The 89,487-nt window shown below is 45.6% G+C and carries 47 protein-coding genes and 2 rRNA genes (2 of these 49 cut by a window edge); 9 read left to right on the forward strand and 40 right to left on the reverse strand.

The window, feature by feature from the left end; genetic code table 11:
• Positions 1 to 891 carry the 5' portion of an arginase family protein gene (locus NSS94_RS25815; RefSeq protein WP_341040493.1) on the reverse strand. 24 nt of this gene lie to the left of the window's left edge, so only the first 891 of its 915 coding nucleotides appear in the window; the start codon lies at positions 889 to 891; its stop codon lies beyond the left edge, outside the window.
• 106 nt (positions 892 to 997) lie between these two features.
• On the opposite strand from NSS94_RS25815, the gene NSS94_RS25820 reads away from it, so the two are divergent.
• Positions 998 to 1,339: a winged helix-turn-helix transcriptional regulator gene (locus NSS94_RS25820; protein WP_029518466.1), complete on the forward strand. Its 342-nt coding sequence runs from the start codon at positions 998 to 1,000 to the stop codon at positions 1,337 to 1,339.
• A gap of 390 nt (positions 1,340 to 1,729) precedes the next feature.
• Here the strand turns inward: NSS94_RS25820 and NSS94_RS26355 are convergent, their stop codons facing one another.
• Both NSS94_RS26355 and NSS94_RS25830 read right to left on the reverse strand, forming a co-directional pair.
• Positions 1,730 to 2,002: a glycoside hydrolase family 2 TIM barrel-domain containing protein gene (locus NSS94_RS26355; RefSeq protein ID WP_445671552.1), complete on the reverse strand. Its 273-nt coding sequence runs from the start codon at positions 2,000 to 2,002 to the stop codon at positions 1,730 to 1,732.
• A gap of 246 nt (positions 2,003 to 2,248) precedes the next feature.
• On the reverse strand, positions 2,249 to 4,309 hold the full coding sequence (locus tag NSS94_RS25830; RefSeq protein WP_341040494.1) for a beta-galactosidase: 2,061 nt from the start codon (positions 4,307 to 4,309) through the stop codon (positions 2,249 to 2,251).
• Positions 4,310 to 4,458: 149 nt separating this feature from the next.
• On the opposite strand from NSS94_RS25830, the gene NSS94_RS25835 reads away from it, so the two are divergent.
• Positions 4,459 to 5,301 carry a helix-turn-helix transcriptional regulator gene (locus NSS94_RS25835; protein ID WP_341040495.1) on the forward strand — a complete coding sequence of 281 codons (843 nt, stop codon included), beginning with the start codon at positions 4,459 to 4,461 and terminating at the stop codon, positions 5,299 to 5,301.
• A gap of 169 nt (positions 5,302 to 5,470) precedes the next feature.
• Here NSS94_RS25835 and NSS94_RS25840 read toward each other — a convergent pair whose 3' ends face one another.
• Positions 5,471 to 6,358, reverse strand: a complete 888-nt coding sequence (locus tag NSS94_RS25840; RefSeq protein ID WP_039275192.1) for a LysR family transcriptional regulator — start codon at positions 6,356 to 6,358, stop codon at positions 5,471 to 5,473.
• A gap of 110 nt (positions 6,359 to 6,468) precedes the next feature.
• Between NSS94_RS25840 and NSS94_RS25845 the strand changes: the two genes are divergently transcribed.
• Positions 6,469 to 7,854, forward strand: a complete 1,386-nt coding sequence (locus NSS94_RS25845) for an MFS transporter (protein WP_341040496.1) — start codon at positions 6,469 to 6,471, stop codon at positions 7,852 to 7,854.
• A gap of 165 nt (positions 7,855 to 8,019) precedes the next feature.
• Here the strand turns inward: NSS94_RS25845 and NSS94_RS25850 are convergent, their stop codons facing one another.
• From NSS94_RS25850 to NSS94_RS25920, 15 genes are all read right to left on the reverse strand, one after another.
• Positions 8,020 to 29,289, reverse strand: a complete 21,270-nt coding sequence (locus tag NSS94_RS25850; RefSeq protein ID WP_341040497.1) for a non-ribosomal peptide synthase/polyketide synthase — start codon at positions 29,287 to 29,289, stop codon at positions 8,020 to 8,022.
• 31 nt (positions 29,290 to 29,320) lie between these two features.
• A complete protein-coding gene (locus NSS94_RS25855; protein ID WP_341040498.1) occupies positions 29,321 to 33,946 on the reverse strand; it encodes an amino acid adenylation domain-containing protein in 4,626 nt (1,541 codons plus the stop codon).
• A gap of 23 nt (positions 33,947 to 33,969) precedes the next feature.
• Entirely contained in the window at positions 33,970 to 42,843 is an 8,874-nt protein-coding gene (locus tag NSS94_RS25860; RefSeq protein ID WP_445671553.1) for an amino acid adenylation domain-containing protein, read from the reverse strand.
• Positions 42,844 to 43,431: 588 nt separating this feature from the next.
• Positions 43,432 to 43,833: a hypothetical protein gene (locus NSS94_RS25865; RefSeq protein WP_318628386.1), complete on the reverse strand. Its 402-nt coding sequence runs from the start codon at positions 43,831 to 43,833 to the stop codon at positions 43,432 to 43,434.
• Positions 43,834 to 43,837: 4 nt separating this feature from the next.
• Entirely contained in the window at positions 43,838 to 44,461 is a 624-nt protein-coding gene (locus NSS94_RS25870; RefSeq protein ID WP_341040500.1) for a beta-ketoacyl [acyl carrier protein] synthase domain-containing protein, read from the reverse strand.
• A gap of 75 nt (positions 44,462 to 44,536) precedes the next feature.
• Positions 44,537 to 45,016 carry a phosphopantetheine-binding protein gene (locus NSS94_RS25875; RefSeq protein WP_341040501.1) on the reverse strand — a complete coding sequence of 160 codons (480 nt, stop codon included), beginning with the start codon at positions 45,014 to 45,016 and terminating at the stop codon, positions 44,537 to 44,539.
• Positions 44,979 to 46,445: an AMP-binding protein gene (locus NSS94_RS25880; protein WP_318628384.1), complete on the reverse strand. Its 1,467-nt coding sequence runs from the start codon at positions 46,443 to 46,445 to the stop codon at positions 44,979 to 44,981. Before NSS94_RS25880 ends, NSS94_RS25875 begins: the two co-directional genes overlap by 38 nt.
• Positions 46,420 to 47,640: an ACP S-malonyltransferase gene (gene fabD, locus NSS94_RS25885; protein WP_341040502.1), complete on the reverse strand. Its 1,221-nt coding sequence runs from the start codon at positions 47,638 to 47,640 to the stop codon at positions 46,420 to 46,422. Before fabD ends, NSS94_RS25880 begins: the two co-directional genes overlap by 26 nt.
• Positions 47,641 to 48,645: 1,005 nt before the next feature.
• Positions 48,646 to 49,413: an S-layer homology domain-containing protein gene (locus NSS94_RS25890; protein WP_069011333.1), complete on the reverse strand. Its 768-nt coding sequence runs from the start codon at positions 49,411 to 49,413 to the stop codon at positions 48,646 to 48,648.
• Positions 49,414 to 49,581: 168 nt separating this feature from the next.
• Positions 49,582 to 50,064, reverse strand: a complete 483-nt coding sequence (locus tag NSS94_RS25895) for a GNAT family N-acetyltransferase (protein ID WP_318628396.1) — start codon at positions 50,062 to 50,064, stop codon at positions 49,582 to 49,584.
• A gap of 634 nt (positions 50,065 to 50,698) precedes the next feature.
• Complete coding sequence (locus NSS94_RS25900) at positions 50,699 to 51,001, reverse strand: putative quinol monooxygenase (RefSeq protein WP_341040503.1); 303 nt, start codon at positions 50,999 to 51,001, stop codon at positions 50,699 to 50,701.
• 92 nt (positions 51,002 to 51,093) lie between these two features.
• On the reverse strand, positions 51,094 to 51,888 hold the full coding sequence (locus NSS94_RS25905; RefSeq protein ID WP_069011331.1) for an SDR family NAD(P)-dependent oxidoreductase: 795 nt from the start codon (positions 51,886 to 51,888) through the stop codon (positions 51,094 to 51,096).
• Positions 51,889 to 52,023: 135 nt separating this feature from the next.
• Positions 52,024 to 53,052 (reverse strand): helix-turn-helix transcriptional regulator, encoded by a 1,029-nt coding sequence (locus NSS94_RS25910; protein WP_069011330.1) that lies wholly within the window; start codon positions 53,050 to 53,052, stop codon positions 52,024 to 52,026.
• Between the two features lie 677 nt (positions 53,053 to 53,729).
• Positions 53,730 to 54,794 (reverse strand): Gfo/Idh/MocA family protein, encoded by a 1,065-nt coding sequence (locus NSS94_RS25915; protein ID WP_039275006.1) that lies wholly within the window; start codon positions 54,792 to 54,794, stop codon positions 53,730 to 53,732.
• A 117-nt stretch (positions 54,795 to 54,911) separates the two neighbouring features.
• Complete coding sequence (locus NSS94_RS25920; protein ID WP_029518478.1) at positions 54,912 to 55,820, reverse strand: AraC family transcriptional regulator; 909 nt, start codon at positions 55,818 to 55,820, stop codon at positions 54,912 to 54,914.
• A gap of 510 nt (positions 55,821 to 56,330) precedes the next feature.
• On the opposite strand from NSS94_RS25920, the gene NSS94_RS25925 reads away from it, so the two are divergent.
• From NSS94_RS25925 to NSS94_RS25940, 4 genes are all read left to right on the forward strand, one after another.
• On the forward strand, positions 56,331 to 57,539 hold the full coding sequence (locus NSS94_RS25925) for an MFS transporter (RefSeq protein ID WP_029518479.1): 1,209 nt from the start codon (positions 56,331 to 56,333) through the stop codon (positions 57,537 to 57,539).
• 164 nt (positions 57,540 to 57,703) lie between these two features.
• Entirely contained in the window at positions 57,704 to 58,972 is a 1,269-nt protein-coding gene (locus tag NSS94_RS25930; RefSeq protein WP_238438022.1) for an aspartate aminotransferase family protein, read from the forward strand.
• 34 nt (positions 58,973 to 59,006) lie between these two features.
• Positions 59,007 to 60,056, forward strand: coding sequence for a 2-amino-2-deoxy-D-mannitol dehydrogenase GutB1 (gene gutB1 / locus NSS94_RS25935; RefSeq protein ID WP_029518481.1), 1,050 nt, complete (start codon positions 59,007 to 59,009; stop codon positions 60,054 to 60,056).
• Between the two features lie 30 nt (positions 60,057 to 60,086).
• Positions 60,087 to 60,869 (forward strand): HAD family hydrolase, encoded by a 783-nt coding sequence (locus NSS94_RS25940; RefSeq protein WP_029518482.1) that lies wholly within the window; start codon positions 60,087 to 60,089, stop codon positions 60,867 to 60,869.
• 243 nt (positions 60,870 to 61,112) lie between these two features.
• Here the strand turns inward: NSS94_RS25940 and NSS94_RS25945 are convergent, their stop codons facing one another.
• The 17 genes from NSS94_RS25945 to NSS94_RS26025 form a co-directional block, all read right to left on the reverse strand.
• Positions 61,113 to 62,714 carry an alpha-amylase family glycosyl hydrolase gene (locus NSS94_RS25945; RefSeq protein WP_029518483.1) on the reverse strand — a complete coding sequence of 534 codons (1,602 nt, stop codon included), beginning with the start codon at positions 62,712 to 62,714 and terminating at the stop codon, positions 61,113 to 61,115.
• 177 nt (positions 62,715 to 62,891) lie between these two features.
• A complete protein-coding gene (locus NSS94_RS25950) occupies positions 62,892 to 63,368 on the reverse strand; it encodes an RNA polymerase sigma factor (RefSeq protein WP_029518484.1) in 477 nt (158 codons plus the stop codon).
• A gap of 40 nt (positions 63,369 to 63,408) precedes the next feature.
• The gene (locus NSS94_RS25955; protein WP_341040504.1) at positions 63,409 to 64,350 is read right to left on the reverse strand and encodes a polysaccharide deacetylase family protein; all 942 of its coding nucleotides are present in this window, start codon (positions 64,348 to 64,350) and stop codon (positions 63,409 to 63,411) included.
• Positions 64,351 to 64,416: 66 nt separating this feature from the next.
• A complete protein-coding gene (locus NSS94_RS25960; protein WP_341040505.1) occupies positions 64,417 to 65,631 on the reverse strand; it encodes an ABC transporter permease in 1,215 nt (404 codons plus the stop codon).
• The gene (locus NSS94_RS25965; protein WP_039274993.1) at positions 65,628 to 66,365 is read right to left on the reverse strand and encodes an ABC transporter ATP-binding protein; all 738 of its coding nucleotides are present in this window, start codon (positions 66,363 to 66,365) and stop codon (positions 65,628 to 65,630) included. The genes NSS94_RS25960 and NSS94_RS25965 overlap by 4 nt, the downstream gene beginning before the upstream one ends.
• Positions 66,362 to 67,822, reverse strand: a complete 1,461-nt coding sequence (locus NSS94_RS25970) for an efflux RND transporter periplasmic adaptor subunit (protein ID WP_341040506.1) — start codon at positions 67,820 to 67,822, stop codon at positions 66,362 to 66,364. The genes NSS94_RS25965 and NSS94_RS25970 overlap by 4 nt, the downstream gene beginning before the upstream one ends.
• Positions 67,823 to 67,857: 35 nt before the next feature.
• Entirely contained in the window at positions 67,858 to 68,967 is a 1,110-nt protein-coding gene (locus NSS94_RS25975) for a TolC family protein (RefSeq protein WP_341040507.1), read from the reverse strand.
• A gap of 184 nt (positions 68,968 to 69,151) precedes the next feature.
• On the reverse strand, positions 69,152 to 71,164 hold the full coding sequence (locus tag NSS94_RS25980; RefSeq protein WP_341040508.1) for an ABC transporter permease: 2,013 nt from the start codon (positions 71,162 to 71,164) through the stop codon (positions 69,152 to 69,154).
• On the reverse strand, positions 71,130 to 71,909 hold the full coding sequence (locus NSS94_RS25985) for an ABC transporter ATP-binding protein (protein ID WP_069011315.1): 780 nt from the start codon (positions 71,907 to 71,909) through the stop codon (positions 71,130 to 71,132). The genes NSS94_RS25980 and NSS94_RS25985 overlap by 35 nt, the downstream gene beginning before the upstream one ends.
• Before the next feature lie 101 nt (positions 71,910 to 72,010).
• A complete protein-coding gene (locus tag NSS94_RS25990) occupies positions 72,011 to 72,997 on the reverse strand; it encodes a sensor histidine kinase (RefSeq protein WP_341040509.1) in 987 nt (328 codons plus the stop codon).
• On the reverse strand, positions 72,994 to 73,695 hold the full coding sequence (locus tag NSS94_RS25995; RefSeq protein WP_318628377.1) for a response regulator transcription factor: 702 nt from the start codon (positions 73,693 to 73,695) through the stop codon (positions 72,994 to 72,996). The genes NSS94_RS25990 and NSS94_RS25995 overlap by 4 nt, the downstream gene beginning before the upstream one ends.
• A 489-nt stretch (positions 73,696 to 74,184) precedes the next feature.
• Positions 74,185 to 75,027, reverse strand: coding sequence for a carbohydrate ABC transporter permease (locus NSS94_RS26000; RefSeq protein ID WP_029518494.1), 843 nt, complete (start codon positions 75,025 to 75,027; stop codon positions 74,185 to 74,187).
• Positions 75,028 to 75,055: 28 nt separating this feature from the next.
• Positions 75,056 to 75,934 (reverse strand): carbohydrate ABC transporter permease, encoded by an 879-nt coding sequence (locus tag NSS94_RS26005; RefSeq protein WP_069011311.1) that lies wholly within the window; start codon positions 75,932 to 75,934, stop codon positions 75,056 to 75,058.
• 79 nt (positions 75,935 to 76,013) lie between these two features.
• Positions 76,014 to 77,315 carry an ABC transporter substrate-binding protein gene (locus NSS94_RS26010; RefSeq protein WP_341040510.1) on the reverse strand — a complete coding sequence of 434 codons (1,302 nt, stop codon included), beginning with the start codon at positions 77,313 to 77,315 and terminating at the stop codon, positions 76,014 to 76,016.
• A 199-nt stretch (positions 77,316 to 77,514) separates the two neighbouring features.
• Positions 77,515 to 78,393: a response regulator transcription factor gene (locus tag NSS94_RS26015; RefSeq protein WP_341040511.1), complete on the reverse strand. Its 879-nt coding sequence runs from the start codon at positions 78,391 to 78,393 to the stop codon at positions 77,515 to 77,517.
• Positions 78,365 to 78,628, reverse strand: coding sequence for a response regulator (locus NSS94_RS26020; protein WP_341040512.1), 264 nt, complete (start codon positions 78,626 to 78,628; stop codon positions 78,365 to 78,367). The genes NSS94_RS26015 and NSS94_RS26020 overlap by 29 nt, the downstream gene beginning before the upstream one ends.
• A complete protein-coding gene (locus tag NSS94_RS26025) occupies positions 78,621 to 80,429 on the reverse strand; it encodes a cache domain-containing sensor histidine kinase (protein ID WP_341040513.1) in 1,809 nt (602 codons plus the stop codon). Before NSS94_RS26025 ends, NSS94_RS26020 begins: the two co-directional genes overlap by 8 nt.
• Before the next feature lie 177 nt (positions 80,430 to 80,606).
• Between NSS94_RS26025 and NSS94_RS26030 the strand changes: the two genes are divergently transcribed.
• Entirely contained in the window at positions 80,607 to 81,593 is a 987-nt protein-coding gene (locus tag NSS94_RS26030) for a LacI family DNA-binding transcriptional regulator (protein WP_209950343.1), read from the forward strand.
• An 84-nt stretch (positions 81,594 to 81,677) separates the two neighbouring features.
• Entirely contained in the window at positions 81,678 to 83,954 is a 2,277-nt protein-coding gene (locus NSS94_RS26035; protein ID WP_340885353.1) for an alpha-galactosidase, read from the forward strand.
• 297 nt (positions 83,955 to 84,251) lie between these two features.
• Here NSS94_RS26035 and NSS94_RS26040 read toward each other — a convergent pair whose 3' ends face one another.
• The 4 genes from NSS94_RS26040 to NSS94_RS26055 all read right to left on the reverse strand — a co-directional run.
• Entirely contained in the window at positions 84,252 to 84,974 is a 723-nt protein-coding gene (locus NSS94_RS26040) for a YjjG family noncanonical pyrimidine nucleotidase (RefSeq protein ID WP_318628374.1), read from the reverse strand.
• A 272-nt stretch (positions 84,975 to 85,246) separates the two neighbouring features.
• On the reverse strand, positions 85,247 to 86,098 hold the full coding sequence (locus NSS94_RS26045; protein ID WP_340885348.1) for an alpha/beta fold hydrolase: 852 nt from the start codon (positions 86,096 to 86,098) through the stop codon (positions 85,247 to 85,249).
• A 279-nt stretch (positions 86,099 to 86,377) separates the two neighbouring features.
• Positions 86,378 to 86,494 (reverse strand): 5S ribosomal RNA (gene rrf, locus NSS94_RS26050).
• A 146-nt stretch (positions 86,495 to 86,640) separates the two neighbouring features.
• Positions 86,641 to 89,487 (reverse strand): 23S ribosomal RNA (locus NSS94_RS26055) (it continues 82 nt past the right edge of the window).

The raw sequence follows: 89,487 nt of genomic DNA on the forward strand, positions 1-89,487 counted from the left end.
TCCAAGCAGATTTTTTAAATTAATAGAATCCCACGGCATATGCTCCGTTATACCTAAGCCAACTACATCTGTTTCTTCAGATAGTTCTCTAATCAGATTAAGTAGTTGGGGCATTTGCATTGTTCCCGCAGGAGAATAATTATAAGGTGCTTCAGGGTTGGCGAATAATAAAGAACGAAATGCTTTTGGGTCAAGCACATCTAAATCAAGGTGAATAGCCAGATGCTTAATGCCACTTTCTTTAATCCACTCTTTTATAGATTCAGTACTGTTTGTTAACTCTTGAGCTTCTGCAGTTCTAATCCCTAGTCTTTGAATCACTTCTGTATCTGGTTCTGTTGGTGCTATACCTAGTCTTTGAAACGCTTCTGAAATCACTTCTATTTCTTGCTCTGTAGGAGTTGCTAATCCTGCGATAAAAACATTTTCTGGTTTTAGAGGGATTTTCACATGCTTTGCGAATTCCTCATCTCCTTCTCCCAACAGATTTCCGAGCGGTAATGTATGTCCGTTATCATAGCCTACATATCTAACTAAATCACTGTGAGCATCGATCCAAATTAAACCTAATTCCCCACCATATCGTTCGTTTAAATAGGCAAATGGAGCTTGTTCCACTAAGCAGTCACCACCAAACATTACAATGCGATCTGGCTTATGAGCATCAATGATATGCTGAGCAGCCTCTAATTGTTCAAGTAGCTGTGTTCTCCCATTCATACCGTTTTCGTTTTCAAGTGGAGTTCCATCATAAGCTTGAACTGGAACATGAATAAGGGGTTGATCATTATCCGGAGCTAGCCAAGCAAGCAGTTCGGCTCCAAAAGAATAATTAGGATTGTTTCCCCCTTGCCATTGTGGCATTAACAGGCGTATTGTTTTTTTAGTCATGTTATTCTCTCCTTTACTTCAAAAGTAAGGTTAGTATAAACTGAACACAAATAAAAACGTAGTACGCACTATTTTGATAGGTACTACCCGAAAGGATATTGTAACCATGAGTATGGCTGAATTTAAAGGTAAAGTTAAAAATATTCAAGATACACCTTTTGGTTATACAGTTTCATTGATTGGTGGTAAATGGAAAATGGTTATTATTTATCTCCTAGCCGAAAACCGGACCGTTCGCTTTAATGATCTGAAAAGACAGATAGGGGCTATTACTTATAAAACATTGAGTTCACAACTAAAAGAATTGGAAGCGGATGGTCTGGTAAATCGAAAAGAATATCCTCAAATTCCTCCTAAAGTCGAGTACAGTCTCACAGATAAAGCAGAAACGCTATTACCTGTTTTGGAAGGGTTATGTGAGTGGGGAACAAAAAATCAAAATAGTTAAATCCAGTTTTCTACTAAAAAGCCTATATGCGAAAAGTATGCTGAAGATGCCGTATTCCTTATTCTCCAACGGAAGAGACAGCATACAGCCGTTCTGCAAATTCTATTATCTTAATTATCGCTTCAAGCCAGATTTATTTCCCGAATCACTTCAAGCGGAACCTTCGGTTTTCGGTTTTCGGTCTTCCGTCAACAACCCGTTGACTTCCTGCTGTACATCGGTTACCTGTGTATAGCAATAGCCCGAGAGATAGGGGGGCGCTTTAATTGCTCCGGTGATTGCACGGAAACGTTCGATAAAAGCTTCGACTGAATAAAGGAAATGCTGTTGTTTACGATGCTTTCCTTTTCCTGATATCGCCCCAAAAACTCTTCGCCCGTTTCCACATAATCATGAAGAGTTAAAAATATCCGAGACCCTATGCTCCCATCCGTCATTGGTAACCACCGGACGATACGGATCAATCGTCTTCGTCAGATGATAAATGGTTTGCGTGAACTGCTGCTGCCTTACATCATGTTCAATGGTCGATATGCCACACGATTCATTGAACGGGACCCAAGTTATGATACTTGGATGATTGTACTGCTGCGGTACGATTTCCAGCCATTCCTTCGTAAAGCGGCTAACCGCCTGATCATTGAACTCAAAGGTCGACGCCATTTCCGACCAGACGAGCATGCCTTTCACATCACACCAATATAAAAAGCGTCAATAATATTGTATTAAATTATTAATTTTGTATTAAATACCGATCATGTTCGATTTCTCTGGTTCAAGAACCCATAGGAAAGACAGCGATTATTGAGCCGAACCTTGTACACAAAAACAACATGTTATTCCCTTGCTTAATACAATAAAAAGCCACTGATCTTCGGATTAAGATCAGCGGCTGATGCTCTTTTTATTTTAAACTTTCTTTAATACCCATACTCCATACGGTTCCAATGGTACGGTACCAGTAAGCTTGCTACCGGAAAGGAGATCTTCCGTCTCCACACTCAGTTTAACCTGAGCCGTTTCTCCGCTGTAATTCAATAGAAATACCAGCTCTTCTTGTACATCCGCACGAATAGCAACTTCTACCGTCGAAGGAGCTTGGCACCACCCCGCAAGCGGAGATGCCACCGGCAGCTGTCTTAGAAGCTCAGCCGCTATCGGTAAGTCAAAAGCTGCGCCCCAATAGTAGACCAGTCCCTCGCCAACACGATTGACGGTCAAGGCCGGTTTTCCTTCATAGTAGCTTGATGCGTACTCTGCAAGTACTTCTACCGTATCAGCATGAACATTCAAAATGTCGTTGAAGTCTGGAGCCCAAAAATCAAGGGCTTGTTCCTTAAACCGCACCGATACAGGTGATGCCGTCCCATTTACCATCGTAAAGTCCTCTACATGAACGCCACTCATTTCGGCTGCAGGCCCTGGGAGTAGCTGCATACGGCAGTGACCAAACTCGTTCTTATAACCGGTGCGGCAACCGAAGATCAGGATGCCCCCATCCTCTACATACTTCTGCAACATAGCTGCTGTACTGTCTCTTAGGATCGCCGGATGCGTGTATACCAACACCTTGTAATTTCCCAGTTCCCGCAGCTGCTCTGATTCCATACCCGGACGGATTGTAACCATATCCGAAGGTATATGTCCATACTGCAGTGCCTTGTACCAGCCGAGCTCACTTTGCTTTGTCAAGGGACCATACCATTTATCCAACTCGCCATCCCACTCGTTATCATAATCGCGAAGTAGAGCAACTTCTGCCACGTAGCGTTTGCCAAGAATCCGTCCTCCAACCTTTTGCAGCTCCTTTCCGACGCGGCCTGCTTCTGCGACCCGACGATTCGGCTGATTGTGATAATCATTAATTCCATGCCAGTACATTTCTGTACCAAACGTTGCCGTTCTCCAGCGGAAATACAAAATCATGTCTGCCCCGTGAGCAATGCTTTGGTAGGTCCACAATCGCATCTGCCCCGGACGCGGGGATGGCATCTCCATCCTGTTCACCCATCCTCCCGGACCGGATTGCTGCTCCATCACGCAGAAATTTGGTGACATCCCTCTGACGTTACTTAAAGAAAGCCCCCACTTGCGATCCAGCAATGGCATCTCCCCTTGGTCCGGATAAATGGTACTGAATTGAGGGTAAGAATCGTACGAGAAAAAATCAAGTAATTGATCCGTCATCCTATGACTATCCAAATGCCCGAATACACCGTTGGTTGTCACCCACTGATTAGGCGCCACTGACCGAAGGATGTCCACTTGTAGTTTGGCAAACGAAATGGTGTTATCGGATATAAACCGTTTCTCGTCCAAAGACTGATGAGGGTTCGTTGACCCGGATACGGTTGGACGAGTTAGATGAACCTGCTTCCAGCTGTCATAAGTTTGATTCCAGAATACAGTACCCCAGGTCTTATTGAGTTGCTCCAACGTACCGTATTTTTCCTCTAGCCAGCATCGGAAGGCCTGATGATCTGCCTCGGCATAAAAAACATTTATCTCGCAGTTCAGCTCATTATCAATTTGCCACCCAATGATGGCCGGATGATCTTTGTAATGTTGTGCCATCTCTCTTGTAATACGTGCACAAAGCTCCAAATAAATGGGACTGCTATAGTTATAATGCCGACGCTGACCATGTTGGAACGTGACCCCCTCCATGGATACGTTCAGCACCTCGGGATACTTATAAGTAAGCCATGCTGGTGGCGTAGCTGTTGGTGTGCCCATGATCACTTGAATTCCGTTCGCGTCTGCCTGCTCCAAGAAACGGTCAAACAGCGTGAATTCGAACTTTCCTTCCTCCGGCTCGAAGATCGACCAAGCAAATTCTCCAATCCGAATGATGCTGAAGCCCAGTTCCTTCATTCTTATGAGATCGTCCGACCACAACGATTCGTCCCAGTGTTCAGGATAATAACAAGCTCCCAAATGAAAGCGATCTAAAGATAAGGATTTCGGCATGCTCCAATTCTCCTTCAGTAGAAGTAATAGTACAAAAATGTTATTCTCTGATAATCGTATCTATTGTAATATAGGAAAAAATGGATTAGAATAACTCGATTTTGCTAATTGAATTACTTTTTTGCTAACTTAGTCAAGGAGATGGATACATGATTAAAATAGATTGTTATCTTCCTTCGCCCATTCTAAATAAAGGTATGCTGTTTCCCGAATCGCTAGGGCATTACAAGAACTTTCCCAATCATGGGGAGCGAAGGAATGCAGGATTACTGAAAGAATACAATTTACATATCATTTTTGAAGGCAAAGGCGTTATTGTGCATGATGGGAAGGAAATCGAGCTTTCCCCTGGCATGGGCTTCCTTTTTGGAAAGCATACGACGCAGCAATATCGAACTAAACCCGAGGATCCCTGGGATGTCCGATGGATTCATTTTGACGGGCAGGATGTAGATTCGCTATTACAAGGTCGAAGTATGCACGAACCGTATCTGTTTTCACTCCACCGGCAAGAACGTTTAAAACCGCTGATGGAAGAAATGTTGCAACTTGCTCAAGCTTACCGTCACGACTATGATGTACGGATCTCTTCCCTGCTTTATGAAATTCTTCTGGAGATCGTCCACCATTCCAACCAAATTTTCGGCACCTCTCCCGGCGGTACCGTCCACGAGAGGATTCGTCATACGGCGGAATATATTCGTATGCATTGTCAGAACTTGCTCGATTTGAAGACAATGGCTGCGACGTCAGGTTATAGCTCCTTTCATTTTAGCCGGCTCTTCCATCAGATCATGGGCAGCACCCCAGCTCAATATTTGCTTCAATGCCGAATAACGCTGGCTAAACAGCTCCTTGTATCCACGGCACTCACTGTAAAGCAGATTGCACTGGAAACTGGCTTTCATCAAAGCAGCTATTTTATCAAGAGGTTTCGGGAGCAAACAGGTATCACACCGGAGCAGTTTCGTCAGCTAAGAAGGATGGGTTAGTACAATCCCAAAACTTCTTCAATAGCTGGGCGTGTGTGTATGGTAGCATACAAATTGAAATTACAAATTTGACAGTTGAATAAAAGAATAAGCGGCCGCTTAGGACGTTTGGTTAACATGTCCTACGCTACCGCTTCTGTTAATGTTTTTATTTCGCTTATATTTGGGATTAAATTGTCTGTTTGGATATCGCTCCGAAATATTCTACAACTACCTCACGGAATTCCAGAGCAGCCCGCGAAATATACCGACTCCTATGCCATAATAAAGCGATCTCCCGTACCAATTCGTGATTTTCTACTTGGAGATATCTAAGATGTTCCCGTGAATTCCTTGCCGTGCTTGGTATGAAGGCTATGCCAATTTCAGCTTCCACAAGCGTACTGAGCCTTGCAGGTTCATCCCCCTCATACACATATTTAGGTACAAATCCTTCCGATTTGCATACTGAGTCCACTAAATCGCGAGTACCGTAGCCTCTCTTCACACCAACAAACCATTCATCCCTTAGATCTGTCAATGTTACACTGCTTCGATCTGCCAGCCGATGCCCCTTTGGAACAGCTACAAGGATTGGGTCGATAAACACGATCTGGCATTCGATGTTATCCCCCTCTATTGGAGGTGAGGACAAGCAAAAATCGACCTCGCCTCTATGAAGAAGCGTTACCATTTCCTGTGTGGTCAGCATTTGCACATGAAAATGAATATAAGGTCGCTTTTTCCGAAACTCTCGCAGGATATTGGGTAATGTGCTTGCGGTGGTCACCGCCAATTCGAGAGTGCCATATTCCGGGCTGGATAAATCGCTAAGCTCCTGCTTCCCCTGCTCCAATTCAAATAAAGCCCTCTCTGCACGGTGAAGGAATCTGCTTCCGAACTCATTCAATCGCAGTTTCCTCCCTGTTCGATCGAATAGAGGAACCCCCAGATCTTCCTCCAGACGCTGAATCGTTTTGCTCAGCGACGATTGAGTAACGTGCAGACTTCGTGCAGCTTCGGTCACATGTTCCAAACGAGCTACCGTCAGAAAATATTGCAGTTGAAGAAGTTCCATTATGCCCTCCATTCATTCCCTCAAGTCAATGAGATTATAACATCAAATGCGTTGGAATAAATAATCGATTTCAAGTACGATGACATTAATTCGCTATGGGGGGACCAGAAATGAGCGTTCGCAGCTGGTGGTTAATGATTTCAGTTGGTCTAGGGATACTATTGAACCCATTAAATTCTTCGATGGTTTCAGTTGCTATTCCAAGTCTACAAAATGTGTTCCATCTTGACTTTACAGGTGTTTCCTGGATTGTTTTTTCTTTCTACATTGCAAGTAGCACCGCTCAACCTGTCATGGGTAAGGCCAGCGATTTATTTGGTCGTAGGAAGATATTCCTTACCGGGCTTGTTGTAGCCTTCATTGCATCATTATTAGCTCCATTATCACTAAATTTCGGGTGGCTCATCATGTTCCGCATTGTGCAATCCATCGGAACAAGCATGATGGTTGGAGTTGGAATGGCTATTGTTCGAATTCATATTACAGAGAAACAAGCAACTGCGTTGTCTGTTTTGTCCATATTCCTATCTGGAGCAGCAGCAATTGGCCCCTTTATTGGCGGGGTCTTGATTCATTGGTGGAATTGGCCTGCTATCTTTTTCATCAATATTCCGTTTGTGGTGGCCAGCTTTGTATTGGCTTGGAGGAATATTCCTAAGGACGAACTGCCAACATCCGTAGCACGCAACATGTCTTTTCGTAAATGGTTTGATTTGATTGATGCAACAGGGATTCTGCTCTTCACATTGGGTCTGGTTGCCCTGCTAGTTGGGTTACTCTCGGCAAAATCATCTGGGCATATCTCATTAGGAAATGTCATTGTCGGGCTGATAGGCTTCATTGCGCTGGGGGCATTCGTACGACATGAGTTAAAAGCGACATCACCCTTTATTCCTTTACGCACATTCGCCAGTTACCCTGCGATGATTTGGATTAATGTCGAATTCATGCTCGTTAACGTACTATATTACTCGCTCTTTTTCGGGCTTCCGTCCTACTTGCAAATGGTACGTCATGTCAGCGAGTTCCAAACAGGCATTCTCATGCTAAGCTTAGGCTTGTGCTCGCTAATTACTTCTCCCATTGCAGGACAATGGATCGATAAATCAGGACCCAGACCGGCATTGCTGGTATCCGCAATTCTGATGACATTGGGGTCAGTGTGGCTCGTGACATTGAATCCAAATTCACCGGTTATCAGCGTGTGTTTGGCTCTAGCTGCATTCGGTATTAGCAATGGTTTGAACAATGTAGGTATGCAAGCAGCCCTGTTCCAAAGTTCTCCAAAAGAAATAATCGGTGTAGCATCCGGATTATTTAGCACATCAAGATATCTGGGAACCATTATCTCTTCATTATTGATAGCTATCGTAATGGGAGGTACATTTAGCTTCAAGGGATTTCAAATGCTTGGGATTATCCTCACGGTAATTGCATTGTCTTTGGTATTCATAAGTCGGCGGCACCAGAAGTCAGCGCAATTGCATGAGTCATAGGTTCACCAAGTTCATAATTCAAACCACAAAAGCCGTAAATCTCCTGGGTTATTGGAGACTTGCGGCTTTTGTGGTTTGTTTAGATTGCCCCAAAGCCATTTGAAAGCTTCGGGGCAGTTTCCCTATTTTGAACTCGGAGCTTGTTTTTAATGCCTACAGTGAGAATCAGGTGAACATTATTCCACTTCCGTCTGTTACTAGTAAGTTCGCTAGCTCAGTTTCCAACATCGCTTTAACGGTTTCTGGATTTTCTTCAAAAGGAAGTTCAAGTGATATTTGCAGTACGTTCTCTAGATGCTGAACAGTGAAGAAAATGATCGAATCCCGATGAAAGTCCCTCTCTTCTGGCAGCACATTTTTAAACAGTTGATATGTTTCCGACGCTTCGCCAAGGTAATTGAAGACAATAGGCAGTTTATTCAGGCTATGCTTTAGATACCGATTGGACTGCGGATACAACGATGTCATTTCGCCATTGTATATGAGATTTAAAAAATTCAGATTATGGGACACGGCCAACTGTATAGTTTTCCTGATCTCATCCCCCTGTTCATCCGCATCTGTAAGCAGTACTGGAATTTGGTCAATAAATTCACCTATAATATCAAAATATTGCTTGTCCTCATATGCCCGGCCATAATTGACGAGAAGAACAGGAACTTCGTTCACTTGCAAATATCTGCGGAAAAAGCGATTGGCCAGTCGTATAGCCAAGTCCCACATGTATTCGACCGCGTCGGAATCATTCCAATTCGCAAGTTCAACTGTCACATCTGTGCCCGTTGTGTAGCTGCGCCCATCGACTGCGAGGAATATAGCATCCGAAGCAGTAGCGAATGCGGACAAGCGAAATTTGTCGACAATCTCTTGATCGCCCATGCCCTGAGGTCCTTTGCGGACCTGACTCACATAATCACGGTAGCTTCCTGCTAGCTGCCCTTTTACATTGCTTATGTTATCAAATGCACGGTACAGCTCACTCTTAACGACCTCTCCGCTCATGTTATCATAGATGAGATGTGAACAAGGGAGCAGCAGCAAATGATCCCGTAAATTGAGGCGAACAAGCGCAATACGATATAACAAGTCTCCGGTTGTTTCATAAGGGTTCATAAAGAATGCAGGCAATATATGTGAGAGTATACGATTTTGCATCTCTGCATCGTAGTTCGATAAATCTATCATTGGAATGTCCATGCGCTCCTTCATGGACAACGTTTCCCATTCACATCCGATATCCGTTTGGACCAACACACTTCTAAAGAGTTCATGGCGCTCTATCAGGCGTTGCATGACTGCAGATAACCGTTCTACATCCAGCAGGTAACTATCAAAAGGAACGACACCTCCTGAGGGTTGCGGATGCTCCAAATGATAATGTTGAGCGGGAGCAAGCGCATAGCGTTGTAAAGGCTCTCCTGCTAGCATAGTGCTGTTCCATTGGTCATTCATCCGCAGCAGATGTTCCAGCCATTCCTCAGCATGCAGCTTCACTGCTTCATCGTCTACCATCGTATCTGTGTACAGCTTTTCACAGCCAAGTACTTGGACAGCTTCTTCAAAAGGAAGCAAATGATGTGGATGAAGGTCAGGATGAAGGCGTGACAAAATGACTTTTTTCAGGGCCTCTGCTTGTACAGAATCGAAAGGATCTATGTGCAAAGTTAATTGATCTCGTCCTTCAACGGTTGTTGATTGGAAATGAGCATATACGTCATAAGCCTTTTCGATGATGTCTATTGCCTCGGCAATATCACGTGTTAGTATATCCGGCATCGAAGTGTCTGCTCGCATATACTCTGACATTTGGCGAATAGTCTGATATTGAAACACCTGATTAATTCCTATTTCAATGCCAACAGCCTTAGCCTGTGAAACCAATTGAATGGCTTTTAGGGAGTGTCCGCCTAAATTAAAATAGTTATCATCAATGCCAACAATACTGACACCCAAATTCTGCTTCCAAATATCTACCATATGTCGTTCCATGTCGGTTCGCGGGGCTGCATATTCAACACCTGTTTGAATGTCTCCATCCGGCGCAGGCAACGCTTTGCGGTCAATTTTCCCGTTTGGTGTCAGCGGGAAATGATCCAGTTGTACGACATAAGTCGGGATCATATAACCCGGCAGCTTGGGCTGCAACAGGTTGCGCAGCTCTGGCAAATTCAGCGCCTCCGAGGCTACGACATACGCACACAAATCCTTGTCTCCGTCTTCGTCTTCCCAGGCGGTGACGATGGCTTTCTGAATGCCGTCCACGGTCAGCAGCTGTGCTTCCACCTCGCCCAATTCAATCCGGAAGCCCCGGATTTTGACCTGATCATCCATCCGGCCGATAAAGTCCACATTGCCATCCGGCATCCACCGCGCCAAATCGCCTGTGCGGTACAATCGTTCACCCGGTACATATGGGTTCGCTACGAATTTCTCGGCTGTCAGGTCTGCACGATTCAGGTAGCCTCGTGCCACCCCGGCTCCGCCAATGCACAGCTCACCCAGTACGCCGATCGGCACCGGATTCAGCTGGCTGTCCACGATATAGAAACGTGCGTTCAGCCACGCCTGACCAATCGGCACATTGCCGCTGCTTGGTAGCTTCGACAGCTCTTCGTCGTAGAAGCTAGAGTCGATTGCCGCTTCTGTGACACCATAGCTGTTCATAATGCGGATATCCGCGCCAAACCATTCTTGCAGCACCCGGTAATCTGTCACGCTACAGCTATCCGAGCTGGTGATCAGCAATTCCAGACTGCTCATGTCCAGTCCCTGTTCATGCACATGTTGCATAAACGGTACGATCAGGGCCGGGGTCGATTCGAATACGGTAATCTGGTAATCGCGAATCCAGCCATACAAACGGCTAAAATCAATCCGGTCGTCTTTCGGACAAATGACCATCGTTCCCCCGTTATAGAGCGTCCGCGCGATATCTCCGACGAATACGTCGAACGAGAAGCTCGCCAGCTGCAGCAGTCGTACCGGGAACTCGCTCAGACGGTAATCTCGGCGATACGCCGCAGCCGTATTCACTAAGCTGCGATGCTCAATCACGACCCCTTTTGGACGTCCCGTTGTACCGGACGTGTAGATCATATACGCCAGATCGTGTGGTTCGTTGATGTGATCGACGTCTGTGGTATCTCCGATGTACAGCGACTCATCATCCAACGCCAGCATAGTCTGCAGACGTAGTCTCGTTGCCAGTTCGGATGCTACTTCGCTATCAGGTGACGAAGTTGCTGTTCCATTCAGGGTTCCATGGAGAGTACCTGATTCCATCGTTTCAGCGCCAGCCGCTGTTTCTAACTCGGCTTCAGATTGCCCTCCGGCCAAGGCCTGTCGGCTTTCCTCCAGCCATGCCTGCGCACGGTCCTGCAAGCCCGTCTGGGTCAACAGTACCGTCGCACCGCTGTCCTCCAGCATGAAATGAATACGTTCTGATGGATAGTCTGCATCCAGCGGCACATATGCGCCTCCAGCTTTCCACACCGCCAAAACGCCGACCAGCATGTCCACCGAACGTTCACTTAAAATGCCGACAATCGACTCGCGTCCAATGCCTTCATTCCGCAATCTACGCGCCAATTGGTTCGCACGCTCGTTCAGTTTCCGGTACGTAAGCTGCTGCTCCTCGTACACCACCGCCACGTGATCCGGCACAAGCTGTGCCTGTTCTTCCACAAAGGTATGGAAGAAGGCTTCTACTTCAACTACAGCAACATCCGATACCCCCACATTTCCAAATCCATGGATGATTTGTGCTTTTTCCTCGGCAGGTACCATCTCCAAAGCTGCCAGTGGCTGCTGCGGATGAAGGGTAATTGCACGTACAAGTTCGGTAAAATGCTGTGCCAAGCGCGTGATGGTCTCAGGCTTGTACAGCGCCGTGCTGTATTCCAGACTGCAAACTATACCATCCGGCTGCTCCACTGCATCCAGAGTCAGATCAAATTTGGCCGTATTATTTTCCACCGGATATGAATGTAAGGTCAGACCTTCCAGACGGAACTCCTGTTGCTCCAATGTTTTCAACTCAAACATCGTGTCAAACAACGCATTTCGGCTCGTATCCCGCGTTAAATTCAGCTTTTCAACCAGCTCTTCAAAAGGATAGTCCTGATGCTCATAAGCACTAAGCGCATGCTCTTTAACCTCTTGCAGATAATCAAGGAACGTTTTGTCGCCAGACGGATAATTGCGGATCGCCAGCGTGTTGATGAAAACACCTACGAGGCTCTCCAGTTCCGCATGCGGTCTTCCAGCAATCGGCGTTCCGACTACGATATCTTCTTGGCCTGTGTATTTATGCAAGAGCGTGGTGTATGCCGCCAGGAGCACTATATACAGGGTTGCGCCTGTTTGTGCCGCCAGTTCTTTCAGGCGTTCGCTAACTTCACGCTCCAGTCCGAATTCGATCGTATCCCCTGCCGTACTCTGCACTGCCGGACGGGCAAAGTCGGTTGACAGATCCAGCGCAGGTACTCCGCCCCGGAAGGTGTCGAGCCAGTACGCTTCCTGACGCTGCATCCACTCCTGATGGGCTTCGCTTTGCTGCCATACCGCATAGTCTTTGTACTGAATCCGCAATGGTAATAGCTCTTCACCGCTATACAACCGGACAAATTCATCGGTCAGTACCTCCATCGACACACCATCCGAAACGATATGGTGCATGTCGAGCATGAGCAGATGCTGAGATTCCTGCTCTACTCCTTGTACGCCCAAGTCCACCAAGCCTACCCGCAGCAGTGGCACAGCTTTTAGATCAAACGGACGGACAAACTGCTGCACAAGCTCTTGTGCTTCCTGGCTGACTGTCGTGTCCGTAGCTGTAGCTGTGTCCTGATCTGTATCCGTAGTCGCACGCTCTGCCTGTACCTTCGTATATTCCACCTCAAACGACACCGTATCCTCAACCCATTGCATCGGCTCATTGTCCACCAGCTCAAAGCGGGTACGCAACGTCGCATGACGGGTGATTAATTGACGGAACGCGTCTTCTACCTGTTTCACATCCAGCGGTCCGCTCATTTGCAGCACCGACGGCATGTTGTAGTTCACATCATTCGGGTCGAACTGATGCAGCACATACAGTCGTTTTTGCGCCGAGGAAAGCGGGTAGAAGCTGCGTTCTTCCGTCACCGGAATGGACGCATACGCTACTTGATCCAGACCTTCTATGATCACTGCCAGTTGTTCAATCGTTGGCGCTTCAAAAATACTGCGTAGTGGGAGCAGCTTGTTCAGCTCCTTGTGAATTTTTGAGGCCAGCGTCGTCGCCCGCAGCGAGTGTCCGCCAATCTCAAAAAAGTTTTCCTTCACACCGACCTGCTCCAGACCCAGCACATCCTGCCAAATTTGTGCCAGCTTCACTTCCACCCATGTCCGCGGTGCGACATAATCAGCTCTGCTTTGCAGACTGTCTTCCGGTGCCGGCAGTGCCTTGCGATCAATTTTTCCGTTCGGTGTCAGCGGCATGTTCTGCAGTTGTATAAAATACGACGGTACCATATAGTTCGGCAATTTCTCATTCAGCAAATTCAATATCATACTGCCGCTGATTTCTTTTTCAGCTACGTAGTAAGCGGCCAAATGATAGTCTCCCTGCTGATCTGCACGAGCCATGACAATAGATTCCTTAACACCGTCCACCTTGATAATTTGCGCTTCAATCTCACCGAGTTCAATCCGATACCCGCGGATTTTGACCTGATGGTCAATCCTACCCAAATATTCAATGTTCCCATCTGGCAACCATCGTGCCAAGTCACCTGTACGGTACATTCGCTCATAGCCAACTTCCTCTGCTGCAAACAGATTGGCTACGAATTTTTCTTTTGTCAGCTCTGGACGGTGCAGATAGCCGCGTGCCAGCCCCGGACCGGATACACACAGCTCACCAGGGACTCCTCCAGGTGAAAGATTTCCGTGTGTATCCACTATATACACGCGGTGATTAGATACTGGCCGTCCAATGGATATGATTCCACCTAACTCAGAATTTCCTTCCGATACCGGCCAAAGAGACGTTGCAACGGAATTTTCGGTAGGACCATACGCATTGTAATAAACCACCCGATCCTTCCATTCGGACACCAGTTCTGCGGTAGAGGCCGATCCTGCTGTAAGCAGAACACGCAAATCAGGCATGCGATCCGGGTTCAGGTATACAGCATAGTTTGGCGGCAGCGTTGCAATTGTAATTCTGCAGGCAGCCATGTATTGCTCAAAACGTTCATAATTTAAAATAGTCTCGGAGGAAGGTATATACAATGTCGCTCCGCATAGTAAAGACTGGATTATTTCCGAGCATGATGTATCAAACGAATAACTGGCAAACATGACAACCCGATCGGACAAGCCAATACTCAATTTTTGCTCGAAGTAGGTTTTAAGATTACTAAGACCGTGATGCTCAAGCATTACTCCCTTAGGCTGACCCGTCGTTCCGGACGTATAGATGACATATGCCAGATCGTTTGGACCCGATACAGCCTCCAGATTCGAACCGTTCTGATGATATACGGACAGCATTTCCCCGCGTTCATCCGCTTTTCTTGTATCGGAAGCGACTCCGTCCTGTTCACCGTCAAGCACCAACACCTTGCCTCCAAACAGCACCTTTTCCGTCAAGTGCTGTTGCGTTAACAACAGTTCCGTACCTGAGTCGTCCAGCATGTAGCGGATGCGTTCCTCCGGATAGGTTGGGTCTATCGGGATATATGCTCCTCCCGCCTTCAAAATTCCTAATATGCCCACAATCATATCTACGGAACGCTCTGTCATCAGACTAACCAGACTATCGGCTTTAACGCCATAGCTGCGTAAAGTACGGGCCAACCGGTTAGCGCGCTCGTTCAATTCATGGTAGGTCAATTGTTGGCCTTCAAAATATACAGCTGTCTGATCCGAAGTCTGCAAAACCTGTTCCTCGAACAGTCCGTGAATTGTTTGTTCACGCTGGTACTCTGCCGCGGTATTTCCCCACACATGGATGATGTGCTCCCGCTCCTGCTTAGTCAGCAGATCCATTTCCCTAATTAAACTATCCGGATTCGCTATAATTTGATCCAGCAACCGCAGTAGATGTCCTTGAATCTGCGACACACTCTGAAGATCATATGCCTGGGCATTGTAGGCAAAATCAATTCGTAGTGTATCTCCCTGAAATACTATGATGCTTAAATCGTAGCTTTCTTGCTCAGTATTGGCATCCTCCAAAGTAGTCTCAAAAACCATTCTGTGACCAAAAAGTGCCAGCTGTTTCACTTTCGTTGTAACTATTTCGGACATTGGCAAATGTCCATATACCGCAGATTCATCGGTTTGCTGCTGCACTTTTCTCATCAACCCGCTAAAGTTCGCTCCTGCTTCAGTTCGAATGCGAACTGGCAAGGTGTGGTTACCCAGTCCAGATGAATGCCTCGGTTCCAACATATCTGTCAAAGGACTTGATATGGAGCAAGCGAACGCCACATCATCTGTACCGTTATACTTTTGCAATAAAATTCCCCAGGCTGTCTGCAGCAGCGTATTTGTCGTCACCTGCTCATTCAGTGCAATTCGCTGCAGTGCCACCGTACGTTCAACATCCAAATTAATCTCCAGATGCTCTGTCTGATATGGACTGCGCCCCATCAGATTGGCATATGGCAATTGAGGTGCTTCTTCATAACCTTCGAGCAGAGTACTCCAGTAGCGAGAAGTCTTTAGGGTGTCCCTATGTTTTTTTAGAATCCCTTTGTCTTCTTCCGAAATCAGCGTCAATTCGCCCAGCTTAGCATTGGGATCGGCTACAACGGTTTTGACCAACTGTACAAAATGCCTTGCCATGCTTTCTACCGTTTCCCGTTTAAACAAAGATGTAGCGTACAGAAATTGGAGCTGGATAGATGCTTCCTCCTCACTGACTTCAAGCGTCAGGTCGAATTTCGCAGAAACCTGATCTATCCCAAAAGAGCGGAAGAACAACTTGTCCAACTTCATTTCCTTTTTCTCCACATTCTGCAATACAAACATCGTGTCGAACAACGGATTACGGCTCATATCTCGTTTCAGGTCGAGCTTTTCCACCAGCTCCTCAAACGGATAATCCTGATGCGCATATGCTTGCAGTGCACACGTCTTGGCGTCCTCAATACAGTTATAAAACGTTTGTTCAGCGTGAGGATGATTACGTAATGCGAGCGTGCCGACAAACATACCGAGTATAGGCTCCAGGTCAGCATGTGGTCTACCTGCAATCGGAGTACCCACAATGATGTCTTCCTGCCCTGTGTAATAATGCAGCAATGCTGTGTATGCAGCCATAAGTACCATGTACAGCGTAGAATCCGTATGCACCGCCAGTTCTTTTAAACACTGAGTCAATTCCTGTCCCATTTCAAATTCAACAGCGTCACCTTCCGTACATCGTATTGCCGGACGCTCAAAATCAGTTGGCAAATCCAGTTGAGGCAAATCGCCACTAAATCTATTCAGCCAGTACTCTCCCTGACTCTTTATTCGCTCCTGCTGAGTTTTGCTATGCTGCCACACAGCATAGTCTGTATATTGAATACGCAGCGGAGATAATACTTCACCGCTATATAAGCGGGCAAAATCACCAGCCAATATTTCAATGGATACCCCGTCTGAAACGATGTGGTGCATATCAAGCATCAATAAGTGCTGCGGCTCCTGTCCTTCTTCGTCCAATCCCAATTTGACCAGCTTTACACGTAGTAACGGAGCGATCTTCAAGTCAAATGGACGAACAAAGGAACGGGCATGTTCTTCTGCTAAATTCTCAAGCATAAGTTCATTGGATTCTGTCCGCAGTTCTGATATTGTGTCATATTCCAACTCAAAGTGAATCGTTTCGTGAACCCGCTGCATCGGCACACCATTTACCAGTTCAAAGCTTGTCCGGAGGGCTACGTGACGTGAAATTAATTGATGGAATGCCTCTTCCACCTGCTTCACATCTATCGGACCGATTATTCTCAGTGCTGATGTAGTGTTATAGCTTATTCCATCCGGATCCAGCTGGTGAAGCACATACATCCGTGTCTGTGCGAAAGAAAGCGGGTAAGTGTCACGTTCTTCTGCCACCGGTATGGATGCATATGTGATTTGATCCTGTTCTTCAAGCAAGGCCGCCAATTGCTCGATCGTCGGTGCATCAAATATGTTTTGCAGATCCATCGGTTTGTTTAAATCTTTGCGAACTCTAGAAGTCAGTGTCGTTGCCCTCAGCGAATGACCGCCAATTTCAAAGAAATTTTCGTCGATGCCTATTTGTGGTAGTCCCAGTACATCCTGCCAGATATCTGCCAATTTTATTTCCATCCATGTTCGCGGTGCAACATGATCGGTCAAACGACCTTCTGGCATCGGCAGCGCCTTACGATCAATTTTACCGTTTGGTGTAAGAGGTACGTTCTGCAATTGAATGAAATGTGAAGGGACCATATAATTCGGGAGTTCTTCATTTAACATCTTGCGAAGCTCGCTCCCCGTCACTTCCCGTTCCGCTACATAATAAGCAACGAGTTCATGTTGGTTTTGGCTATTTGCATGTGCCAGTACGATGACCTCTTGCATGCGATCTGCCTTCAGCATAGCCGCCTCAACTTCGCCCAGCTCAATCCGGTAACCACGAATTTTGACCTGCTGGTCGATCCGTCCCAGGTACTCAATGTTACCGTCCGGCATCCATCTCGCCAGGTCGCCTGTCCGATACATGCGTTCATAGCCCGCTTCCCCATCTGCAAACGGATTGGTCACAAATTGGTCTGCCGTTAATTCCGGACGGTGCAGATAACCGCGTGCCAGTCCTGGGCCGGATACGCACAGTTCACCAGGGATTCCTGACGGTGAAAGCTGTCCATGTGCATCGACCATATACACACGGTGATTCGGTACAGGACGTCCGATTGAGATACACATTCCTGCTTCGGGAACTTCCGGTGAGAGCCAAATAGACGTTGTTATGGAATTTTCCGTTGGACCGTAAGCATTGTAGTATGTCACATGATCCTTCCATTTGGATACCAATTCTGGTGAGGCAGCCGAACCGCCTGTAAACAGGATGCGCAGATCCGGCATTCGTTCCGGATTCAAGTATACAGCATAGGTCGGCGGCAATATCGTAATTGTAATTCGATGATCCGCCATATACTGCTCAAACTTGTCATAGCTGAGAATGGTTTCTGATGTCGGAATGCATAAAGTGGCCCCGTTGAAGAGCGCCTGAAGCATTTCCCAGATCGAAGCATCAAAGGAATAGCTGGCAAATGATACGACACGATCCGAGCCGCTGATCCGCAGCGTCTCCCTGAAGTACGTATGCAGATTGCAGAGTCCACGATGCTCAAGCATTACTCCCTTAGGCTGGCCTGTCGTTCCGGACGTATAAATCACATACGCTAGGTTATGAGGACCGGATATGGCCTCCAAATTCGTACCATCCCTGTGATATACGGACACAGGGTTCCCTTTTGCTTCAGCCGAACTTGCATCCACAGTGGCTTCGTCCATTTCTGCGTCCAACAGCAGTACCTTGCCCCTAAATTCCACTTTTTCCACCAAATGCTGCTGCGTTAACAGCAGTTCCGTGCCTGAATCGTCCAGCATATAGCGGATGCGGTTCTCCGGATAAGTCGGATCGACCGGAATGTAGGCGCCCCCTGCCTTAAAAATACCCAAGATGCCGACAATCATGTCAATCGATCGCTCTGTCATCAGGCCGACCAGACCGTCTGCCATCACACCGTTGCTGCGTAAAGTACGCGCCAAACGGTTCGCCCGCTCATTTAATTCACGGTAGGTCACTTGCGCTCCTTCAAAATATACTGCTGCCTGCTCCGGTGTCTGCATGACCTGCTCCTCAAACAATCCGTGAATCGTCTGCTCACGTGGATATGCTGCTGTCGTGTCACACCAAGCACCCAGCATTTGCTCGCGTTCTTGCGCGGTTAATATATCCAGCTCGCAAATCCGGCCAGCTGGATTTACCTTGATTTGCTCCAGCAGTTGCAGCAGATGCCCCTGAATCTGTTCTACCCTTTCGTAATCATATACCTGGGCATTGTAACCGAAATGAACCCGTAGCGTCTCTCCCGGTAACACCACGATGTTAAAATCATAATTCGTCTGCTCAACTGCATCTACTCCGGTTATTTTAAAATCAGCTTCTTCCCTTTCACCTAATTGCTCAATTTGTTCATCTATCGGATAGTTCTCAAATACCATAATATGATTAATCAGTTCCACTTTTTGCTCAGCCTGTGCCTGAATCTCATAGAGTGGGAACGTTTCGTATGTTCCTGAAGCAAGCGCCTGTCGCTGAGTTTGCTTCATCAGCTCTGTAAATGCAGTTGCTTGTCCGCCTTGAATACGGACGGGGACCGTGTTAATGAATAGTCCAATCATCTGCTCTACTCCGGCAATGTCCGCTGGGCGTCCAGAAACCACGCTCCCGAAAACAACATCCTCTGTGCGATTATACTTTTGTAATAAAACACCCCAGGCCGTTTGCAGCAGCGTATTTATCGTTACCTGTTCTTGCTTTGCTAGTTGCAGCAAGGTCCTTGTCAGGTCTATACCTAAATCAAATTCCAGATATTCGGCCTCATATCCCTGGGTCTTCCCTGTTTTGGCCTGCGGCAAGACCGCCGTTTCCTCATAGCCCCACAGGTAACCGCTCCAATACTCCGCTGCTTCCTGACGGTTCTGCCCCTCCAGCCATTCGATGTATCGACTGTATGGTGTTACCACCGGCAATTGCGGTGGCTTCCCCTCTGTAAGAGCGGTATATCCTCCAAAGACCTCATTGGTGACCAGTGACAAGCACCAGCCGTCCATGATGATGTGGTGGAAACTCCATACAAAATGGTATGAATCGTCTGATGTACGCAAGATAGATACACGCATCAGTGCATCCTTTGCCAGATCAAAGCCTCTCTGCTGATCTCGACGCGTGAACTCCTCAATATACTGCTCTTGCGCCGTCTTCTCCTTCTCACGTATATCCTCTACGTACAGTTCTCCGCGTTTATTCCGGTACACCACTTGCAACGGCTGGTCCTGCAAATCGCTCCGGAAGTTGGTCCGCAGTGCTGAATGACGCTTTACCAGCAAGTCCAGACTGGCAGCGAATGCAGTGAGATCCAGCGTTCCCTTTAGTTCAAAGGTGGACTGCTCCACATAGGCGCTCGATTGGAAATCCAGCATGTTGTGAAACAGCATGCCTTTTTGCATCGGCGTCATGGGGTACATATTCTCAAGCTCTTCGTCAGACTGAATCTGCTCCACCATCCGGTTCAGTTCTTCAAGGCTTAAGTCTGAAAGCAGCACATCACTTGGTGTCAATTCGGATTGCTCCCGAGATGCACAATGCTGAACTACTTCCAGCACGTTCTGCTTGAATTGCTCTGCTAGTTGCTCAGCAGCATTTTGTTGGAGTGCCTTATTGTTGTATTGAATGCTTAGTTCCAGCATGCCATCTGTAACGAGTCCTCCCACGTCCATAATACAGGACATTTGGGTCAGTTCATGAGTATTAGCTCCGCTGGAATATGGAGAAAAATGCATGCCGCTATGCTGCAATGTCTGATCAAATTCGCCTAAATAATTAAAGCTGATCTGTGGCTCGGCATATGTTGCCCGGGACGGTCCATTCTGGCTGAGATATCTCCAGATGCCGTATCCAATTCCTTTATGTGGAATGTTGCGCAGCATCTCCTTCATCCGTTTAATGTGCCCGGAGATATCTTCTTCCTGGTTAATCCGCAGTAGCACTGGGTATTGGCTTGTAAACCAGCCGACCGTTCGTGATATATCCGTATCCTTCATGATATCTTCCCGGCCATGGCCTTCGAGAAGAATCGCAACCTGCTCACTGCCAGTCCAAGCGCTTAGCGTCTTGCCGAGTGCCGTCAACAACAGATCATTCACTTCTGTGTTGTACGCGCGGTGGGCTTGCTTCAGTAGTTGATCAGTCTCTTCCTTCGTAAGCCTCACATTTACGATACCCATGTCTTGCTGCATAGACCTACCACTATGCTCTTGGGACGCTGGAAGTTGGGACGAATCGTATGCCGCCGATTCGTTCACTTGCTTCCAGTATGCGTGCTCACTTTCCATCTCAGGGCTGTCGGCATAGGCTGACAACCGCTCCGACCACACCCGGAAGGAGTCTGTTTTGGCCGGGAGCTGTATGACTTCTCCACGTACAGCCTGCTCATAGGCATTCGACAAATCTTCCAACAGTACCCGCCACGATACGCCATCTACCACCATATGATGAATAGCCAGTAGCAGATGGTCCCCATCAGCGCAGTGGAACAGACCCACTTTCAGCAAAGGTCCTTCATCCAGTCGGATGCTACTCTGAATAGTGTTGGCACTGGCTTCTATAGCTTGACCCAATGTGGGACCGATTGGCACGTCTTTGAACTCGACCACTTCTAGATCATACAGCTTCCCTTCCTTCACTCCGCGGTTCCACGCTTTCCAGCCTTGATCCGTCTGGCGGAACACCATCCGCAACGCATCATGGTGCACCACCAACTGCGTCAATGCCTGGCGTAGCGACTCTTCCTCGAATCCTTGCTCCCGCTGAAGCATAACTGCCTGATTAAAGTGGTCCGGCACAGGCTGCCCTTGTTCCACAAACCACTCCTGAATCGGTGTCAGCACCACGGCTCCGCTGACCTCTTCCTGATCAGCTAATTGGCTATCCGACACACGCAGATGCGTCGCTAGCTCAGCAACCTCAGGATACTTAAACAAGTCTTTGATATCCAACTTGTATCCTGCCTGCAGTAGGCGTGAGGATACCTGAATCGCCTTGATCGAGTCCCCGCCCCGATCAAAAAATTGATCCGTCAGTCCGACCGGACCGCCGCCCAGCACAGCCTCCCATACACTGGCCAGAGCCTGCTCCGCTGCTGTCTGCGGAGCACTATATTCCTGCGTGGAGCGGGAAATCTGCTCCGGTGCCGGCAAAGCCTTACGGTCGATTTTGCCGTTGGGTGTGAGCGGCATTTGCTGCATCTGAACAAAGTACGAGGGAACCATATAATTCGGGAGTTCTTCACTCAGCAGCTTGCGAAGCTCACTCCCCGTCACTTCCCGTTCTGCCACATAATAGGCAACCAGTTCGTGTTGGTTTTGGCTGTTTGCATGTGCCAGTACGATGACCTCTTGCATGCGATCTGCCTTCAGCATAGCCGACTCGACCTCGCCCAGCTCAATTCGGTAGCCGCGAATTTTAACTTGTTGATCCATCCGTCCAGCGTATTCTAATGTACCGTCTTCACGCCAGCGAACAAGGTCTCCCGTGCAGTACAGGCGATCTCCGTCCACCCACGGATTGGCAAGGAATCTCTCAGCCGTCAAATCAGGACGGTTCAGGTAACCGCGTGCGACTCCGTCTCCGCCAACAACCAGCTCACCCCATGCTCCAATCGGCTGCAGGTTAAACGCCGAATCGACCACATACGCCGTCGAGTTGCGGATAGGGCGCCCGATCGGCACAGAATCAAGCTGTTCTTCCTTAATATGATAAGTCGTCGAAAAAGTAGTATTTTCCGTTGGTCCATAGCCGTTAATGATATTCATGTCCGGATTATCACGCAGCACCCGATTGATATGCGGTGCAGACAGCACATCGCCTCCGACCAGCAAATACTTCACATCTCCGAACAATTTACTGTCCTGCTGCGAAAGCTGATTAAATAGCGGTGTAGTCAGCCACATCATAGTAATGCGATGGTCCCGTATAGTCTCCTTGAGCTTAGCTACGTCCAAAAGATCATCCTTATGCACGAGTACAAGCTCACCGCCGTTCAGTAGCGCCCCCCAAATTTCAAACGTAGACACATCAAATACAAACGCGCCAGTCTGCAACATTCGGATCGATTCATCGAACGGCACATAATCCGTATTACGCACCAAGCGCACGACACTTTGATGCTCAACAACGACGCCCTTAGGCTTGCCTGTTGATCCCGAGGTATAGATGACATAAGCAGCATGTTCGCCTGATCCATCTATTCCTAAATTGGAAGTATCCGGACTGTGGGACGTATTCTCATTCAGATTGACAATCTGTCCATCAAAATAGCAACGTTCCAGTAAATCTTGTTGAGTCAGCAGCAGTTTAGCTCCCGAGTCCTCCAGCATATAGCGGATACGTTCCTCCGGATATTGAGGATCTATCGGCACATACGCGCCTCCAGCCTTCAAAATAGCCAACGTTCCGCTAATCATATCCAACGAACGCTCCGTTAGAATGCCGACAGGCTCATTGGCCTTCACTCCAGCAGTCTGTAGTGTATGCGCTATGCGGTTAGCCTTCTCATTCAGTTCCCGATAGGTTAGAGATTGATGCCCCAAAGCTACAGCAATATGATCAGGCGTACGCGCAGCCTGCTCCTCAAACAGCTTTTGGATCGTCTGATTGCGCGGATATACAGAAGCCGTGTCGTTAAACTCGCCTGTAATCTGTTGTCTTTCCGCCGTTGTCACCAATTCCAGTTCTTCAACGCGAACATGCGGGTTGAACGAAATTTGCTCCAGCAGACGAGCAAAATGACCATGCAGACGCTCAATGCCGGTTTGATCAAAGCTCAATGCGTTATACATAAAACGAATATTTATGCCTTCTCCCGGCATCACGACGACGTTCAGATCGTAGTTGGTTTGCTCTGTAGCCACCGCGTTTAAAATTGTGAATGCATTCTGCCCATCACTTCCCAGCTGCTCTACCTGCTGCTCCACCGGATAATTTTCGAATATCATAATGTGCTTGATTAGATCCTGCTTCTGCTCGGTCAGTGCCTGAATTTCATACAGCGGGAACGTGTCATAGACATTGGCAGAAAGCGCCTGTCGCTGAGTTTCCTTCATTAATTCAGTAAATGCAGTTGTTGGTTTACCTTGAACACGGACTGGGATGGTATTAATGAAAAGTCCGATCATTTGCTCTACTCCCGCAATGTTCGTTGGACGGCCCGACACCACACTACCGAAAACGACATCCTCTGTGCGGTTATATTTTTGCAGCAAAACACCCCAGGCCGTTTGCATCAGCGTATTTATCGTTACCTGTTCTTGCTTTGCCAGCCGCAGAAGTTCCGCCGTCAAATCTATACCTAAATCAAATTCCAGATATTCGGCCTCATATCCCTTCACCTTCCCTGTTTGGGCCTGAGGCAAGACCGCCGTCTCCTCATAGCCCCGCAGGTAACCGCTCCAATACTCCGCTGCTTCCTGACGATTCTGCCCCTCCAGCCATTCGATGTATCGGCTGTATGGTGTTACCACAGGTAATTGCGGTGGCTTCCCTTCTGTAAGGGCGGTATATCCTTCAAAGACCTCATTGGTGACCAGTGACAAACACCAACCATCCATAATGATGTGATGGAAGCTCCATACAAAATGGTATGAATCGTCTGATGTACGCAAGATAGATACCCGCATCAGTGTATCCTTGGCCAGATCAAAGCCCCTCTGCTGATCCCGACGCGCGAACTCCTCGATATATTGCTCCTGCGCCACCCTCTCCTTCTCACGTATATCCTCCACGTACAGCTCTCCGCGTTTATTCCGGTACACCACTTGCAAGGGCTCATCCTGCAAATCGCTCCGGAAGTTGGTCCGCAGTGCTGAGTGACGTTGCACCAGCAAGTCCAGACTGGCGGAGAATGCAGCAAGATCCAGCGTTCCCTTCAGTTCAAAGGTGGACTGCTCCACATACGCGCTGGACCGGGAATCCAGCATATTGTGGAACAGCATGCCTTTTTGCATCGGCGTCATGGGGTATATATTCTCAAGCTCTCCGTCAGGCTGAATCTGCTCCACCATCCGGTCCAATGCTTCCAGGCTTAGACCCGGAAGCAGCACATCACTCGGCGTCAATTCAGAACGCTCCCGTGATATACAGTGGCGGATCACTTCCAGCACGTTCTGCTTGAGTTCCCTGGCTAGTTTTATTACATTATCTCCCTGTAATACTTTTGTGTTATAACGAATATCCAGCTCAAGCATTTCATCTGTTACAATGCCCCCCACATCCAGGGAACACGGCATTCTCGTCTGTTCGTTAACATCTGCTCCACTGGAGTACGGTGACATGCGCGTTTCGCTGTGCCGCAGCGTCTGATCAAATTCGCCCAAATAATTAAAGCTAATCTGTGGCTCGGCGTATGCCCCTCTAGATACTACGTTCTGGCTGAGATACCTCCAGATGCCGTACCCAATTCCTTTATGTGGAATGCTGCGCAACATCTCCTTCATCCGTTTGATGTGTCCGGATATATGATCTTTCCCGTTAATCCGCAGCAGTACCGGATATTGGCTCGTGAACCAGCCAACTGTTCGTGAAATATCCGTATCCTTCATGATATCTTCACGGCCATGGCCTTCCAGAAGAATTGCAACCTGCTCACTGCCAGTCCAAGTGCTTAACGTCATGCCGAGCGCCGTCAGCAGCAGATCGTTCACTTCTGTGTTGTACGCGCGATGGGCCTGCTTTAGCAGTTGATCAGTCTCTTCTTTCGTGAATTTCAAGCTCAAAGTAGCTGTGTTATTTATGGTCAATGGTTTTTTAGAATCCAGCAATTCTGTAAGCCTTAAAGACTCGTATACTTCCAATTCATTCAATTGCTCCCAGTATGCGTACTCACTTTCCATCTCAGGACTGTCGGCATAGGCTGACAACCGCTCCGACCAGACCCGGAAGGAGTCTGTTTTGGCCGGGAGCTGTATGACTTCTCCACGTACAGCCTGCTCATAGGCATTCGACAAATCCTCCAACAGTATCCGCCACGATACGCCGTCTACCACCATATGATGAATAGCCAGTAGCAGATGGTCCCCATCAGCGCAGTGGAACAGGCCCACTTTCAGCAGAGGTCCTTCATCCAGTCGGATGCTACTCTGAATAGAGCTGGCTTGGGCTTCTATAGCTTGACCCAATGTGGGACCGATCGGCACGTCTTTGAAATCGGCCACTTCCAGATCATACAGCTTCCCTTCCTTCACTCTACGGTTCCACGCTTCCCATCCTTGCTCCGCCTTGCGGAACACCATCCGCAACGCATCATGATGCACCACCAACTGCGTCAGTGCCTGACGTAGCGGCTCTTCCTCGAATCCCTGCTCCCGGTGAAGCATAACCGCCTGATTAAAGTGGTCCGGCACAGGCTGTCCTTGCTCCACAAACCACTGCTGAATCGGCGTCAGCAGCACAGCTCCGCTAACCTCTTCCTGATCAGCTAATTGGGTATCCGACACACGCAGGTGCGTAGCTAGCTCGGCAACCTCAGGGTACTTAAACAAGTCTTTAATATCCAGCTTATACCCTGCCTGCAGCAGGCGTGAGGATACCTGAATTGCCTTGATCGAATCCCCGCCCCGATCAAAAAATTGATCCGTCAGTCCGACTGGTCCGCCGCCCAGCACAGCCTCCCATACACTAGCCAGAGCCTGCTCCGCTGCTGTCCGCGGAGCCCTATATTCCTGCGTGGAACGGGAAATCTGTTCTGGTGCAGGCAATGCCTTACGGTCGATTTTGCCGTTGGGTGTGAGCGGCATTTTCTCCATCTGAACAAAGTGAGAGGGAACCATATAATTCGGGAGTTCTTCACTCAGCTGCTTGCGAAGCTCGCTCCCCGTCACTTCGCGTTCCGCCACGTAGTAGGCAACCAGCTCGTGTTGGTTTTGGCGGTTTGCATGTGCCAGTACGATGACCTCTTGCATGCGATCTGCCTTCAGCATAGCCGCCTCAACTTCGCCCAGTTCAATCCGGTAACCGCGAATTTTGACCTGCTGGTCGATCCGGCCTAGGTACTCAATGTTGCCGTCCGGCATCCATCTTGCCAGGTCACCTGTCCGATACATGCGTTCATAGCCCGCTTCCCCGCCTGCAAACGGATTGTTCACAAATTGTTCAGCCGTTAAATCCGGGCGGTGCAGATAACCGCGAGCCAATCCTGGGCCGGATACACATAACTCTCCTGCTATTCCAGCAGGTAAAAGATGACCAAAAGCATCGATCATGTACACCCGGTGGTTGGGCACGGGACGTCCTATGGAAACGGTATCGATTGCTCCGGGGTGTTCCGACACTGGCCAAATGGACGTTGCTACCGAGTTTTCTGTCGGTCCATAGCCATTAAAATAGGTGACCTGATCCTTCCATTTGGTTACGAGCTCCATCGAGGAAGCCGAACCAGCGGTGAACAGAATACGCAGATCCGGCATTCGTTCTGGATTTAGATACACGGCATAGGTAGGAGGTAATGCCGCCACCGTAATTTTATGATCCGCCATATACTGTTCAAACTGGTTGTAGTTCAGTATGATTTCCGAAGTAGGCACGTAAAGTGTCGCGCCACAAAATAGCGCCTGAAATATTTCCCAGCAAGCAGCATCGAATGCGTAGCTCGCAAACAGTAGGGCATGATCTGACGGACTTATCTGCAATGTTTCATCAAAATACGTTTTTAGGTTACACAATCCATGGTGCTCCAGCATTACACCTTTAGGCTGTCCTGTCGTACCTGAAGTATATATGACGTAGGCTAAATCATTCGCTCCTGATACGGCCTCTAGATTTGATCCTTCCATGTGATACACAGTTGAATCTTCATCCAATACTAGGACTTTTCCTCCAAAGGCGGCCTCTTTGACCTTTTCCACAAGATGGCTTTGCGTCAAAAGCAGGTCTGCACCGGAATCATCCAATATATAACGGATACGTTCCTCTGGATATGACGGATCAATGGGTACATATGCCCCTCCTGCTTTAAGAATAGCGAGGATGCCGACCACCATATCTATAGAACGATCAGTCATGAGTCCAACCAGCCGATCAGTTGTGGTGCCGTAACTACGCAGGGTACGAGCCAATCGGTTAGCACGTTCATTCAGCCCAGCATAAGTCAGACTGGAGTTCTCACAGACAACTGCTGTTGTCTTCGGTGTCTTTTCTACTTGTTTTTCAAAACAAAGATGGATGGTATCACTAGAAGGATATGAGATCTGTACTCCGCTAAATTCGGATAAAACCTGACTTTTCTCTTCTGTCGTCAGAAATTCCAAATCGGAAATCAGTAGATCCGGCTGTTGAACAATCTGCTCCAGTCCCCGTTTAAGATGAGCTGCAATTAGCTTAATCCAATTTTCATCGTAAACCAGACGATTGTAACTAAATGTAACTTCATACTGTGATCCAGGAACGACAATCACATTAAAATCATAGTTGGTCTGTACAATATCCTCTACGTCGGTAACCTGAAGTGTATCAGGCCCTTTTTCCGCATGAATAAGCTCCTCTGAATAAGGATAGTTCTCAAAAACAACAATATGACGGACTAAATTTTGTTTCAAATCCGTGTGATTCTGAATATCTGCTAGGGAAGAATAAGAGTACTGAGCAGACTCGATGTGGGAGTTCTGCACAGATATAAGCAGATTCGAAAAACTCTGGTCCGCATAACTGGTTATGCGTGTTGGTATTGTGTTAATGAACAATCCAACCATATTTTCAATTCCCGGAACTTCATCTGGTCTGCCGGATACTACAGACCCGAACACAACATCCCGGCTGTTGTTGTACATTTGAAGCAATAATCCCCATACCGTTTGAAATACAGTGCTGACTGTCGTGTGGTAGTGTTTAGATATTCTCTCCATTCCTTGAGTTAGTTCTTTTCCCAGCTTGCATGTGTAACGGTCTGCCTCGAAGATTGGATTCAATGGACGGTTATAGCCCGGTAAAATCGTTTCATTTTCCAGCCCATTTAAATACCCCTGCCAATAGGCTGTCGCTTCTCCCTTGTCCTGTTGCTCCAGCCACTGAATAAAACTGCTGTACGGATATACCGTATCCAATTGCGCAGGCACTCCAGACCGAAGGGAAGTATACATAGTAAAAAATTCCTGGGCCACCGTTCCCATGCACCAACCATCCATTATAATGTGATGAACACTCCAGACAAGTCTGGAAGACTCATCATCCCATTCAAACAGGGCAAGCCGAATCGGAACATCTTTTTCCAAATCGAAACCAGCTTGGCGCTCTGCCTTTAAAAAGGCCGTAAAATGCTCCCTTTTCTCAGCTGCGGGAAAAGCACTGATATTCTCGAAATGAACAGGCAACGCATCACGTTCCTCCAGGACAATTTGAAGCGGACGTTCTGTTTCTTTATACATAAAAATGGTACGGAATATGTCATATCGATTCATGAGCTGCTGCAAGCTTTGCTGAACCAGATGAACATCCAGCACTTCATTAAAGGTAATAACGGTCTGCTCAAAGTAAGCTTCTGATTTTGCGTCGAGGATGGAATGAAACAACATTCCCTCCTGCATCGGGGACAGTGGATAGATATCTTTAATATTTACCTGTGTCAAATCATTCACCTTTCCTTTATCCATGCAGAATTGAGTTTCAACTTGCGGATATCCTTTATTTCAACAGATTTCCCAGCTTATCCGATAATCGGCTCGATATGTGTTCAAATTGCCCCATAGACAATTGATTATATGTAAAATCCGTAGGGCTGCGCTCCGCCTGATCCTTAGTGCAACAATGATGGATAAGATTTAATAGATGTTTTTTAAAGCCGATCGTTAATCGCTCTACCGTTGCTGCACCATATTCAAGCCCGTTATATTCAAATCCAAACCGAAGGATTCCGTTCGTTATCATGCCGTTAATGTCAAATGTATTCGTCTTTTCCGCACGCGGGCTTCTCTCACCATTGGCTAAGTCTGCTAATCTGGAAATACGCCAAAGCATGTCTGCGCTGTTTTCTTCGTCGAATTGCCCCAAATAATTGAAGCTAATTTCCGGGAATGGTGCTGCGACTAGAGAAGCGGATTTAGTCTGGTCTTTGGTCAAATAACGTAAAATACCATAAGCGATGCCCTTATTAGGCACCCGCCGCAGCTTATCTTTAACCATTTTGATCTGATAGGCCAAATTTTCGGGTCTGTTGACCTCGATTACAAAAGGATACAGGGAGGTAAACCAGCCGACTGTACGAGAGATGTCTAAATCTTTAATGATCTCCTCCCTACCGTGCCCCTCCAGCAAAATCGGGATTTCGTTATAACCGCTCCAATCATAAAAAGCCAGACCCAAGGCTGTAAGTAACAGATCATTCATTTCCGTATGATAGGCATGATGTACATGCTTCAACAGCTTTTCCGTCTCATCCCTGCTGAGTACCACCTCCGCTAGGCGTCGATCCTGTATCAGGCTAACCGCGATTTCATGATCCCTTGGCAATCGACGTATCCTGCGTGAGTCTACATTGTTCCAGTAGCTGATTTCTTGGCGTACCTGTACACTTTCGGCGTAAGTGGTCACTCCTGAAGCCCACTCTTTGTAAGCATCAGTCTTGGCAGGCAAATTCGGCATCTCACCCCGAGCTACCTGATCATAGGCGGTGCCCAAATCTTCCAGCAAAATTCTCCAAGACACACCGTCTACAATAAGATGGTGGATAACGATCATCAGATGATCTTCACCGGATAAATGGAATAAAGCTAAACGTATGAGAGGACCTCGTTGCAGATCCAAACTGCTTTGCAGCTCATCACCAATGTGTCGGATTTCTTCTTCAGGCTGGCTTGATTGTGTCAAATCATAGCTCGTTAATGTAAAGAACTCACCTTCGTTCACTCCCCTGTTATAGGCGGAGGCTCCCTTTTCCTCTTCCACAAAAATGAGCCGTAATGCATCGTGATGGGCTACCAGCTTGTCCATGGCGTTTTTCAGCCATAATTCATTCCAACCTTCATCATTTTGCAGCATGACCGCCTGATTATAATGGTGACGATCTCTCCGATGATGCTGAAAAAAATCGAGTTGAATGGGTGTCAATTCTACCTCCCCCTCTACAATCCCTTGGGGAATGATACGGGTGATTTTTTTTATAAACGGCGCTATCAGGTGAATTTCAGGGTAACGGAATAAGTCCTTTACTTCCATTTTCAGGCCTTTGGCATTTAAGCGGATTGCAATTTGCAATGCTTTAATCGAGTCCCCACCAAGCTCGAAAAAGTTGTTGTGTAATCCAATTGGTTTAACACCAATCACTTCTTCCCAGATCAAAGCAATTGTTTTTTCCAATTCATCCTGTGGTGCTTCATATACGGTATCCAACGGTGCTATTTCATCCGGTTCGGGCAGATTGGATCGGTCTATTTTCCCGTTATGGGTCAATGGCAACTGTTCCAATACAATGATTTGGGCTGGAACCATGTAGACTGGTAACTGCCGAGCCAGTTTATCCCGCAGCATGTCTTTCTCAGCTGCACCTGCAACATAGGCACATAAATACTTTTGTCCCGCTGTGTCCAGTCGATCAACAACAACCGCCTGGCGTACTCCTTCCGTTTCGAGCAAAATAGATTCGATTTCTCCAGGCTCAATCCGGTATCCGCGAATTTTATATTGGTAGTCAGCTCTCCCGATAAAATCAATATTCCCATCTGGCTGCCAGCGTGCTAGATCCCCCGTACGATACAAGCGTCCACCGGGCAAGAACGGATCAGACACGAATTTCTCAGCCGAAAGCTCCGGCCTGTTCAGATATCCCCGCGCTACAGAAGCTCCACCAATACACAGCTCGCCCGTTACACCGACAGGGACCGGACGCATCCTCTCATCAACAATATATAACTTATGATTCGGTAGAGCTCTGCCGATAGGGACAATACCGGACAGAGGCAATTTTTCCAGCTCGTCCTCATAAAAGCTAGATTCGATTGCGGCTTCGGTAACTCCATACGTATTAATAATCCGCATCTTGCTGCCAAAACGGGTCAACATCTTACGGTAATCTGCAACAGCCAAGCTATCTGCTCCAGTAGTAAGCAGCTTTAGGGAACTGATATTTGTATCATGCTCATAGATGTAATTCAATAGCAGAGCTAAAAGCACAGGCGGCGTCTCAAACGTAGTAATCTCCTGCTGCTCCAACAGTGTAGCCAAGGCAGCTGGATCATTTCTCACGTTTTCAGGACAAATGACTAAGGTACCACCATTGACAAATGCCTTGGCCAAATCGCATGCAAACACATCAAACGACATGCTGGCAATTTGCAGTAGCTTAATAGGGAAATCTTTAAATCCTTGGCTGTGTCTGTAACCAAGTGCGGTGTTGACATATTGTTGATGTTCAACCATAACGCCTTTGGGCTTACCTGTGGTACCCGATGTATAAATGACATACGCCAAAGAGCTGGGCTCATATGTGGAGATATACTGCTTGTTCGAATCCATCTCGGACTGGAGTGGCAAGGTAGCGAGATCGACTACCTCGCCCATAAAATCCATTGTTTTCAGCCAGCCCTTCAGGTGAGATTGCGTAAGCACAATCGTCGTTCCGCAGTCACGCAGCATATATTCAATACGTTCTTCTGGATACACGGGATCTACTGGCACATAGGCAGCTCCGGCTTTCATAATGCCCAGCACCGCCACTATCATTTCAACAGACCTGTCAACCATGACAGCGACCAGACTCTCCCGTGTAATTCCACGCTTCTGCAAAAGATGGGCAAGAGCGTCTGCTCTATCATTAAGTTGTCTGTAAGTGAGCATCGTATCTTCATATATGACGGCCGCTTGTTCTGGTGTACGCTCCGTCTGCGCTTCGAATATCCCGTGAAAAGTAAGTGCAGGAAACTGGACAACGGGTCCGCTCCATAATTTCGTCATATTAGCCTCTTCTTCGGTTGTTAACAGCCGAACGTCACGGAGGCAAACATCTGCATTACTGGCAATTTGCAGGAAGACATGCTTCAAATGATGGGCCAGATGCTTCATCGCTTCACTGCTATAGACCTTGCCGTTATAGGACAATATGAAACTCATTGCCTTCTTATCTTCAACCTCAATATTAAAGTCATACGGTATTTCTTCGAATAACCGAGCGTCCTCAATAATGAATCCGAGTTTGTCTTGCCAGTCCCGTCTCCCGATCATGTTTTCCAGCGGATAGTTCTCGAATACAACGATATGATCAAGCAAGCGTTGCTTGAGTGCAGATTGCGACTGGATTTCAGCAAGTGAACAGTATCCGTTCCTCCTTCCTTGGACAGAGGCTCTCTGGACATCGCGCAATAATTCAACAAAACTCTTTTCTTCATTTAATCTAATTCGTAATGGAATGGTATTAATGAACAATCCGACAATTCGCTCTACTTCATCCAATTCCGACGGCCGGCCAGATACCACCGTGCCAAAAACTACGTCTTTGCTTCCGTTGTAACGACCAAGTACAATTCCCCAGGCGGCCAGAAAAAGACTGCTGAACGTGGTCCCATTGCATTCAGCAATCGCCCGCAAAGTGCTGGTCTCTGTTTCCGTCAGCGTCGTTCTATATTCCTGCAGCAGATAGCCGCCTTTTTCAGGAGTTGTAGCTGGAGTTTTTAGCATCGGAAGTCCAGCCGTTTGTTCGTAACCTTGTAATTCAGAACTCCAGTAGCCCTTGGCCGCCTCCTGATCCTGTTCTTCAAGCCAGTCGGCATACCCGGTGTAAGGTCGTGGTTCAGGCAATTGAACGGGACGGCCTGTACGATAAGCCTCATAGGCCGTTAACAACTCGTCCATTATGATGCCAAGACACCAGCCGTCCATAATAATATGGTGAAAACTTACAAGTAACGTATAAGCATCTTTATCCGTTTGAAGTACAGCCATCCGGATGAGCATATCCCTGCTCAAATCGTAATGGGTGTTACGGTCCACATCCATAAATCTACGAATAGCATCGGCTTGCTCCTTTCCGGTCAGCTCAATCATATTTTCGTAAGTAATCGCCGTGTTTCGCTTCTTAAAGACAATCAGCCGCGAACGAGAAGCGGATTTATGATAAATGTTCGAGCGCAGTGTTTCATGACGCTGAACCAGTAGCTGAAAGCTTTCTTGCAGGGCATTCCAATCCAGATCTCCCCGAATAGAAATACGTAATTGCTCGTAATAAGCCTGTGATTCTGGTTCCATCAGCGCATGAACGAGCATTCCTTCCTGTAAGGGAGTCAAGTTGACCACTTTTTCAATTTCAAGTCCTTCGATCATGGATATCCTCCTCGTACGAATCGTTATAGATTCTCATAAAACTGCTTCATGTCTTCAAACTCATCCAGATCCAAACCACGTGCTCCCACATCCGATGGTGTTAGTTGCCGTCCGGATTGGTCCAGACAATGCTGAATAATGCCCGACAAATGATGTTCAAAACGCAACTGAAGCATTCGGATAGTATCTGCTTCAAACGCGTGACGGTTATAAAGCATGCAGATGGAAAGCTTACCGTCTTTCAGCCGCCCATCCAGATAGAGGGGATAGGCTAAATCAGAAACGCTACAATTCTGGCCGGACCATAATTCAGCATCCATAGGCGAAGTATGAAAGTGAGAGGAACTGACCGGTTCAGAATGAATCAAGCGGAAGCCAATTTCCGGGTAATACTGAGCATTAAATTCTGATCTGCCAGAGGATGCAGCTCCATATTTTAGTAATCCATATCCTAAACCCTGGTTGGGTACTTGCCGGACCGTCTCCTTTACGTTTCTGAGCAAAAGAGAACTGTCTTCTCCAGGCTCCATATCCAGAACAAGCGGATATATGGAACCGAATTGACCTACGGTTCTTGAAAGGTCCGGTTTGTCCGAAGTCACAGTTTGTTGATCCCGATCATAATGCTCAAATCCAATGGCAATCTTAGACTGTCCAGACCATTCCACTAAAGTCAGTCCCAATGCAGCAAGCAGTAACTCAGCGGTCACCGTATTATAGGTTTGGTTAGCCCGTGTTAACAGCTGGCTTGTTTTCTCGTCCGAAAGCTGTATGATGCAATGCTCTACTGGACGAAGTGCTTCTGAATGTGCAGGTGCCTTATGATCCTTCGGTATAAATTCGCCATCGAAATTAACTTTATCCAGCCAGTAGAGTTTCTCTTTGGCCAGCTTTTTGCTGTCTGCATAGTCTTCTAGCCACCGCATCCAGGAGCGGTAAGAATCTGTTTTGTCAGGAAGCACTATCAGCTCCCCGTGAAGAGCTTGTTCATAGGCAGTTGTGAAATCCTCAAGCAGGATACGCCAAGATGTGGGATCAGCCACTAGCGGATCTACAGAAAGGAAGAACTGGTCGGAGCCCGACATCCGGAATAAGCCTGCGCGTACTCGGGGTCCCTCAAACATTCCATAACTATTTTGAATTCGGAAGCATTCGCTCTGTAATTGCTTGCTAGCCTCATGGTCATCATCTACAAGTGAAAACACATCAAGCGTGAACAATTCTTCATTTTCATCTCGGTATACAAGGGCAGACGGTTCGTCGATCGACGCCAGGCCAAGTCGTAATCCCTCATGATGAGTAGTTAATGTTTGCAGCACAGACCGTAATAGAGCCTCATCGAAATGCGGGTTGCCTGCAAATAGCATGGATGTTGCCGTCCGTAAGGTGTAAAATGTACCCAGTTCATGCATCTGCCGTTGAATCGATGTTATTGGAATCTCTCCATGTATTGAATTCTGGTCTGTGTAGCGGAATAAAGTTGTCACAAGCTTGCTGAGATCCTCAATGAACGGGTGCTCCATCAAGAGAGAAATGTCAAGGGAATAACCATGCTGACGCAGACGTGAGGCAACCTGAAGGGCCTTAATAGAATCGCCGCCAAGCAGAAAAAAATGATCTCGAACGCCTATATGATCACTTCCCAAAACGTCTTGCCATACCACGACCAGCGCCCTTTCCACATCTGTTCTCGGAGCAACATAATCCGTCTGTAAAGAGTCATGTCGGTCCGGCTCAGGTAAAGCTTTTCGGTCCGTTTTTCCATTGGCCGTAAGGGGAAGCTGCTGCATAGGCACCACATATGCTGGAATCATATAAAACGGTAGCTTCTGCTTGAGCGCATTCTGCACGTTCAGCGGACTTAATGGCTCAGAAGCCACAAAGTATGCACACAAATCCTTGTAGCCGTCTTTGTTCTCCCGTGCTATGACTACTGCTGACTGGATTCCGTCTACAGACAGCAACTGCGCTTCAATCTCGCCCAGTTCAATACGATATCCTCTTACTTTAACCTGTTGATCGATCCGCCCCAAATATTCAATGTTGCCGTCAGGCATCCAACGCGCCAAATCTCCTGTGCGGTACATCCGCTCATAACCCTCCGCTCCGCTGTTAAACGGATTAGTAACGAACTTCTCCTTGGTCAATTCCGGTCGATTAAGATAGCCACGGGCTACTCCTATACCACTGATACAAAGTTCTCCCGCCACTCCAATCGGCTGCAATCGCTCCGTACCTTCCTGTACAACATACAAATGAATATTGTCAATCGGTTTACCGATCGGGATCACCGAGTGCTCTTCCACAGGCTCGCATTCAAAGAATGAAACGTCTACAGTAGCTTCTGTTGGACCATATAAGTTAATTAGTTTTGCGCTTCCAATCCCTGACATAATTCGATAGAAACGCGCCACCTGCTGAGGAGGCAATGCTTCACCGCTGGCAAATATATGTTTTAACGTTTTCAATTTTGCTTGCACTGTTTCCCTTGGCTGCTGCTCCAGATATTCCAGAAAAATATGCAGCATCGCGGGTACAAAATGAAGGGTGCTTACCTTGTCTTCATTAATCGTGTTCAAGATCTGTTCGGGAGACTTTTCTCCGCCGATTGGCAATAAGCTTACTTTAGAGCCTACCATCGACCACCAGAACAACTCCCATACGGATACGTCAAAAGTAAAGGCAGTTTTTTGCAAAATCGTATCTTCTGCGCTTAGGCCGTATCTATTGTGCATCCAGCAGAGCCGATTCACGACTGAGCGGTGTTCAACAATAACCCCTTTCGGTTTCCCTGTAGAACCGGATGTATAAATGATATAGGCCGCATGGTTGGGTTCTGCTATAGGTTCAAGGTTGGAGGCATCTTCATGCCAGCTACTCATGCAGTCGGTCGTAGGCTCCGTCGACCTGGATGCTTGCAAAGCCATGATCGTGGAAGCATAATCCAACACCATTACCTTGCAGTCCGCATATTGCTCCAGCTCTTCTGCAAACTGTGGTTGTGTCAGCACCAGTTGTGTTTTCGAATCTTCAAGCATATATTGAATTCTTTCCTGTGGATATCCCGGGTCAATGGGTACATAAGCTCCACCTGCTTTTAGAATTGCATAGATGCCAATCATCATCTCAGGTGAACGCTGAGCGATAATCCCTACCGGCTGATCCGGTCCCACTCCTTCCGCCCGCAACGTTCGCGCTAAACGATTCGCCAGCTCATTCAACTCTTGGTAAGTCATACACTTATCTCCAAATATGATTGCCATGTCATTTGGAGTCCTGCTAACCTGCTGCTCAAACCTTCCGTGAATCGTTGCATCCCGCGGAAAATAGGCGGAGGTGTTGTTGAACTCATATAGTAATAAGTGCTTATCTTCTTCTGTCAGCATATCCATGTCAGCCAAGCGAATTCCGACATCTTGAGTTACGATTTCCAACACTTTTATATAATGGAGGGCAAATCGCTCAATTGTCTCCAGCTTAAACAGGCTGGTAGCATACTCCCAGGTGAAAGTTAACTGGTCTTGAGTTTCCGTTACATGTAATGAAAGATCGAACTTGGATACACCTGCATTAAACTCATTCGGTTGCAAACGAAGTCCGCTGAGTTCAATGACCTCTGTTCCCTTATTTTGCAGACTGAACATCGTATCAAAGATGGGATTGCGGCTTACATCGCGTACTCGATCCAGTTTGTCGACCAGTTGGTCAAATGGATATTCCTGGTGCTCCAACGCAAGCAGAGTGTTATGTTTTACGTCCTCCAGAAAAGCACTGAATGGCTGAGACGCCAGCGGTCGATTACGGAGAACTAAAGTATTCACAAATATGCCGATCATCGCTTCCGTATCCGCATGCCCTCTACCCGCTGCCGGTGTACCTACGAGGAAGTCCTCTTGCCCGGAGTATTTGCTTAACAGCACATTATAAGCTGCCAAAAGCACCATAAAGAGCGTTGCTCCCGTGTCTCTTGCCAATTGATTAAGTCTATCCGTCAGCTTGGATTGCACAATGAAGGTAAGGCTGTCCCCTGCGAAGCTCTGACTTGACGGACGAGCAAAGTCAGTTGGCAGGTCTAATACAGGGAGCTCGCCGTCCAACGTGTCTAACCAAAATGCTTCATCCTTTGCTTGGCTGTCTCCGGCATAATGTTGTTTTTGCCAAACGACATAGTCTTTGTAGTGAACGTCAATGGGGGCAAGTGGCATACCCTGATACCGCGTACTGATCTCATCCATTAATACTGCCATTGAGAAGCCGTCTGAAATGATATGGTGCATATCGATCAGCAACATAAATTGGTCACGATGGATTGCGAACAGCTCAGCACGAATTAAAGGAGCCTTACTGAGGTCAAATGGCTGAATAAACAGTTCACGGGCGTGATTAGCATCCTCTTCGGAAATTGGAGTAACAGGAATGTCCAGTAAAAGCACATCCTGTACCTTCTGCACGGTTTCCCCGTCTACTATCTCAAAATACGTCCGAAAGGATTCATGCCGTGAAAAAACCTCCTTCACTGCATCAATGAACCTGGAAACGTGTAACTCTCCCTCTATATGCAGTTGACCCGATACATGATACGCTGCACCTCCACCCAGTTGATCCAGCACATACATTCTTTTTTGAGCGGGAGATACCGGATAAAAGGGCTGTAAATCTGCCGGAACAAGCGGCTCAAACTTTCGCTTTTGTCCTCCTTTTACATGTGCCGCCAGTTGTGCAATCGTTTGCAAATGTAAAATTTGTACCAGCGGAATATATACTTCGAATTCCTTGTTAATTCTGCTTAGAAGAACAGTCGCTTTTAAGGAGTCTCCACCCATTTGAAAAAAATTATCATTGTATCTGATATCAGATACATTCAAAACTTCCTTACATATGGATATCAGTTTGTCCTCAGTCATATTGCTGTCAGAAACCTGCTTCTGCGAGTCCTCTATCCTGATATCTTCTGGTTTCGGCAATAATTGAAAATCCGGCTTCCCATCAGCCAAAAGAGGGATACTATCCATCAGAACCCAAAAGCGAGGTTGCCCATAATCAGGAAGTATTGAGCTAACACTCTCTTTCAGCTTCGCTATATCCCACGAATTAGAATTATTGTCCACTATATAAGCCACTAGATACGAAGAGTTACTGCTCTCACCGTCTTTCCGTGCCGTCAAAACACAGGCATCCAAATCCAGTGCTCGCAAAAGATGTTTCTCTATCTGCTCAAGATTCACTTGATGACCGCGAATAAGAACATCTCGGTTGGCTGCACCGAGATGTCGAATTCTCCCTCCAACCTCGATATAAGCCCATTCCAGCGTCGTTCCCAGTAAACCAGCGGATGTGGCCAAATATACTTGTCCGATGGTACCCGTAGGAGACGGATGTTTATATTTGTCAAGGACACAAGGATAATTCCCTTTAGAATCCGCGTATGTCCCCCACACTTCCAAAAGCCGCTCCCTTTCCGTACTTCGAAGCAAAGACAGCGCAGATATCCGCATTCCGTCTTCCTGCACAACCGAGCTCAGCAGATGTAAAAAGTATTGCGCCCATACTTCCAGAGTGTCTTGTTGAAAAAGACTCGCAGCATAGTCGAAATCAAGCCGCAACTGCTGACCAGACTCCGTAACATTCAGAAACAACTCATATTGAGTGGACAATATTTCATGCTCCAACAATTCTGTTTCCAGTCCGTAATAGTGAAACTCTGGAATGGGCCTATCCATATTAAACAACACGTTAAGGACGGGCAAATGCCTTAATCCTATCTGGGCAAGTCCGGCAAAGCTGTATTTCTGATAAGCATCCAGCGTATGCATTACTCGCTTGACCGTCTGTGTGAATTCCGTGAACGTTGCTCCAGAGTCTACCTCACAAATCACTGGGAGCAAGTTAACGCAGTTGCCAATTAGCGGGGACACACCCATATGAGATTGCCCTGCGGTTGGAATACCTACCATGATTTGATTTTGGCCTGTCACTCTGTGTAAAAAAAGCTGGAAAACAGATAATAAAGTCACAAACATGCTGTTGCCAAGCCGAATACTGACTGATTTCAGTTGCTTCACCAGAGGTGCATCCACCACAATGGTGTGCCGTGCTCCGCGCGAAGAAGGAGAGCTGATGTTGCGTTGGAGAGACGGCAAGTCAAGGGCGGGCAATGGCTTCGCAAGTACATCTGACCAAAAAGCAAGGGCAGTCGCTCCACCTGCCTCTAACTGGTTTTGCTGCCATGCTGCGAAATCTCGAAACGGAACAGGGTCGGGAAGCGTGCAGTGTTCCCCCTGTACACAAGCGGAATAAAATTGTTCCAATTCATGGAAAAACACTCCGATGGACCAGCCATCTGCAATCAGATGATGAAATGTAAATGCAGCGATGTGCTTCTCATTCGACGTTTTTAAAAGCCGGATACGGAATAAAGGTTCGCCCGTACTTATTGGGAATACGGTCTCCCTATCCTTCTCCATCCAAGCACGAATATCGTGTTTCTGCTCCTCTACAGAAAGACTGCTGATATCATGCAGCGGAATGCTGAGGGTCATTGCCGGGGCGATGATCTGCGTTTCTCCATCATCTCCCATGAAGGTGCGTAAGGCTTCGTGACGTTTAACAATGCGATGGACAGCTTCATTAAATTCCTTAAGATGTAGCGGACCCCGGTAACGCAGTAAAACAGTCTCATGAAGCGACTGCGATTCCTTTGAATCCGAGACCGAGGCGAACCATAACTGCTTCTGATCCGGAGTCAGCATAATCGTCGATTCCTTAAGGTCTGCAGTTGCAGTTTCAGGAATAAAAGGCTTGTTTAGATGGTTTTCATGAGGGTACAGATCCGGCAGAAATCCTCCTTTGCGCAGCTCATTAACACTCTCTTTAATTGCCTGTACAATCCGCTCTATATCTTCCGTAGTATGAGCCGTTGACAAAAAACAGTTCCGGCCTTCCCATATATAAATTCCTTTATCCAGCATGTGATAGAAGAATAGTTCCAAGTCACCTTTAAGGATGAAACGGAACAAGGAACCGAAGTAAACGACCTTTATAGGTATCTGTTCCTCCATAAAATAGTGATTCAGTTCTACTGCGAACGCCTTCGTACGACTATTCAGCTCGTTATGCAATTGCCCCCTGTCCTTCTCCAACTGCTCTAGTACGGCCAGGGAAGCTGCCATAGCCAGGGGGTGATGGCAAAAAGTTCCCGCTACAAACGTCCGCTGTTGCTCATGCGGTGGATAAGAGTCATCTCCGAAGCTCCACAATCCTCCATCAATTCCATCCATGAACGATGCTTTCCCTGCCACGATACCGATGGGAAGCCCGCCCCCAATGATTTTACCGTAAGTTACAAGGTCGGCTTCAATCCCGTACCACGCTTGCGCGCCCCCCGGCTGAATACGGAAGCCTGTAATTACCTCATCAAAAATGAACGCGGTCCCGGATTGCTCCGTAATCTGTCGTACTTCCTTCAGAAAAGCTGCGGGCTGGAAATCAGGGCGACGACTCTGCACGGGCTCTATGAGAACAGCAGCCAGTTCATGGGCATGGGAGCGGATATATTGGAGTGACTCGTCCGTTCCATAACTGAGCACAACGACATCGTCCACCATGTGCTGTAGTACACCAGGTGCCAGGGGAGTGGAATGTTGTTCCCTGTCATCCGTTGTCCCCCCCAATGCCAATATTCCATCAAAAGTACCGTGATAGGAACCAGAAAAAATCACCACTTTATCCCGCCCGGTGGCAGCCCGAGCTAACCGAAGAGCCACCATAATCGCCTCTGTCCCCGAGTTATATAGCGCCATTCGTTCCATGCCTGTCATCTTGCAAATCTTTTCGGCAATCTGCCCGGCCATATTGGACATCGGTCCAAGGCACATTCCGTTATGTATTTCCTTTTCTATCGATTCACGAATAAAGGATGGGTTGTGACCAAACAAATTGACCCCAAACCCCATCGTCAAATCAATATATTCATTACCGTCCAAGTCCCAAATTTTAGAACCCTCTGCACGCTGAGATATAATCTGATACACCATTTCCTTGAGAGCAGGCCTAAATCCGGCCACATTCCGGTTATTGGCGTATACAGACCTGTATTGCTGAGTATACTCTTTGGTCTTTCGTGTGCGCATCGTATAATGTTCAATCAGCTTTTGCAGATGCTTTTCCTGCCTAAGTGAAAGTGAATTATGGGCTTGCACATTTATTTTTTGATAGGGAACAAATGCTTTCGATTCTTTTCCGTCTGGCAAAACAGTTGACACGGAAGCCTGTACGGGGGAAACAGAAGTAACTGTGGCAGCTATCTCCTTCATCGCGGATGTCTGAGGCTCGACAGCAGTTTGTAGTGAAAGCGATTCAAGCATTGCCACTGGTGTAAGCCGAGATTGACACAGTATTTCCATTTGCTGCGACATAAGTTGAAGTTGCATTTCTAAAATTCGTTCTCTCCCCGCAAATATATCCTCATTTGATAGCTTGCTTTCATGGGATGCGGGATCTTCTATAGGGGTAGTGGATTTTTGACTCCAGCCCGGCAAGACGGAAGGCACCGAAGAGGTGACACTGGACGACGCAGTCAACTGAAGCTCCTCCGAATTCCGGGTCAATTCTTCAGAGGTCGAGGCTACCCTATCAGCAATATAGTTTGTCAGCAACTCCAGCGTAGTCAGTGATTCAAAAAACTCGTTCATCGGGATATCCAAGCCAAACGTACTTTTAATGCTGTGTCTCACCTGAGACAGAAGAATAGAGTCTAAACCCAGTTCTAAAAAATGTTTTTGCGGCTCTAATTCGTCTGGACTGAGTTGGGATACACTTTCGATTATTTTTGACAGTTTATTAGTAATCGTAGATTTTTGCGGATTGGAAGCAGATTCCGTCGAAAAATACTCATTCACCATCTTTTCAGACTCCTTTACTATGGGGTATTCAAGGAATTAATTTTATCCTTTCCAACTATGGGCTAGCCTAAAAAACACGATATAACCTAGCTAGGGGTACAAGATAAAGTTCTCATAAGAAGGTAAATATGAACGGTCCACTGTATAAAGAAACCATCCTCATACTAATAAAATATAATTATCCATCTGGTAAAGCGAGGATCTAATTTGTTTTATTAAACCATCAATGGCTAAATGCGCTTATCTAACTTATTATGCAGGATATAGTTTTTTCCAGTAATGATCCCAAAAAAACCAAATATTTTCGTTTACTCATTGACATGCGTCAATTTATGACAATTGAATTCGATGACATAACTGATGCCCATACTGGGTGTACTACTAAAAATGTCAAGTCCAAAGAATAGAACCTGACATTTTATCAAACTTGGAGCGTAAAGACGCCAAGGTGCACTTTACCCGATTTTTCAGCAAAATAAATGCGGGATTGGACAGTTTGCTTAACGTCTCACCTTAACGTCTCACCTTAACGTCTCACATTAATGTGTTCGCGTGTCAGAACGGGAGTCACTTCGTTTCTTGGCATTAAGCGAACCAGAACTGCTTTTGATCCGGGGTTAGTGGGATGACCATTTCATCCGCGTCCCTTGTCGATGCTTCTGAAGGGTCGGATATAGGCAATCTTTGCTTACCTGTACCTGGGCCTTTCCCGTTTGGGGTCAGATCGGGCAAGAAGCCCCCTTTACGCAGTTCATCTACACTGTCCTTGACAGCTTGTATGATCAACGCAATATCTTCCTCCGTATGAGCGGTTGACAAGAAGCAGTTCCGCCCTTCCCAGATGTAAATACCCTTTTCCAGCATGTGATAGAAGAAAAGCTCCAGATCACCCTTGAGTACGAAGCGAAATAGTGAGCCAAAGTGAACAATTTTTATGGGTATCTGCTCATCGGTAAAGTAACTATTTAACTCTGCTGCCAAAGCCATCTCGTTAGTCTCCATTCAAAATCGACTTACACGCCAGATGTATCGCCACGAGTGACGAGGAGCATGCCGTATCAATGGTCAGTGCTGGGCCTTTTAAATCAAGCAAATACGCAATCCGGCTGGAAATAATGGACGATAAATTACCAATGGCAAAGTTCGGCAGCGCGCCTGGTTCCACCTCGGACAACAAACGCTCATATTCAAAGCTGGTTTTGGAAAAACCGACATACACACCGACCTTTTTGCCAGCCAGCTGCTTCCCTCCATACCCCGCATCCTCAATCGTACTCCAGGCTGTTTGTAGAAATAAACGTTGATTCGGATCCATGAGTGAGGCTTCCCGTGGAGTCAACTTAAAGAAGGAGTAATCAAACTTGTCTACTTCATCCAGATAACCGCCTTCTGCGATTTGCGTATTCCTTCCTTCCGTATTCAGACGGGAAATGAAATCTTCGGCATCTTTTCTTCTTTCGTCGCTGTACGGGCCGATATTGTCAACGCCTGATGCCACATTCGTCCAAAACTGCTCCAATGTTTCCGCTTGAGGAAACTTACCTGACATACCGATGATGGCGATATCCCGGTCCTCCGACTCCTCTTTGGATCCCAGTTGCGGTGCTGTAATCACCTTATGACCTAAATTCTGACTGGATATATATCCAGCTAGCTTGGCGATAGTCGGATAAGAGAAGAAGTCCGTTACCTAAATATGAATCCCGAGTTGTTCCTCTAATTGGTCCACGATCTGAACGAGTTGTAAGGAAGTTACGCCGATATCAAAGTAGCTGTCTTCCTTCCCAATTGATTGTACATTTAAAATAGCTTGGCAAATCCCAATCAGTTTTTGCTCGATTTCACCCTGAGGCACAGGGGCATAGTTGGCTTCCTGTATATTTCGAGCGGCCTCGGTCAGGGATGCCAAAACTACATCAAATTCTCCCTGCTCGTAGCTCTGAGCCAGCTTGTAGCGCTGAACCTTTCCACTAGTAGTTTTGGGAATACGGCGGATTGGAACTACATCTTGAATATGCCATCCTCCCCGATAATTCAAATGGCTTTTCAGCCTTTGGACTAGTGGCAAAAATAACTCTATTTTTTTCGTGTGCATCACAAAAACAACAATACGATCCTGTCTAGTTTGTGCATCATGTACACCGCAGACGGCTACTTTCCCTAGATCCAAGATCCACCCCGTCCAGTTCCTCCGCAATCCTTTCGATATCATGCGGATAAATGTTCTGGCCGTTCACGAAAATAATATCCTTGGCTCTGCCTGTAATCACCAATCGTCCGTTTCTCATAAAACCCAAATCTCCGGTAATGAGCCAGCCATCTTCTGTCTTGACCTTTGCGGTAGCCTCGGGATTGTTATAGTACCCGGCAGTCACATTTTTGCCGCTAATTTGGGTGTATCCGATTACATCATCCTTTAGCACCTGATTTTGCTCATCACAAATACGAACAGAGGTGCTGGCCATGGGGTAGCCCAAATCCGCAAATGTAAGACAACGTTTATCGGATGAATCTACTTCTTCTATAGGTTCACCTACATGCAGTTGCTGCCGATTTAAATGAATAGTAACAAAATTATCTTTATCCAAAGGTGGAGTAGAAACACCTACGCTTGCCTCTGCCAAGCCGTATACAGGATACATGATATTTTTTTTTAATCCATGTGCACTCATGGCTTCCATAAACACATGGCAAAGCTCCACCGATATGGGCTCAGCCCCATTTAAAATCATGCGAACACTTGACAAATCCCAGTTATCCGCCGTTTTAGATTTATATTGATCCAGGAAAAATTTAAAGCCAAAGTTAGGAGAGCAGATTTGAGTCACCTTATGTTCCGACACCTTTTTTAGCCATAAAGACGGACGTCTTATAAAAAGTGCTGTCGGCATAATAAGCTGCTTAGCATGAGCAATGACACAGGTTAAATGGAAAGCGATCAATCCCAAATCATGTGTGAGCGGCATCCAGCCTAGATACGCGTCACTTGAAGTCATTCCCGTTTGACTGGCGATATCCCGAATATTGTATACGAGATTCTCATGCGTCAGCATGACTCCCTTGGGATCACCTGTCGAACCAGAGGAAAATTGAATAAACGCCAAATCCTCCGGTCTGGATTCATGTATGGTCCCTTTGTTCTGATCGGAATAATTAAAATCATGACTAGAAAAGGTCGCTTTTTTTACAGAATCAAAGAAATCCAGCATCTCATGCTGGTGAGAATACTTTTCTAGCTGCTCTAATACTTTATGATCCGCAATCATGTAAGGACAAGTAAGGGTACTCCAGATTTTAAACAGCTTCATTTTATGTTCATCATTATTTCCGATACTTACAGGTACGGGGACGATTCCCCCGAGCAGACAGCCCCAAAACACATTCACAAAGGTATGATTGTCTTCAATTTGCATAATTAGCTTATTACCAGGCTGTACTCCTTTTTCCTGCAATTGATGAAGCACCTGCAGTGCTTGCTCCAGAAGCTGACTGTAGCTTACATACTCCTCCTGTGTATCACCTGAAATGAAAATAATCCCATTTTCAGCTCTACTGGCTCGGTCCTGAATGATTTCAATTAAAGTTTGAAACTGTTCCATCCTGATCCCTCCTCAAAAGGTCTAAAACTTGCTCCTGTTCTCCTGCAGATACTTGTTTGGTTTGCAATATCAGGCGAATACACTCCAGCGCTTCGCGTCTTAGTTTATAAGCAGACGAAGATCTGCCCGATTCTATGCTTTTGAGTAACTCCTCCAACCTGCGAATAGGTAAAATAACCCCATTATGATACTCATCCTCATTCCAATTGGCATTGGGTGTAGACACCGCCACCGCCAGTGGTTTGACCAACCAATCACGGAGCGAAAAACGACGTTCCAGTTCAATCCGATCCAAGTCTCTGTCCAAGGAAAGAACTTCAAAAGCGATGTTGGTTTCCTTCGCCAAGTTTTTCAGCACCGTTCGCGGTCCTAATTCAATTCCCTGCTTCACCCCATGTTTCTCCATATACTGCATCGTTTGTATCCAACGCACTGGATGGATCATTTGCAAATGCAAACCTTGATGAATGCTGTTGGCATCCGTATATGGCATTGCTGTAACATTAGAAATGACAGGCCACAGCGGTTCATGAAACGTATATTTTTGCAGTTCCAATGCTAATCGATCAGCAGCATGCTGCATAAGCGGGCTGTGAAAAGGGCCGCTTACCTGCAAACGGGTAATTTGGAACCCACGTTGCTCTAATTGTCCTGCCACCGTAGCAACAGAGTCATGATGACCAGAAACGACGTATTGATAAGTAGAGTTATAACAAGCGATGGTAATAGGATGACTGGTTACTGCATAGTGATCGCACAGATCTTCTAACAGCTTTAAATTAGCTCCCCGAACAGCAATCATGCAACCCACTCCGGCCTCTGAGGCTTCTTCCATAAAGCGCCCCCGTTCTTGTACCACCCGCAAAGCATCGCCAAACGACAAGACTCCGCTGCTTACCAATGCAGAATACTCACCCAAACTATGCCCTGCCGAAAATTCGGGAATAATCCCAACATCGTGCATGTAACGTCTGAATGCGATTACACTGATCGTGAGTAGTGCAGGCTGGGTGTAGGATGTTCTTGATAATTGAGAGATGGGTCCTTCCATACATAAAGTTTTCAAATCATATCCCAAAATGTCAGCAGCTTCTTCAAAGATGAGATCTGCCTCTGAAAAACCTCTTTGCCATGCCGCTCCCATCCCGACATACTGAGACCCTTGTCCCGAAAAAAGCAAAGTCATGCTACTCATGTCTAACCCCTTTCCTCAACATAAAAGGCGGTAAAACAAAAATGTTTTTGGGGGTTCAGATGTTCACATTCCTATGTATTTAAGATAGATACAGCAAAACAGTAATCGACATGTAAAAGTGAATCGTTTTTGAGTTTCAAGATGTAGTTAGAAATAAAAGTGTGTTTGTAGTCTGGGAAGTGTAAAAAAACTGGAGTGTGCTGGAAGTTCAGACTTGATACTTAGAAACTTCAGCATCATAGATGAGTGTAGTAAAATATAGATTAAGGCTATTAATTTAATATAAACATTAAAATGAATTAAAGTACAGTGATATATAATACATATATTTTATAAACGCAAGTAATAGATTGTGAATTATATTTCTTGCTTGGCAACCAACTTGTAATGCGTTGCAGTCATTCCGCGCGAAACTGCGGATGCTTTTTGCGTGAAAGCTAATAACTGGCATCTGTCGTTAAAATAAAAAAGCCGCCAATTTGGCGACTTCATATACATAGTTATTGTCCTTCGACAGTAATCGACGTTTAGGCATCGTCATAGATACGTAGCTAAATAAGTAGAAAACTGCAAAGCCGTTTATCTCCTTATGTAGTTTCCTTAATGACTACAATGCGCAAGCGAGTAGTGTCGATCATCCACAGACCTCCTTGGTTAAGATTTGGCTTAACCTTTGCCTCAATAGCGGGTAGATGGACTCTTTGTAAGCAGATGTGACATCCAAGAGCATCCTTGATCCAGTGCAAGGTGCATTGGAGAACACAGCGTCAAACTGAACATCTGTCCGAAAATGACAAGCCTCTTGCAGGTAGATATTCAGTTCAGATTTGTTCAGATCAGCGGTTTGAAATCTCAATTTTCCCACATATTCATCAACATACTTTTAGATTTGTTTATTTTCTGAATTCGGCTTATCAAAACCTAACAGCACTACCCTTTGAGGTGTAAATGAAGCCATTTGTTGAATCTTTTTTTGCTTTTATCTGATCATCATTGATCTAAAAATCACTTCGTTGTGGCCTCGTACAAACGCTGTAAAATGGTAACAGCTTCAGCCCGTGTGACTAGCGCTTTTGGGTGAAGGTATCCTTCATTAGCGGTAAGGACCCCCATCTTGGTTAGGGTGTAGAATGCTTCTGCCTTTTGATCCTGGGAATCTCCATCATAGGAGTACTCTTCTCCAGTCTTGTCGATGTACAGCACCGGATAGTAGGCCGAGAAATTATCATTGTAATTGGCTTGACGAACTTTCATATCCTTGTACTGCGCAGCTGCGGAGATCACTTCCTCAATCTCAGGATGAAGCGTCTGATTGGTATAATTCGTCCGAAGAGAGGCAATCATCATCACATCCCAGCGGGTCAGTGGTTTGTCAGGCTTGACATAGAATTGATAGTTTGGATATTTCCCCCCAACACTTTCAGCATACGGCCAAACATAGTCCCCGTTGAATATTGCTGCAAAATCTTTATTCGCCCAGTGTTTACGCGCATCCACAAAATCGGAAGATTCGCCGGAAGAACGATCAATTTCTAGAAAAAGCTTGTGAAACATATGTACAAATTCCGCTTTCGTTATGGTTTTGCTTGGCTTGAAGGTCCCATCTTCATAGCCCTTGACAATGCCCTTATCGACCATGGAACGAATTGATTCGGCAGCCCATTCATATTTTGTTCCTTCCACATCAGAAAACGTGTTTGCCGCGAAGGCAGATTGACCGAAAAACAGTGTCGTCGCAACCAACGGGGCGATAAGCCATTTCTTTTTCAACATCTCTTTCCACTTCCTTTAGGTAAAATTTATGTATAAAATAGTTCTCTAGACTCAATTTTATATCGGCATTTCAAAAGAAAATGATGATATTAATGAGAAAATAGCGTTGAACTATCGTTCTCAGTTACTTTAGCGAACTTCACCCTCCAGTATTCGCATTCTTTTCTGCTAAACCCCTCCTACTTTCTTCATTTGATATTTCCAATAAAGCAATTCTTCATCCTTGTGACAAATTTGAAATCCTAACTTCAATAACAAATTCTTAGAGCTGATATTGTCAGGTACGCATCTTGCCGTTATGATTTGGACTTCTTCATGATTTAATGACCACTCTATTATTTTTTGAGCGACTTCATAGCAATAGCCTTTGCGGCGATGGCTTTCATTCGTTGCAAAACCGATCTCAATCATACCGTTCTGGTCAGGATCTCCTAAAAAACCAATCCCTCCAACAATTTCTTGGTTATCCTTATCTACAATGATCCAAGAATCAAAACCTCTAGTGCCATTATTTTTATCAGGCCCCGGCCATTCATCACTGGTTTTATAACCCAAAGCTTCAATAGCACCTATATCACGTCGGGCTGCTGCTTCGATTAAATTAAGATCAAGTGTTTTTAATAAGAGCCGATTCGTTTGAAGTTCATATATTGTCCACCTTTCTATTTACTTAGATTGAATCTTTCATTCAAGAAATCTGGTTGTATTTGATCCCATTGGAGTAATTCCCTTCTATCCCACTTTGCTAAAAATTGGAAAAGGGCAGGAATGAACATACGTCATTCCTACCCTCATATCAACTGCTATTTGGGCCACAAAAAAATCCGCGCTGAAACAACACGGATTGGACTCATTATAACAGGTATCCCTAAGGATCTGGTAATATCCGTTGTTCTTAACTAATTCCGAAGCTTTCAAATCCCACCCGTAATACAAAAATTGGGCAGAGGAATAGTAGGTGCATGAAAACCTCTTTTTATGGAATTGGATTAGTAAAGAACAGCTCTAGACAATAAAATCTCTCCTTAGTGAATTACCCTTATTATACCAGGGCCAATTTTATCTGCCAACCTTTCACTTGTTACAAAAGCGTTTTCCCAGGTCCTCCGATTTTGACTATATTTTGATACCATTCATCCGGAAAGTAACCATCTGGGACTGCACATCGAATGTAACCTCTGACCTTGAAATATCTAAAGCATAACTTTGCTGCTTGAACTCCTGCGTAATATGCAACAATAATTTTCATTAATGTGATTAGAATACTCGTTATTGAGTGATAACCCTACAGGCCTTTTCCGCCTAGGGCACGCAGTTTAATAGGCTCCGCTCCGACAATCAACGGTCGGCCGCGTTGTATCGACGCCAGTACCTCTTCGTTCTTAAGACTGGCTGCATGAGCATCTGCATCTTTCCACACTTCGGTCACATACACCGCATTCGGGTCGTCGTCTGACACATTGACTATATACAAATAGTAGTCAGTATTCGACTTCAACAGATCGGCCGCTTCTAGCAAGATGCCTGCAAGAGCATCCCTTTGCCCTGGAAGTGCCATCAACTTTCCATACATAGCAAAATGGTTCATGATCCTCATCCTACCCTCGAGTGAAATTTGACTTCATCTTATCATAATGTTCCGCAATGTCAGCGTAATTTCAGCAAGTTTCTCCACAAACGCTAAAAAATAGTCGGTACCATTCCTCCATCCATACGGATTGGAGAACCTTTAAATGCAGATGCATAAGGGCTACATACAAATGTAGCTAGTCTTCCTATTTCAATAGGCTTGATAAATCGCTGTATTTCAGATTGAGGCAGGTTTGTAACCATAAAATCTTTCTCTTTTTCTGAAAAAGTCATATCTTCATGAGGATACATACTCTCAATTATTTGGTGCACATTCTCAGAGAGCGTTGGTCCCGGCATGATCGTATTGACTGTAACTTCTGTTCCTATTGTTAATTTAGATAAGCTTTTTGACAATGACAACAACATAGATTTTGTCATACCATACTGAGGCATTTGTCCTGAAGGCATAATTGCTTCTTCACTCGCAATAAAAATAAGGCGACCATAATCATTTTTCAACATTTTAGGTAAATAAAATTTTGATAATCCATTTGCAGCAAGAACGTTAGTGCGGAAGTATTTTTCCCATACTTCATCGTCTACGTCCACATATTGCATAATTTCATAAATACCCATATTGTTAACTAAAATATCAATTTCGGGGCATTTTTCAAATAAGGCTTCTCTTTGTCCAATATCCACAATATCGGCTGTAGCATTTTGAGGGGAGGTAGCTGGGAAATCTGACTTAATTTCATTTACAGTTCGTTCTACCTCTTCATAATTTCGTCCATTAATTAGTACATTAACACCTTCTTTGGCTAGTTCAATGGCAATTGCTTTACCTATGCCTTTCGTTGATCCTGTAACTAAAGCTGTTTTATATTTTAATCCCATATCCATAATACACTTCTCCTTTTTTAAAACAATTGTGCTCCGGATAGTGATTATATTATCTTGTCTGGATTGTCCAGTAACTAGCATATTGCGCCAAAGTTCTTGTTTAACACGCCAAATGACAAAACTCATTAGGCAGTCCTAGCGTGCTCCGGATATCGAGTTTGTACCTAAATGTTCAGTCCGCCAATTTGAAGGCGTATCCCCCTCCCATTGGCGGAAGGCGCGGTAAAACGAGTTTTGATCTTCGTACCCAATCAGGAATGCTACCTCTTTAATATCGAGCGAGGGGTCTGCCAAGTACTCTCGTGCCTGCTCATGTCTAGCTTTTGTCAATAGAATCTTGAAGCTCGTATTTTCGTCAGTAAGACGGCGCTGCAAGGTACGATCGCTCATACTGAGCTCCTTCGCCACAGCCTGAATGTCGGGGCGCCCTCTTGTAAGGCTGCGTTTCATGATCCATTTGACCATCTCGGTAATTGAACGGCTGCGCTGCTGTTCATCCAACGATCGGTCCAGAACAGGAGTCAAGATTTCCAGCAACTCTTCGTTGTACGAGACAAAGGGGCGGTCCAGGTCTCTTCGATGTAGCGTCAATCGGTTACATTTTGCACCAATCCGGATACGACAGCCGAAATAAGCTTCAAGGGCTTGTATATCGCCCATGTAGTGCGAAAATTCAACAAGCTGCGCTTTCAAAGGTTGACCTGTGCCCCGGCGCCCAATCTCCAGAAGACAAGCCAGCGTGCTACCAACCAGCATCGGCGGACCAGACTGCTCGGGAGATAGCCACTCCAGATCAATTGTACAGTGCTCGCCCTCCTCCGTGATATGTAGGTTTTCCGGGGGGCACAGTTGTTTGTACCGAGCCATTCGGTTTAGAGCGTCGCGATAGTCCCGAGCGTGGTAAGTCGCTAAGACAGTCGGTGGGTACTTTGCTGTATCAAAGACGGTCACAAGCCTGATGATTCCTTGGGCTGTGTCACCAATGAGATCAGAATATGCCTGCCAGATCGCGAAATATTGGGCGGTGGTGACTACTGGTTCAGTAATAATGGTGATCGGCAGTCGTGCTTTGCGTGCTACGTCGTGGGCGCCAAACCCTAACTGACATAATCCTGCCCACAATCCTGGCGGGAATTTAATACGCTCAGAGGTATGAGACTTCATATATATGGGCCTCCTTTATATACTTACATATTCATTGGTTTTGGTTGCGATGAGGTCCCTCTTAAGTACACATAAGAATACTCTTAAGTACGTTAAGGTGTCTACATTAATGTAATAAGCTGTGGAAAATGTTACATCATATTGTTATCTGGGCTACTTTCAATCAATGATGAGTGATTTGGCGAATTACTTAATCATGATAAAATTCTGTTAATGCATGAACGACTCATTCTCAACACCAAAAAACACACCCATATGTTTATGAGTGTGTTTTTAAAACCCCAAATCACCGACACTCCTAGGAATGTCATTCCCTTAATACTGATTATTCTAGCTCTTTCATGGATTATTTTATGTTTTCATGGAAGATTTAGAGTGAAATGTGTTGATTTAAGGAGGAAATAGCGGATTTAATTTTTATGTAAAAACATCTTCTTCTCTTTACGTGTAAATTAAACCTATTCGAAATCTCAGCAACTTAAAAATGATCAAGCCATAGAATTCGGTTGTGGAGCGATACCCGCTTGAGTTTTATGGTGGGCAAAACTATTTTGCTCACCATTTCAAAGGTTTACTGATTACTTAAATGCATCCCAAAATTTCATTAAATAAATCTGTTTGTTTCTCTCCAGATTCCTATATATCTCTCTTATGATGGATCGAAAAATAGAGCAGATCTAAATAGTTCTTCGAATCACGCTTTTGGTTGCTGCCGCCTCAAAAATCGTCTCAATCAGCACCAATACACGGTGTACTTCTTCATTTTTGATTGCAATCTCCGCTTTTCCTTCGATGGTGGAGACAAAATTCTCATAAAAGCTTTCTGCAGCAGCAGGTATTTTCTCAATCGGGAACTTAAGGGTGGATTCCTCAGACGGCGGCGCCATCGTTTTCGTCAATCCTTGACCTGCTTGAATCGGCTTGGGTTCCACGTGAGCAACATCTGGATTTCGGGTGACGATCTCTCCGCTCAAATCCCAATCTCGAATCACTGCGGTTCCTTCGGTTCCTTTAATATACCAGCGTGGCAGCTTTACGTAATTGGTTGTACCCACTTCAATGACTGCTGTCAGGCCGTCCTTGAACTCAATAAAGCTGGCAAAGCCGTCATCCACTTCAGTCCCCAAAATATAGCTTAGGGTAGCAGCTACGCTTTCTATTTTGCTGTCCGTAATCTGAAGCAGCTGGTCCAACAGATGTACTCCCCAATCCAGTAGCATTCCTCCGCCATACGCCTTTAGTTGCCGCCAGTCACCTGGAATGCCATTAGCTCCCTGAACTCGCGATTCCAGCTGGAAAAGCTCGCCCACGGTCTTATTGCCAATTATATCTTTGATAATTCGGAAGTCTTCATCCCATCGACGGTTCTGATGTACCGTAAACACACGATTTTCTTTCTTTGCCACCTCAACAATATCCAAGAAATCCGCGCTCGTTATCGTAACCGGTTTTTCGCAAATGACATGCTTTCCGGCTTGTAGCGCCTGAATCGCGATTTCCTTATGAACATCATTTGGTGTTGCTATCAAAACAATATCCACGGCCTCATCGGCCAGAACGGCATCCAGGCTAGCGTAGGTTTTATAGCCGGCAGCCGCAGCCAGTTCCATCCGGTAATCGACAATATCATATACACCGCCAACGGCAAGTTGCTGATTAGATTCGATCAATTGAACATGGTAGCTTCCCATGCCTCCATAACCGATGATGACTACATTGTATATACGATTGTCCATTTTCATCTTCCTCCACTCCTGATTTAAGCCCACCGCATATCAATCGGTTGCTCACGTATCCATAAATCTTAATGTCTTCGTAACTCACCCTTCACTTCGTCGGATAGCTCTATCATACAAATCTCATGAAAAGCTTTCCTCCTCATTTCTTGCTGTTTTATTCCCGAATATTGTCCTGCGGTATTTCAATGGTGATGTTCCTGTCGCTTCCTTAAAGAGATGATGAAACGTCTTTACACTACTGAACCCTGCCGCCTCTGCGACCTCAGTAATCGGATTGTTTTCATTCAACAAGATCCATTTTGCCTTATTTAGTCTGTAATCATTCAAAAATGCTACAAAGGTCATCCCCGTATTCTTCTTAAACAGCCTGGCGAAATAATAAGGACTGAACCCCATATAATCAGCGACATTCTTCAGCGAGATGGTTTCATGATAATGACATTCCACATACTCAAAAATACGTTCCAGTTTATAAAGAGTGTCCTTGGATTGTGTTAAGGTTCTTTCTGAGAGTTCAGGAAGCCTTGGGGTTATGCTTCTCGGCACTTCACGCATAATAAGAGTCAACATCTCAAACACCTTGGCTTTGATCATATAAGCATGGCCTTCGTGTCGGTTGACGTTCTCATCATAAATGCTTTGAATCAGAGGAAGCATTTTAGCTGCTGTTTCTTCTGGCCAGTTCCAGCTTGATTGCTCCATCTCCGTAAATATATATCTTAGAGGGCGTTTCTGATCACTTAATGTGGAAACCTCTTGAAAAAAGCTCAGATCAAATTGAATAACCACCCGTTCGCTGTCGGGAGAGGCCAAGAAATAATGAACATCACCCCCATTTATAAACTGAACTTCACCTTGTTTCATGCGTATCGAAATATCGTTAATTCCCAGATCCAAGGTTCCCTGGGTCACATAAATAATTTCAATTTCTTTATGCCAATGAGGATAGCAAAGCACGTCGCCTTTATTAATAAAACTCCGGAAAGGAAAATGTCGGTCAAGCTCCGGGATTTCTAAATAAAAATTCATTTTGGTAGACTCCTTTTGCAGTAAAGTTCAAAAAGCCGTGCACATGACTAATGATAATTATGCTGCACTGCATTCCTTTCTTCCCTTCTTCATGCTTCTCCTTCTCAACTAGCGAATAAAATTCCCTCTCCCTTTTGAATTGTAAGCGTTTAACATTCGTTTTTCTACCCTATCAATCATAGTTGCTATGAAGTAAAGCAACTGTTAGGCATCTTTACTAGGTATCCTTACTAACATTATTGCAAACTCAAAGTTATGACTTAATTATGAGCCGTTTGGCGTTCGAGAACAATTTGGACTGATCTTATTCCCTCCTGCCGCTTGCAGTTTCTTTAGATAAAGGTTTCACCTTAACTGGATTAAACATAATTGAAGTTAAATACGTGTAAAATTGTCAAATTAATTTTTTACATTTTCTATATAAAAATATATATACATTTCCAATGTGATGGTATATTCTAGTAAAAAAAATACTCATATAAAAAATATGACCTACTGGAGGGACAGGCCTTGAAGAGACTATTCGCTTTAAGTTGTGCTTTCTATCTGTTAATCGGCGTCACCAGTGTGGTGCTTGGGGCATTACTGCCGACTTTACTATCTCACTATGGACGGGGGTACAGCGATGGTGGATTACTGCTGTTCCTGCAGTTTTTCGGATTTCTTGTCGGTGTTCTGCTCACCCCCTTCATGGCTCTGCATCTGGGTCGCAAGTCCATGTTATCCATAGCCCTGGGTAGTATCGTGGCAGCGTGCATTATCTTGGGTGTACTACCCTCATGGAATTGGGTCATCGCAATGGCCATCTGGGTTGGTTTCGGCTCAGGCATCATTGAATCGTCCATCGGAGCGTTTACCATTGAGTTCACGGAGGAGCAAAAAGCCGTGGCCATGTCTAAGCTGGATGTCTATTTTGCACTTGGTGCACTGCTTATTCCGGCGATCGTTAGCCTGTATATCTGGCTTGGAATGTGGAATCTAACCTTTTACACCATCTCCCTTCTCACTTTTGTCTTAGCGCTGTTGTGGCTTACCATGCCTACATCCGCCTCCTCTCACCTTACCCAAGCAGACATCCGAACTACTGAACGTTCAGTTGAACAAGCCCGTTACTCTGGACAGCATCGTGTATTGCTAGGAATCTTCATTATATTCTTCTTTGTTTATATGGGTCTTGAACTGGGGCTCATGAACTTCCTACCTTCTATTCTGACAGAGACGCTACATCTTCAAGGATCCGTAGCCTCGCTGGGTGTCAGCGTGCTTTGGATTGCAATGATCATTGGTCGTATGTTCTCAGGAAGGATTGCAGAGTCAGCAGGATATATTCCTTACCTGCTGTGGAGTGCAATCGGTACTTTCTGTTTCCTAGTTGCCATGGTGTTTATATCCAGCCAATGGGCTACATACCTTATAATTTTCGGTGCAGGTCTATTCATGTCTGGACTCTTCTGTATCGCGCTTGTCTATGCCAACGTGCTGATTCCAGGAATGACCGAGCGGACGACCAGCATTCTGATTGCGTCGGGCGGAATTGGCGGCTCGGTGCTTCAATATGTAATTGGCTGGAGCATGAGCGAATGGCCAGTGGCGGCTAGCCTCTGGATTTTAGGAGGGTTTACTCTGATTTTGCTGCTGGCACTTATTCTCACGCATCTGTGGAATGATCGGGGCAGCCGAGTCGTTGACTCTCTTGCCCATCAGGGCAAGGAAGGATGATATTGTTTTAGTTCTTAGGGGAGGTGAGGCCTATCGCAGAAGCACCGGATTATGCTCCGTTGTCCATGAGGGCAAGGAAGGTGGATTTCTTATTTTGGGGAGGTGAGTTCAGCCTCGTTATGCTCTGATAGGGTGGTAGACTTTATAAAGATGACTTAATAAGAATGTATATTCTGATATGGAGGGGAAATATCGTGCATACGTTGACCAAAGAACGTTTCAGATATGGTAAAGGCATTACTCTAATTGACGATTCGGGTAAGGAGTATTTGGATGGCGTATCCGGCACCTTCAACTTGTCGCTCGGTTATAACCACCCTCATGTCGTAAGCAAAGTACAGGAGCAAGTCGGCAATCTTGCACACATGTCTTCTACTTTTACAGAGCCTTATGTCGAAGAAGTCCTAGATCATCTAATCCAGTATGCCCCGAACGGCATAGACGCCGGATGGATGAGAGATATTACCGGCTCCACAGCGAACGAATGTGCTGTGAAGCTGGCCCAAAAATACACCGGAGCAACCGATATCATCAGTCTGCATCTGTCACATCATGGACAAACCCAGTTTGCAACAGGCATTTCCGGTAATGCCTTTCGTCGCAAGAATTTCCCTAACTCAGTTGCAGCAAATTCTCTGCATGTGCCTGCCCCCTACTGTTATCGCTGTCCTTTTAATTCTTCACCAGACAAGTGTGGTCATCATTGTATTGACGCTATATCGGACGCCATTGAGTATGGAAGCTCAGGGTCTGTGGCCTGCATGATTATTGAACCCATTCTGGGCAACGGAGGTAATATCATCCCGCCTGCAGGATATTTCAAGCGCCTCCGTCAGCTATGCGACGAGCATGGGATGATTCTGATTGCAGACGAAGTGCAGACCGGAATCGGGCGGACAGGTTACATGTTCGCAAGTGAACTGTTTGACATCCAACCGGATATTATTACTCTCGCTAAGGGTCTGGGTGGTATTGGAGTCCCGGTTGCGGCGGTATTGATGCAGTCTCGTCTCGATGTCCTGGAGAAGCACGAACATTCCTTTACTTCGGGCAGCAATCTGATCTCGGTCACGGCAGCCAAATCCACATTGGAGGTTGTAACCGAGCCCGGTTTTCTGGAAGCCGTCCGGTCCAAAGGAAGCCTGCTCGGATCCCTACTGACGGAGATGGCCGACAAGTATGATTGCATTGGTGAGGCTCGTGGCGTCGGACTGATGTGGGGACTGGAAATTGTAGACGAGGACGATGCCCCGGATGCAGTGAAAAGCAACGGGATTATCGATCGCGCATTTGAGGAACAACAATTAATTCTGAGAGGTTCCCGTTACGGTTATGGGAATGTGGTCAAAGTCAGACCTTCCCTCACGGCTACCGAAGATGAGATTGCCGAAATTGTTAAACGGCTTGACGCCGTTCTTGCTACCCTTCACTAACGATCTGCCCAATAAGCAAAAGGAGGAATTATACATGCTCGCACTTGTATATAAATCAGCTTGGGATGTCGCACTTGAGGAAAGACCTATCCCGGAGATAAAAAAAGATAACGATGTACTCGTCCGGATTCGGGCGACTGGCGTATGCGGTACGGATCTAGGTATCATCAGTGGCAAATATCATGCCGTGCCTTCTACGATTTTGGGGCACGAATCAGCGGGGGATGTGATCGCTGTAGGACCAGCCGTCAGTTCACTGCAGCCTGGAGACCGAGTGGTGATTGATCCAACTTACTACTGCGGCCAATGCGAAATGTGCCGGACAGGAAGACAAAATCATTGCACACACAAATCCGTAACAGAGACCGGAGTCAGCGCAGACGGTACGTTCACCGATTATTATGTGACTGAGGACCGTTTTTTGTACAAGTTGAAGGACCATATCAGCTACGAAGAAGCGACGCTGACCGAGCCGCTGAGCTGTATGCTGACCGGAATCAACCAGATTAACCTGCTGCCGAACTTCACAACCGTTATTATAGGCGCAGGTCCGATCGGGATTCTGTACAGCTATGCTCTTGCTTCGAAAGGCGTAACTGGTTGCCTTGTTGACATCTCGGAGGAACGGCTCGCCATAGCGGATTCTATTGCCCCCGAACGGTGGTCCGCGCACGCCACACTGGAATCGGCCATTCATAAGCTGGCTCCGTTAAAAAATCAGGTGGACATGATTGTGGACACCACAGGAGTGGTCGGCACTGAGGTACTAAGCCAGCTTGCGAGCGGCGGGTATTTGATGCTGGTGGGGCTGAGAGATGGGATAAGCTCGTTTAATCCGAAAGAGGTAGTTGACCGTAGCCTTAAAATCATCGGTTCGATTGATTCTCTGGGCACGTTCTCCACGGCGCATTACCTGATTGAGCAGCAAATCATTCCCGCCAAAAAAATCATTACCCACTCGTATCCGCTGGATGACTACCATGAAGCCTTTAAGACGCTTGGATGCAATATCAGCGAGCGGACACTTCAGCCCTCGTCTCAGGCGATCAAGATTGTGCTGCAATCTAGTGGCTCCGACAACTAAATTTAGCTACTAACAAGGGGGAGAATGGACATGACGAGCATCCATCATGTTACACCGACGAATAATGAATGTACAGGAGACCTATCCGCGTCCGTTCCAGTCAAAGCGGTCATTTTCGACATGGACGGGGTGTTAGTAGACAGCGAACCGATCTACTTTGAGGTCGAACGCAGCTCCTTTGCCCATTTCGGTGCGCCCATGACGGAAGAAGAGCATCACACCTATGTCGGAGTGACACTCGAATCCATGTGGCGTCAAGTGCTGGACAGGCATCAGCTCACCAATACGGTGGAAGAGGCCTTGTCCTATCACCGAAAAAATGTGATGCAGACAATGATTGCACACGAGGGCCTTGCGGCGATCGATGGACTGGAGCGGTGGCTGGACTGGCTGCAAGAGAAAGGGATTCCGGTCGCGGTGGCCTCTTCCTCTCCGCGGGCGCTGATTGATCTCATTATGGAAAAGACAGGACTTGGCCGTTACTTTGACATTCGAATCACCGGTGAAGAGGTACTGCAGGGTAAGCCGGCACCGGACATCTTCTTATACGCCGCCGAGCAGCTAGGCATTGCACCGGCCCATTGCATCGTTATTGAGGATTCACATAACGGGGTCCAGGCAGCCAAAAGTGCAGGAATGTACTGTATCGGCTTCCATAACCCCGGCTCCGGCCGGCAGGATCTGTCCAGAGCTGATCGCTGTATTCTCAGCTATGACGATCTGTGGGCGATCAAAGAGAATTTGCCGTTTGATGAGCAGTTGCTTGCCAAGAGCAAGAGTCGAAACATACCGGAAGGCATACCCCCTTTATAATCATATGGAATCGTCCGATCTTTACTATGATTGAGGGTATTAAATAATGCCCCTTGGAATATACACTGGAGAATGTCATTTTTCCTTCCCTGTGTGTACTCTAAGGGGCGTGCTTTACGTCAAATCGGTATAGTTAGAACACGTACGTTTCCGGTTCAATAGAAAAAAGGGGTGCTGTTAACACCCCAAACTGGATTCAACGATATATGCCCTGCTTCATCTGAACGGTAATTTTGCGTATATTCAGCTCTTTCTGTCTTCTTCGGTAATCAGAGAACTGTAAGCCGGAATTTTAACTGTTCCTTTCTTCACCTTCACATCCTTTGAGGTGGAGAAGACCACTTTCCATTTACCCTTATCGGAATCTTTCATCTGCAAGGTAACCGGCTCTCCAGACAGGTTATGATATACATACAGTGCTTCTTTGCCTGAAGTACGTTTAAATGCGGTCACGCTGGCAGAGCCTGCTTGTATAGGTTGCAGACTGTCGCTGCGTAAAGCTTCATGTTTTTCCCTCAGACGGATGAGTGTGCGATAGCTTTCCAGCAGGGAATCATCGTCTCTCAGCTGCGCTTCCACTGATACCTCGCCTTTGTTGTATTTGGGTTTCTCCCATGTCGTTTGACCAGGGCCCTCTCCCTTGTACCAGCGCATAGGCTCACGAAGAAACTCATCAGGCTTCTCTCCCTTCATACCAATTTCTTCGCCATAATAGAGGAACGGCTGACCCGGAAGCGTTAAAAGAATGGAAGCGGCCAGCTTGGCTTTTCGCACATCCCCGCCTAGCTCGCTCATGACACGAGTCTGGTCATGGTTGCTCAGGAACGGAGCATCGAGTGCCGCCTTATTATATGATTTGTACAGTTGCAGCGTTTTCTCGGCGAATGCCGCGATACCCTGATCTCGGCCGTTTTTCACGGACTTCAAAATCGTTCCGCCCAGGTCAAAATTAAACAAGGAGTGGAGCTGTCCGTAATAAGGAGCTATGGTCTCCGGTTTGTCCCATACCTCTCCTGCCAGATATACATTTGGATTTACCTTCTCCATCTCGGAACGAAATTCACTCCACCAGGCAATGTTCTTATCCGCACCATCTTTCGTCTGTCCTCTAAAAATATGCATCGCCGCGTCAAGTCGGAACCCGTCTGCACCTTGCTGCAGCCAATACTTGCCGACTTTGATCATTTCTTTGCGGACTTCGGGATTGTCAAAGTTCAGATCCGGCATGCCCGACCAGAACGTACTGTAGAAATACCCTTCGCCATTCGGATTCTTATGCCATACCTGCTGACCCCACGAGCCCTTTTCTTCCAAATCTGTGTTCTCATCCGCCCATACGTAATAGTCGTGGAATTTGCTTTGCGGGTTGGCACTGGCCTCCTTGAACCATGGATGCTCGCTGCTTGAATGATTGATAACAAGGTCCATGATCACCTTAACGCCCTTTCGGTCCGCTGCTTTCATCAAGGTGCGGAAATCATTTAGACTCCCATACTGTGGGTCCACCTGATAGTAATCAGTTGCATCATATTTATGGTAGCTTGGAGATGGATTTAGGGGCATAAGCCAGAGGCCGCTGACCTGCAAATCCCTACCCGAATGGGGTTTTCCATCGTTTAAGTAATCAAGCTTTTGTGTGATTCCTTTCAAATCACCATGTCCGTCTCCATTCGAATCATAAAAAGAATTGATATAAATTTCATAAAATACGCCGCTTCCAGTAGAAACCGGAGGCTTATGTCCGTTCGATTCCTGCTCTGCCATTGCGCTTGAAGCGAACATCGTGAGCATAGGCACCGTTAACATGGCGGTGGACAATCTTCTTAAGCGTTTGTTACGTGTCAAAACAAATCAGCTCCTTTGATTGTTATGGGTGCGCTTTCATTATAAATAGAAACAATCCAAAAAAAGGGGATATTTATTATCTATTATGGTGGAAAATATCGATCTTATTGTTTTATCTCTGTATTGAGCGAAAAGAGGAGCAGACTCTATGTCTACTCCTCTTTTCATCCAATCAGTTCAAGAAATATATCTCAATTTAATACGTTGGGAAGCTCTGTGAAGCGAAGACTTCACTGCATTCTCACTCTTGTTTAAAATTCTAGCCGTTTCCTTTATGGAGTATCCTTGGACTAATCGCAATTCAAGTACCGTTCTTTGCTCGGTATTACTTGCCATCAAGAGAATTTGATTGACCTCCTCCTGAATTTCAAAATCAAGGATATCCCAGTGATAGTGGAGCAGCCCCTTACGTAAAATGTATTCCTCCATCTTTTTTCGTTTTCTGATTAAATCTATAGCTAAATTTTTGGCAATTCTCAAAAGGTAAAACCGAATACGATCTTGGGGCAAGTCAGGCGAAGCTCTTATAAACCGAATAAAACACTCATGCAACAAATCTTCAGCATCCTGTTTGTTATGCAATATCCTCAATAGATAGCCAAAGAGGTCTGATTTGCAAGATAAATATAGATCCTCCAGATCTTTAACATCCATATTATTGCGTATCCCTTCTGCTTTGATTGAAATCGGTACGTTACTTGATAGTCTTAAATTCATATCCCTGCTTTTTTAAATATCTTATGATTTCAGGCAAGGCTTTGGCTGTTTCTTCCTTCCCATAAGTGTCATGCATGAGTACCACTGCTTTTTCTCTAGTCCCAATATTTCTCATGAATTCACTAATTAATTGCTCAGCATTCTTACGTGCACCCTCTGCATCTTTAGGTAACACATTCCAGTCAATCTGATGGTAATCCTTATCCTGTAGTGCTTTGTCCAGTACTTCCATACCATCGGGATCATTTCTCTGCCATGTCATGTGGCCGCCTGGAAATCGAATCGCTCTTGTGGAAAAATTCTGCCCCAATATTTGCTTTAAAACTTGATTTGTTTTTTCAATATCATTCATAAAACTGCTCGAATTCACAGTCTGATTCGGATACAAATAACTGTAGTCATGTGAGTAGGTATGATTTCCGATCGCATGTCCTTCCTTAACCAATCTTTTTGTTATTTTTTTAGTCACTTCATTTTCCTCTACTGCTTTTCCTACCACAAAAAACGTTGCTTTCACACTTTCTTTTTTAAGAATATCTAATATTTTAGGCGTTACGGTAACCGATGGACCATCATCAAAAGATAAATAGACTACTTTTTTACCGTCAATCCCCTCAGGTCGCTGCCCTTGCATTTGCTGATTTAAGTACTTTTCAACAAATGCTGCATCTTCAACACCCGAAACATTTTGTAGAGAAGATTCCCTCCCTTTGGATTTGTTATTTAGTTTGTCGGTTGATACTGATTCTATTTTTTCTGCATATTCAATCGTTTTTACTGGCTGTGGTTTACTACTGAAGATGTCAAAGAGTTTTATAATCATTAGAACCATACAAATGAGAATAATAAACAGTAGTCTTCTTCTCTTCCTCTTCATTCGATGAGCTCTGGTTCTATTTTGCACATAGCTTTTTTCCATAGTATATATTCCTCCAAAAATCTAGAAGCAGTTCACGTTTTATGTTGCGACCATGTGCCCATTCAATTATTCGTATCTCAATGCATCTATTGGTTTTAATCTTGCTGCTTTATAAGCCGGATATACCCCAAATAGAATGCCTGTACCTGCAGAGCTAAGAAACGAATATAGGATCGGCGAGATTGTAAATTCAATGGTCATGTGTGCTGTTGCTTCGATTATTTTGGAGGCGCCTACGCCTGTAACAACCCCGAGCATCCCCCCTAGCAGACCAAAAATGACCGCTTCGGACAGGAATTGAATCATAATATCTCTTGGCTTGGCACCAATAGCTTTTCGAATACCAATTTCTTTCGTGCGCTCTATAACCGACACCATCATAATATTCATAATTCCGATTCCCCCTACCACAAGTGAGATCGCAGCTACACCTCCCAGCAAGCTGGTCATGATATTATCTACACCGGATGCTGCACCTGCTGCTTCGGACAGACTCATTACTTGAAATTGATCCGGTTCCGAAGGTTTTAGCTGATGCGTCACACGCAAGCTTTCCAATATGTCTGATTGAGCCTGACCCATCAAGCCTGGTGACTTGGCGGATACCTCCAGACCAGTAATGTTTTTCTCACCCAGACGGTTCATCATGGTTGTAGCCGGGATGTAGATTTGATCATTTGTACTGTAGCTTAAATTCGTAACAGGCTGAGAATTCAATACTCCGATTACTTTGAAAGGGATCTGTTTGATTTGAAACGTTCGTCCCAATACGCCTTTGGTATCTCCACCAAAAAGACGCACAACCGCTTGGCTTTCCAGAATGGCAACATTCCTACGTTTATCCATCTCATCGTTGGTAAATGTTCTGCCCTCGGCAAAGGAAAACTTTTTGGCCTTATAAAATGAAGCAGATGTCCCTACAATGGTTGCATTATAGTTATATCGCCCCCATGCAGCTTTTGAACTGCTTGAAATACGGGGCATCATTGCTGCAATCGAACTCTTTTGTTCCAATGCCTCGACATCTGTCCACGTAAATGAGGGCAAGGTATCCTGATTTATTTCTTCCTCAGTCATTGGCATGACGGGAGCAACCAAAAGTACGTTATTTCCTAACTTATTGATTTCCTCCTTAATACTGGCCTTTGAGCCATTCCCGATGGCCATAATGGCAATCACCGCTGCCACCCCGATAATAATACCGAGTATCGTTAAAAATGAGCGCATCTTGTTGGTAGTTAAGCTGTTCATCGATACACGGATCGTTTCCATCAGATTCATAGACTTACCACCCTTGATGAAATTCGTCTATTTGCAATAGGCTCATCTCGCTCAATGTTACCATCCCGAAAGCTGATCAATCGTTTGGCATATTCCGCTACTTCCAGTTCATGAGTAACCAGGACAATGGTTTTTCCTTGCTCATTCAAGCCTTGGAACAGCTCCATAATCTCGATGCTCGTCTTCGTGTCCAGTGCACCCGTAGGCTCATCTGCCAGCAGAATGACCGGATGATTCACCAAAGCTCGGGCGATGGAAACCCGCTGCTGCTGACCGCCAGAAAGCTCGTTAGGCTTGTTATACATCCGTTCTGCAAGACCCACCATCCGAAGCGCCTCTATAGCTCTTTCCCGACGCTCCTTGGCAGGAACACCTGCATACATCATAGGCAGCTCCACATTTGCTAAAGCTGTAGTACGAGGCAGGAGATAGAATTTCTGAAACACAAATCCCAGCTTCTGATTTCTAATCTCTGAAAGTTCGTTCTCACGAGCATCCAATATGGAGTAACCATCCAGATAGTATTTACCGGTATCCGGATGATCCAGGCAACCAATAACATTCATCATGGTGGACTTGCCTGAACCAGAGGGCCCCATGATAGCAACAAACTCCCCTTCGTTAATAGATAAGTTCACACTGCGTAGAGCCTGAATCTCCTGACCGCCTACTTCATACCTTTTTTTCAGCTCTTTAATTTCAATAACGGTGTTATTGGATTGAGTTTCACTCATTGTGTCTGCCCCCCTCCACTGCCATTCGGGTCAGCACTGCTGTTCTGAGGAGGAATCACAATGGTTTCACCTTCCTTGACACCGGACTTGATTTCGGCCTGATCCGCTGTATACACACCCAGTTTCACCGGTCTAAACTCATAATCCGCCGGATTCGCCGCGTTCTTCGCTACATATACTCCATCCACACCACCTTCAGACCTCAAGGCAAACAATGGCACAGACAGCGTATTTTTGTGTTCGGCTAACAGTAGGGATACATCCATGTTCATCCCCGGTTGCAGTCTTATGTTTTGGCTATCCAAAGACAATTCAATTTTGTATGTAGTCACATTGGATTCCGTCACCGGCTCTGGAGAAACAAAACGTACTTCGCCTTTAAATGGTTTGTCCGGGAATGAATTCGGTAGCATTGTCGCCTGAAGTCCAGTCTTCAATTTAGCAATATCACTTTCATTAACCTTGGCAAGAACCTTCATAACCCCTGTGTTGGAGTTATTCATGACAATAAAGGGTGCAGTAGGACTAGTCCCCACATCGCCATTGACTTTCAAAATGATCCCATCCCACGGCGCCGTAACCTGTAATTTACTCAGAACACTTTTCTTCTGCTCTAATGCCGTCTCAGCCTGTAATAAAGAAGCTTGTGCAGATTGGATGTTGGAAGCTTCAGGCGGGGACTGTGCAGCCTTTAATTGTATTAATGCTGTTTTATAGCCCATTTCCGCCTCTTCGATCGCCTCAGTTTGCTTGGTCTTTGCCTTCTTGTACTGCAGCTCCGCATTACTCATGTCCAGTTTTGCCTTATCCAGATTTTGCTTGGCTGTCGCCAGGTCACTTTCTGCTGCCGCATCATTCTGAACCAGAAAAGCCTGGTCATCATAATCCTTCTGGGCTTTATCCAAAGTCACCTTGGCTGCCTCCTTTTGAGCAGCAGCTTCCTCTAATTCCATCCCGTTTTTGGCTGTTTTAATCGCCATCTGTGCCTTTAAGACATTTGCTTTCTGGAGCTCGATATCATTCGTTTTGGGTCCGCGCTTGGCTTCTTCCAGCTTGGCTCTTGCAATCGCGACATTGGATTCGGCATCCTTAATTTGCAGCCTAGCGTCCGAATCATCTAATCGTGCTAGAACCTGACCTGCTTTGACGCTATCTCCTGCTTTAACATTGACAGCGACGAGCTTGGCACCCTCGACATTTGTAAAATTAATATTTACTTCCTTGGAAGCCTGAACGGTTCCAGTCACGCTAAGCGACTCAGTTATGTTAGCTTTCTGTACCTGTATCACCTGGTTCGCCGGAGCCTCCACAGACTTTTCCTGACCCCTTTTCATGTAGAGCGTACCACTAATCCCTACAATAATAAGCAAGGCCAGAATACCTATGCTCCTTTTCACTTTTCTTTTTTTTCTTAATACTTGTAGTGAATCTTTATCTTTCTTTTCTGTTTCCGACAATGTTATATCCCCTTAAATTGTATTTTTGCTAAATCCTATACGCTCCACGGCTTGTTTAAAGCATGTTGCAGCAGCGTCATTTGGACAACGAGCTCATCCATATTCCGTTCAATTTGCTTTACTTTCAACTGATTTGTAGCGACCTCCGTGCCCGTAGCAAATCCACGTTCCTTTCTTTTGCGAGAAATGTCCAACACTTTATTAAGGTTCTGTAGATTACTTCGCATTTGCTCGTATTGTTCTTCATTTTGCTGTAAGTTAAAGTACATACTCTTCAGTGTTTCTGCTAGTTGATCCTTGGTATTTTCCAGTCCACCTTCTGCTGAATCTACATCAATCTGCTTAATTTCATAGTCATCCGTTCCCGAATTCCATGTGTAATATTTAATTTCCATTTTTGCTAGCTTGACTGCCTCTTCCTGTCTCCATACTGAAGGACTCGCCGAGATGGCACGCGTCACCAGCGTATCCAGATTCGTGTTATCCATCTTCCGGTAAACGGGTCGGTCCACCAGTTCATATAAATTTCCTTGGGACTGCCCCATTTGTGTATTAAGCGAATCTAGCGCTTTTTGCAGCGCAGCTTTTGCAATGTCTACATTTTTTTGAGCCTCTATACGAGTCTGAATAATCGTACTTCGATCACCTGGAGAAATTTTCCCACGGTTAGCCTTCGCTTCAGCAGCTTTTTCCTCCAATTGCGCGAGCAAAAGTGCATCCTCACTACTCTTGACTTTGTTATCAGCCAGAAGTACGTCATAGTAATTCTTCATTGCAGTGTAGTCTGCCTGATCTTGGGCAAGCTCGATTTGCTTTTTGGATTCCAAATAAGAAACTGTCGATGAAGCATACCCCTTCCATGCTGAACTACTAGCCACATCTTCTTCGCCGTTGCCTTGACCTGCAGGAATGAAATCCAGATTCTTGCCTGCATTTTTCAGCATAATTCGGTTACGATCTATCGTTTGCTGGGCTTCCTTCAAGCTAAAGCTATTGGATCGTGCCCATTGCTGAGCTTGACTCAGTGTTAGTTTCACACTTGCTTTGGTAACCTGCTGCTGCGCCTCCTCTGCTTGAACAAAGGACTCTAATAAAGAACTGGCCGACAAGGCGAGCAGCAATAAAATGAACATACGTTTTTTCATAGATATCCCCACTTTAAAAATATGGTATCGATTTAAATATAGTTTTATAATTACGTTGTTATACGAATTATGTGTTTTCTTCTGTATCCCACTTGAGACTTTATCTTCTTTTCAGTGCAAAATTCCAGAAAGGAGGAACTTCATCCTACCCTTCTGCAAATTTTTACACACAACTTATCCTTCCTTACAATATCTTTAAATCTAATTGACGGAGATACAGTGAACGTACAATAAGAAAGGAAAGGAATTGGATGGCCCAGAAGCACAGCATAATCTGAATCAGCGTAAGGTGAACGGGTACTCCATATATTCCAGATGGTTCTGAAATCACTAAACAAAGCACCATTCCTATAGACGATACGACTAATGGCAGAAGAAATATGAATGCAATTTGTCTGGAAGCCGATTGTCTCATTTCCCTTGAGTTTAGTCCGATTTTCGATAAAGCTCGGTATATTTCTTCATCTCGCTGAAGATCTACATACAATCTGAAATACTGCAGACTTACTGTACTTGCCAACATAATAATGGCGATAAATCCGCCAATAAATTCACTAATAACTAGATCCATCTCCGATGTCAAATAGTCTACTGCCCTAGAGTTAAGCACCCCTTTATTCACCTTATTGGCCAACACGGAATACAACCATACCTCTTGTTGAGTTTCAGAAGTTTCTAAGGAAAGTTGGCCATTTTTCCATTTTGGCACAAAATAATAAGTAGATTTATATGCCAATGGATCATTGAAATACCGTTGTTCAATTAAATAGTCGTAAGTTCGATCAGAAACAACAAGTAGCCTTCCTAGTTCAGAGACGATATTTCCATCAAACTTCAGGTTATGATCTATCATCTTAGTATCCATAATCTGAAGATTCATCATATGAGATTTCCCTTGCTTGTAAGTTAGCTTTTTTTCAAAAAAGGTTTTCTTTTCTTCGAGAGACATCTCGTTTGGATCGATAATGAAAAAACCTTGATTCTCCCGAAGCGCAGGTATCTGCTTCAGCTTCTTAAACTTGGAAGCAAGTGCTTCATAGTTGGAATGTTTCATCACTGGCGCGAGTTGTTCACGAAAGGGAAAGATCAACACTTCACCTTTCGCATAATCCACCCCAGCCGTATACAGATTTTGGTCAATCTCTTTTTCAAGCTCGTTAGAACTTACAACATCAGAAGTAAATGCAAATGAATAAGATTGCTCCTTAAGAAATCTTTTTTGCTGCTGCATGGAGTCAAAAGTTGATGCGGCTCCTACACAGGAAATGATAGAAATGAGGGTAATCAATGAAAAAAGCCCGGCATTATTCCTCATTTTATATGTGATCTCAGATAACCATAACAAACGCGATCCGCTCCAAGACCATTTCCTGTTAGCTCTAAGCAATTGAATGAATAGTACACATGATTGATTATAAAATAAGTAAATACCCAGAGATCCCATTATAATTGTATATTTAAAGGTGTCTCCGACCGAATAGTGCAATATATAAAAAGAAAGGGTCCCTAAACGATACGGTGCCAGATAAATGTATGGTGAAAAATCAAGCTTCATTAAATATACAGCTGCTCCGATTAATACTATGGCAAGAATGGACAGACTCCATAAAGCTTTAGGTTCTTTGTTAAGCTGAGGAACCTTGCTAAAAAGCTGCTGTAGTTTAAAACGTCGGATAAAGAAAACAGACACAAGTGAGATCAATATAAACAAAAACATAAAGCCGATTCCTGTAAAAGCCAGTGCTTTCCAGGGAAAATAAAATCTTAAATAAATTCCTGTGACATGGGAACCCATAAGCAGGAAAAACTTCGCTGAAACAAATCCTCCGATCATCCCGGTCACCAATGATAAAAAGCCTATAATTAGATTTTCAAAAGCTACCAAAAAACAAATTTGCCTATGACTCGCTCCTAAAATGGTGAGTATACCAAATTCTTTCTTACGTGCAGCAACAAAGATATTGTTTGTGTATAATACGAAAAAAAAGGAAAATATAAAGATTAACAGATCCGCAACCTGTAATCCCTTTTTTACGTTAGCTGCTGTGATTACATTCGAGACATCCGGGTGAAAAATAAATACCGCATATACGAAAAAAATCGTAATCATCAAGGAGCTGCTTAAATAATAAGGAACGTAAGCACGCGCATTGCGTTTGAGATTATTCCATGCTAACAGACGAAAGCTCATGTGCATGTCTACTTCCCCCCAAAAAGGAGAGCATATCTATGATTTCCTGAAAAAATATTTGCTGACTATGACTACGACGGATTTCATTATATAACTCACCATCTTTAATAAAAATGACCCGATCGCAATAGCTAGCTTCCAAGGCGCCGTGTGTTACCAGCACAATTGTAGAATAGTCTACACGGTGAACAAGGCTCAGCATTTCCATTACAACACGCGAAGACTTGGAATCGAGATTTCCGGTTGGTTCATCTGCAAGCAGGAGCGAAGGAGAATGAATCATAGCCCTGCCTATGGCTGCACGTTGTTTTTGTCCCCCCGATACCTCATAAGGCCGTTTGTCCAAAACATCTGAAATATCCAGTTTTTTCGCTACTTCTTCCAGTTTGTGCTCCATTTCCTTTAACCCTTTTTTATTCAGCATCAGAGGAAACAGTATGTTTTCTCCCAAAGTGAGGGTTTCCAGCAAATTATAATCTTGAAATACAAGCCCCAGTTCTTTGCGGCGAAATAAAGCCAGCTTATCCTTCTTGAGCAGATGTGGATTTTCCCCTTTAATGCTAACCTCGCCAGAAGTCGGCATATCAATGGTCGAAATCATATTTAATAATGTTGTCTTCCCACTACCAGACGGCCCCATAATACCAACAAACTCGCCTTGTTTGATCGTTAAATGGATATTGTTAAGAGCTCGGTAGGGAACCTTGCCATAGTATATTTTGGTAACTTGATCCATTTGTACAATCTCCATCGTTCATTCCTTTCTTTTTCCTATGTCATGATCATAATCCATCCAGATAAGTGAAGCGACCGATTAACATTACAAAAACCTTAAATGTGTTGTAAGGTTTCTCATTTGCCAATGGAAAACAGGATTTGAACCGTCGTCCCTTTACCAACCGTCGATTTCAATTGAATATCATGATTCAGTCTTTTGCAGATTTCAGACACCAAATAGAGTCCCATCCCGGTTGATTCACGATACTTCCGCCCATTTTCACCTGTGTAATAAGCCTCAAATACCCGTTCTATGTCTTTTTTAGGGATACCAATCCCCTCATCCTGTACTTCCAACACAATGACATCCTCTCTTACGTCAGACATCAGCTTCAGACTGCGGGCATGACCTGAAGAGTACTTTACCGCATTGGTCACCAATTGGTTAATGATAAACCCTAGCCATTTGGCATCGGTAATCACACTCAACTGCTCGTCCACTTCATTGGAAGGATAAATTTCGTTGCGGATCAATAATCTTTTGTTATCATAAATCACATCACTAACTAGCTTTCGTAATACAACAGGCTCCACATGAAAATCTGGTTCAAAGGATTCCAATCGTGACATATACAAAATCATGTCCAGTCCTTTGCCCATTCGATCAATCTCATCGTGAATCTGATCCGATTCGGGGTCTATTCTTCCTTTGAGGATTAAATGAATAACAGAAAGAGGAGTTTTCATCTGGTGAACCCACTGATTGATAAACGTAATATGATCGCGCTGCTGATGCTCTAACTGATGTATTCGGGACTGATATAATCGATAATATTGTAAAAGCAAATGTTGTAAAGAAGAGGCTAGCGGATTAAGTACCTTCATTTGAATAAGCTCATCTAAATCTCTAATGTTTGTAGCGGATAATATGCGATATAAGCCAGAATACATAACGTATCGGAACAGCAAATAGACTACCAATAGGATGGACCCAAAAAAGACGGAATATAGGGCCGTCGACCAGTTACGATAACCATCCATCCAATAGATACTTAACACAAGAAAAAGTTGGATGATATTAAAAATGACCAGCGAAAAATGGTCGCGCCAAAAAAGCTTCACCGTTCTTCCTCCTCACTCAAGTGAAGGCGATAGCCAGACCCTCGAACCGTCTCTATAATATCCCCCAGTCCCAACTCGCTGAGCTTTTTGCGTAACCGAGTGACATAAACATTCAGTGTGTTTTCGCCCACATATTGGTGATCGTCCCATAAAGCCTCTAAAAGATGAACTCTACCCACAACCTGCTTAGGATACGTCATCAATAGCTCTAGCAGTGCTGCTTCTTTCTGGCTCATCTCTGCCTGCTTGTCCTGGAACTCAAGTTCCATAATATCGGGATATAGCGTCAAACCTGACACTTTTAAAGAACGTGATTTTGGAGCAACGGCATAAGAACCATAGGCACGTCGCAGATTGCTTTCTACTTTGGCTAACATTACTTCGGGATAAAATGGTTTCGTAATGTAATCATCTGCTCCGTTTTGCAAAGCAATGACCTGATCCATTTTATCATCGCGTGCAGACACAAAAAGGATGGGGCACGTAGACTGAGTCCGTATTTGCCTGCACCAATAAAATCCATCAAAACGAGGTAGATTCACATCAAGTAGTACCAAATCAGGTTTTACCTCTTGAAAAATAACCAGAACTTGATCGAAATTTGAAACAATAATTCCTTGATAACCATATTTCTCAAGATAGGATTGGAGCAAGGAGCTAATTTGAGGATCATCCTCTACTATTAATATCTTCTGCATCGTGTTTTCTACCTTCTTAGTGCTTGAATTTTTAACAACTGATTTCTCTATATAATGCCTTTATTTGATCGTTCAAGCAATAACAACAATCTAACCCCCATTGGTTGTAGATGATTAGGAGTTTTTCATGGTGGTATATATTGAATCCCGAATTATATGCATGGTGCCGAGCACGAGAGTGATTAACAATATAATTATAATAACGATAACTGTGACTGTTATAATAGTTCTTTTACGATTTTTTAATGTTTCATGGAAACTTTGCTTTGGATCTTTCAAAGTCTGCTTCACTTCTTTCCTTGCCTGCTGTTTACCAGCATAACAGCTTCTACACAACGAACAACAGTTTAAACTTACAAAACCCTTTATTTTGCTGTAAGGTTTCTGATTAGCCACAAACCATCGTCGGATTGAACTAACGTATGTACATATCAAAAATGCCCGGCTAGAGAATCTTTTCTGATTCTCTAACCGGGCATTTTATCCTTTCTACCCTTTTACAGCAGAACCTACCGTCATCGCCCGCTCCACTTGTTCACTCAAGAACAGGTAGACAAGTACCATCGGTAAGGAGGCCATAGTCATAACAGCTCCCATGGCTCCCCAATCCGTACTGTAGGAACCCTGGAAGAAAAGTAAGCCTAGAGGCAATGTTTTCATATTTTCATCTGAAATTAGAATATAGGCCAAAGTGAACTCATTCCAGTTGTTCAAGAATTGAAAAATGGCTACCGTCGCAATTGCAGGCAATGCAAGTGGCATAATGATTTTTAGGAACAGTCTATAAATATTAGCTCCATCCATGCATGCCGCCTCTTCAATCTCCTTAGGAATTGCTGTTAGGAATCCATAGAAAATCATTGACGAGAAAGGAAGCCCAATTGCGATATAAGGAAGAATAAGAGCTCCGTACGTATTCGTAAGATGAAAATCGCGAACCAAAATCGCCAGCGGTATCATGATAACCTGCAGTGGCATAAACATTCCTATGATCATATAAGTCCGGACAGCTGAACGAAACCTCCATCTCATACGAGCCACTGCGAAGGCAAACATCAGAGCCAGCAAAAGGATGAACAAAGTCGAAATCGTTGATACGACCAGACTGTTCAGAAAGTAACGGGGAATATTAAATTGCGTCCACGCATTGATGTAATTTTCGTAACGAAAATGCGTTGGCAGTCCAAATGGGTTAGAGACAAAGATCTCATCGTTGTTCTTGAACGAGTAGGAAACCATCCAGAACAACGGGTAGACCGAAACAATAAAATACAACCACAGCGGTATCTGCAGAACAGCTTGTCTGAACTTGCTCAAAGCAGTTTTACTCATTTCGTTCTCCTTTTCAATACACGCCTTATCAGGCGGTTTGTCCGCGGTCGAACAGCTTATTGATAACTACAGTTGCCAGTAGTGAGATTAGTACAAGCAGCACGGATACAGCACACGCATACCCATAATTGCTTTCCATAAAAGCATAGCGGTAAATCATGAATGTCAATGTATAGTTTGTAGTACCGGGCCCTCCGTTTGTCATAATCAGCATCTGCACAAAGGCCCCTATTCCAGAGGTAATCGCAATAATGAAGCAGAATTTGTACGTTTCCCTCATCAGTGGAAGCGTGACATGCCAGTGCGCTCTCCATTTGGTGCAACCGTCAATCGTGGCGGCTTCAAAGTAGTCTTCGGGTATTGACTTAACTCCCGCATATAACAACGCAAATTGATAACCCATAAACTGCCAGGCATTAACGAAGGCAATGGCAATAATCGATGCTGTCGGGGAGCTCAGCCAATTTTGCTGGTACGGGATGTTCAAGAGATCAAACAGTCGGTTGATCAATCCGTTAGTTGGGTCATAGATTGCGATCCACAGCTGGCACACCACGGTTACCGATAGGACAACTGGGATAAAATAAGACGTTTTCAGTATTTTTCGCCCGCGTGTGCGCGGGTCAGCACAGATTAGCGCTAATAGTGTTCCCAGTCCGATCTGAAAGACCGCCAGAACAATGGCAAATATTAATCCGTTCTTAAGCGAAGTAGCAAGTAGAGGATCGGAGAACAGTTCCCGATAATTACTCAGTCCCGAAAAGGTCAGCGTACTCAGGCCATCCCAATCATAAAAGCTGCGAAGAACGGTTTGCAGAACGGGATATATCAAAATTACGCTATACAGTATCAAAGCAGGGAGGAGAAACAGCGCGAGTGCCGGTTTGTTCCCCAAATATTTATTCATGTCTTGCTTCCACCCCTTATCTTCGGAACAGCATCCCCTAGCGACTTATGCCGCCAAGGGCAGCCGAGTTCCTGAATTCTCAGTTTTCTTTATCCAATGTGCTATTCAGATTGTTCACAAAATCGTTTTCAGAAAAGTTGTCTACCATCAAATTCTGAGTATTGTCATTAATAGTGTTCTGAATTTTTGTACTACTCAGAAGTTGAGCATATTCCTGCGCATTTGGCAGCAACTCTTTGACAACTCGCTGCATCATTGCTGGAACATTGGAGGCGATTGGCTTATCCACTTTCTGCGAAACAATTGGGCTTCCAAGTTGAGTGTATCTGTATTCGGCTGACTTTGTGGCAAGGAACGCCGCTACCTTTACGGCTGTTTCCTTATTTTTGCTACTTGATGATACTGCGTAGCCCTGCGGAGAACCTGAGCCGTCAATGAAATATTTGGATTTCTCGTAGGTTGCTTCATCCTTTGCAGGCCAGTACATCCAGTCGACCTGGTCGCCCAGCTTTTCCTGTGAGCTGTAAATTTCCCATTGTCCATTCACGAACATGGCAGCTTTGCCCTGATAAAACAGGGACGAAGCCTGATCATAATTGGTGTTCGTCGCGTTTGCATCGAATAATCCGGCTGCTTGCAGTTGCTTCATCTGCTGTGCCGCTGTTACGAATGCTTCCGGCAATGCTTTTACACCCTTCTCATCAAGTGCTCCGAACCCACGCGGCTGCTCCCTTGTAACCAGCCCATTATAGAAAGCGGTCGTAATCCATTTTTCTTTGGCAAAGATTGACATAGGTACGTAACCAGCAGCTTTCAACTTTTTCGCTGCATCGGCCATCTGGTCAATCGTCTTAAGCGGTGTTTTAATTCCTACCTTCTCGAAAATCGACTTGTTGTAATAGATCATTTGGAATTCAATGCCGGTTTCGGGATAAGCATATACATGATTGTCTGGAGCTACCAAACGCGATTCAACACCCGGATTAAGATTCTTCTTGAATTCGGCCGTTGTGTCATAGTTGTCCAGCACCTCAACATTTTTCGATTTTGCGAAAGTTTGCAGGACAGCCCAATCCGCTAAATAGACATCCGGCATATTGCCCGTTGCCGCATAGGTTTTAAGCTTCTGTCCTCCGTCCTGTACGGCAGGATCCAGTTCAATTTCTACGTTTGGCATCTTCTTTTTAAGCTCTTCCACCGCATAATCGAACGGCTTTATGGTATCGTCATCAAAATGTTGTGCATACACCTTTAATTTGATCGTACCGTCCCCTGCCTCGCTCTTGGAAGAGGTCGAGTTATCTTCCCCACAAGCAATCAATCCAATCGACATAGTGAGCACTAGCAAAGCTGCACTCCAACTTTTGTAAGTTTTTTTCATTTGCTTAATCCCCCTCATGCAGTGTGTTTTATGTTTGCGCTTTCATTTGCATGACTACAGTATACTGCCGCTTCTATTCTTGATTAAGGAATAAAACGGGCATAACCAGTAAAAAACGGGACAAATAGAGCAGCGGTTCTCCGTATATAGGAAAACCGCCAGGCTTAAATCGAAGTTGTCCTGCCTCGCAGGACAGGCGCTACCTTTTTTTGAGTTGCTCATATTCAGTGGGTGTCATGCCAAAGCGTTTCTTGAAGCATTTGCCAAAATAATTGGGGTCACTGTATCCTACACTTTCAGCGATTTCTGACAGCTTCCGATTTCCTTTCAGCAAAAGCTCCTTAGCCTTCTTCATTCGGATGTGTGTAATATGATCCACTATGGAAAAGCCAGACTCCTTGCGAAATACGCGGCGCAGGTAGCTGGGATCGACGAATACTCCGCACGAAACCTGCTCAGCAGACAGCTCTGAGTCTGCATAATGTTCCTCAATATAGTTGATCGCCGCCACAAATAAATTGGAAGCCTTCGTAGGACGCATATTCTCCATCAGTTGGATCAGCTTGCGGTATAGAGCGAGCATCCAACCTTCAGCAGCCTCCCAGGAATCTAACTCTCGCAGCCGTTCGTAAGGAGAATTGTCTCCTCCATTTTCCCATAGCCGGTCATAAGGAATGCCTCGTTCACTGGCAAAGGAAAGGGCTAAAGATACGATTCCCATAAGCATCGCATCTGCGTATTCGTCTCCCCATTTATATTTACTAAGCTGACGGATTGCCTTACGGACCTCCTCTAGCGTTTCACTGTCTTTCATTCGGAGGTCAAGCACAACCGCATCGCGTAGATGGCCCAAATCAGGCATACCTGCTCTGCTATGCAACACTTCGCCGCCCTGTCCCCTTAACTCTGCACTTTCGCTCTCCTGTGGAAGCACCGGTAGCTTCGGCTTAATGCGTTCCAACATCGTGAGCATTTCTTCTGCATTGAACGGCTTCAACAAATAATCCTGTACTCCGGTTCGAACCGCCTTCTGTAGGTATTCAAATTCGTTATTCGTTATGTCCAGATATGAATACAATAACGATGCGTTCGAACTTGACTTTCAATCTCTTGGCTAATTCAATTCCGTCAATGAAGGGCATATTGATATCTACGAGGGCGAGATGTGGCTGATGCCGCTCGGCTTCCTGAAGTGCTTCCTGTCCGTTCCTTGCTTCGCAGCAAACCCGAAAACCATGAATTTCCCAATCTATCTTCATACGCAGAAAGTCTCGGAACAGCGGTTCATCATCGACAATCATCACTTTATACATTTTGGTGTTCACTCCCCTTTGGCAGCATCGGCAGCGACAGGTCAACAGTTGTTCCCTTCGTGAGCACACTTTGCACGGATATCCCATACTCCTCGCCAAAATACAGGCTCAGCCGCTGCTGAACGCTGTAGGTGCCGATTGATCGTATTCCTTCTTCCGGCAAATGTCTGGACATAATGGTCTGAACCTGTATTTTGTTCATCCCCACGCCGTTGTCCTCCACTCTAACGACCACCTTATCGCCCTGTCTAAAGGCAAAAATGCGGATAAAACCTTTTGTTCCTTTCTTCTTAAGGCCATGGTAAATCGAATTCTCGACAAGCGGCTGAAGCGAGAGCTTCGGGATCGGTGTACCTTCAAACTCGGGAGGAATATCCACTTCATAGCGAAACACATCGGGATAACGGATTTGCAGAATCGTCAGGTAATCATCAGTAATCTGAGCTTCCTTTTCTAAAGTGATTAGTTCCCGTCCCTTGTTCAGCACCATTCGATAAAAATCTGCCAGCGCTTTTGTAGTATCTCTAGCCTCCTCATTACGATCTAACTCATTGAGTGCATAAATGGTATCTAAAGTGTTGTACAGAAAATGCGGTTTAATTTGGGCGCTTATCAGTGCAAGCTCATATTCACGCTTACGGTTCTGTTCCTGCCTTACCTCATCCAGCAGCTCCCGAACCCGTCTTACCATAAAGTTAAACGCCTCTGCAATGGTACCGATTTCATCTTCAGTACGGACTGTTGCAACAGGTTGCAAATCACCAGTTACTACTTTTCGCATGGCCTTAGTCAATTGTTCGAGAGGACTAACGACCATTCTGGACAGAAAGCTAGCACCCAGCCAGGAAAAAACAAGGCATAACACACCGATTAATAGCGACAATCTAACATTTTGCCGGACATCAGCTGTAAGCAGGCTAAGAGAAACAATATTGACCAACTTCCATTCCATTCGGTTATAATCAGTGACCGTTATCAGGTTGCCCTCATACTCGAATGAGCACGTTCCATGGGATGCATTAGGGGCACAACGTTGGATGGCCTCACCCAGCTGTGGATTCACCGGATTCATCAGCATCTCATTGTCTTCTGCCACAGCCACGCGCATTTCGTTATCTAAAAAATAATAAGATTTGGGTGCATCTGGATCGCTGGAACGAAAGTAATCGGACAAACCTTCTTCCTTCACTAACAGAAAAAGCGTTCCATAGGGTTCGCCGGTGTCTATATTAATGACCGTCTTCCCCAGTGTCAAAACGGGAGAGCTCGGATCTGGAGTTAGGAAATCCCTCTTCTCCATATCAAACCAGAGGGCCTGTCCATAACTTTCAGATTCCCTTACCCGCTTAAGCATGCTATAGATCTTGCGATCATCCCCGCTTTCGGTATAAGAGGCGAAAATCTTCCCTTCGTTATCAATGAAGACAGCGGCATCCACCTCACGAAAGATTGACAAATCAATGGATAGGCGGCTCTGCATCAAGTTTCCAAACTGAATAGGCTCCATGGCAGTATCAGGTTTGGCACCGTATGAATCATACATCCGGTTAATATTCGTGACCATAATATTGGCCGCCGTCTCCACACTCCTGAATATGTAATCGGTCCTAGACAAGATAAGCTGAGACTCATCGACCACATTGCTGGTAGTTTGGTCTATCAAAGAACGGCTGAAAAGTTGGTTGGACAATAGTCCAAGAATAAGCAGAGAAACAATAATTAGCGGAAGAAATACCGCTATAACCTTGCTTTTAAAGCGAAGTCGACCAAACCACTTACGAGCTAGTGACAGAATATTCACCTAGAACCCCTCCGTCATCAAGAGAATATCCATCATGTTAACACAAACAATCTCTACAGTAGTAGATCAAAAATAAAGTTCAAAAAATTCAACCGTCCATCTTGAAAGTACTTTAGAGATGTGTTAGGATAAAGTCGATTTTTAGTAAAATTATTAACTAAAAAGGTGTGAGCTCTTTTGGCAACCATTAAAGACATTGCCCGCGAAGCGGGTGTGTCTGCCGCAACCGTTTCAAGGGTTTTAAATAACGATCTGTCACTGTCCGTAAGCTCAGACACCAAAAACAGAATTTTTTTGGTTGCCGAGCAACTCGGGTATAAGCCTACCCGGCTGAGGCAATTAAAGCAGAATACGGAACGGGCCGGGAAAACGGTCTCCCTCCTGCTGTGGTGTTCTATTGAGGAGGAAAGAGACGATCCTTATTACGCCTCGATCCGCCGTGGAATCGAACTGCGCTGTGAAGAGCTTGGCCTGACGTTGGGACAGACCTTGCGAGGCCGCTCGTCCATCGGCACCTTACAGAAGGCGGATGGTCTGATTGTTGTGGGCGGCGTTGATCCTGAAGAGGTATTCAAGCTTCATCCTGACAAGAACACCATTGTCCTTGTCGACCAGTACCATGAACAGTTAGAGTATGATTCTGTACGACTTCATTTCAGACAAGCTGTTGATCAGGCACTCGGACATCTACTTGAGCTTGGCCATCGACAAATCGGATTTATCGGCGGTAAGAGCGACGGTGAGCGAAGGGCGCATTATTTTGAACGATTCATGCGGGAACAAGGGTTGTACAATCCTCAATTCGTCCGTATAGGTTCCTGGAGTACCGCGGATGGTTATCTCATGATGAACGAACTCCTAGCCCAACAGGAACGACCGACAGCCTGCTTCGTCGCAAGCGATCCGCTCGCTATTGGTGCCCTCCGCGCCCTTCATGGACTTGGAGTCAAGGTACCAGAGGATATGGCTGTTGTTGGCTTCGACGACATTGAGATGGCAGCCTTCGTGCAGCCTCCGCTAACCACTATCCGTGCATATCCCGAACAGATGGGAAAGGCTGCCGTGCAACTGCTCTCTGAACGGTTTGAGGGGCGTGAACCACCTGCGTATAGCGTGATCGGGACTAAGCTTGTCATTCGAGAAAGCTCATGCAAAAAAGGCTAAAATTAGTACTTGAGAGTCTTATTGTCATTGATTAATATCCTTTCGTAAAACAATCAATATGATAACCCCTGAGGAGTGAATATCATGAACATTCATGTTAACGAAGCGCTTGGTTTGTTTCATTTGCAGTCCAAGGATTGCAGCTATATTATCCAGCTAGTAGAAGGATATCCCGCACATGTCTATTGGGGAGCTCAACTTCATCATGACCAAAGTCTCGCAAGTATATTGGAACTTAGGGAGCGTTGCTCCTTCTCTCCCACTCCCGTTTCTTCCAGTCGTATAATTTCTTTGGACACGCTTCCTCAGGAATACCCCCAGTATGGAACAAGCGACTTTCGTCAACCGGCTTACCAGGTTGCACTTGCGGACGGAACTCGAACTACTGAGCTAAAATATAGTGGTTACCGTATTGAACCGGGTAAACCCAAGCTCGAGGGACTTCCTTCCGTCTATGCCGAATCGGATGATGAAGCCACAACCCTCTATTTGATCCTTGAGGATCAATACTCGGGGCTTAAGACTACACTGCTCTATACTGTATTTGCGAACCACAGTGCCATTGCTAGATCTACTCTTTTTGAACAAAAGGGAAGCGCTACCATGAATATTGAACACGCCATGAGCGCCTCTGTCGACTTCGCCGATTCCAACTACCAAGCCCTCTACTTACCTGGAGCCTGGGTTCGGGAAAGACATATCCAACGCCGCGACCTCGGACCTGGCTCCATTCGGCTCGAGAGTAGACGGGGCTCCAGCAGTCACCAAATGAATCCCTTTCTGGCACTGCTTCGGCCTGATGTGACTGAAGATCGTGGGGATGTGTACGGTTTCAGTCTAATCTACAGCAGCAACTTCGTCGCACAGGCAGAAGTAGAGCAGTTCAGTCAGACTCGTGTAAGTATCGGAATCAATCCCTTTGACTTCTCCTGGCGGCTTGAGCCGGGTCAGTCATTCCAGACTCCTGAAGCCGTATTGGTCTTTTCCGAAAAAGGTCTTGGGGGCATGTCACGCACCTATCACCGACTCTATCGCACACGTCTGTGCCGAGGGGCTTACCGTGACAAAGAACGTCCGATTCTCGTGAACAATTGGGAAGCCACATATTTCGACTTCGACGCCGATAAAATCGAGGCGATTGCCAAAGAAGCGGGGCCTCTTGGAATTGAGCTGTTTGTTCTTGATGACGGTTGGTTTGGTAAGCGAGACAACGACAACAGTTCGCTTGGGGACTGGTTCGAAGACCGCCACAAGTTGCCCGGCGGTCTTACTGACCTGGCCAAACGGGTTAATGAACAAGGATTACAGTTTGGTTTGTGGGTTGAGCCGGAAATGGTATCACCTGATAGTGAACTGTACCGCAACCATCCCGACTGGTGCCTGCATGCGGAAGGTCGGCGGCGGACGGAAGGCCGATCCCAACTGGTGCTCGATCTCTCCCGCAAGGAAGTATGCGACTACTTGTACGAGACGCTTAGCTCCGTATTTTCGATCGCTCCAATCACTTATGTCAAGTGGGACATGAACCGTAACATGACGGAGATTGCTTCGGCTACAGCCCCTAGCGAACGACAAAAGGAAACTGCGCACCGTTATATGCTCGGACTTTACGATCTGTTGGAACGTCTGACCTCCCAGTTCCCGGACATCTTGTTCGAAAGCTGTTCTGGAGGCGGTGGGCGATTTGATCCCGGAATGCTCTACTATATGCCGCAGACATGGACCAGTGATGATACCGATGCCATTGAAAGATTGGCTATCCAGTATGGAACAAGCATCGTGTACCCGGCCAGTACCATGGGCGCACATGTATCGAACGTGCCGAACCACCAGGTGGGACGAAACACCTCCCTCGCCATACGCGGCGACGTGGCAATGAGCGGGAATTTTGGCTACGAACTCGACCTTACTGCATTTACGAATGAAGAAAAAGAACTCGCTGCCAAACAAATTGCCCAGTATAAAGAAATCCGTTCCCTTGTACAGCAGGGAGATATGTATCGACTGCTTAGTCCGTTTGAAGGCCGAGGCGACACGGCCTGGATGTTTGTTAGCGAGGACCAATCCGAAGCGTTTGTCGCTTACTTCCGCGTACTTGCTGAACCAAATGGGCCCATCCGGCGACTAACTCTAAAAGGACTTGACCCAGATAAAAAGTATATAATCGAACACGGGGCGACAGGCAGCACTGCAGTCCATACGGGTAATACCTTAGTGGAAGATGGCGGTTCTCCCTTCCGCGTAGCATTTGATGGCGAAATTTTTGGAGGCGACCGCCTAATGAAAATTGGGCTTGTTGTCTCGGATCTCTCTGGAGACTTCACCAGCTCTACTTTCCGCCTTAAAGCTATTTCCTGCTAATTGTGAATCTGGCCAGTGACGATAAAAAAATCAAAACAAGGCAGACCGATTTTCCGGCCTGCCTTGTTTAATCACTTTGGTGCCCGTGTTGCTAACCGTGACTCTCCATGTCACTTACCAAATACGCTCGCTTAGTCTCAATTTCGTCCTCTATATCTTCCAGCATATGACCAATGCCTTCTTAAGTGAACGTGTCTGTAATCACAACTCTAAACAATTCATTCAACTTTTCGGTGTCTTTAACTTCCGTCTTCTGATTTCGACATTATTCATCCTGATTTCCAATTTCTCATTCATCTAGATTTCCGCCGATGTACGATTCAGGATGGGACGCTTTGAAAGCACACGATTCGATAACTCCATCAGGCTTTTTATTTCATAAGTAGGTTGAATGCCAGACGCGTTTGTTTTCCCAGCAGGGTTGAACCAACAGGTATCCATTCCGTATTTGTTGCCTCCTTGAATATCGGAGGTCAAAGAATCACCAACCATGAGAACCTTACTCTTATCTGAAATGTCTAGCTTAGTAAATGCGTAATCGAAAATACCAGCTTGTGGCTTTTGGCAACCCACTTCCTCTGAAATAATTATCTGTTCAAATACATCACGCAGCGGTGAAAGCTGAATTCTGGAGGTTTGCACCTCTTTGATTCCATTCGTAATGATCGCCAAGCGACAATCAGACAGCATATCACATAATTCAACCGCTCCGTCCATTAAAAAAGCACCTTCACCCAAATAACGTAAATATGCAGCACTAAAAGCATCTGGATTAAAGTCTAGATCATGAAAAGTAAATAATCGCTTAAACCGCTCCACACGCAGTTGCACTGAGGTAATATGTCCTTCCTCTGCCTCTCGCCACAATACGCTGTTGATTTCATCATAACTAGCTTTATACTCCGTGGCCCCTTGTGGCAAGCCAAATTGGGTAAACGTATTATGTAGCGCATAACTCTCTGCCTTTTTAAAATCAAACAGCGTGTCATCGACATCAAATAAAATAATTTCGTATTTCATAACAGCCTCCATATCATTGCTTCACGACTATTGTTCAGTTCCATGAGTCTTAGATTGTTCCTGATAGTAGTACAACGAAAAACTAACAATACATTATTACCTTTCGGTTATTATACAGAACCTAGTTAAACCGTCAAGTCACTAATAACAAAGTCATAGTATTTTGTCATCGGAGCAAAAGGTAAATAACGCTCAATAAGAATGCCCGTAAAATGAAGGTGATTCTCATTTTACGGGCTTCTGAGCATCTAAGAGATGATTTAGCAAAAATCCTAGTGATCTTCATTAATCCATTTAGCTAATGTTTGATCAAAACAATGAGGTTCTTCAAACATTGGGTTATGCCCACTATATTCAAAAATCACTTTTTTCACGTTCTCGTAGGTGTCATCGACCCTATCCCATAAAGAAACTGGCGCAACTAAAAAATCATACCTTCCCAAACCAATATATACAGGTTTATGGATATCCGCCAAGGATTGTATTAAATTCATGTTACCGAAAGCTTCTCCCCATAAATAATCAATGATAGGCATATTCGTGTATACATCCTTCCACATATAAGCCGCATCGTAAGCATAATCATAAAAGGTTTGGGCTCCCATTCGTATACACATGTGAACAAATCTTCTATCTGGGTCTCTTTTGATATCTTCCTCTAATAAAACAATGTCCTTTTCAAAACGTTCCTTTCTTTCTGGGCTGGCCGTTTCATAAAAGAATGAAGAGCTTTGCCGCTGTCTTTCTTGGCTGTTCGTAGGTGCTGAATTTAATAGCACCACTTTTTGAACATAATCCGGGTATTGTTTAGCATATTCCAAAGCCATAAAGGCATGCCCGGAATGTCCTAATATGATAAATTCATTTAGATGAAGGCATTGTCTTGCTGTTTCTATATCATTAATAACTTTATCCAAAGTATAGTCTTCTGGTTTTAAAGCTCGAGTCGGTTTTGCAAATCCTCGATGATCCAGAAAAATAAACTGAAACTTTTTATATAAATGGTCTGAAAATAAACGAGGATAATATACACTACTGCCGATCACCAATATCGGCCTTCCGTTACCTCTTATAGCATATTTCAGCTCAAATCCATCACTAATAACTGTTTGATAAGTGCTCATTTATAATCACCTTTTCTTTTTTCAAATCACTCCCTTTCCTTTGTGTAATTCCCTTGTATTCTCCATAGAACGTTCCAACACTTCAACTCACCTCAGAAAGTACATTTATTTTTATGAGAAAAGTTTAACATGTTTTTTTCAAAAACAAAACGGGTTTACTTTTGTCTTACTTGTCTTGACTTATGGCATTCATACAGGATTTTTGACAAACACATCTTTTTGGAAACAAAAAAACCGCGATAATCGCGGTTTTTTATATAGAGGTCATACTTTTATCGTGCTTGGCGACGTCCTACTCTCCCAGGACCCTGCGGTCCAAGTACCATCGGCGCTGGAGGGCTTAACGGTCGTGTTCGGGATGGGTACGTGTGGAACCCCTCCGCTATCGCCACCAAACATGAATTTGCTACGCAAATTCTTTTTCAGGAATCAACATCGCCAAATGCTGTGTGCTTGCTTGTTCCATATAAGCCACTTAAGCTTATACAATACAAAGCTTACACCCTGAAAACTGGATCCGAAACTCATTTACGTTTTATCTTTAGGATAAGCCCTCGACCGATTAGTATTGGTCAGCTCCATGCATTACTGCACTTCCACCCCCAACCTATCTACCTCGTCGTCTTCAAGGGGTCTTACATACTGGGAAATCTCATCTTGAGGGGGGCTTCACGCTTAGATGCTTTCAGCGCTTATCCCTTCCGTACATAGCTACCCAGCGGTGCTCCTGGCGGAACAACTGGTACACCAGCGGTACGTCCATCCCGGTCCTCTCGTACTAAGGACAGCTCCTCTCAAATTTCCTACGCCCACGACAGATAGGGACCGAACTGTCTCACGACGTTCTGAACCCAGCTCGCGTACCGCTTTAATGGGCGAACAGCCCAACCCTTGGGACCTACTTCAGCCCCAGGATGCGATGAGCCGACATCGAGGTGCCAAACCTCCCCGTCGATGTGGACTCTTGGGGGAGATAAGCCTGTTATCCCCAGGGTAGCTTTTATCCGTTGAGCGATGGCCCTTCCATGCGGTACCACCGGATCACTAAGCCCGACTTTCGTCCCTGCTCGACTTGTAGGTCTCGCAGTCAAGCTCCCTTCTGCCTTTGCACTCTTCGAATGATTTCCAACCATTCTGAGGGAACCTTGGGGCGCCTCCGTTACTCTTTAGGAGGCGACCGCCCCAGTCAAACTGCCCACCTGACACTGTCCTCGCACCGGTTCACGGTACCAAGTTAGAACCTAGATACGATCAGGGTGGTATCCCAAGGATGCCTCCCCTCAAGCTGGCGCTCAAAGTTCGACGGCTCCCACCTATCCTGTACAGATCGTACCCAAATTCAATATCAAGCTGCAGTAAAGCTCCATGGGGTCTTTCCGTCTTGTCGCGGGTAACCTGCATCTTCACAGGTATTAAAATTTCACCGGATCTCTCGTTGAGACAGCGCCCAAGTCGTTACGCCATTCGTGCGGGTCAGAATTTACCTGACAAGGAATTTCGCTACCTTAGGACCGTTATAGTTACGGCCGCCGTTTACTGGGGCTTCGGTTCATAGCTTCGCTCTTGCGAGCTTACCACTCCCCTTAACCTTCCAGCACCGGGCAGGCGTCAGCCCGTATACTTCGCCTTGCGGCTTCGCACAGACCTGTGTTTTTGCTAAACAGTCGCTTGGGCCTTTTCACTGCGGCCCCCTCGGGCTATTCACCCTACCGAGGCACCCCTTCTCCCGAAGTTACGGGGTCATTTTGCCGAGTTCCTTAACGAGAGTTCTTCCGCGCGCCTTAGAATTCTCTTCTCGCCTACCTGTGTCGGTTTGCGGTACGGGCACCTTCTCCTGGCTAGAGGCTTTTCTTGGCAGTCTGAGATCATGACCTTCGCTACTATAATTTTCGCTCCCCATCACAGCCCAGCCTTAATGATGTGCGGATTTGCCTACACATCAGCCTCACTGCTTAGACGGACATCCATCCGTCCGCGTCACTACCCTACTGCGTCACCCCATTGCTCATAACGGATTACGGTGGTACAGGAATTTCGACCTGTTGTCCTTCGACTACGCCTATCGGCCTCGCCTTAGGTCCCGACTTACCCTGAGCGGACGAACCTTCCTCAGGAACCCTTAGGCTTTCGGCGGATCTGATTCTCACAGATCTTTTCGTTACTCATACCGGCATTCTCACTTGAATGCAGTCCAGCGCTCCTTACGGTACACCTTCAACCCGCATTCAACGCTCCCCTACCCCTGATGCAAGCATCAAGCCATAGCTTCGGTGGTGTGTTTAGCCCCGTTACATTTTCGGCGCAGAGTCACTCGACCAGTGAGCTATTACGCACTCTTTCAATGGTGGCTGCTTCTAAGCCAACATCCTGGTTGTCTGTGCAACTCCACATCCTTTCCCACTTAACACACACTTGGGGACCTTAGCTGATGGTCTGGGCTGTTTCCCTTTCGACAATGGATCTTAGCACTCACTGTCTGACTCCCGGAACTAAATCTATGGCATTCGGAGTTTGACTGAGCTTGGTAACCCTTGCGGGCCCCGCACCCAATCAGTGCTCTACCTCCACGATTCTGTTTTCCGAGGCTAGCCCTAAAGCTATTTCGGGGAGAACCAGCTATCTCCGGGTTCGATTGGAATTTCTCCGCTACCCCCACCTCATCCCCGCATTTTTCAACATGCGTGGGTTCGGGCCTCCAGTGCGTGTTACCGCACCTTCACCCTGGACAGGGGTAGATCACCCGGTTTCGGGTCTACGTCCACGTACTCAAGTCGCCCTATTCAGACTCGCTTTCGCTGCGGCTTCAGCTCTTCACCTTAACCTTGCACGGGAACGTAACTCGCCGGTTCATTCTACAAAAGGCACGCCATCACCCATAGATCGGGCTCTGACTTCTTGTAAGCACACGGTTTCAGGATCTATTTCACTCCCCTTCCGGGGTGCTTTTCACCTTTCCCTCACGGTACTGCTTCACTATCGGTCGCCAGGGAGTATTTAGCCTTGGCAGATGGTCCTGCCGGATTCATACGGGGTTTCACGTGCCCCGCACTACTCGGGATCCGTCTCGGAGGGAACAAGTTTTGAACTACAGGGCTTTTACCTTCTCTGGCGGGCCTTTCCAGACCTCTTCATCTAACCGGTTCCTTTGTAACTCCATGTGAGACGTCCCACAACCCCAAGGAGCAAGCTCCTTGGTTTGGGCTAATCCGCGTTCGCTCGCCGCTACTGACGGAATCACTATTGTTTTCTCTTCCTCAGGGTACTTAGATGTTTCAGTTCCCCTGGTCTGCCTCTATTCTGCCTATGTATTCAGCAGAAAGTGACTGTCGATGAAGACAGCCGGGTTTCCCCATTCGGACATCCCCGGATCAAAGCTTGCTTACAGCTCC

This window comes from Paenibacillus sp. FSL L8-0644 (assembly GCF_038008165.1).
Taxonomy (GTDB): Bacteria; Bacillota; Bacilli; order Paenibacillales; family Paenibacillaceae; genus Paenibacillus; species Paenibacillus polymyxa_D.

Bases quoted from the DNA above. Each gene is read 5' to 3' on its own strand.
- NSS94_RS25820 (WP_029518466.1), top strand. From the start codon at position 998: ATGAGTATGGCTGAATTTAAAGGTAAAGTTAAAAATATTCAAGATACA.
- NSS94_RS25855 (WP_341040498.1), bottom strand. From the start codon at position 33,946: ATGATCGAAGGACTTGAAATTGAAAAAGTGGTCAACTTGACTCCCTTA.
- NSS94_RS25920 (WP_029518478.1), bottom strand. From the start codon at position 55,820: ATGAATTTTTATTTAGAAATCCCGGAGCTTGACCGACATTTTCCTTTC.
- NSS94_RS26035 (WP_340885353.1), top strand. From the start codon at position 81,678: ATGAACATTCATGTTAACGAAGCGCTTGGTTTGTTTCATTTGCAGTCC.
- NSS94_RS25880 (WP_318628384.1), bottom strand. From the start codon at position 46,445: ATGGAACAGTTTCAAACTTTAATTGAAATCATTCAGGACCGAGCCAGT.
- fabD (WP_341040502.1), bottom strand. From the start codon at position 47,640: ATGAGTAGCATGACTTTGCTTTTTTCGGGACAAGGGTCTCAGTATGTC.
- NSS94_RS25910 (WP_069011330.1), bottom strand. From the start codon at position 53,052: ATGAAGTCTCATACCTCTGAGCGTATTAAATTCCCGCCAGGATTGTGG.
- NSS94_RS25840 (WP_039275192.1), bottom strand. From the start codon at position 6,358: ATGGAACTTCTTCAACTGCAATATTTTCTGACGGTAGCTCGTTTGGAA.
- NSS94_RS25955 (WP_341040504.1), bottom strand. From the start codon at position 64,350: ATGGAAAAAAGCTATGTGCAAAATAGAACCAGAGCTCATCGAATGAAG.
- NSS94_RS25950 (WP_029518484.1), bottom strand. From the start codon at position 63,368: ATGGATGTTAAAGATCTGGAGGATCTATATTTATCTTGCAAATCAGAC.
- NSS94_RS25865 (WP_318628386.1), bottom strand. From the start codon at position 43,833: ATGGCTTTGGCAGCAGAGTTAAATAGTTACTTTACCGATGAGCAGATA.
- NSS94_RS25850 (WP_341040497.1), bottom strand. From the start codon at position 29,289: ATGGATAAAGGAAAGGTGAATGATTTGACACAGGTAAATATTAAAGAT.
- NSS94_RS25915 (WP_039275006.1), bottom strand. From the start codon at position 54,794: ATGAAAATGGACAATCGTATATACAATGTAGTCATCATCGGTTATGGA.
- NSS94_RS25995 (WP_318628377.1), bottom strand. From the start codon at position 73,695: ATGCAGAAGATATTAATAGTAGAGGATGATCCTCAAATTAGCTCCTTG.
- NSS94_RS26355 (WP_445671552.1), bottom strand. From the start codon at position 2,002: ATGGCGTCGACCTTTGAGTTCAATGATCAGGCGGTTAGCCGCTTTACG.
- NSS94_RS25985 (WP_069011315.1), bottom strand. From the start codon at position 71,909: ATGGAGATTGTACAAATGGATCAAGTTACCAAAATATACTATGGCAAG.
- NSS94_RS25830 (WP_341040494.1), bottom strand. From the start codon at position 4,309: ATGCCGAAATCCTTATCTTTAGATCGCTTTCATTTGGGAGCTTGTTAT.
- gutB1 (WP_029518481.1), top strand. From the start codon at position 59,007: ATGCTCGCACTTGTATATAAATCAGCTTGGGATGTCGCACTTGAGGAA.
- NSS94_RS25980 (WP_341040508.1), bottom strand. From the start codon at position 71,164: ATGCACATGAGCTTTCGTCTGTTAGCATGGAATAATCTCAAACGCAAT.
- NSS94_RS25835 (WP_341040495.1), top strand. From the start codon at position 4,459: ATGATTAAAATAGATTGTTATCTTCCTTCGCCCATTCTAAATAAAGGT.
- NSS94_RS26045 (WP_340885348.1), bottom strand. From the start codon at position 86,098: ATGAGCACTTATCAAACAGTTATTAGTGATGGATTTGAGCTGAAATAT.
- NSS94_RS25960 (WP_341040505.1), bottom strand. From the start codon at position 65,631: ATGAATCTGATGGAAACGATCCGTGTATCGATGAACAGCTTAACTACC.
- NSS94_RS25845 (WP_341040496.1), top strand. From the start codon at position 6,469: ATGAGCGTTCGCAGCTGGTGGTTAATGATTTCAGTTGGTCTAGGGATA.
- NSS94_RS26000 (WP_029518494.1), bottom strand. From the start codon at position 75,027: ATGAGTAAAACTGCTTTGAGCAAGTTCAGACAAGCTGTTCTGCAGATA.
- NSS94_RS25940 (WP_029518482.1), top strand. From the start codon at position 60,087: ATGACGAGCATCCATCATGTTACACCGACGAATAATGAATGTACAGGA.
- NSS94_RS25965 (WP_039274993.1), bottom strand. From the start codon at position 66,365: ATGAGTGAAACTCAATCCAATAACACCGTTATTGAAATTAAAGAGCTG.
- NSS94_RS25900 (WP_341040503.1), bottom strand. From the start codon at position 51,001: ATGAACCATTTTGCTATGTATGGAAAGTTGATGGCACTTCCAGGGCAA.
- NSS94_RS25975 (WP_341040507.1), bottom strand. From the start codon at position 68,967: ATGAAAAAACGTATGTTCATTTTATTGCTGCTCGCCTTGTCGGCCAGT.
- NSS94_RS25930 (WP_238438022.1), top strand. From the start codon at position 57,704: ATGTATATTCTGATATGGAGGGGAAATATCGTGCATACGTTGACCAAA.
- NSS94_RS26010 (WP_341040510.1), bottom strand. From the start codon at position 77,315: ATGAAAAAAACTTACAAAAGTTGGAGTGCAGCTTTGCTAGTGCTCACT.
- NSS94_RS25890 (WP_069011333.1), bottom strand. From the start codon at position 49,413: ATGTTGAAAAAGAAATGGCTTATCGCCCCGTTGGTTGCGACGACACTG.
- NSS94_RS26005 (WP_069011311.1), bottom strand. From the start codon at position 75,934: ATGAATAAATATTTGGGGAACAAACCGGCACTCGCGCTGTTTCTCCTC.
- NSS94_RS26040 (WP_318628374.1), bottom strand. From the start codon at position 84,974: ATGAAATACGAAATTATTTTATTTGATGTCGATGACACGCTGTTTGAT.
- NSS94_RS25905 (WP_069011331.1), bottom strand. From the start codon at position 51,888: ATGGATATGGGATTAAAATATAAAACAGCTTTAGTTACAGGATCAACG.
- NSS94_RS26020 (WP_341040512.1), bottom strand. From the start codon at position 78,628: ATGTATAAAGTGATGATTGTCGATGATGAACCGCTGTTCCGAGACTTT.